The following is a 113,339-nucleotide window of genomic DNA, read 5'->3' as shown; positions in this document are numbered from 1 at the left end:
CTCATCCTTGTTCTCAGCCGCATCGACGCCCTGCGCGATATGCGCGGATTGTTCGTGCAGCAGGTTGGTGATCTCACAGGTGGCGTGGTGGAACTTGTCCTGCTCATAGCCGATGTCTTTGATGCAGGCGCGCGCAATGTCCTCAATCTTGTCCATATACTGGGCAAGCTTGGCCTGATCGCTCAGCCCGACTTCCCCCCCAATGACCACACGGTTTGTGGTGGCAAAGGTCTCTGCGGCGACGCGGGCTTCGGGCTCTTCTGACAGGAAAGCATCCAGCACAGCATCGGAGATACGGTCACAGACCTTATCTGGGTGGCCCTCCGAGACGGACTCGGAAGTGAAAACGTAATTCTGTCGGGACATAAATGCTCCAATAAAAGATGACGTGTCACGCCAGGAAGCCGTTGTGACACCAGTCCCGCAGCCTTAGCCTTAGGCCCGGTTGGGGTCAATCGAAACCCGCCTTGCGCGCACCATCGCGGCACCAAGCGCGACCAACATTAGAACCGCGAATGGCAGGTCTCCGGTGCGGCTGTAGAGCGTTGGGGGCAAGGGTGCGGGCAGGGGCGCGTCCAGAAACCCCGCTTCGTTCAGGGGGATGAAGGACACCAGACGACCGTAGGGATCAATCATCGCAGAAACGCCAGTGTTCGCCGCACGCGCCAGCGGCAGGCCCTGCTCAATCGCGCGCATCCGCGCTTGCGCCAGATGCTGAAGCGGTCCTGCCCCTTTGCCAAACCACGCGTCATTGGTGATCTGGATCAGAAAATCGGGGCGTGCCTGCCCGGCAAAGGCGTCATGGGCAAAGACCGCCTCATAGCAGATCAGAGGCAAAGCGCGCCCCAAAGCCCCAAATTCCAAAAGCTTGGGGCCCGGTCCGGCAGAATACCCGCCGGGCAAACGTTCAGCCAAACCAAAGACGCCGTAGCGGTTAAGCAGGTCTGCAAAGGGCACGTATTCGCCAAAAGGCACCAGGTGGTGTTTGTCATAGGTCTGATCGACCTGGCCTGCCTGATCCAACACCACAAGGGAGTTGTAGAACGCGCCATCCTCTGCCCGCTGCACCCCCAGCGCCACAGGCGTCTCGCCACCCGCCTGCGCGATTTCTTGCAAGGCACCGCCCGCGTAGTCCAACCGCCAAGGGATCGCCGTTTCAGACCACAGCACAAGGTCCGGCCCTGCCCCGCCCGCCAGCGGCACCTCAGCGGTCAGAGCGAGGTGCCGGTCAAAGAACATCGGTATCTTATCAGGATCCCATTTGTCGCGCTGGGTGGCGTTGGGTTGCACCAGCCTGATGGTGTGATCCGTCAGCGCTGCCTCTGGCATCATCGGCGGGAACAACACCCCCAGCAGACCAAAAAGCAGCACACCATATTGCAGCACCCTTTGAGGCGCGGTGCGGGCGACAAAGCCCAGGGCGACAGCCACCGCCATCATCCCCACGTTCAGCGCATAGGGGCCGACCAAGGCCAGACCTTGCCCCGCCAAGACATCCACAAAGGCCTGCGCCGGCATGGCCCAGGGAAAGCCCGTAAAGATATAGGCGCGGATCAGCTCAGCGGCGGGCAGGCACAGGATCAGCGGCCAGGCGCGGTGCCAGTCCAACAGGCGCGCAAGGCCAAAAGCCGCACCCCAGAAAAGCGCCAACCCAGCGGCCAGAAACACCACCGCAAAGGGGGCCATCCAGCCATGGGTGGCCACATCGACCAAAAAGGGAGAGACGATCCACTGCAGCGTATGCGCGAAATAACCCGCCCCAAAGGCCCAGCCCAAGGCGGCCGCCTGCCGGGGCGTGCGCGCAAAACGGTAGAGAAAGACGCAAACGATGAAGGCGATGACCAGAACGATCGGCTGGTCATAAGGCGCCTGCCCAAACCCTGCTAAGGCACCCAGCCCAGCCGCCAGGGCCAGCCGCCGCCAGCCCGACAGCCCCGATATCACCCGTTGGCCCCGACCGTGCGCACCCGCAGCCGTTTGATGCTGCGCGGATCTGCGTCCACCACTTCAAATTCCGGGCCATCGGGGTGCAAGACCACCTCGCCGCGGGCAGGCACCCGGCCCGACAGCATAAAGACCAGCCCCCCCAGCGTATCGATTTCCTCTTCGTCGACATCCTCATGGGCGGTCAGCGAATGGCCGATCTCAGCCTCAAAATCCTCAAGCGGGGTCTTGGCCAGTGCCAGATAGGTGCCGGGCTTTTCCACCTGCCAGAACGTGCCTTCGTCCTGGTCGTGTTCATCTTCAATCTCACCAATGACCTGTTCGATCAGGTCTTCGATGGTCACCAGCCCATCAACGCCGCCGTATTCATCAATCACCAGCGCCATGTGCAGCCGTTCCGTCTGCATCTTGGTCAGCAGCACACCAATGCTCATGCTGGGGGGCACAAAAAGCAAAGGACGCAGAATAACGCTGAGGTCAAAGTCCTTGGGTTTGCCGTTAAAGCCATGGCTCAGTGCCAGATCCTTGAGGTGGGCCATGCCCACCGGCGTGTCCAACGTGCCGTCATAGACCGGCAAACGGGTCAAACCGCTTTCCTTAAAGACACTCACCAGCTCATCCAGATCCGCCGTCAGCGGGACCGCAACGATATCCGCTTTGGGAATGGCCACATCGTCCACGCGCATCCGCCGTAGATTCATCATGCCACGCGCCGACACGCGGTCCACCGCGGGAGGTGTGAACTCTGTTCCTGAAGGGGTGTCACCAGGGCTCAACGCCCCAATCACACGTGAGAAAAAGCCGCTTCGCTTGGCATCGCCTTCCAGCGGCTTTGTTATGTGTTCATCCGTTTGCGCGCTCTGCGCCGCTTCAGATGATCCGTCCGTGTCGCCCATTTCGTCCTGTGCACGTGATGCGGCCTGGCCGCTAATGATCTCTATATGGGTCATCCAACCCCATTTTGCCAAGTATTTTGCGCTCTAATCCTTCCATCAGGGCGGCATCTTGCTCTGTTTCGTGATCATAGCCCAACAAATGTAACGTGCCGTGAACGATCAGATGGGTCACATGGTCCGCCAAAGGCTTGTCTGCGGCCTGCGCTTCGCGCGCGCAGGTGTCAAAGGCGATGGCGATATCGCCCAGTTCGATGAACCCATCCAGCCCCACCTCAGCGGGCTGTGGCGCGCCCCCGGGCGTCACAGCCGCGCGTTCATCACTTGGCCAGCTCAGGACATTGGTGGGCGTGGGCTTGGCCCGGAAATCGGCGTTTAGCGCGGCGATACGCGCATCGTCACAGGCCAACAGACTGATCTCAGATATCTGCGGATCAAGGCCGCAATCGGTGAGCGTGGCCACAATGGCGCGCAGGGCCAGATCCGCAAAGCCATGGGTGTCCCAGCGGCTGTCTTCTATCGCGATGTCGAGCATGTCCATGGCGGCGCGTTTCACCCGTTTCTACCGCGCCAAAGCAAAATCAGCCGGTTTCTCCATCCGCCTCATACGCCTCAATGATCGCGGCAACCAGAGGGTGACGGACCACATCCTTGGAGGTGAAGTAGTTAAAGCTGATCTTGGGAATGTCCCTGAGCAGACGCTCAGCCTCAGCCAGGCCGGATTGCACGCCGCGCGGCAAGTCAATCTGGGTCCGGTCGCCGGTGATCACCATGCGTGATCCTTCGCCCAGACGGGTCAGAAACATCTTCATCTGCATGGTGGTGGCATTCTGCGCCTCATCCAGCACGACAAAGGCATTAGACAGCGTGCGTCCGCGCATAAAGGCCAAGGGCGCAATTTCTATGCGCTTTTCTTCGCGTAGTTTTGTGACCTGCTTGCCCGGCAAGAAATCATTCAGCGCGTCGTAAAGCGGCTGCATATAGGGATCGACCTTTTCATCCTGCGTGCCGGGCAGAAAGCCCAGCTTTTCGCCCGCCTCAACCGCAGGGCGCGCCAGGATGATCCGGTCCACCTGACCGTTGAGGAACATCGACACGCCAACTGCCACCGCCAGATAGGTCTTGCCGGTGCCTGCCGGGCCAATGCCAAAGGCCATCTCATTTTCAAAAAGCGCTTTCACATAGGCCTTTTGTGCAGCTGTACGCGGCTCCACCCGCTTTTTGCGGGTGTGGATTTCAACCGTGTCGCCGATGGCCATCTCAATCTGATCGCCAGCCCGCACGCCTGTGTCCTGATCAGAGCCGCCCATGCGCAAAAGGCTTTCGACCTCAGCCTGTTCCACCTGGCGTCCGCTTTCCAGCCGGGCGTAAAGCGTGTTAAGCACATGCGCCGCCTGCGTCCCTGCATCCGCGTCACCCAGCACCGACAACTGATTGCCCCGGCGAATGATCTGCACCTCAAGCGCCTTTTCGATGGTCGCCAGATGCGCGTCATAGGCACCGCACAGATCAATCAACAGACGGTTGTCGGGGTATTCAAGCACAACGGGGTCCGCCACAGGAACGGTTGTCATCAGGTCGCTTGGGGGCAAGGAAGGCTCCTTTTGTTGAAGGCTGCTGGACTAAGATAGGGGTTCAAATTGGACTGCACACCCCCCGACGCAAAACGGGCCGGGATGTGAAACACCCCGGCCCGGTTATGCAAATGTCTTTGCGCAAGATCAGTTGGGATCCCGCAGGCTTGAGCCGCCTTTGAAATCGCCGACCGTCTGTGTGGGCGGGGCGACACCGGAACACACCGGCTTGCCGTATTTATCTAGACGGGCAGACAGGTAACCTTCGACGCCATCGTCGATGATCCAGTGGTCACAACCGTTGGGATCCACCCAAATGCCCGCCTGAAGCTGGCTGAGGTGTTTGGCGTCAAACCCGCCGTCGCGTGATTTATCGGCATCCAGACCACGCCCGAATTGTTCGTAATCTGCGCAGGCGGCCAGACCGAGGGATGAGACCAAGCCCAAAATGAGTGTTGCTGAGCGCATGTGACGTCTCCCTAGCGGATGCAGATGATTTCAACGCGGCGGTTCTTGGCCATGCCTGCCGCGGTGTTGTTTGCCGCCGCTGGCTGCCGTTCGCCGTAGCCGCGCACGTCTGCGATTTTTGCACCATTGGCCACGGCGACGGACGCCACTGCGTTGGCACGGTTCAGGCTCAGACGCATGTTGTAAGCGTCAGAGGCCCGGCTATCGGTGTGGCCCGTGATGATATAGGAAATGGCGCTTGTGGTCTGAAAGAACTCCGCCAGCCGCGCTTTGCCCGCCTTGCTGATGCGCGCCGAGTTGGAGGCAAAGTACTGATCGGATTTCATCACACCGCAGACATTGCCGCGCCGGCACACCGGAATGCCCTGCCGGTTCACATGCGGGGTCATAAAGCCTTCGGCCCCGTCATCCATCACCCAATGCTCACACCCATCGGGGTCCACCCAGATGGTTGGGATATAGCGGCCGCCATCGCGCCCTTCCTGAGATTTGGTCTGTGCCTCAGCCCAGTTGGGCGACACCGCCAAGGGCAAAGCCACTGCCGCCGCCAAAAACACACCCGACACGATGCGGAAAGCCTTGGAGAGACGCTCTCTCATTACAAATTTCATATCTTCCCCCACAAAAACACCTGCGCAGCAGTGATGGGTGGCAGCCCATCAACATATGGGCAGGATAGGGAATATTTTCCGGTCTGTGAAGCGCTGATATCTACATTTAGTGGATATATGCGATCTGATTGACGCAAATTTTAGCGGATTAGGCGCATCCCCGCGTCCATGGCCCTGTTCAAAGATGCCGCGCGGTCAAGGAATTGGCCTGCGAGGCAACAATCCGAACACGGGCGATATCGCCCACCTCAGCCACCGCATCGTCAATATGCACGGCGTGCAGATACTCAGACTTGCCCAGCATCTGCCCCGGCAACCGCCCCTTCCGCTCTACCAGCACCGAAAGCTCGCGGCCCACCATATCTTCTTGAATTTCACGCTGGTGGCGGGTGATCAACGCTTGCAGCCGCTGCAACCGCTCATCGGCGATGTCTGCATCAACCGTCGCGCGCTCAGCCGCGGGCGTGCCCGGGCGTGCGGAATATTTGAACGAATAGGCATAGCCGTAGCGGACCGCCTCAACCAAAGCCATCGTCGCCTCAAAATCGGCATCGCTTTCTTCGGGAAAACCCACGATGAAATCACCCGACATCACAATGTCAGGCCGTGCCGCGCGAATACGCTCAATAAGCTTAAGATAGCTTTCCGCCGTGTGGCTGCGGTTCATCCGCTTGAGAATATGATCGGAGCCTGACTGCACCGGCAAATGCAGGTACGGCATCAGCTCAGCCACTTCCCCATGGGCCGCAATCAGATCATCGTCCATATCATTGGGATGGCTCGTGGTGTAGCGGATCCGCTCCAACCCATCGACTTTCGCCAAATCTCGGATCAAGCCCCCCAGTCCTTTGTCATGCCCGTGATAGGCATTCACGTTCTGCCCCAGCAGCGTGATCTCACGCACGCCGCGCTCCACCAGATCACGCGCCTCAGCCATCACACGGTCGGCTGGCCGGCTCACCTCAGCACCGCGCGTATAGGGGACCACGCAAAAGGCACAGAATTTATCGCAGCCTTCCTGCACGGTCAAAAACGCCGCTGGCGCACGTTTGGCCTTGGGCCGCGCCTTGAGGTGATCGAATTTATCTTCTTCAGGAAAATCCGTATCCAACGCCTTTTTACCAGAGCGCGCCTTGGCCTCCAGCTCTGGCAGGCGGTGATAGCTTTGCGGCCCCACAACCAGGTCCACCATGGGCTGGCGGCGGATGATCTCTTCGCCTTCTGCCTGGGCCACACATCCCGCGACACCGATCTTCAAATCCGGCTTTGCCGCCTTCAGCCCCTTGTACCGCCCCAGCTCGGAATAGACCTTTTCCGCCGCCTTTTCACGGATGTGACAGGTGTTCAGCAGGATCATGTCCGCGTCATCAGGCGTCTGCGTCTCAACATAGCCCTGACCGCCCATTGCCTCGGCCATACGCTCACTGTCATAGACATTCATCTGACAGCCATAGGTCTTGATAAAGAGCTTCTTGGGCGCAGTCATAGCAGGTTCCAGCGGTTGAAAGGATCACCGCTGCCTCTATCAGGGCACCCTCAGGCTTGCAATGCGGATTGAATTAACCGAATCTGTGCAAAATTCTACTAAAGCTGAGCACGAATGCAGTACCCAAGCCTCACCCGCATGCTGGAAGGCGCGCGCCCACAGTTGGCCAAAGGCCCTGTTGCGGTGATCCTTTGCGAAGACGATGTGGAGATTGCCACAACCCTGCGCCATCACCAGCAGATGGGATTTTCAGCCGTCATTGCCCTGATGCCCCCGGTGTTTGAGCTGCCACCCGATCTGGCCCCCAGCATCATCCGGGTGGATTACGACACCTCTGAGGACGGCGCGATGGAACGGGCGATCAACACACTGATCGACCCGCTAGAAGGTCTGTGGATCTATTACTGCTACAACGCTGAGTATTTCTTCTTTCCGTTCAGCGAAACCCGCAACATCATCGAGATGATCAGCTTTCACAGCGAAGAACGCCGCGACGCGATGCTGGCCTATGTGATTGACCTTTACGCCGATGATCTGGCCCGCCATCCCAATGCGGTCTCTTTGGATTACGCCCATATGGACAGATCGGGCTATTACGCGCTGGCCCGGCAAGACGCTGAGAACAACAATCATCCCAAGGAACGCCAACTTGATTTCTTCGGTGGGCTACGCTGGCGCTACGAAGAACATGTGCCCGCCACACGGCGCAAGATCGACAGGATCCCGCTCTTTAAGGCCAAGCGCGGCCTGCGCCTGCGCTGGGATCACACATTCTCAGAGGAAGAGTACAACACTTACGCCTGCCCCTGGCATCACAACATCACCTCCGCCATCTGTTCGTTCCGCACGGCCAAAGCGCTCAAATCCAACGCCGGCAGCACCTTTCACATCGAAAGCTTCAAATGGCACAACTCCGCGCCCTTTGAATGGCATTCGCGCCAGTTGCTGGATCTGGGCCTGATGGAACCGGGTCAGTGGTTCTGAGGGGCTTCATCTTTCCAACTACACCTCCGGGGGGTCGGCCCACCGGGCCGACGGGGCAGCGCCCCTCATAAGAAAATCACGGCGCAACGCTCAGCCGCGTTCGGCTTCCTCAATTTTGCTGTCGAGTTCTTCAACCTCTTCCTCCAACCGCCCCTTCAGCTTCAAGACCGCGCGCATCAGTGCCTGAACCTCTTTGCCGTCCTTTGCCGCTTTGAGCTCTTTTTTCATCTTGGTGGCGGCGGTTTTGACATCTTTCTCCAGTGCAATCAGCGGCTTCATCAACGGGTCGAGCTTTTTTAAGGCCTGCTTGGCAGGCTTCAGCTCACCCTCCTCCACCGCCTGAAGGCCGGTCGCGCAATAGGCGCGCACTTTCTTCTCCGTCACCTTCAAAAGCTTCACGGTCTTCTTGCGGCCCTCCTTGGCCAAAGAGGGCGGGAATTCCTTGGGCGTGACCGATTCCACCGCCTGGCGCACAATCGCATCCGTTGCCCGCTGCACGTTGGCGCCGTACATCACCACATGGCTTTGCAACTTGCCAAAAAGCCCCGCCGCCTTTTTCAACTCAGGCAGCGCGCGCTTGGCTTCTTGCAACGTGGCGGCGGCCTTCATATCCGACATGCCTCCTGACTTTTTCAGCTCTTTTTCCACCAGCGCGATGCGTTTGGCCAATGCGGTTTCCAGGGCCTTCGCCTCTGCATGGAAATCATCGAACTCTTTGACGGCGTCCGCATGCACTTTCAGGGCCGCTTGCCACTGCTTATAGGGTTTGGCCACATCGCTGTGCTTGACGAAATCAGCCGAACGCTTGCCTGCAACACCACTGCTTGAGGCTTTGATGACCCCCTCTTTCATCACGTCTTCTGCCGCCCAGGTCTTATCCAGATTGGCAAGCAGCGCTTTGCGCTTCTTTTCGCCCTCGGCGACGGACAGCTCTTTCAACCGCTTCTGGGTGGCTTTGAAATCCTTGATGAATTTGTCGGCTTCCTTGCCCATGGCGCACCTTTCCGCTGACCTAACGTTAAGGACAGCCTAAGGGCACCTGTGGGTTTTAGGCAATTTTTTTCCCGCGCAGACAATTGCGACACGACCATGCCCCAAGTCTTGGCTGAGTAACGTCAGCCGCTCAGGGCGCGGTCCACAGCACCGGGAACCAATCCTCGCGCAGCTTTTGTCCAGGCGTCATGTCATGGCCGGGATAGGGCGGCGATGTGGGACCCGGTCTTTCGACATAGCGGGCGTCATCCCCGACAAGCCGCAGCGAAAACGCGCGGCGGCGCTGTTGAGACGTGTTGCCCCGCGCCCCGTGCAGAATGCCGTAGTGGAAGGCGACGGCGTCCCCCGGCTCCATCGCCCATTCGCGGATGTCCATGCCTTCGGCATCGGGATCAGGCACAGGCATATAGGGGGCGGGATCAAAGAAGGGTTCGTTCTTGGCCCAGCGCGTTGGCAGCACCGGTTTTTCCCAAAGGTGTGATCCCGCGACGCAGCGCAAACCGGCATCCGTGACCGGATCCAGCGGCGACCAAAAGCTGATCGTTTGGCGCCCTTGCACAAAATAATATGGCCCATCCTGATGCCAGGGCGTGGCCATAGATGTGCCCGGCTCCTTGACCAAGACGTGGTCATGGAAAAGCTGCGCGGTCTGGCTTTGCATCAGCTCTGCGGCCACCTGCGCTGCGGGCGAAGTGCTGATCACCTGCTCAAACGCTGCGATCCGGGGCCAGTTGCAGTAGTCATCGAAAAAGCGCCCGGTCTCACCGGCTTTTTCGTTGTTGGAGGCATAGGGTCCGGGAGTGTCCATGTTTTCGGCCACGCCAGCCCGCAGGGTTTTGACGTGGTTTGCAAACAGCCCTTTGATCAGCACAACTCCGTCGCGCTGATAGGTGTCGATATCGTCTTGGGTGATCAGAGGATGCGGCATGGCCCGCCTAAGCCCTGCGCGTCAGGTGCGGCGGAGGCGGATAACCACATCCACGCTGGCAATCTCAGCCCCGTCGGGTGCGTCGGGCAAAGAGGAAATCACCAGCTCATCTGACGGCGCATCGGTCAGGCGACCTTCGTCTTCCCAAAAGAAATGCGGATGATCATGGGTATTGGTGTCAAAATAGCTTTTTGACCCATCTACCGTCACTTCTTGCAGCAGACCTGCGTCACAAAAGGCGCGCAGCGTGTTATAGACCGTGGCCAGCGACACGGCGTCTCCCTGCCCCTTGGCCGCCTCAAAAAGGCTTTCCGCTGTGACATGCCGATGCTGGCCGTCCCCAACCAGCAAGCTGGCGAGGGTCACCCTTTGGCGGGTCGGTCGCACCCCGGCGGCCTCCAGCCAACGTGTGCCAGTTTCCTGATGTGTCTGCGTCATGGAACACTCCATTGCGTCAATGTTTCTAATATAGGGTGCTTTGCGACCCATTTTCAAACGGAAAACGCAACTATCATGGGGGCAAACCAGCCTGCTGTGGTGCCAGAGGCCCACCAGCACCGCCCCGCGTGATGCGCACGCCCAGCCAGGCAGGCCATAAAGGGGCGCAATTGAGGCCATTGCAACCCGCCACCGCAAGGCCCCCTTGCAGTGACAGGGTTGCTTGGTTAGACCGCTGCAACCCATTCGATCCCTCAGGAGCACATCATGGCCGACTTTCCCACCAGCTTTGACAAGGACGGATTGCTAAAGTGCGCCCGGGGTGAGCTTTTTGGCCCTGGCAACGCCCAGCTGCCCGCTCCCCCTATGCTGATGATGGACCGGATCACCGATGTTTCCGCAGATGGCGGCGCGCATGGCAAAGGGCACATCACAGCAGAATTCGATATCACGCCTGAGTTGTGGTTCTTTGACTGCCACTTCCCTGGCAACCCAATCATGCCGGGGTGCCTTGGCCTGGATGGCCTGTGGCAGCTTACGGGCTTTAACCTGGGCTGGCGTGGCTGGCAGGGACGCGGCTATGCGCTTGGTGTGGGCGAAGTGAAGCTGACCGGGATGGTCCGGCCCGACCGCAAGATGCTGACATACAAGATTGACTTCACCAAAGCGATCCAGACCCGCCGCCTGACCATGGGTGTCGCGGACGGCATTGTAGAGGCTGATGGCGAAGTGATCTATCAGGTCAAGGACATGAAGGTCGCGCTGAGCGAGAGTTAACGCCTGCCTTGGGGCCAGGTCGCTGGCCCCTTGGATCAAAACCCCATCCGGCCCTCACGTGTTTTGCAAAACCGGCCTAGCCCGCGAAATCCGTGATCACGGCTGTTCCCGGTGACGTCGGCCCCTGCATCGCGCGCAGCTCAGCTGAGGCCCCGGACAGCCCAATCTCCCGCGCGACCATGGGTGAGATGTCCACAGCCCCCCGTTCGATCATGTCCAGCAACGTAGGGTATTTCCAGGCGGGCATCCCCCGCGTGCCGAAGACTGATAGTTGCTTGGCATAAATCGCCCGCATGTTCAGCTTGGCCCAGCCATCGCCCGCGGGCATGCCCACATGCACATGCCGCCCTAAGGTCGCCAAACACTCAAGCGATGCGTTTGTCGTGGCTTCAATCCCCAAAGCCTCAACCGAGACATGCGCGCCGCCTTTGGTAATCTCTCGGATCGCCTCAGCGGCGTTGACCTGCGCGGCGTTGACCGTTGCATCCGCCCCGTGGGCTCGGGCATGGGCCAGCTTTTCCTCAACAATATCGACGACCACGACCTGCGCGCCCAGCATCTTGGCCAAGAGCAACGTGGCAAGCCCGATGCCGCCCGTGCCATGTACCGCAACCCATTCGCCAGCGCGCACCGCTGCGCGGTCGGTGATCGCATGCCAGGCGGTTGTCACGCGGCACCCCAACCCTGCTGCCAGCGCAGGCGTGATCGCGTCGGGTAAATGCACAAGGTTGTGGTCAAACGGCACGGCCACATATTCCGCATAGGCCCCCGGCGCGCCGAACCCCGGCACAACAGAGTGTTCGCAGGTATTGGACACCCCCGAATGGCAGGCAGAGCAGTCGCCGCAGGCCAGAATGAACGGCGCAATCAGCCGGTCGCCGATCTGATGTTTCGCCTTGCGGCCCGCCGCGACCACTGTGCCGCAGTATTCATGGCCCAGAATATCGCCCGGCCCCACTTTGGGGTGGTGCCCCGTCCAGCCGTGAAAATCGGACCGGCACACGCCACAGGCCTCTACCTGCAACACCACGCCGTTGTCCGGGCATGCGGGATCCGGGACGGTTTGCACGTTCAGATCCTGTTCAAAGGCATCGATCACGGCCGCGCGCATCTCTGCTCCCCCTTTGTTGTTTTCTCCCAACCGGTATCCTGAGGCGAGGCCCGGCAATTTTCAACTGCTGAGTGCCCTGCAAAAGCCCACGCACCTTGACATCCCCATGGCCGCACCCGCAAAGACAGGCAAACGCGTGCGATGGCAATCCCTTCAGCATTGTGTTGCACGCGGCAGAGGGAATGGCCTAACTACTGCCTAGGAAATCAAAGGAGTGCGCCTATGCGCCGCGTCGTGGTGACGGGACGGGGGATCGTCTCATCCATTGGGAACAATGCCGCTGAGGTCACAGCCTCGCTTAAGGCTGGGCAAAGCGGGATTGAGGCCAGTGCCGAAATGGCCGAGCACGGGTTCCGCAGCCAGATCGCGGGCACGCTCAAAATAGATGTGTCTGAACACATCGACAAACGCACGTTGCGCTTTATGGGGCCTGGGGCGGCCTATGCTTATATCGCCATGGCAGAGGCCATTGCAGATGCAGGCTTGGGCGAAGAGATGATCTCAAACCCGCGCACCGGGTTGATCGCAGGTTCTGGCGGGCCGTCCACCTCAGCGATGAAAACCGCGCATGACACGGTGGACAAGACCGGCGCGACCAAGCGCATCGGGCCATTTGCAGTGCCCAAGTGCATGTCATCCACGATATCTGCCAACCTCAGCACCGCCTATAAGATCAAGGGCATCAACTATTCCATCACCTCTGCCTGCTCCACCTCGTTGCATTGCATCGGGTCGGCGGCTGAGCAGATCATGCTGGGTAAGCAGGACGTGATGTTTGCGGGCGGCGGCGAAGAGCTGGACTGGACGCTGTCGTGTCTTTTTGACGCCATGGGCGCGATGAGCAGCAAGTACAACGACACGCCAGAGCGCGCCAGCCGCGCCTTTGACGCAGACCGCGACGGGTTTGTCATCACCGGCGGCGGCGGCATCGTGGTGCTGGAAGAGCTGGAGCATGCGCTGGCGCGTGGGGCCACGATTTATGCTGAGGTCACGGGCTTTGCCGCCACATCAGATGGGCACGACATGGTGGCCCCATCAGGCGAAGGTGGCCAACGCGCGATGGAGCTGGCCCTGGCCACCCTGCCTGAGGGGCGCAGCGTGAGCTATATCAACGCCCATGGCACCTCGACCCCTGTAGGGGATGTGGGTGAGATTGAGGCGGTGCGCCGGGTCTTTGGCCAGGGCAGCACGCCGCCAGTGAGTTCGACCAAAAGCATGACAGGCCACGGCCAAGGGGCCGCTGGGGCGATGGAGGCGATCTTTTGTTTGTTGATGCTGGAGCATGATTTCATCACGCCCTCCATCAACGTCGAAACGCTTGATCCCAACCTCGACCCCGCTGAAATCGCGACCGCATTGGTTGAGAATGCAGGCCTCGATTCCGTGATGACCAACTCCTTTGGGTTTGGCGGCACCAACGGCTCAATGATCTTGTCGAAATATCAAGGGTAGGACACGCTATGTCTGATCTGCTCAAAGGAAAGCGCGGCCTGATCATGGGCGTGGCCAACGAACGCTCCATCGCTTGGGGCATTGCCAAGGCCATGGCAGAGGCCGGTGCAGAGCTCGCCTTCACCTATCAGGGGGAGGCCTTTGGATCACGTCTGAAACCGCTCGCGGAAAGCGTTGGTTCGGATTTCATGGTCGATGTGGATGTGACCGATGACGCATCCTTGGATGCAGCCTTTGAGGCGTTGGGCGCGCGGTGGCCCAGCATTGATTTTGTGGTTCATGCGATTGCCTTTTCCGACAAGACCGAATTGACGGGGCGGTTTTTGAACACCAGCCGCGCGAACTTTAAGCATTCCATGGATATCTCCGCCTATAGCTTCATCGAAGTGGCCCGCAGGGCGCATCCTTTGATGGTGGAGAACGGCGGCACCTTGATGACGCTGACCTATCAGGGGTCAAACCGGGTTGTGCCCAATTACAATGTGATGGGCGTGGCCAAGGCGGCATTGGAGTCAGCCACCCGCTATTTGGCCAATGATCTGGGCCCTGAGGGCATTCGCGTGAACGCCATTTCCCCCGGCCCGATGAAGACCCTGGCCGGTGCGGCCATTGGCGGCGCGCGCAAGACCTATAAGCACACCGATCAAAACGCGCCGATGCGCTCTAATGCGACCTTGGAAGCGGTGGGGGGTACGGCGGTATATCTGGCCTCTGATGCCGGCGCTTGCACCACCGGCGAGATCATTCGCGTGGATGGTGGTTTTCATGTGCTGGGGATGCCGCAGCCTGATCACCTCTGACGGGGTTTGTTGTGGGCGTTGCCAGGCGCGGACCGCAGGTGTTGCGGGTGTGGTGCAGGTGGCATTTGAGTTTTAGTGGAAAGATGAAGCGCGGGGATGTGGCCGCCCGGCTCTGTTGCGCGTGGTGCAGGCGGGGTTAGAGCGGGGGCGTTTGCCACAGCCAGATTTTGAGACCGCCGTGTGCGACGGGCGGGCCTTTGGGCTGCCAGGGCAGGCCCGTGGCCTTGGCCAGCGACGGCTCTGAGGTGACAAGCCCCACGCGCCAGCCTTTGAAATGCGTTTTCATGGTGTCGCCAAAACTGCCGTAGAGCGCGTAGAGCAGTTTCTTGTTGCCCACCCGGGCGCCGTAGGGCGGGTTAACGATGACAAGGCCCGGCGCGCCCTCTGGCGGGCGCACTTCCGAGGCGCCGTGGCAGGCAAATTGCGTCCAGCCTGCAATGCCTGCGCGGTCTGCGTTGGCGGCGGCCATTTGCACAGCGCCCTGATCCCTGTCGGATCCAAAGAACCGCAGCTGGGGTGTTTGCGGCGCTGGATCCTGTGGCAATGCCGCAAAGGCGGTGGGATCAAAGCTTGCCAGATCCTCAAAGGCGAAGCGGCGGCTGCGGCCGGGGGTCAGGCCTGCTGCGATCTCAGCCGCCTCAATCGGAAAGGTGCCAGAGCCGCACATCGGGTCCACCAGCTGTTGTGTGCCGTCAAAACCCATCTGGCGCAGAAAGAGTGCTGCCAGGTTTTCGCGCATCGGCGCTTTGCCCACTGCCTCTTTATGGCCACGTTTGTGCAGCGCCTCGCCAGATGTATCGAGGCTGATGGTGACCTGATTGTCCAGGATGCGCACCTTGATCACCAGAGCTGCGTCTGCGGCCAACGTCATGCCGTGGCTGTCCACCAAAGCGGTTTCAATCCGCTGGGTCGCGGCCTTGGCGTGATAGATCTTGGAGGCTTTGCACGTCACCTGCACGCGCACCGGCACATCCCCGCACAGCACCTCAGACCAGGGAAACTTGCGGGCGCGTTTGTCCAGCTGGGCCAGGTGAAAGGCCATAAAACCACCGATACGGGCCAGAATGCGCACCGCGCCGCGCAGCTCCAGATTGGCGCGCCAGACATCAGGCCAGTGGCCCTGGATGCTGACCCCGCCGGGCAGCACCTGCGGATCTGGAAAGCCGCGCGTGACCATTTCATCGCGCAACACAGGCTCCAGCCCGGGGGCGCAAACGGCGAAGATTTCAAAGGGCGGCATGTCTGACATGCCTCCCCCTTACCTGCTTGGCGGCGCGCTGGCGAGGGGGGCTGGGGTTTTGCAAAAGCCGGGCTGCCAGATTTCAAAATTTGCCCGCAACAAAGCCACGAATTGGCCAGAGTTTGCTGCAATCCTACCGCAATGATGATCCCACAAACCTATATTGAGGGCTTCTTGCTCCGCCCGCCCTTGTGGATGCGGTCGGTGTTAAGTTGCGTCAAAGCGGCCAGTGTTCTGGCCTTGATCAGCCTGGCGGCGACCGTGCAGGGCGCGCCCGATCTGCGCTATGCGCTGGCGCAGTCCCATCAGGGCTTTAAAGCGCTGGCCGGGGTTGGCCCGGTTGTCCAGACACCTGCGGGGTTGGGCACCGCCGATGCGGCCACCTGGCTGAACCTGTTGGACGATCCACAGCCCCTGGGCCCCGTTGATCCCGCAGCGATTGCCACCGAGGTCGATCTGACAAACCGCGCGGGCTGACGCCAAAGTGTACCCCCAAAGATGGGGTACAATTTCGCCCCTTCCCCCTCTGCGATGCCCATGACAGTCTGGCACCAGCAGAGGAGATCCCAATGGCCATCACGACCTGCGTGTTCGACGCTTATGGCACCCTGTTCGATGTGGGTGCCGCCGCCCGGCAAGCCGCATCAGAGCCTGCATTTGCCGCCATCAAAGACGACTGGATGCAGCTGGCTGAGCACTGGCGGCTCAAACAATTACAATATTCCTGGCTGCGCGCTGTGGCGCATGCGCATACCGATTTCTGGGAGGTGACCCAGAACGGGCTGGATTGGGCGTTGGAAAAGACCGGGCATGACGGTGATCCGGCCCTCAGAGAGCGTTTGCTGGCGCTCTATTGGGAGCTGCAGGCCTATGCGGAGGTGCCCCAGATGTTGGCCGATCTAAAGGCCGGGGGCATGAACACGGCGATCCTTTCCAACGGCTCCCCCGATATGCTGGAGGGTGCGGTGCAATCGGCTGGGATTGGCGGCGTGCTGGATGTGTCACTGTCCGTGCAATCGGTGGGCATCTTCAAGCCAGATGCGCGGGTCTATGACCTGGTTGGTGGGCATTTTGGCTGTGCTACAGACGAGGTGCTTTTTGTTTCATCCAACGGGTGGGATGCTGCGGCGGCCACGGGCTATGGCTTTACCACGGCTTGGGTGAACCGCACGGGCGAGCCGATGGACCGCCTGCCCTGGACCCCGGCACATGTTTTGCGGGATCTGACAGGCATCCCAAAATTAGCGGGGCTTTGATGGCTGAGTTTACCACATCCGATGGGCTGAAAATTTACTATGAAGACAGCGGTGACGGTCTGCCGATCCTGTGTTTGCCCGGGCTGACGCGCACCACGTCTGATTTTGACGATGTCACCCCGCATCTGGCGGGTACACGGCTGATCAAGATGGACTATCGCGGGCGCGGGCAATCACAGTTTGACGCCAATTGGCAGAACTACACCCTGCAGGTGGAAGGCCGCGATGTGCTGGAGCTGCTGGCCCATCTGGGGCTGGCGCGGGCGGCGATCCTGGGCACGTCACGCGGCGGGCTGATTGGCATGGGGCTGGCTGCGGTGGCCAAAGACCATCTGCTGGGCGTAGCCCTGAACGATGTGGGACCTGAGCTGGACCCCAAGGGGCTTGAATTCATCATGGTCTATCTGGGCCGCAATCCTACGTCTAAAACCCATGCAGAGGCGGCGGCGGCACTGGCCCATCTTTTTGCGGCAGATTTCACGGACGTCCCGCAAGAGCGCTGGCTGCGCGAGGCGCAGAAGAATTACGTGGAAACGCCACAAGGTCTGCAGATCACCTATGACCCCAAGTTGCGCGATGCGGTGGAGCTGGCGGCAAGCCAGCCTTTCCCCGATCTGTGGCCCTTCTTTGATGCGATGGCAGGTCTGCCGCTTGCCTGTATCCGGGGGCGAACTCAGGCCTGTTTTCGCAAGAAACGCTGGAGAAAATGCAGGCCCGTCGCCCCGACATGATCACGGGCGTTGTGCCGGGGCGCGGCCATGTGCCGTTTCTGGATGAACCCGAAGCCGTGACAGCCCTGCAATCCTGGGTGGAGGTGATGAAATGAACATTGAAATGATCCGCGCGGCTGCGGCCCGGCTTGAGGGGCATGCCCGGCGCACGCCGTTGCTGAACTCTGCTTTTCTGGATGACATCGCGGGCCGACGCGTTTGGGTGAAACCGGAATGCCTGCAACACACCGGCAGCTTCAAGTTTCGCGGCGCACTGGGCCGCGCTGTCGGCGCTGGCACCGGATGTGCGCGCACGCGGTGTGATCGCCTTTTCCAGCGGCAACCATGCGCAGGGCATCGCTCTGGCGGCAAAATCGCACGGGGTGCCTGCGGTGATCGTGATGCCGTCAGACAGCCCGCAGCTCAAGCTTGACAATACTCGGGCGTATGGCGCTGAGGTGGTGACCTACGCGCGCGGCTCAGAAAGCCGCGAAGAGATTGGCGATAGGCTGAGCGCGGAGCGCGGGCTGACGATGATCAAGCCTTTTGACGAGCCTGAGGTCATCGCCGGGCAAGGCACCTGCGGGCTGGAGATTGCGCAGCAAGCCGCCGAGCTGGGCATTGAAACCGCTGACGTGATTATCTGCTGTGGCGGGGGCGGGCTGACCTCTGGCATCGCGCTGGCGCTTGAGGCTGACGCCCCCGGCCTGCGGGTGCGCCCGGCAGAGCCTGAGGGGTTTGACGATGTAACCCGGTCGCTGAGCGCAGGGCGGATTGAACGCAATGCCCAAACCTCTGGCAACATCTGCGATGCGATCATCACGCCGCAGCCGGGCGATATCACGTTTCCGATCATGCAAAGGCTGTGCGGTCCGGGGCTGGTGATCAGCGAAGAAGAGGCGCTGCGCGCCATGGCCCATGCCTTTAACCGGCTGAAACTGGTGGCAGAGCCCGGTGGGGCCGCGGCCCTCGCGGCGGCCTTGTTCCGGCGCAATGAGATCGAGGGAGAGGACGTGATTGTGACCATCTCGGGCGGCAACGTCGATGCGCCGATGTTCGCCCGCGCCTTGGAGCATTTGGGATGACCCGGTTCACCATCGCCAGTTTCAACGTCAAAAACCTGATCGGGGCGGACAAGGAATATTACAAATTCCAAAGCTACACGCCCGAGGAATACGCCTGGAAAGAGGACTGGCTGGCCGAACAGATCGTCACGATGAACGCGGACATCATCGGCTTTCAGGAGATCTTTGAAGAAGAGGCGCTGGCCGCCACGCTGGCGCGGGCCAATGATTTAGGGGCTGCCAGCAATGACGCGGTGATCCCAGGGCCTGATAAGCGCTACCGCAAGCGCGCGATCTTTCAGCATCTGGCCTATCACCCCTACGGCGACGGTACTCTGGCCTTTGCCCCCAACCTGCATGACACCGGCGAACCGGGCAAACGCCGCCCCGGCGTGGCGGTGCTGTCGCGTCTGGGTTTTGTGGGCGCGCCCGAAGTGATCCAAGATCTGGGCACTCCGCTTGATATTCCGTTCCAGACCTTTGGCGATGAGGACGGCGGGCATTTTCGCATCCGCAAACTCTCGCGCCCGATCCTGAAGGTGCGGGTGCCGGTGGGCGACCGGATCATCACGGTGTTTAACTGCCATCTGAAATCCAAACTCGGTGAATTTATCCGCCCTGAAGGCGCTGATTTTGCGCCAGAGGTGGACCTGACCCAATACGATCCCGTCGGGCGCGCCCTGGGGGCGGCACGGGCCGCGATGCGCCGGATGGCAGAAGCTTGGGTGCTGCGCGGCGCGATTGTGCAAGAGCTGCGCGCGGGCAACCCAGTGATGGTCTTGGGCGATCTGAACGACAATGAAACCGCCGTCAGTTCTGAGATCATTACCGGCGAGGTGCCGTTTAAGGATTACCGCTGGATGCTGCGCCATGATGCCAAGCACCGGGGCGATCGTTATTCTGAGGATGAAAACACCCAGATCACCGAAGACATCAACGCCATGCGGCTGCAGTCCGCCGAAAAGCTCTTTGTCCGTAAAAGCCTGCGCGATATGGTCTATACCTCCGCCTTTGGCGGGCATTATGAGAGCATCGACCAAATCCTGATGTCGCGGCATTTCACCCCCGACTGGGCCGGGGCCATTGGCCAGATGACCTATTTCAGCGTGCTCAACGACCACCTGACAGATGGCAGCCACCCTGAGGCCCCTTATAACAAACTCGCCTCTGACCATGGACAAATCATGGCCACGATAGAATTGAAGGAGCGCTGAGATGCAGATGTTCGATACCGGAGAGGTGCGGCTGCACTACCGCGTGGACGGGCCTGAGGATGGCGCGCCGGTGGTTTTCTCAAACTCACTTGGCACGGACATGCGGCTTTGGGATCAGGTGCTGCCGCTGCTGCCCCAGGGCTTGCGCTATATCCGCTATGACAAGCGCGGCCATGGCCTGAGCTCTTGCCCGCCCGCCCCTTACAAGATGGGCGCGTTGGTGGGCGATGTGGAAAAGCTGATGGATCACCTGGGCGTCAAGGACAGCGTCTTTGTCGGCCTGTCGATTGGCGGGATGACGGCGCAGGGGCTGGCGGTCAAACGTCTGGATTTGGTGCGTGCGGTGGTGCTGTCGAACACCGGGCTGAAGATCGGCACGCCGCAGATGTGGGACGACCGCATCGCAGCCGTGATGCGTGGCGGGGTTGAGGCGCTGGCCGATGCGGTGATGGAACGGTGGTTCTCCAAAGGGTTCCGCGCCACGCCCGAGTTGGAGCTGTGGCGCAACATGCTGGTGCGGGGCGAAGATGACGGATACGCGGGCTGTTCGGCGGCGATCTCTGGCACGGATTTCAAGGCCACAACCGCAACCCTGCGGCTGCCTGCCTTGGGGATTGCAGGGTCTGAGGATGGCTCAACCCCGCCCGATCTGGTGCGCGAGATGATGGATCTGATCCCCGGCTCAAAGTTCCACCTGATCCGGGGCGCGGGCCATTTGCCTTGCGTGGAAAAGCCTGCCGAATATGCCCAAGTGCTGACCGATTTTCTAAAAAGTGTCGGCCATGTCTGAGCGGTATGACAAAGGCATGCAGGTCCGCCGCACAGTGCTGGGCGACGCCCACGTGGACCGCGCCAACCGTGCGATGCGCGCCGAAGATCAGCCGTTTCAAGAGCTGATCACCGAAGGGGCCTGGGGCACGGTTTGGGCGTCAGATGCAATCAGCCTGCGGGAACGATCAATGCTGACGCTCGCGCTGTTGGCCGCGATGGGGAATTTCGAAGAGATCGAAATGCACGTCCGCGCGGCCCAGCGCACCGGTGCCAGCAAGAGCGACATTATGGAGGCGTTTCAACACGTTGCGATTTATGCTGGTGTCCCGCGCGCGAACCATGCGATCAAGATCGCCAAACGGGTCTGGGAGACCCAGGAAACCACGGACCGATAATTCACCATGGCCGCAAGCGTCTTTGACAGCCCCCTCTTTGCCAAATTGTTCGACACCGCAGAGGCCGGGCGGCTGTTCTCCGACAGCGCGGCGGTGCGCGCGATGCTCTTGGTCGAAGGGGCGCTGGCCAAGGTGCAGGGTGGGCTGGGGGTGATCCCTGAGATTTCCGCCGCCGCCATCCACCGCGCCAGCCTTGAGATTGCCGTAGACCCCGGTGCCCTGGCCCAAGCCACGGGTGAAAACGGCGTGAGCGTACCGGGCCTTGTCGCGGCCTTTCGGGCAGAGATGAACGCGCCGGAACATGCGCAATACGTGCATTGGGGGGCCACCAGCCAGGACATCATCGACACCGGCTTGATGCTGCGCCTGCGCCAGGCTTTGGCCTTGGCGGAGGCGGATCTTAAGGAAATGATCCAGGCGCTGGGACAGGGGGCCGAAGAACACGCGCATCTGCCCATGGCCGCCCGCACCTATGGCCAGCACGCCACGCCCACCTCTTTTGGTGCGGTGCTGGCAGGCTTTGGCGCGCCGCTGATTGACGCGCTGGAAGAGCTGGAGACCTTGCGCGCCACATCGCTCCTTGTCTCTCTTTCGGGGGCGGCGGGAACCAGTGCGGCACTTGGCCCACAGACTGCTGAGATGCGCGGCGGCCTCGCCCAGGCGCTTGGGCTGGGCGATCCTGGCCGCAGTTGGCACACCGACCGCAGCCCGATCTTGCGCATCGCAGATTGGCAGGGCCGCGTGATGGCGGCATTGGGACATATGGGGCAAACGCTGCTGGCGCTCAGCAACAGTGAACTGGCCGAAGTGTCATTGGGGGCGGCGGGTGCGTCATCCACCATGCCGCAGAAACAAAATCCGGTAGGGCCTTCTGCGATGGTGGCACTGGGCCACCAGTTCTCAGGTCTGCGCGCCACATTGCAGGCCGCCGCCGCGCATCAGCATCAGCGCGATGGGGCCGCGTGGTTTACCGAATGGATGGTGGTGCCGCAATTGGCGCTGTGCCTGGCCGCGGGCCTGCAACATAGCAAAGCGCTGGCCCGCGATATGCGGCCTAACCCGGTGCAGATGCACAGCACCCTGGGCGACAGTCTAGGCCTCATTCACGCCGAAGCGCTGAGCTTTGCGCTCGCCGATCTGATGCCGCGCCCGGAGGCACAGCAAAAAGCCAAGGATCTGTGTCTGGAGGCGCGCAGCAAACGCATTCCGCTGCAAAAGCTGGCGCAGGCGGATTATCCCGCACTTGCTGACGCGGTCTTTGATCCTGCCCAAAGCCTGGGCCAGGCACCGGCAGAGGCCACAGCCTTTGCCCTGCGCGCAAAGGCGCTCTGACCGGATGCGTCCTGTCGTTATTTTTATCATGATTTCGGTGATGGTGGATGCGATGGGCATCGGCCTTATCGTGCCGGTGATGCCGGATCTGTTGCAAGAGATCAACGGCAGCGGGTTAAGCCAGGCCGCCATCTGGGGCGGCGTGCTTGCCACCAGTTTTGCGGTGATGCAGTTCCTCTTTGGCCCTGTTCTGGGCAGCCTGTCTGACCGTTTTGGCAGGCGGCCCGTGATCCTTGTCTCCATCCTGGTGGCGGCGATTGATTATGTGGTGATGGCCACGACCTTTAGCATCTGGATCCTGTTGCTGGCGCGGATTGTGGGCGGCATCACAGCCGCGACCAATTCAACCGCCTCAGCTTATATGGCCGATATCTCAGCCCCCGCAGAGCGCACTAAGAACTTTGGTCTGGTAGGCGCGGCCTTTGGCATGGGCTTTGTGCTGGGCCCGCTGATTGGCGGGCTTTTGGCTGAATATGGCACCCGCGCGCCGTTTTGGGCGGCAGCCGGGCTTTCCTTGGCCAATGCGGTGTTTGGCTGGCTGGTGTTAAAAGAGACGGTGACCAAAGACACCCAGCGCGCGTTTGAATGGAAACGCGCCAATCCGCTGGGGGCGGTCAAGCAATTGGGCAAGCTGCCCGGTGTGCGCCAGCTGATTTTTATCTATTTCCTCTATCACGTATCCTTCTCGGTCTACCCATCAGTTTGGGCCTATTTCGGGCAAGAGCAGTTTGGCTGGTCCCCGAGCATGTTGGGCCTGTCGCTTGGCCTGTTCGGGATCACCATGGCGCTGGTCCAAGGCGTGTTCGTGCGGCTGTCGCTTGGCATGCTGCGCGAACGCGGCACGGTGGTTTTGGGGCATTTCTTTGCGATCAGTTCCTATCTGGCGCTTGGGTTTTTGACCTCTGGCACGGTCGCGCTGATCCTGACGCCCATTGCCGCCCTGGGCGGGCTTATTCCCATCGCGCTGCAAGGCATCATGTCACAACGGGTGGCGGATAATGCGCAGGGTGAGTTGCAGGGCGCGCTGACGTCAGCCTCATCGCTGGCCATGATCCTGTCCCCGCTGACCATGACGATGACGTTTTCCTATTTCACGACACCGGGTGCGCCGATTTATTTGCCAGGTGCGCCCTTTTTGCTGGCCTTTTGCCTGATGGTTCTGGCGCTGACGATCTTCGTTTTTCGCAAGCGCCGGGCGTCATAGGGTCAATTCCGACCTGGCCCGTCTTTTCCGTGCTTGCATGCCTGCTGGAATCATAGTCAGCATGGCCGGACCTTTGAAGGAGAGGACAGACCGTGCAGAAAATCAAAGCCGCAGTTGCACATGCCTTTGGCAGCCCCTTGGTGGTGGAAGACGTCCACCTGCGCGCGCCTGAGGGCAGCGAAGTAGAAGTCACGCTGGATGCGGTGGCAATCTGTCACTCAGACATCTCATTTGCCGATGGTGCCTGGGGGGATCATTGCCCGCGGTCTACGGCCATGAGGCCGCAGGCCGGGTGAGCGCAGTAGGCGCCAATGTCACCGGCCTGGCTGAGGGGGATTCAGTGATTGTCACCCTGATCCGCGCCTGCGGCACCTGCCCGTCCTGTGCAGGCGGCAAACCGACGGTTTGCGAAACGCCTTATGATGGTGATCATGGGCCGCTTAAGACAACCGATGGCGGCAAGCTGCATCAGGCAATGGCCTCTGGTGCTTTTGCGGAAAAGGTCGTGGTGGAGCAGGCCCAGGTGGTCAAAGTCTCCCACGACATTCCCAAAGATGCCGCCGCCCTGATTGCCTGCGGCGTGATCACGGGCGTGGGCGCTGTGGTCAATGCCGCGGGCCTGCGTGCCGGTCAGGACGTGGTGGTCATTGGCGCAGGCGGCGTGGGGCTGAATGCGATCCAAGGTGCGCGCATAGCGGGCGCGCGCCGGATCGTGGCGGTGGACATGAGCGAGGAAAAGCTGGCTGTGGCCAAGGAATTTGGGGCCACCGATGGGGTGCTGGCCTCAGGGCGCCAAACCACGGCGAGAGGCCCAAAAGGCGATGGGGCGCGGGGCGGATGCGGTGATTGTGACCGTTGGCGCGATCCCCGCCTATGATCAGGCCCCTCGGTATTTGGCGATGGGCGGCAAGGTGATCATGGTGGGCATGCCGCATTCGGGCGACATGTCGAGCTATGAGCCCGTGATGCTGGCCGCAACCGGTCAGGGCATGGTGGGCTCCAAGATGGGCGATGTGGTGATCCAACGCGACATTCCCTGGATGGTGGACCTGTATTTACAGGGACGGTTGAAACTGGATGAGTTGATCTCGGGCCGGTGGACGTTGGAAGAGATCAACGAGGCGATTGCCGATACCAAGACCGGCTCGGCCCGGCGCAACGTGATCATGTTTGACCGGTGAGCGGGCGTGCCCCCGTGGTGTTTTGTTGACGGTGAGCGGGTGCAGAAGTTGTGGTGGAAAGATGAAGCACGGGATGCGTGCGGGCACGCGCATGTTGTGCAGGAAGGGACGCGATGAAGCTTCAGGATCTTGATGTGGTGATCACCGCGCCGCCTGCACCTGGTTGGGGCGGCCGCTATTGGATTTTGGTTAAGCTGACCACGGATACCGGGGTTGTGGGCTGGGGCGAGTGTTACGCGTCTTCTGTCGCACCGCAGGCGATGGTGGGTGTAATTCGCGATGTGTTTGAGCGGCATATGCTGGGTGAAAGCCCTGAGAACATTGAGCGGATGTTTCGGCGCGCCTATTCCTCGGGCTTTACCCAGCGGCCTGATGTGACGGTGATGGGCGCGTTCTCGGGGCTAGAGATCGCCTGTTGGGACATATTGGGCAAGGATCGTGACCGGCCGGTCTATGCGCTTTTGGGGGGCGTGATGAATGATCGCGTGCGGGCCTATACCTATCTCTATCCGCTGCCGCACCACGATGTGACCGCCTTCTGGACCTCGCCCGAGATGGCGGCGGAGGCCGCGGCGGACTGTGTGGCGCGCGGCTATACGGCGGTGAAGTTTGACCCTGCAGGCCCCTACACCATGCGCGGCGGGCATATGCCGGGGATGCGCGACATTTCCATGTCTGTGGCGTTCTGCAAGGCGATCAGGGAAGCGGTGGGGGATAAGGCGGATTTGCTCTTTGGCACCCACGGCCAGTTCACCACGGCAGGCGCGATCCGGCTGGGGCAGGCCTTGGAGCCCTATAGCCCCTTGTGGTTTGAAGAGCCTATTCCACCCGACAATGTGGCCGAGATGGCCAAAGTGGCGGGCGCGGTGCGCATTCCCGTGGCCACAGGAGAACGGCTGACCACCAAGGCGGAGTTTGCGCCTGTTTTGCGCGCCGGGGCCGCCACGATTCTACAGCCCGCTTTGGGGCGTGCGGGCGGCATTTGGGAGATGAAGAAGGTGGCCGCCATGGCGGAGGTCTATAACGCGCAGATGGCACCACATCTTTATGCAGGTCCTGTGGAATGGGCCGCGAACATCCATTTTGGTGTCAGCATCCCGAACCTGTTGATGGCCGAAACCATTGAGACGCCGTTTCACGATCAGCTGATCAAGGGCAGCATCCGGGTGGAGGACGGCTTTGTCGCGGCCCCCACTGCGCCAGGGCTGGGGATTGAGGTGGATGAAGATCTGGCGCGCGCGCATCCCTACACTGGCGATGGGCTGCATCTGGAGATGCAGGATGCGCCTTGTGACTATGTGCACGGCAATGCCTTTGAAGGTGGGGCCCCCGCGCCCAAGGACTGAGGGTGCGGCGGGGTATGAGAGGGAGATAGTCAGCGATGATCTTGGACCCATCGCTGCTGGCGGCCTATCTCGTGATCGCGACAGCCCTGGCTGTGGCCCCCGGGCCGGACGTGATGTTTGTGGTGGCCAATGGGATGCGGCACCGGATCAAAGGTGCCGTGGCCGCGGCCCTTGGAATTGGAGCCGGATCGCTTTGCCATGCGACGGCAGCGGCCTTGGGGATATCTGCGTTGATTGCAGCCGCACCCGGTGCGTTTGATGTCCTGCGGTATCTCGGCGCGGCCTATCTGGTTTATCTGGCGGTACAAGCGCTGCGGTCGTTTCTTGCGCCTTCAGACGGGCTAGGTGCCATCCGCCCGGCGCAAGCGGTCTCGGGCTGGTTGGTGTTTCGGCGGGGGATGCTTACCAACATCCTGAACCCCAAGATGATCGTGTTCTACTTGGCGCTGTTGCCGCAATTCGTGAACGTGGAGTTGGGGCGCGTTGGGTTGCAAATGTTCCTGCTGGGGTGCCTTCATAACCTGATCGGTACAGGTTTTTTGATCGCTATTGGTTTGGCGGCTGGCAAGGCCGCAGGTTGGTTGGCCACCACCCGAATAGGCCGGTGGATGGACGGCGTGGCGGGCCTGTTCTTTCTGGTGCTGGCCTTGCGGCTGTTTCTGACAGGAAGGCCCGCCGGGTAGCTTCTTCTCTCAAGTCCGCGAGGCTTCGAATGCGGCCCAAGCAGCCTCAAACTCTTCGAAGCCGATGCGTTTGCCTTTGACCGCGTCAAACACCACCTTTTCGGATTTGAAAAGTTGGGCGATGGCGGCTTCCAGCCTTGGGATCACCTCATCAGGGATGGCCACAGCACCGTGCCGGTCGGCGTGGATCAGCGCGCCGGGGGCGACTGTCAGTCCCATGACGGTGACCGGCGTATCAAAGTCCACCACATGCACAAAGCCGTGGCTGGGGCCGATGGAGCCTGCGACCACCGGAAAGCCTTCGGGCAGATCACCGAGGTCGCGCATCACGCCGTCGGTCAAGGCACCGGTGAGGCCAAAGGCCTTGTGCACATTTGTGTTCACCTCGCCCCAATAGGCGCCGATGGCATGGGGCACGTCGAGGTCTTGGACGACGGCGACGCCGGGGCGGGGGCCTTCGGACATGTATTTATAATAGGCCATGCGGCGGGCTTTGATCACCTCTGGGGCCTCGGTTGGTGGGTTCACCGCCTGGATGCGGGCGGTTCGGGCATAGCCCACCATCGCCTCACCCGGGGCAGAGCATTGCATGGTGCCGCGGGTAAAATCATTAAAGCCGCGCTTGCCCTGAGCCACTTCGATTGCATTGCAGACGGTGGGGGTGTCGACCCGGCGCAGCAGGTCCAGCAGGCTTTCGGTCATCTCGCTCATACCCGTGCCGCCGCCAAAGCGGTCCCTTCTGAGAGGGCCTTGAGCTTGGCATAGGCGATGTCAGGGTCTACCGCGCCAAAGCCCGCAAAAGTGCCAAAACCGCAGTCAGAGCCCGCGATCACCCGCTCTTTGCCCACGATGCCAGCAAAGCGTTCGACCCGCTGGGCCACCACTTCGGGATGTTCGACAAAGTTGGTGGTGGTGTCCACGACGCCCGGCACCAGCACCTTGTCGTCAGGGATGTCAGCCTTGCGGTCGCGGAAGACGGTCCATTCGTGGGCGTGGCGCGGGTTGGAGGTTTCAAACAGGACATAGCGCGCCTTGGCGGCCATCAGCGTGTCAAAAACCTTGTCCATGCCGATGTCACAGACATGCGGCCCCTCGTAGTTGCCCCAGCAGATGTGGATGCGCACCTTGTCCTGCGGCACGTCTTGCAGCGCGTGGTTCAGCGCCTCAACATGTGAGGCCGCGATCTTGAGAAACTCCGCGTCAGACAGATCGTTGAATAGCATGTGACGCGACAGCGCCAGATCTGGGCAATCCAGCTGCAGATCCAGCCCTGCGGCAACGATGGTTTCATATTCCGTCTTCATCGCATCCGCCAAAGCGGCGAGATAGGCGTCGCGCGTGGGGTAGAAATCGTTCTGCAAAAACAGGGAAATCACCCCCGGTGAGGCGGCATTCATAAAGCCGCGTTTGGCCCCGTGTTGCGCCATCGCTGCCTTGAGGTTGTCGATGTCTTTTTGCAGCTCTCCCTGCCCTTTGGAGGTCACCTCGTCGGTGCACATGGGCCGGGCGTATTGCGGGGTGCCCCCGTCATCTGCCAGACGTTTGAGAAAGCTGGGGAATTCTTTCAGGTCAGCGGGCGCATTGCGCGGGCTGTCACCGGAAAAGCCGGTGTAGCGGTCTTTGACGTAGGTGGCGTAGGAGATTTTTGAGGTCTCCCCATCGCTGACAACATCCACGCCCGCGGCAACCTGTTTGGCCACCGTGTCGCTAACCGCTTGGGTCATGGCCGCGTCAAAGCCCGCCGGATCATAGGCGGTTTCGTTTTCACGGGCGAAGATGAAATCAACGACCTCTTGCGTACGCGGGAGAGAGCCGACGTGGGTGGTTTCAATGGTCATGGGGGGCTCCTTTGGTCGTCTTCAATCTTTGCGTGCCATCAAGACGGTATGTTGCTGCGTCTCAGGATCTTCGGCCAGAAAGCCAGTCAGGCGTAGGCCGTTTTGTTCCAAACACTTGGCATATTCTGCCGCAGAGAGCGAGGCATGATAGACCACAGCCCCGCCAACGGTTCCGGTTGTTTCCCCTGCTGAGGGGCCGACGGTCACCAGGATGGAACCACCAGGGGCCAGATGCGCGGCCATCTGCGACAGGCAGGTGCGTTGGGCCTCTGGCTCTAGGTGGAAAAAGCTATTCCAGGCCACGATGCCGTCAAAGGTGCGGCCCAGATCGAAATCGCGCATGTCTGCTTCAATCCAGTCGTCCTCGGGCCAACGCTGGCGCGCGATCTTGAGCATCGCAGAGGAAAAATCGACGCCGGTGACGGTAAAGCCTTCGGCTTTGAACCAGCGCGCGATCGGCTCTCCGGTGCCGCAGCCCAGATCGAGCAGGCTGCCACCTTCGGGCAGAACAGCGGCAAAACGTGCCAGCCAGCGCGCCTCAAACAGGGCGCGCGAACGTTGGGCGTCAAATTGGGCGGCCTTTTCTTCATAGACCGCCCGGACGTCTTCGGGGGCGGCGGTTACGCCCACCCCAGTTCCTGCAGGGCATGGCCGTCGTTCCAGATCTTGACCATATGGGTGACCTTGCCTGCGTCATTCATTGAGATGGCATAGACGTAATCGCTGGCCGTGGATTTGCCGGTTGCGGGCAGCGGGCCACCTTCGCCGGTGTGGGTGCCGTGGAACACCGCATAGCCCAGCGCGACTTTGCGGTCTGCGTCCCAGGCAAAGCCTTTGAGGTCATAGCGGCCGTCCGGCGTGATCCCCAAAAGGCCCTGCATCCAGTTGCAATAGCCCTCCAGCGTGTCGATGTCGGCAATCGCCCCGCTTTGCGCGGCAAAGCTGGCGTCGGCGGTGCAATAGTCTTGGCACCCTTCCCAGCCTTTGCCGGTTTCGCAAGCATCGAAGAACGCTTTTGCTGTTTCTAACATATCCGTCATGTCTTGGGTCCTTTGGTTGGGAGGTTATGGGGCCCAGGTGGCCCCGGCGGGGTCGTTCGTGGCCACGATGTGATACATCGCCGCCTCACCGGTCATCGAAGGCGTGGCGCTATGGGCGAGGTTTTCGGGCACAGACATCGTATCACCCGGTGCCAGGGTGGCAGCGCCACCATCCCATTCCACACGCCAATGCCCTTTTACCGGCATCAGGACGACGGGTTTGTCATGTGCCTGCCGCGCATCGGTGGCGCAGGCGCGGGTGATCAGATCCACCTCAAATCCCGGTTTGTCTCGGATGATGCCCTTTTCACCGATCACCTTGCAGGGTTGACCAGATTGGGTCAGCGCCAGCATATCCAGATAGCGGCGCACATAGCCGCCCACCACCTGCATCGGGCTGGGGCAGTCGACCTGGTCCAGCTCTGCTTGGGTCAAGAGCGGCATGGGGTTCACGCCGTCGGGCAGGCTTTCGCCCTTTTTGCTGTCATAAAGCTTGCCGTTCTCGCCCAGTACCAGCCCGTGGTCTTGGGCGTCTTGGATGACATGGGGGGCCCAGATCACGCCGCCGCCCGCGTCATCGCCGCCCAGGATCGCCATGATCATCCCGTAATCCGTGCCAATGTTTTCAAAGCCGCGAAAGATGTTGGTGGGGATGTTAAAGATATCGCCCTCCTCCAAGATCACCTCACCGGCATCGCCATGCTCACCCCAGAAAAACCGCCAGCGGCCTGAGAGGATAAAGAACACCTCAGCCGTGCGGTGGTTGTGCAGAGAGTTGCGGCATTTGGGCGGTTGACCCGCAGCACCGATGTTGAACCCATGCGGGATGGAGATGTGCACATGCTGGTCGGGGGATTCCGACACGCCGCCGCCGATGATGGTGAAGTTTTCCTTTTGATCAGAGCCGGGCGTATGGGCGTCGATAAAGGCGGTTTTGCAGGGGCGCAGATCTCCGTAGCGGACGATGCGGCTTTCCATGTCTTGTGGTGTCATTTTTGGTCTTCCTGAATATGTGTCGGGTGAAAGGGGTGAGGCTCGGCCCCTTCCCCCGGTGGCCGCAGGTTCAATCGCCGGGCCCGGCGGCTGGCCAGAAACCCATGCAAAGGGGCCAGCAGATGCGCCTGCTGCGTCATGGCTGCCCCTCCAAGGCGGCCAGTCTGGCCCGCAACTCCGCATTCTCTGCCTCGAGCCGCGACAGCTCTGGCCCGATGAGCGCGGTCATCTCGGACTGGTCAAAACGCGGTGTGATGAACTGAGGGCAGTTCCAATCCCAAGCGGTGATATGGATCGTCATCACCCGCTGCACCCGCCCCTGCCCTTGGGTGGCAAGCTGAGCCGCGAGCTCTGGCGCGTCCTCTGCATCTTGCAGCTGTGCCCGGCCCTGCAGCTTGAGCCGCGCCTGGCGCGCGTAATCCATGGCAAACAACGACACTCTGTCGTCAGTGTTCAGATTGCCCTTGGTGATCAGCTGGCGATTGCCCAGGTAATCGGCAAAGCCGATGGTGAAGGGATCAAGCACTTTGACAAAGCCCAACGGCCCGCCCCGGTGCTGGATGTAGGGCCAGCCCAGACTGTTGACCGAGGCCACATAAAGCGTGGTGCGCGTGCTCAGAAAGGCCTGCTCATTCTCGCCCAAGGGCTCATCTTGTTTGGCCGCATAGCGCGCATCATATTTGCCAGCACTGCCAATTTTAGCCTGCTCGGCCTGCACCTCGGGGGTGAACATGATGTCGGCGTATGAGGTCATATGCCGCCCTATCCGGTTTGCAGCAAGATCTGTTTCCAGACCATCGCCTCGTCATAGATAACGTATTCGCGGCGCAGCCCCCAGGGGCCGAACTCCGCATGGCAGATGCCCAGGACATAGACGTCTTTGCCGGTGGGCGCACCGAAGCTGCCCCAGCCGTCGTGTTTGCCATGCAAGGACCACCGCACCGCGGCGCGGGGCGGCATCATCGGGTCTTCGCGACCAATCACATGATCGATCTGGAACGTGGCATTGGGGAAAGAGGCGCGCAGTCCCATCCAAAAGCCATCAACATCCGCATGGCTGTGGCCCGTCACCCCGCCGGGGTATTCGCCCACAACCGCCCGGTCATATTCTGCCGGGATCAGCGCCATATCGGCCCCCATCAACCCGGTCAGGATGTCCGCGTATTTCTGGCCCCATGCGTTGTCATTGCCGCGCCCTTTATAGGGGCCAGGCTGATCAATCGCAGGCGTCAGCGGCTGGACCGCGTTTTCGGCCCCGCCTTCACGCGCAATCAGGTCAGCGGCGTATTCTTTGGGATCCCAGCCCATCTGGCGCACGATCGCCCCCTGATCGCGGATCAGCCATTCGTCGTTGATCTGATTGTTGATCGCATGACAATCCGCCAAAATGCGGTACTTGAGCTTTTTGCCGGTGGCCGCGCCATACATCCCATCGCGCGCATGGGTCGCGGTGGACAGGATCCGGTGCGAGGACAGCATCCCCTCTTCCGGCGTGCCCGACCAGATCACATCCTCACCCAAAAGCGCACGGTCCGGGAATTCCGCCAGCGTGGCCATGGTGGCCCCAATGACGTTCTGGTTGCCAATCACCACAGAGCCAGGGAGCGGACCACAATATCGTCTGAGTAATACTGGTGCAGAGTCGCGATCCCGCGATCCTCCCAGATTTCCTTGGTGATCCCGATGATGTAGTCGGGGAAGTCTTTGAACTTGTTGGAAAAGCCGTGCACGTCAGTGTCCTTGAGGTTTGCGGGCAGAGCCGCGGATGATAAGAGGCCCGTCGATGCAGATCCGCCGCGCGGGCGTGTCAGGATCGTCAAGGCGCGAAAGAAGAAGGTCGATGGTCTGGGCGACCATCACATTGGCGCGTTGCCGCACCGTGGTCAGATCATAGGCGGCCCAGGCGGCCAGCTGCACATCGTCATAGCCCACGACCGAGACATCGTCAGGCACCCGCATGCCCAGCTCAAACCGCAGCACATCCATGACGGCAAAGGCCATGTGATCATTGGCAACGAACACCGCATCGGGTGGATCGTCACGGTCAAACATGTCACGCGCGGCGGCCTGCGCGCCTTCGAAGTTGAAGTTGCCCGCTCCCCGCGCCACGATTTTCAGCCCGGCCTCCATCAGCCCGGCCTTGAAGCCCGCTTCGCGGTCAATCTGGGTAGAGGCCCCTTCCCACCCTGCGATATGGGCAATGCGCCGGTGCCCCCCTGCGGCCGAGGAATTCCGCCAGCTTGCGCCCCCCGCCATGTTGTCTGAGGTCACGCTTGAGAGACGGTCATCGAACTGATCGCGGTTGAACAGCACGATGGGAATGCCCGCGTCCTCACACCGCCGGGTCAGATCATTGGACAGCCCGACCGAGGCTGCGATGATCCCGTCCACCTGATAATCCAACAGCTCGTCAATCACCGTTTGCGTGGCCTCACTATCGTTAGAGGCCATGAAAACCAGCACGTGATAGCCCCGCTCTTGCAGCGATTTCGACAACCGCTCAATCGCTTCTGGATAGAACTGGTTCTCCAGATAGGCCACCACCAGCCCAATGATCCGGCTGCGCCCGGTGATAAGAGAGCGCGCCAGGACGTTGGGCCGGTACCCCAGCTCACGCGCGGCGGCACGCACCTTGGCGGCTGTTGCCGGGCTCACGCTCGCACCAGGCGTGAACACCCGGCTCACCGCTGAGCGGCTGACCCCGGCCTTTTCGGCCACCTGGAGCGAGGTCACCTTGGGCATCAGTCTGCGGTCCAGCCCCCGTCAATCATCAAAGACGTGCCCGTGATCATCGCCGAGGCGTCAGAGGCCAAAAACACCGCCGCCCCCATCATATCCTCAACCTCTGCCACGCGGGGCAGTTTGATCTTGTCCATGATCCAGGCCAAACGCTCTGGGTTGTCAAAAGTGGGCTGGGTCAATGCGGTGCGCACGAAGGTCGGGCAGATCGTATTGATGCGAATGCCCGCCTTGCCCCATTCCACGGCCATCGCTTTGACCATCCCCTCCACCGCATGTTTGGAGGCGCAATAGACCGCCCGCTCCACACCGCCGACATGACCCATCTGCGATGAGATGTGGATGATGGAGCCAGGCTTGCCCGCCGCCATCAGGGCCTTGGCCGCATGCGCCGACAGGAAATAGGCCCCCTTCACGTTCAAATCCATCACCGCGTCATAATCGGCAACCTGCGTCTGCGTCGCCGCAGAATGGCGCGCCAAACCAGCGGAGTTCAGAACGATGTCAAAAGGCGCGTCAAAAGCTGCCTCAATCGCCTCCAGATCGGATTGATCAAAGGTCAGCGCCTCGGCCTGCCATCCTTGGGCCTGCATCGCAGCCACAGCCTCTGCCAACACCTCCGCCCGGCGCGCGGCCAAAACGACATGCGCGCCCGCCTCGGCCAGGGCCGCAGCACAGCCCAGCCCAATCCCGGAGGAGGCCCCCGTCACCAGCGCGCGCTTGCCGCTCAGATCAAACCCCGGCGCGCGGGGCAAAACGCTCACAACGCTACCCCGGTCTCAGGATCAAAGCCCGCGCGCGCCTTGTTGAGCTCGCGCATCCGGGCAAAGACATCAACGCCGATCTGATCATACATGTGCAACAGATCCACCAGCACCCAGTTTTCCCGGATCAACCCGTTCTCAAGCCGCCAGAAATCCAACGACCGCATCTCAATCTTCTTGTTCACCGGCGGAATGCCCAGCCAGCCATCGTGGGTGATGGTCTGATACATGTCCGGCCAACCCGTGACGGCGGCGTAATTCCGGTCGCCAAAGAAATGATAGGTGATCTCATCCACATATTGCCCCCGGTCCGGCATCCCGTTGAGGAAGGGGATCTGGTGCCACTGACGAAAGCCGCGCTGCCCGCGCCCGGTGCCAATGCCAGACGGCCCATACCAGGTCATGCGCGGATGCCAGAACCGGTCCATCTGCATGACCTCAGGTCCCCCTTGGCTGGGGTGCAGCTTGAGATGATCCAGCATATCAATGATGTGCTGACAGGTCGCCATACCCGCCTGCGCATCATAGGGCCCCGGCACAATCCCATCGTTGCTAGCAGGCGCAGGCACATGCCACTCCCGCCCCAGGCTGGGCACCATCGGCCAGGCGCCTGCCTGCATCATCACCTCAGGAATGTCCCACAGCGCCTGCATCTCAACCACTTTGCCGTCGACAAAGCGGTAAAACTCGTGAAAGCGCATATGCACCAAATGCCCCGTGGCGGGGATGTCCATCCAAGGATGCGTGAACGTGCCGGTATAAAACCCGCCACAGCCAACCCAGTCATGCCCCTCCGGGGTGGGGCCGGCCATCACAATGTGATCACGCCGCTCCAAATCGGGCACCGCCGCCAACAAGGGCGCATAGACCTTGTCAAAATAGGCATCCACACCCCCCGTCGTCTCAAAGGGATGCGCCAGGCGAAACACCACATCCGGCGCGCAAATGTCATGCAATGCCGCGCGCACCGCCCCTGCATCAAAATCATACATGGCCGCACGCAACGGTGCGATCAGCTCTTTATGTCGCGATGGTCCATCCATCATCTTCATCTTTCTACTACAATTCCAGAGAGTATGAGAGACAGCGTCTCTCATAGGTCCTGCGGCCCCTCAATGGGGCCGCAGGACCTGTCTTATTCCGCCGCTTCGCGCGCCGGGGCCCCCTCACCATAAGGCACGTTGATCCCGCCATAGCGCCGCACCCGCACGTTGCACTGCTCAGCATGGCCCACAAAACCTTCCAACATGCACAACCGCGAGCCGTAAGCCCCCATCTCTGCCGCCGCCTCATCGGTGGTGATCTTTTGATAGGAATGGGTCTTGAGGTATTTGCCCACCCAAAGACCGCCCGTATAGCGCCCCGCCTTTTTGGTAGGCAGCGTGTGGTTGGTGCCGATGACCTTGTCGCCATTGGCCACATTGGTCCGCGCGCCCAAAAACAGCGCACCATAGCAGGTCATATGCTCCAAGAACCAATCATCCCGGTCCGTCATCACCTGCACATGTTCTGAAGCGATGTCATCGGCGACCTCAAGCATCTCTTCATAGGTGTCGCAAACGATGACCTCGCCGTAGTCTTCCCAAGACACTCGCGCCGTGCCGGCGGTGGGCAGGATGCCGAGGATGCGTTCAATCTCATCCATCGTCTCCCGCGCCAGCTTTTCGGAATTGGTCAGCAGCACACAAGGCGAATTATACCCATGCTCGGCCTGGCCTAGCAGGTCCGTCGCACAGATCTCTGCATCGACAGTGTCATCGGCAATGACCATCGTCTCAGTGGGGCCAGCAAACAGATCGATGCCGACGCGGCCAAAGAGCTGGCGTTTGGCCTCAGCCACAAAGGCATTGCCAGGGCCTACCAACAGATGCACCGGGTCAATCGTCTCGGTCCCGATGGCCATGGCACCTACCGCCTGAATGCCGCCCATCACATAGATCTCATGCGCGCCGCCCAGATGCATCGCGGCAATCACAGCGGGGTTCGGCTCTCCGTTGAAGGGCGGTGTGCAGGCGATGATGCGCGGCACCCCCGCCACGCTGGCCGTAGCCACCGACATATGCGCTGAGGCCACCATCGGGAACTTGCCGCCCGGGACATAACAGCCCACCGATTGCACGGGGATGTTCTTGTGGCCCAAGATCACGCCCGGCTGCATCTCAACCTCGATATCGGTCATGGAATCACGCTGCGCCTGGGCAAACCGGCGCACGTTTTCCTGCGCGTATTTCAGATCTGCCATCTCACGCGGAGAGACTTTGGCCATCAGCGCCTCAATCTCGGACTGGCTGAGCTTGAAGGCAGGGGGGAATAATTGTCGAACTTCTCCGACAGCTCGCGCACCGCCGCATCACCGCGCGCTTCGATGTCTTTCAGCGTGGCCTCAACCACCGCGCGGGTCTTGGCATCGTCATCGCTGCGCTCGGCATCGGATTTGCCGCGTTTGAGATATGTGATTGTCATTGCGTGATCTCCATCTTTTTCCAGATCATCTGAAAGGCCCACGGCATGCGCTGCCACCTTTTGGCAATCGCTTCATCACCGCCGGTGTAGGGCGGATCAAAAAAGTGGGTCAGACTGAGGTTGTTGTTCAAAAAGGCTTGCATATAGCTTGAGAGCGGCCGGTGATAATTCACGATCCGCACGTCTCCCCAAGCTACGGTTTGGTCGCGTTCGCGCGACATTTCATCAACCATATAGACAGCAGCCCCATTGGGCCGGGACAGCCAAGAGCTGGCCTTTGGGGTCAAATCTGCGGGCCGTGCCGTTGCATGCGGGTGCAGGTTCGCGACGATCATCTTGCCGCCTGCGGCCAAGACGCGGGCGGCCTCGGCGATGGCTGTGCGAAACCCTTTGATGTCGATGAGGCTGAGGTAGAAAACAACGGCATCAAACCGGTTGTCCGCAAAGGGCAAGACCTCAGCGCGCGCCTCAACGTAATGCCCCTCTTGATCTACGCTTTGTGCCTGGGCCAGCAACGCGGGCGTAGGATCAAGCCCCACGGTGTTCAGCCCCCGGGCCTGCATCATCCGGCAAAAGCGGCCCTCACCACAGCCGATGTCCAGCACCTCGCCTTGCTGAGGCAAAGCGTCGAGCATCGGGGCATCCATCACGTCCACACGGGTCGGGTCGCCGCCAGCCCGCATGCCCGCGATCCATCCCTGGGCCGATGCGTTCCACATCTCCTGGCTCATGTGGCCTCCGGACGCGGGGCTTCTTTTTCGCCCCTGTCAAAGGCTTCCCAGCCTTCGCCCTGAAACACATCAACGCCAAGCTGAGCGAGCACATGGGGAAAGTCGACCATCACCCAATTGTCCTCAATCTTGCCGTCGCTGACTTTCCAAAAATCCATATAGCGGATCTCAACCCGCTTGCCGGTAGGCGCGATGCCCATGAAGGTGCCGGTGTGCTTGGCCTCTTGCCGGCCAAAGGCCGCCGCCCATTCGCCCATATAAAGCCGCGCCTCATCGACACAGACCTTGTCGGAAAATGCCGCCTGGAAGGGCCGCTGCCAATTGTCCTGAAACTCTTTCAGGCCGATTTTGGTGCCGCAGCCCTGGTTGCCCAACCAGCGGAAGTTTTCGTGAAAAAACGCACCGATGCCGTCGATGGTGTGGTCGTTCAGACCGTCCACCATGCCTTCGATCACAGCGCGGGTATCTTCGGTTTTGCTCATGTCCGTGTCGCGGGACAGGACGGCTTGTTCGGGTCGGGATCCTTTCATGGGATCTTCCTTTCTTGCATAGGTTTCAGATCAGCGCGCGGCTGGCCCCCCTATGAAGTCACGCGGCATCCGGTTGAGTGCCGGATGCCGTGCCAGTGCTGAGCTGCGCGAGGATGAACTCATTGCGTCATCCTTTAACCGCCCCCGCGGTCAAGCCGCTGACGATCTGGCGCTGGAACACCATGACCAACAAGAAAAGTGGTGCCGTGATAGAGACCGCCGCTGCCACCGCCTCTACCTGATCGGTGGTGGTGGTTTCGCGGTTAAAGTAGCCCGCAATCGCCGGAACCATCGTTTGGTTCTGCGCATCCAGCAAAAGTGCCGTCACCAAGAAGTCGTTATAGCCCAAGAGGAAAGAGAACAGACCCGTGGTGATCACCCCCGGCCACATCACCGGCATGATCACCAGGCGGAACGCCTGAAAGTGAGAGCATCCATCGACACGGGCGGCCTCATCCAATTCGGCGGGAATGTTCTGGAAGAAGCTGCGCAGCATCCAGATCGTGAAGGGCTGGTTGATCGCGACCAGCACCGCGATCACCGCATAGGGCTGACCGTAGAGCGTGGGCGAAACCTCGCCAAAGATCGGGCGAAGGATTTCAGCCGAATTGATGAACCAGGGCAGATAGCCCGCTACCAAGACAGAGTGCGGCAATGCGCGGAAGATCAGCGCCAGGATCAACAGCCAGAACGCCAGATCAGAGCCAGAGCGCGCCAGCCCGTAACCCGCCAGCGTGCCCACGGTCAGCGAGATGGTCACAACGCCCGCTGTCACCAGCATGGAGTTCAGGAAGTTGCGATAGAACTCATTCTCTTGCCATACGGCGATGTAATGCTGCGTGGTCAGGCCCAGAATGGGCTCTCCTAGTGGGCCAAGCACGCTGTTCAACCCGCCCAGGGTCATCGGCAAGAGGCCAAGGAAGATCACGATAAAGAGGATCGCATAGACGACCGCCCCGATGATCCAGCCAAAGAACTTGAAGGCGGGGGGCTGTATTGCTCCACCAGCTTGGGCAGCAGCGTGAACATCCAGCGGATCGCAAAATAGAGCACCGCCAGCCCCAGCACGATGTCGATAATCGACAGGCCTTCGCCGCGGGCCAGGGTATTGGGGCCAACGATCACGTCCCAAGGGCTGTCGGCAAAGGCGTCGCGCGGTGCCTTGAAGCTCATGATCGCGATCCACACGATGGGGAAGGCGGCCACGATGCACCAGAACGTCAGGAAGGTGGCGGAGGAAAGACGCAGCGCAAAGGACTGCCGCATGGCTCTTGATGTACTACTCATGATTGCGATCCTTCTGGTATCGACACATCAGTGCGCTCCTCCCTTGTGGTCGCGCCAGGTGCGGCGCAGTGGAATGATCAGCAAGAAGACGATCCCGATCATGGTCAGCATGGCCGAGGCCGAGGCCCGTGCGATGGCCCGGTTGCCCGCGTCATCAGGTGTGAGGAAATCAAAGGTCAGCCACTGCAGCGAGATCACATGCGCCTGGCTGCGGAAGCCCACGATTTCTTCGAACACGCGGTAGACGTCCATCAGGTGGATAAGCGAGATGAAGATGATCAGCGGCATCAGATGCGGGATCACCACATGGCGCAGCCGTTCCCAGCGCGAGGCACCGTCGATCACAGCGCTTTCCAACGTGTCCATGTTCACCGTTTGCAGACCCGCATAGAAGATCACAAAGGCAAAGGGCGCGTTGTTCCAGACCCGGAAGAAATACATCAACAGCTCAATCGTCCAAGCCTGCGCGAACATGGAAATGTTGTTGCCGGTCCAACGCTCCAGCAGCGCGGTCAGTATCCCGTCCCCAACAAAAAGCCAGTAGATCGCCAGCGAGCCGATCACCGGCGTGATGATGAAGGGCAAGAGCGACACAAAAATCACCGGCCCGCGCACCGCCCGCACCGCGTTGTTGACCGCCAGCGCGATCAGCAAACCAGTGACGATGACCAGGGGCAGCGTCAGCAGCGTGAACATCAGGGTAAAGCGCAGCGCCTTCCAGAAATCGATCTGCAGGATCTCACCAAAATTGCCCGCGCCCACGGCCTCCCAGACCTTGTCCATCTGCAGCACGTTCCGATAGCTTTGAAAGCCGACCCACTCCGTGGTGGTGATGGTTTTGCCGTCCTCGTCTAGGGTTGGCACGGTCTTGAGTTCGGTCACACAGGTTTGGGTGATGAAACCGGGCGTGCAGGTTTCGACCTCAATCTGTTGCATCACCGGTTGGGTGATCTGGAACGACTGGATGAACACCGAAATCAGCGGCAAGGCGATGAATATGATCATCATAAAGACCGACGGGGCCACAAAGGCAAAGAAGGTTTTGAAGTTCATCGTATCCCCCAATGGTGTGCCGGGCGTCCGGCGGTCAAAGCGCTGGTGGGCGGTTTTGGCAGGCAGCCCTAAAGGGCGGCCAACAAAACCCGCTCAGAAAGCGGAGCGGCAGGCCGGGATCACCCGGCCTGCCTGCAAAGCTTATTCCAGAACGCCAGCTTCTTTTGCGGCGGTGGTATAGGCGTCTTCGATCGCGGCCAGCGTTGCGGCGGCGTCACGATCCCCTGTCAGGAAGGCAGGGATTTCATTGCCCAGTGCGGTGTGCAACAGACCCATCTGTGTGGTGGATGGGTAAGGCGGAGGCGCTGGGTTGGCGGTTGCCGTTGCAATGGCACCTGCAGAGAGTGGGCCGGTGTGTACCCTTCGACCAACCAGATCGCGGCGTCGTTGGCACCCATGACCATCTCTTTGTCCATGCCTTCCATCGCCAGACGGAACGCGGCATCCGCTTCCTCATCTGAGATGTTGGCCGCAACAACGATGCCGTCCCACCACAGTGTTGTGGCTGGTGCGCCGCCGTCCATCGCGGTGGGGGCTGCGGCCATCTTGACCTTGCCAACCACCTGGCTTTCGGCCTCATCGTTCATCGCACCGGCGCGCGACGCCCAGAGGTTCGCCATGGCGATTTTACCCTGCTGGAACTGCTGCTGCACGTAGGTGGAATCAGATACCAGAACTTCTGGATCGGTGAACTCAAGCGCCATCTTCATGGTCTCAAGCGCCGCCATACCCGCGTCTGAATTCACAGCCGTGGTGTTGTCATCGTTAAAGAACGTGCCACCCTTGCCAGGGTACATGTTCACGAATTCCTGCGCGAGGTTCCAACCGGATTTCATGGTCGCACCCAGAGGGTAGTCCACGACGCCCGCTTCTTTGATCTTGGCCGCAGCCGCATAGACTTCATCCCAGGAGGATGGCTCTGCGATGCCCAGATCGAACAGGATGTCTTCGCGGTACATCAGGTGCTGTGTGTTCACCATCATAGCCACAGCCATGATCTTGCCGTCCACACGGATAAGCTGGTTGGGGCTCAGGTTTTGGCCGTATTTGGCAACCAGATCATCCAGCGGACGAATAGTGCCCGCGTTCAGCAAAGGCGTGATCGTGCCGTTGGAAACACCGCCCAGGTGATAAAGCGATGGGTTGGCTTCAAACGCCGCTGGCTGCTTGGTGCGGAATTCCTGATCCAGCTCAGCCTGGAAATTCCCGCATTCGGCCATCGCATCTGTGACCGCTTTCCAGGCTTCAAAGCCTGCGGACAGCATTTTGACCTCTGTGGTGTTCTCATAGGAACACGCAGCAAAAGCGGAGGTGCCCAAAAGGCTCACCACGCCTGCCAGTGCCAGTTTCTTCAACATCATATTGCAAACTCCCTGTTGCAGTTTTTGGGGTGCATCTTGCAAGCCTGCACCCGTCGTGAACCCGCCTTGCGGCGGGCAATTCTCAGTCCGCGCTGATGCGCTCGCCTGAGGCCCTGTCAAACACGTGACAGATTTCGGGGGGCACGGTGAAAGAGACGCTGTCTCCGATCTCAGCCCGGTATTCTTTGTGCGCTTTGACCGACACCATCTGCCCGCCTGCGCGCACGGCCAACATGACCGCATCGCCCAAAAGCTCAATGGTGTAGATCGGTGCGGTGATCTCGCCCTTGCCATCCTCCGCCAGGCCCGCATCCTCGGCCCGAAAGCCCAGTGTGACCTCACCATCGGCGGCCTTGAGCCCTTCGATGCGCACGTTCGCCCCTTCAAACACACCATCCTTGATCGTGCCGTCCATCAGGTTCATTGCAGGTGAGCCGATGAAAGAGGCCACAAAGGTGTTGGCGGGGTTGTCGTAAATCTCGGTCGGAGTACCGACCTGCTGGACCTTGCCCTGCTTCATCACAACCACACGGTCCGCCAGAGTCATCGCCTCAATCTGGTCGTGTGTCACATAAACGGTGGTCACTTTCAGCTCATGGCTGAGGTTCTTGATCTGCGCGCGGGTCGAGACCCGCAGCTTGGCGTCAAGGTTGGACAGCGGCTCGTCCATCAAGAAGACATTGGGTTCGCGCACGATCGCACGGGCCAGGGCCACGCGCTGACGCTGACCACCTGACAGCTCGGCTGGTTTGCGGTGCAAGAAATCATCCAACTCCACCATGGCAGAGGCGCGGCGCACCTTTTCGTCATGTGTGGCCGGGTCCACTTTGCGCACTTTCAGCGGAAAGCGGATGTTCTCATAGACGTTCATATGCGGGTACAGGCCGTAGGACTGGAACACCATGGCCACATCGCGGTCTTTGGGATCGAGATCATTCACGACCTTGCCGTCGATCACGATTTCACCCTCGGTGATGTCCTCCAACCCGGCAATCATCCGCATCGTCGTTGTCTTGCCACAGCCCGACGGCCCAAGAAGCACCAGAAATTCCTCATCCGCGATGGTCAGGTCGAAGTTACCCACCCCGACAAAGCTGCCCCACCGCTTGTTGATATTGCGCAGTTGAATTTCGGCCATCTGAGTCCCCCTGACATCCCGCCGGAAGCGGTATTTTGTCACGGTGGGTCAGGTTGATCTCATTTTCAAGAGATTTTTGCACACGTTTGCAAAACTCTTCGGAGTGCCTGTTTTCATGGCATTTCCCGCCCGCAATTTACGCATGCGACTTGGGTCAGACGCCCGCGACGGCGGTCACATACCCGCCAAAGGTGATTCGATTTGAGGGGTCAGCCGCGCAACAGCGCCTCAGCCGCCGCCACGATCCCCTCTCGCGATGGTAGCGTGGCACCATAGGCGGGACCGGTCGCAATAAAGCTGTCCTCAGCCGTCAGCCGTGCGGCATTTGTGATGCCCCGCTCCGCCATCAACGCCATCAGCGCCTCAGCCTGACCACCTGTGCGGCGACACTCATCCACGATCAGAACGGGCCGGTCGCCCACGGCCTCAACCAAAGCGGTCTCCGGCAGCGGTGCAATCCAGCGCAGGTCAATCACCCGCGCGGCAACCCCCTGCTCGGCCAGATCATGCTGCGCCTGACGGCTCAGGTAATGGCCATTGCCATAGGTCACGATCGCCAGGTCCGCGCCATCACCATGCACGCCCACGTTGCCCAGGCCGATCCGCTGGTCCGGCGTCGGATAGGACCGCATCCAACCGCCATCGCCAGGGGCCAGCAAATCCCGCATGGGATAAAGCGCGATAGGCTCCAAAAACACCACCACCCGCTGTTCTTCGCGCGCCAAGCGGTGGCATTCGCGGAGCATGCACGCCGCCTCATCCCCGGTAGAGGGGCAAGCGATGATCACCCCCGGAATGTCGCGCAGAACGGCAATAGAGTTATCGTTGTGAAAATGCCCACCAAATCCCTTTTGATACCCCAAGGCTGAGATGCGGATGACCATCGGATTGCTCCATTGCCCCCGGCTGAAGAAAGGCAGGGTCGCCGCCTCGCCCCGCAGTTGGTCTTCGGCGTTGTGCAAATAGGCCAGGAACTGGATCTCGGGCATCGGCAGGAACCCGTTGTGCGCCAGCCCAATCGCCAGACCCAAAATGCTCTGCTCATCCAACAGCGTATCAATCACCCGTGCCGGGCCAAACCGCGCGTGCAGCTTTTGCGTCACGCCATAATTGCCGCCCTTGCGGCCCACATCCTCGCCCATCAACAGGGTCTCTGGTGCCTCCAGCATCAGATCATGCAGCGCCCAGTTAATGAGCCGCGACATCGGCTGTGGTTGATCCATCTGCGCCAGATCAGCGCCAAAGACCTGCGCCCGGTCCGCCGCACTGGGGCTGTTGCGCCGGGCAACCTGGCGCTTGGGGGGCACAAGGCTTTGCATCACATCGGCAGCGGTCTTGAGCCGCGGGACAGCGGCCATCTCTTCCGCGGCCTCCGCCACATCCGCCAAGGTCTGCGTGTAGATCGCCAGGGTTTCCTGCGCGGTTGCGGCACCCGATGTTACAAGCGCCTGCGCGGTATAAAGAAGCGGATCCTGCGCCTCATCCGCCTCAACTTCCGCTTTGGGCAAATAAGACGTCACCACATCCGGTCCCGCATGACCATAAAGCCGCACTGTGCTGAGATGCAAAAACGCAGGCTTGCGGTGTGTCCGCACCCAACGTGCGGCCTCCTCTGCTGCGGCAAGGGCTGCAAAAACATCACGCCCATCCGCTTTGAAATACTGCAGCCCAGGCCGCTGCGCCATAGACCCTTCAACCCAGCCCGTTGGCGTTTTGGTTGAGATGCCAATGCCGTTGTCCTCACAGACCATCAACAGCGGCAGCGGCACGCCCTGTACCGCCGTCCAGCCTGCGGCATTGATCGCGCCCTGTGCCGTGGAATGGTTCAGCGAGGCATCCCCGAAAGAACACATCACAATCCCATCACGCGGCAATATCGCATGCTCAGGCCGGTTGCGCCGCGCCAGGGTAATCGCATGGGCAGCCCCCACCGCCTTGGGCAAATGGCTGGCAATGGTTGAGGTCTGCGGCGGGATCATCAAAGGCCTTGATCCCAAAACCTTATGCCGCCCGCCGCTAGTGGGATCCTCTGCAGCACAGGCAAAGCTCAACAACATATCCCGCATCATGCCCGGTTGACCTGCCTTGGCCGCACGGGCAATCTGAAACGCCGCATCGCGGTAGTGCAAAAAGGCAATGTCATCCACGCGCAAGGCATGCCCCAGCGCCGCCATCCCCTCATGACCCGAAGAGCCGATGGTATAAAACCCCTGCCCACGCTTTTGCATGGCACGGCTTTCAATATCCAACGCCCGCGACAACACCTGCGCCCGGTAAAGCTCAACCGCCGCCGCCGCATGCAGCGCGCCAATTGTCCCCGCCCCTGCCGGAAAATCCCCCGCCGCTACACGGCTCAGGAAATTCTCATGCACAATCTGGACCCGGTCCATCCGATCTCTCCTCAACAGGCACAGGGGGCCGCATCGCCGCGCCCCCTGCTTCATCTTTCCAATATAACTTCAACACCCTCAGCCACAGATGCCCCGCTCGCAGGATCTTAGAAAAACGCCTGCAATCCGGTCTGCGCGCGGCCCAGTATCAGCGCATGCACGTCATGTGTACCCTCATAGGTGTTCACCGTCTCCAGGTTCATCATGTGGCGGATCACCTGGAACTCTCCCGAAATCCCGTTCCCGCCATGCATGTCGCGGGCGTGGCGCGCCACCTCGAGCGCCTTGCCGCAATTGTTGCGTTTGACGATAGAGATCATCTCGGGTGCTGCATTGGCCTGATCCATCAGGCGGCCCACCTGCAAGGAGCCCTGCAGGCCCAGCGCGATCTCTGTCATCATGTCGGCAAGCTTTTTCTGAAAGAGCTGCGTCTGCGCCAAAGGCTTTCCAAACTGCTTGCGGTCCAGCCCGTATTGACGCGCGGCATGCCAGCAGAACTCAGCCGCTCCCATCGACCCCCATGAGATGCCATAGCGCGCGCGGTTCAGACAGCCAAAGGGACCTTTCAGGCCGGACACATGCGGCAGCAAAGCCTCCTCGCCCACCTCAACACCGTCCATCACAATCTCACCTGTGATCGAGGCGCGCAGGCTCAGCTTGTTGCCAACCTTGGGCGCGCTCAGCCCCTTCATGCCCTTTTCCAGCACAAAGCCCCGGATCTTGCCGCCATGCTCTTCGGATTTGGCCCAGACCACAAAAACATCCGCAATCGGCGCGTTGGAAATCCACATCTTGGAGCCGGTCAGCTTGTAGCCCGTGGCAGTTTTTTCGGCGCGGGTCTTCATGCCCGCAGGGTCGGACCCGGCATCTGGCTCAGTGAGGCCAAAACACCCGATCCAGTCACCCGAAGCCAGCTTGGGCAGGTACTTTTTGCGCTGCGCTTCAGAGCCGTAGGCATAGATCGGATACATCACCAAACTTGATTGCACCGACATCATGGAGCGATAGCCGCTGTCCACACGCTCCACCTCGCGCGCGACGAGGCCATAGGAGACGTAGTTGCCGCCCAGGCCGCCGTATTCTTCGGGCAGTGTCACGCCCAAGAGCCCCATGTCGCCCATTTCCTTGAAAATCGACGGATCGGTTTCCTCATTGGCAAAGGCGTTGATCACACGCGGCTGCAGCTTTTCCTGCGCATAGCTTTGCGCGCTGTCGCGGATCATGCGTTCATCTTCTGTCAGCTGGCTGTCCAGACGGAAAGGATCGGCCCAATCGAAACTGCCCAGATCTGGGGCGTCTTTGGCACGCAGGATGGGGGCTTCGGCATTCATGGCATTTCCTTTCATGGCGGCAAGTATCTGGCGGTTTTATTGCAAAGAGGCGGGCAAAAGACTATCGCTGCTTTTATCTGAACCCATGAGAAAAAGTCATATGATCGCGCCGCGCCGTTTTCTGCCGTCCATCTCGGCCCTGCTTGCGTTTGAGGCGGTCGCGCGTCTGGGCAGTGCCACCGCGGCCGCGCAAGAGCTGTCGCTGACCCAAAGTGCGGTCAGCCGTCAGCTCAAGACATTGGAGGCGCAGCTAGATGTGGCCCTGTTGATGCGCCAGGGGCGGCAGTTGCGTCTGACGGAAGCGGGGCAGTCTTATGTCAAAGAGGTGCGCGAAATCCTGAACCGGCTGGCCCAGGCATCCGTTTCGGTGCGCACAAATCCGACGGGGGGCGTGTTGAACCTGGCCATCTTGCCCGCCTTCGGGATGAACTGGCTGGCCCCGCGTCTAAGCGATTTTGCCCAGGCCCATCCAGAGGTCACCGTGAACCTGAGCACAAGGCTCAGACCCTTTGGGTTCAAAGACACCGCTTTTGATGCCGCCATCCACTTTGGTCACGAAGATTGGCCCGGCGTGCGCTACCTGCCCTTACTGCCAGAAGAGGTTGTCCCGGTTTGTGCCCCCGACCTGATCGGTGCACCTTTGCAGGAGGCCGCTGAGATGTTGCAACTGCCACTGCTGCACCTAGAGACACGGCCCAAGGCCTGGGCGCGGTGGCTTGCAGCGCTGGATGTGGCGGATGCCCCGCCCCCCGGCATGGTCTTTGACCAGTTCGCAACCATGGCACAGGCCGCGATCCACGGGCTGGGTGTGGCCCTGCTGCCCACCTTCTTTGCTGAGCCATACCTGCGCGAAGGTAAGCTGACCCAGGCTTTCGCGCATTCCTCCCTCAGCATTGGCAGCTATTATCTGGTCTGGCCCGAGGGCGCGCCGGAAAACGCAGCGCTCAGTTCGTTCATCCGGTGGCTGGCAGATCAGGCCAAGTCAGAGCCTTAAGGCTCGGGGCGAAAAAACGGCTCGGGGTCAAAATTTCGCCGCATTCACCTTCTATTCACCACAACATGAAACGGGTGGGGCCGATTCAAGGAGCACGTTGATGCTTAACTCATACCGCAAGGGCGCTTTGGCCATTGCCGCTGCACTTTCGTTTTCCGCAAGCGCTGCGCAGGCTGAAGAGCATGTCGTTCTGATTGTGGACGGGAGCTATTTCCCTTCCGTGGTGTTTGCCAGCACAGGTGACACCATTCTGTTCAAAAACGAAAGCACCGCAACGCACACCGTTTCTGGTGCCGAAGCTGTCTGGACCTCAGAAGAAATCCATCCCGCTGGTGAATTCGTGCTGCAGTTGGACGAGAGCATTCCGTCCACCTTCTCTGGCACGGGCGGCGGCTTTGAGCTTGCCAATGGTGAGATCGTTTTCGAAAACCTCGCTCAGAACTGATCTGTCGCAGATCGGCAATGACCGCGCTGGCTGGTTCAGCGCGCGGTCTGGCGCGCAAGCGCTTCCCGGCGTGGGCTGATCCCCTTGGGTCAGCCGGCGCCGGTTTCGCTGTCGTCTTCAAAAGGTTCGATAAGCTCTGGCCCGGACGCGCGGTTGGAGTTCACGGCGCGGTCCACGCGGTGCCACTGCAGCAGATCATCGGCTGCGGCAGTCATCAGTGTGGCCGCCCCTTTGCCTGCCTCGCCCAGCCATAACGGCCAGTCCTCTGGCTCCAACACCACGGGCATCCGGTGGTGGATGGCTTGCATCGGCGCGTTGGCGCCTGTGGTGACCACGGCACAGGTCGTCAGATCCTCGCCCGCCGGGCTGCGCCAGGACTGCCACACTGCAGCAAACGCCAGCGGGGCGGTATCCGCGCGTGCAATATACCATGGATCGCGCCCGCCCTCGGCATCTTTGGTCCATTCATAGAACCCCGTGGCAATGATCAGCCCCCGTCGCTGGCGCGCGGCATCCCGGAACGCAGGCTTTTCAGCGATCGTTTCAGCCCGCGCGTTGATCAGCAATGGCCCATCGTTGGGCTTTTTGTACCAGCGCGGGATAAAGCCCCAGCGCATCGCCTGCAGCTTGCGCTCCGCCTGGGAGGAACTGGTGACGATGAACACATCGTTCGTGGGGCAGACATTGTAGTTGGGCACGCTTGGCAAATCGTTCGCCGGGGCTGCCGCGAAAAGCTGCGCCATTGCGTCGGGTGGCAAGGTGACGGCCATACGTCCACACATCGGCTTTATCCATTTTGCTGTTCAGGCACAGTTTAGGATGCGTCACGGGCAAAGCAAAGCGCAGCGCGAAGGCGCTGCGCTCCGCTGAGTGTTTTATTCGGTTTACTGCGAGAAGGCCCCAACCACCGCAGTGATGATCATGTCATGATCCGCCTGGCGCGATGCGCCACCGTCGAGGCAAATGACCTCATCGCCCGGTTCCTCCTCTGCAAGGATCGCCATGCCCGCAGGTTTGCAAACCCCAAGGAAATCGAAATGCGACAGGCTTTGAGGTTCCAAATAGGTCACCACATCCTGCGACAGGGCCGCCTGCAGGGCACGCGATTCAATATCAAGATCAAGGCCTGAGATGTTCTGCGGTGCACCGATTACCAACATCGGCGCGGCAATCTCGGCCAGGCTGTCAGCAGAAAAGGTCTGGGTGCCGCCCAAATCAAAGACCGCAAATGCTTTCACCCTTGGATCGGCACTGCTTTGTTCCAGCGCGCGGATGTCCTGCGGGGTTTGGCCGATCTGCCATTGATCGAAAATACCGCAGACCAGTTCACGGTCGGCGCGCGCTTCGCAGAAGGCTTCAAACCCTGCCGCATCATAGCGCCCGCCTGCCAAGGCAACCGCAGTGTAGCCGCCCAGGGAATGGCCTGCGGCATAGATCCGGTCGGCGTCAATGTGGCCCGCAAATGCGGGATCGCTGAGCATGTGATCAATCAGGCGGGACAGATCGCGGGGCCGGTCCCACATCTGGCGGGCGTGATCCGGATCGCGCAACCAGGTGGAGGTGCCGGGATGGCTGATGGCGGCCACGATATAGCCTTCGTCCACCAGCGCATCGGCCAACCAGCTTTGGTTCATCGCATTGCCGTACATCCCGTGTGACAGCACCACGAGGGGGAATGTCCCCTCTGCCATCGCAGCATCCGGTATGGCCTCAATGCCCTGCCAGACGGCATTGCTGTGCATTTCCTGCGCCCCTGATTTTTCTGATGTCGGATACCAGACAAACCCCTCCAGTGGGCGGTCGGTCCGGGCGTCATTGACCGCGATGGGGGCCAGGCCGGTGGCCCAGCTGGAACCTGCATGTACTTCAATAACAGCGCTCGCGCTCATGGCGATGCTCAGGGCGGCGATGTGCAAAATGTGCTTCATGGTGTGCGTCCTTGTGTTGGCGTGATGCCATCCAAATTGCCGGGCAGGCCAAGTAAAACAATGGGTTGAGCGGCCAAACCCTGTCCTCTATCACGATTGAGGACAGGACCTGCGCAAAAGAGGACATGATTTTGGGCCAGGACATCATTTCTGTGCCGCTGCCGTTCCTGGCCGCGGCGCTTTGCGCCGTGATCGCGCCTTTGATGCTGCGCCTTGATTTGGGTCGGCGCGCAGCAGCGTGGTGCTTTGCCGGGCTCTTTGCCTGCTTTGTGATGCAATCGGCTTTGGTGGGTCTGCGGTTCGGTTATGGCGTGGAGCGGTTTGTAACAGTGCAACGGGTGCTGCCGCTGACAGTTGGTCCCCTGCTCTATCTGGGGTTCATCGCGTTATCGCTGCCTGCTGAGATTTGGCGCAGACGGCTGGTAGTGCATTTGGGCGGTGCGGTGATCGTCGCCAGTGTCTTAGCCGCCTTTGCCAATATCTACCGGGATTTCGATCTGGTCATATCGGCAAGCTATTTGGGCTATGCCGTGGCGCTGTTTTTGCTGTGGCGCAAAGGCCAAGACCAACTGATCCACGCGCGGCTAGACGCCGCCGCCTTGATCCGGCGGTGGATCTTGATGGCGGTGGCGTTGCTTTGTGCGTTGCTGCTGATCGATACACTGATCGCGCTTAGCTTCATGCTGTCGCAAGGCACCCATGCGCCTGCGCTCATTACCTTTGGGTCGGCGGCGCTGATTGGGGTGCTGATCCTGATCCTGACCAAACTGCCGTCGCAGCATTTGAAACTGGATGCGGCCAACCCGCCAACGCCCGGAAAAACGGAGACCGCAGAATCGGATCTGGAGACGCAGGCCCGCGACGTGCTTGAGCGGACGCAGCTTTTTCTGGACCCGGACCTGACAGTGCAACGTCTGGCGCGGCGGCTGAGCGTGCCGGAGCGGGCGCTGTCATCTGCGATCAACCAGACGCAAGGCATGAATGTGTCGCATTATGTGAACGGGTTCCGGCTGCGCCATGCCGCTGGTCTGCTGCGGCAGACAGACGATCCTGTGAGCAAGGTCATGACGCAATCCGGGTTTCTGACCCGGTCAAATTTCTACCGCGAATTTCAGCGCGTCTATGGCATGTCGCCGGCCCAATACCGCAGCGCGGGCAGCAAGACGTGAAAAAGGCGCGCCTTTTTGAGGCGCGCCTTTCCAAAGTGGCATAACCCGCAGGCTTATTTGGCGCTGATGCGCCCGTCTGTGTAGGGTTTGTAGGGTGCGTTTGCCGCCAGGAACTCAGCCGTGACATCGGCAAGGTCAGGCCCAAAGTCATAGGCGTTGGCGGCATCCACAAACATCTTGTAGCCGTCGCCACCGTTGCGCACGTAGTTGTTGGACACCACGCCATAGGTCGCATCCATGTCAATTGGTGCACCACCCACCATCACATCGCTGATCCGGCTGCCAGGCTCTGCGCTGGCGTCAAAGACATAGGACATGCCCGCCACCTGGGGGAAACGGCCCGCGCCATCTTCAATCTGGCCTACGCCGTTTTCAAGGGCGGCAACCAAGGTGGCGCCAGTGACCTCAAAAGTGGACAGCGTGTTCTGGAACGGCAGCACGGTCAGCACTTCGCCCATGGTCACATCGCCCGCGTCAATAGAGGCGCGCAAGCCACCGCCGTTTTGCAGCGCGATCTGAATGCCCTGATCCTTCACCCGGTCCAGCATGGCGTCGGCCACCAGATTGCCCATCGGACATTCCATCGCGCGGCACACATCACGGGAACCTTCGATCAAATCAGCGCTTGAGGACACCACGCGGCTGCGCAGCTCTTCCAGCGGTTTGGCCAACTCAGCCATGCGCGCCACGGCGGCAGGGTCTTCGGCCACGGAGGCATCAAGCAGGATCGGTTCACCCGAGATGGCGGTGACGTCACCTGCGTCGTCAAAGGTGACGCTGATCTCGCCCAGGTATTTGCCGTAGGCATAGGCCTGAAAGATCGGCACGCCATTCTCAACCGTCGGATAAGGGCCTGCGGCCCGTTCGGCGGTGTTAGACAAAAGCGTGTGGCTGTGCCCACCGATGATCATATCCACACCGGTTAGCTCTTGCGCCAGGCGCTTGTCCTCGGGCAGGCCCACATGGGTGAGCAGCACGATTTTGTTCACCCCTGCCGCCGTGAGCGCGTCAATCTCAGCCTGGGCTGCATCAACGGTGGAGGAAAACACAACGCTGTCGCCCGGCGAAGATGTCTCGGGCGTGTCTTCGGCAAGGACCGAGACCACGCCCACCTGCGTGCCCGCCACCTCAAGAACGGTGGATTTCTGCACCTTATCGGCCAGCATGTTGTTCTGGCTCACGTCGATGTTGGCAGAGATCACGGGCAGGCTCACCTTATCCAGGAATGCTGCCAGGCCTTCGGGGCCATCGTCAAATTCATGGTTGCCCACGGCCATGGCGTCATAGTCCAGCAGTGTCATGAACTCTGCCGCAAGGTCCCCGCCATATTGGGTATAATAGAGTGACCCCTGGAACTGGTCGCCCGCGTCCAGCAGCAGCACGTTTTCGCCCGCCCGTGCACGGGCGTCGGTCACAGCTGTGATCATCCGCGCGATGCCGCCAAAGCATTTCCCTTCGGCATTGTCTTCTGCACCGCAGGTGGAATCGTATTTGCTGATCGGTTCAAACCGGTCATGGAAGTCATTGGTGTGCAAAATGGTGAGGCTTGTGTCCGCCGCCGCAGTGCCCGCCATCAGGCCCAGAGCCGCAACGCCTGTCATCAGTCGTTTCATTGGTCTCCCCTTATGTTTTGGATTCTATGCCACCACCGTGCCGGGTGCGCCGGGGGGTGTCAAAGCGTTTTCGGGCCCTAATGGCAAACCAAGGGGCTTGGCCGCGGCTCTTGACCCTCAGAAGGCAGACAGGCATCACCGGCGCATGTTGATCTACAAAATTTTCCGCGCCGATGAATGGCAAACGCTCCGCTCTGAGAAGGTCACCGCAGGTGCGCCGATTGATTTGGCGGACGGCTATATCCACTTCTCCACGGCCGCGCAGGCGCAAGAAACAGCGGCAAAGCACTTTGCCGGGGTTGAAAACCTATTCTTGTTGGCCGTGGATGCCGACAGGCTGGGGGCGGACCTGAAATGGGAGGTGTCGCGCAATGATGATCTCTTCCCGCATCTCTACCGCAACCTGACCTTAGAAGATGTCGCCTGGGCGCAGCCCTTGCCGCTTGAGGGTGGTGTGCATCAGTTTCCCCCCGGTTTTGAAGGTGCCGATACATGAGCCGCTATATTGACCCCGACCGCGCGCAGTTTGACGCGTTCAAAGACCTCGACCGCGATGCGCCTTTGAACATGCTGAATTTGGTGGCGTTCAACGATCTGGCCAATTACCCCGGCGATCACACGCTGGCCCGCGACGGGCTGACCGGGGCTGAGGCCTATGCGCTATATGGCAAGCATACCGCGCCGATCTTGGCATCGGTCGGCGGCAGCATTCTTTGGCGCGGCACTTTTGATCTGACGCTGATTGGCCCGCAGAATGAAACCTGGGATACGGCATTTATCGCGGCCTACCCTTCGGCGCATGCCTTTTTGGCCATGGTATCTAACCCGGAATACCAAAAAGCTGTGGTGCATCGGCAGGCGGCGGTAAAAACCTCGCGTCTGATCCGCACCCAGAACGCTGGCACAACGGATCGTTTTTCGTGAAGGCGGTGTTGGAACAGATGGGCCTGGCCGCCCTTCAGATGACCGATCCTGAGCGCGCCCATGGGCTTGCGATCACGGCGCTGCAAACCGGACTTGCCCCTGCGCCGGGCGTCATCACCTCGGACCGGCTGAAGACACAGATCGCGGGGATCGACCTGCCCAACCCCGTTGGCCTGGCCGCAGGTTTTGACAAGAACGCAACAGCGCTTGGCGGGCTGCAACGGGCGGGCTTTGGCTTTGTTGAGGTGGGGGCGGCCACCCCGCTGGCGCAGCCAGGCAACCCAAAGCCACGGCTGTTCCGGCTGACCGAAGACCGCGCGGCGATCAACCGCTTTGGCTTTAACAATGACGGAGCCGAGGCGATTTGCACCCGGCTGGCCGCACGCCGCAAACGGGTGCCGGTGGGCCTGAACCTTGGGGCCAACAAGACCAGCACGGACCGGGCTGCGGATTTTGCCAAGGTGATGGAACAGGCCCGCGCGCATGTGGATTTTGCAACCGTCAACGTCTCTTCGCCCAACACGGAAAAGCTGCGCGACCTGCAGGGCAAAGCCGCCCTCGCCGCTTTGCTGGAGGGTGTTATGGCGGTGCGTGGCGACACCCCTGTGTTCCTGAAAATTGCGCCTGATCTGAACGATGCAGAAGTGGCTGACGTGGCCGAGGTTGCCCAAAACGCAGGCGTCGCGGCGATCATTGCCACCAACACCACATTGGACAGGACCGGTTTGCGCAGCCGCCACTCAGATGAAGCGGGCGGGCTTTCTGGTGCGCCGCTTTTTGACAAATCCACGCGTGTGCTGGCGCGGCTGTCGACGCTCACGGATGTGCCGCTAATCGGCGTGGGCGGCATCAGCTCAGCCGAGGAGGCTTACGCCAAGATCCAGGCGGGCGCGGAGGCGGTGCAGCTTTATACGGCGATGGTTTACGGCGGGCTTTCATTGGTGGAGCGGATCGTGCGCGGTTTGGACAAACTGCTGGCGCGGGATGGTTTTGCATCCGTGAAGGATGCTGTTGGCAGTGATCGGGAACGCTGGCTCTGACAGATATGGGGGGCCAGCGCCCTAGGCCAAAGCGCGCTCTAATGCCGGGTAGCGCAAGCCAAGGGTCACGCCCCGCGCCACAAAGGCGATCAGCATCGCAGACCAAAGCCCATGGTTTCCAAAGGGCGGCAGCAAAAGGGCCAATGCGATCAGGTAGATCCCAAAGGACACCGCCATCATATTACGCATATCGCGCGATCGTGTGGCCCCAATAAAAATGCCGTCCAGCATGAATGCCGCACAGCCTGCAAGCGGCACCAGTGCGACATAGATCAGATAGCTGCGCGCAACCTCTCTGACCTCAGGCGCGGTGGTCATCAGATCAATGATGGCAGGCCCCGCAACCAGAAAAACCAGCACCAACACAACTGAGACGGCCCCCGCCCAGAACGAGGCATAAAGCGCGCCGCGTCGCAGACGGCTCAGGCTCTTGCTGCCCACGGCCTTGCCCACCAAAGCCTCAGCCGCAAAGGCAAAGCCATCCAGACCGTAGGCGGTGATCATCAAAAATTGCAGCAGCACCTGATTGGCCGCCAGTGTCACATCCCCCATGTCTGCGGCAAAGAAAATGAACGAAATGAACATCGCCTCCAACAGGAGCGACCGGATCAGGATGTCGGCATTCAGCTTGATCATCCGCACCCAGCGCGCCCGGTGCAGCACCTGGGCCCAGTTCCGCCAGGCCGGGCCCAGAAACACCGACCGGCAAAACCACAGACCAAGTGCGGCCCCAGTCCATTCCGCCAGGAAAGTGGCAAAGGCCACGCCCGTCACGCCCCAGCCCAATCCCAGGACAAACCAGAGGTCCAACACAATGTTCAGGCCATTCATCCAAAGCTGGATCACCAGAACCGCGCGCGTCCGCTCTTGGGCGATTAACCAGCCGGTGATGGCATAAAGTGAGATGGCCGCAGGCGCAGACCAGATCCGGATTTGCATATAGTCCCGCGCGAGGTTTTCCACCTCAGCCGAGGCCGGAGAGACCTGGAAAGCTGCCCACATCAACGGCAGTTGCAGGGCGATCACAAGCGCACCTGCACCTGCTCCGATCATCAGGCCCCGGGTCAGCAAAGCGGCCACCTCTGCGCGGTCCCCCTCCCTGACGCTTGCGCGGTCAGACCCACCGTGCCCATCCGCAGGAACCCGAAAAACCAATAGAAGGCTGACAGAATAATGGCCCCGATGCCCACGGCACCGATGGGGGCTGCCAGGCCCATTTGACCCACAACGCCAGTATCCACCGCGCCCAAGATCGGCACGGTGGCATTGGAGATGACAATGGGCACCGCAATGTGCAGCACACGCCGGTGTGTGATCGGCTTTTGCGCGGGTGGGGGCACCTCAGGGGCGGCTGTGGCCATCCTATTTGGCCGTGCGCGGCATCACGAAATGCCCCACGGCCTGCGCAAAGGGACGCGCGCGGTTGTCTTGCCAGCCCTCTACCCGCACGCTGGCATAGCGCCGTCCGGCGCGGGTGATATGCGCGCGGGCATAGGCATCACGCGGCAGACCGGAGCGCAGATAATCGACCGTGAAATCCACCGTTTTGGGCAGGCGCGGCAGTGTCTCGGGGCTAAGGTTTTCGACGTCCAGCGCGCCGCTTTCCATGTCTTCCCACATCACCGCCCAATTCAGGCCGATGATGGCCGTCACCTCTAAGAAAGCGGCCGTGGCACCGCCATGCAGCGCAGGCAAAAGCGGGTTGCCGATCAGCTCTTCTTTGAAGGGCATAAGTGCTGTCAGTTCATCACCGCGACGTTCAAACACGATGCCCATAAACTGGATATAGGGCACACCTTCGACCAGCGTGCGCAGTACGGAATCACGGCGCTGTTTGACAACCTGCACAGGCTCGGGGCGCTTTTTCATGCTCAATCCCCCACCGTGAATGTGCCTGTGGCCGTGGCCACCGGGTTCTGCGCATCGTCATCCAATGCAGTTGCGCGCACAAAGGCCACGGAGCGTGTGATGTGGTAACAGGTGGCCGTCGTTGTGATGCCTTGCCCTGGGGTTGCGGCCCGCAAATACTCTATCCGCAAATCAATCGTCGCCGTCAGGCTGGGCGCGTCTGGATGGCTCATCACGGCCGCACCACAACAGGTGTCCATCAGCGCCGAGACAGCGCCGCCATGCAAAACGCCTGTCTTTGGATCCCCGATCAGCTTTTCGGCATAGGGCATTGAGATTACGGCCGTGCCGGCATCAAGCTTGTCCAGCGTCATCCCCAGCGCTTGGGCATGGGGCAGCAGCTTAATGAACTGAACGGCAGCTTTATGGTCCATAGGGGATGCGCGGTCTTGCTTTTGGTTTCGCACCCTTATCCGCGCAGACCTGCCAAAGGGCAAGGCCGCCTGTTGCGCTTGTGCTGCCATCGTCATAACCTGAACGCCCGAGGGAGAGCTAAAATGGCAGACGACCGCCTTACGTTCAAAGAGATGTGCGCAACCTTCGACGTCACACCGCGGACGTTGCGGTATTATGAATACATTGAGCTTTTGCAGCCGGACAGGGAAGGCCGGTCGCGGTTCTATGGCCCGCGCGAATGTGCCCGGATGAAGTTGATCCTGCGTGGGCGCAAATGGGGTTTTCCTTTGGAAGGCATCCGTCAGTGGCTGTTGATGTATGAAAACGAAGGCACCGAAGCGCAGATGCGCGCATGGGTCGAATACGCGGACAAACAGTTGCTAGAACTGGAAGAGCAGCGTGCGCAATTGGACGAAGCGATTGAAGAGCTTCAACGCTCCCGCGATGATAACGCCGCTTATCTCGAAGAGATCCAAAAGAAAAAGGCCTGACCTTTTTTCGGCCCCCACTTCTGAATACGATGTCGTGCAAAAGCGCCTTGCCTGGCAGTACAATTGTTTGTTTTTGCCTGGGCTTTGCGTTCGGTTTGCCGCCCTGCAAGGGTCGATTTCAAGGTTTACCCGAGTTACACCTACGTAAACTTGCAAAGTGACGTGACGTCCTACTTACGTAAACGTAGTCCGCTATTGTAAGACAGCTCAACCACCCGCACATGCCAACCGCAACACCGTTTTCACTGACGAAAGATGCTACGATGCAAAGCGATACAATGACCATTCGCGAGATGTGTGACGCCTTTGAAGTCACGCCCCGGACATTGCGGTTTTACGAAGCGAAAGAACTGCTGTTCCCTGTGCGCCAAGGCCAAAAGCGCCTGTTCACCAAACGTGACCGCGCCCGGCTCAAGCTGATCCTGCGCGGCAAGCGGTTTGGGTTTTCGCTGGAAGAAATTCGCCAGCTTTTGGATTTGTACCACGTAGGCGACCAACAGCAGACGCAGTTTGCGCGCGCCTATGATGTGGCCCGCGAGCGGCTGGCAGATATGCAAGCCCAGCGCGATGAGCTGGACCATGCCATCCAAGATTTGAAAGAACAGCTGAAATGGGGGGAAAAGATGATCGCCTCCATGAAGCAAACCCGGAGCGCGGCAGAATAAGCCACGCAACCGGTCAGAATACCCCAACAAAAGCGAACAAGTTTTAGGGAGAGCCTCATGCCTACATATACCCCCCACCAAAGACATGCAGTTCGTGCTGCACGACGTGCTGAAAGTCAGCCAAGCCAAGATCCCTGGCTATGAGGATCTGGAGCCCGATTTCACCTCTGCCATTCTGGAAGAGGCGGGCAAGCTGACAGCCGAAGTTGTGGCCCCCCTCAACGTTGTGGGCGATACCGTGGGCTGCAAGTTGGAGAACGGGATTGTCTATACTCCTCCCGGTTTCAAAGAAGCCTTCGACCAGGTGAAAGAAGGCGGCTGGACCGGTCTGGACATGCCCGAAGAATACGGCGGGCAGAACATGCCTTACGTGATCGGCACCGCGGTGGGTGAATATTTCTCCTCTGCCAACCAGGCGTTCACCATGTACCAGGGTCTGACCCATGGCGCGGCTTCTGCCATTTTGGCCCACGGGTCTGAGCAGCAAAAAGACACCTATCTGCCCAATATGGTCTCTTGCGAGTGGACCGGCACGATGAACCTGACAGAGCCGCATTGCGGCACCGATCTGGGCATGATGCGCACCAAAGCGGCACCGCAAGCCGATGGCAGCTATAAGATCACCGGCCAAAAGATCTTTATCTCCTCTGGCGAACACGACATGGCCGACAACATCATCCACCTGGTGCTGGCCAAGATCGAAGGTGGCCCAGAGGGCATCAAAGGCGTGTCGCTTTTCATCGTACCAAAGTTCATGGTCAATGAGGACGGATCCTTGGGCGAACGCAATGGCGTGGCCGTCGGCTCCATTGAGGAAAAGATGGGCATCCACGGCAACTCCACCTGCGTGATGAACTATGACGGCGCGACCGGGTTCCTTTTGGGCGAAGAGCACAAGGGCATGCGCGCGATGTTCACCATGATGAATGAGGCCCGTTTGGGCGTGGGCATGCAGGGTCTGGCGCAGGCCGAAGTCGCCTATCAGAACGCGCTGACCTATGCCAAGGACCGCATCCAGGGCCGCGCCGTAACCGGGGTAGAAGCACCTGAAAAGGCCGCTGATCCGATCATCGTGCACCCCGATGTGCGCCGCTCTTTGATGGATCAGAAAAGCTTTGCGGAAGGCGCGCGCGCCTTCATCCTGTGGGGCGCCACCATGATCGACGCCGCCCACAGGTCCGAGGACGCGGACGCCGATGGTCTGGTGTCTTTGCTGACGCCGGTGATCAAAGGCTTCTTGACCGATGTCGGCTATGACATGACCGTCAAGGCCCAGCAGGTTTACGGCGGTCACGGCTATGTTGAGGAATGGGGCATGTCCCAGTTCACCCGCGATGCCCGGATTGCGATGATCTATGAAGGGGCCAACGGTGTACAGGCGCTTGACCTGGTGGGCCGCAAGCTGGCGCAAGACGGCGGCAAACATGTGATGGCCTTCTTTGATCTGGTGAAATCCTTCATCAAGGAAAACGCGGGCCAAGATGACGCCTTTGACAAGGAGTTCATGGAGCCGCTGAAAGCGGCCTCCAAGGATCTGCAGGCGGCGGGCATGTTCTTTATGCAGAACGGCATGAAGAACCCCAACCACGCGCTGGCGGGCTCCAATGACTTTATGCACATGTTCGGCCATGTTTGCCTGGGTCTGATGTGGGCCAAGATGGGCCTGGCGGCGAAAGACGCGCTGGCAAATGGCGCATCTGACGTGGCGTTCTATGAGACAAAGCTGGCAACAGGCCGTTACTACATGGCGCGTCAGCTGCCTGCGACGGCGCTGCACCTGACCCGTATCCAATCTGGTGCGGACACGGTGATGGCACTGGACGCTGCAAACTTTTAATGGTCCGGCGGGGGCTGCCCCGCCCGGCCCACCCCAAACCGGAGAGACAATGCCAAAACGCTTTCGCCTCACCCGTCGCTTCCCGGTCGCCATGACCGAGGATGGCTATCGCCGCCTGAAGAAATTCAGCACGGATGCGGGCTTGGACGAGGGCGAGGCATTGTCCTTTCTGTTTGAGAATTTCAATTCAGTCATGAACGAAGAGAACCTGACAGCCCGGCTGCGGCTCTTCACTGCTGACCTCGACGACCGCAAACGCTAATCAAGAGGCCCCCCATGAAAGATTTTGCCACCACCCAATCCAGCTGGATGACAGACGAGCATCAGATGATCGCGGATATGACCGCGAATTTCATTAATACCGAATGGGCCCCAAAGTTTGAAAAGTGGCGCAAGCAGTCTGAAATGGACCGCTCCACCTGGAATGAGGCGGGCGAGCTGGGTCTGCTTTGCCCTTCCATCCCCGAGGAATTTGACGGAGCGGGCGGTGATTTTGGCCACGAAGCGGCGATCCTGCTGGAAGTGGCCCGCGCCAACCTCGCCTCTTGGGGGCACGGCATCCATTCCGGTATCGTGGCGCATTACATCATGGCCTACGGCACGGAAGAGCAGAAGAAACGCTGGCTGCCCAAGATGGTCACCGGCGAGATGGTCGGCGCGCTGGCGATGACCGAGCCCTCTGCTGGCTCTGACGTCCAATCCATCAAAACCAAGGCCATCAAAGACGGCAACGCCTACCGCCTGTCCGGCCAGAAGACTTTTATCACCAACGGTCAACACGCAGAGCTGATCATCGTGGCGGCCAAGACCGACCCCACGCAAGGCTCCAAAGGGGTCAGCCTGGTGGTGGTCGAAACCGAAGGAGCCGACGGTTTCCAACGCGGTCGCAACCTGGAAAAGATCGGCAAACATGCCTCTGACACCTCAGAACTTTTCTTCGACAACGTTGAGATCCCGCCAGAGAACATCCTGGGCGGCGAAGAAGGCAAAGGCTTTTACCAGATGATGCAGCAGCTGCCCCAAGAGCGCCTGATCATCGCCTGCGAAGCCGTGGGTGCCATGGAAGGCGCGGTTGAGCGGACCATCCAATACTGCAAAGAACGCGAAGCCTTTGGCGGCAACCTCCTGCAGTTCCAGAACACCCGGTTCAAACTGGCAGAATGCAAAACCAAGACCATTGTTGCGCGCGCTTTCCTGGATCAATGCATCGCCGAACACCTGCGCGGTGAGCTGACCGTGGACCGCGCTGCGATGGCGAAATACTGGCTGACGGATACGCAAGGCGATGTTCTTGACGAATGCCTGCAGTTGCATGGCGGCTACGGCTTTATGCAGGAATATGCGATTGCAGAGATGTGGACCGACGCCCGTGTGCAACGCATCTATGGCGGCACCAATGAGATCATGAAGGAACTGATTTCGCGCAATCTTTGAGCGCGGGACGGGATGAGGTGTTGGAATTGAGTTTTATTGGAAAGATGAAGCCGGGCCGGAGCGTTCACCCCGCCACGCCGCGCATCAAAGATGCAGGCGGCGTGGCGGAGCTTCACCTTTCACCCGGGTTATCTCTCCAGCATGCCGGGCACCTGCAGAGTTTCAAATCAGGGTTAACGAAACCTAAAGAGCGCTTCATCTTTCCACTACACCTCCACAGGGGTCCGGGGGTGTGAAACCCCCGGTCTACCCTCACAACAAAGGACCCAGGTCATGACGATTAAACTGCATTGCTTTGGCGAAAGCGGCCATTCTTACAAAGCGGCACTGGCGCTGGAACTCTCTGGTTTGGCATGGGAGCCGGTGAAAGTTGACTTTTTCGCAGGCCAGGGCCGTTCAGATGCGTACCGGTCTGAGCTGAATGTGATGGGCGAGGCACCGGTCATGATTGATGGCGATGTCAAGCTGACCCAGTCGGGCGTGATCCAGGATTATGTGTCCGAAAAGTCCGGCAAACATGGCGGCAAGGATGCTGCAGAACGCCGTGAAGTCCTGCGCTGGATTCTGTGGGACAATCACAAGCTGAGCTCTGTGGCCGGTATGACCCGGTTCTTGATGAACTTCCTGCCAGAGGACAAGCGCCCCCAAGAGGTGATCGGCTTTAACCTCGGACGGCTCAAAGGGGCCTATGATGTTCTGAACACGCATCTTGCAGGGCGTGATTGGATTGTGGGCGATGGTTTGACCAACGCAGATATGACCTGCTGTGGGTATCTTTATTACCCTGAGCCCTTCGGCTTTGACCGCAAGGATTACCCCAACATCGACGCATGGCTTTCGCGCCTGTCTGACACACCGGGGTGGAAAGCCCCTTATGACCTGATGCCCGGCAGCCCTGCTGACCGCGCCTGAACACAACAGATCGGAGACCCTCTCAATGACCGACGCCTATATCTATGACGCCCTGCGCACCCCGCGCGGCAAGGGGCGCAAAGACGGATCGTTACACGAAGTGACTGCGCTGCGCCTGTCGGCTCAGACCATGAACGCCATGAAAGAACGCAACAACCTGGAAGGTCACGCTGTTGAAGACGTGATCTGGGGCAATGTCACCCAGGTGATGGAGCAGGGCGGCTGTTTGGCACGCTCAGCCGTTTTGGCCTCTGATCTGGATGAGAGCATTCCGGGTTTGGCCATCAACCGCTTCTGCGCTTCAGGCATGGAGGCTGTGAACCTGGCGGCAAATCAGGTCAAAGGCGGCGCAGGCGATGCCTATATCGCAGGCGGTGTTGAGATGATGGGCCGCGTCGCCATGGGCAGCGACGGGGCGGCCATTGCTGTCGATCCGACGTTGGCGATGGAGCAGTATTTCGTCCCGCAAGGCATTTCAGCGGACATCATTGCCACTGAATACGGCTATTCCCGCGATGATGCAGATATGCTTGCCATGGTCAGCCAGCAGCGCGCCAAGGCCGCGTGGGATGACAACCGTTTTGCGAAATCTGTCATCCAGATCAAGGATCAGAACGGTCTGACCATTCTGGATCATGATGAATACATGCGCCCTGAGACCGACATGCAAAGCCTTGGATCGTTGAACCCTGCGTTCCAGCAGATGGGTGAAGTGATGCCCGGCTTTGATAAGGTTGCCCTGCTGAAATACCCGCATCTTGAGAAAATCCACCACATTCACCACGCTGGCAACTCATCTGGCATCGTGGATGGGGCGGCGGCTGTTTTGATCGGCAACAAAGAGTTTGGCGAGAAATACGGCCTGAAGCCACGCGCCCGCATCAAAGCCACTGCAAAGATCGGCACCGATCCGACCATCATGCTGACCGGTCCAGTGCCTGTGACTGAAAAAGTGCTTGCTGAAAATGGCATGAGCATCAAGGACATCGACCTTTTTGAAGTGAATGAGGCCTTCGCATCTGTTGTCATGCGCTTCATGGACGCCTTTAATGTCGAGCACGAGAAGGTGAATGTGAACGGCGGCTCCATTGCGATGGGCCATCCGCTGGGGGCCACCGGTGCCATGATCATCGGGACCCTGCTGGATGAGCTGGAACGTGCAGACAAAGAGGTTGGCCTGGCCACCCTTTGTATCGCGTCCGGCATGGGGGCCGCGACTGTGATTGAAAGGGTCTGACATTGAAAGACAAACTGCCAAGCAATGATGTGGCGATGGAAATCTATCAGGATTTCCTCCATCAGATCACACGCGCTTATATGGCTCGAGATTTCGAAGCCTATGCGCAGTTGATCCGGGTGCCCCATGATCTTGGCAGTTTTGGTCCCCGCTTAGAAGTGCGCAACCGCAAAGAACTCAAGGTGCTTTTTGACAGCATCTGCGATCACCTGACAAGTGAGAGTAATGGGGAGTATGTCCGCACCTGTCTGACGGCTGAGTTTGTGAACCCTAACAAGATTGTTGGCGTTCATGAGACACGGTTGGTGTCAGGCGGTGTGATCAAGGACGGCCCCTATCCTGTAAAGGGCATTATGCGGCGCATTGAGGGAAAATGGTGGGTCTGCGGATCCGATAATGCCATTGAACCCGCTGACGGTATGGGACGTGTCATCGACGAAAGCAGACGCCTGAATGAAGAGCTTTCAGGCCAAACCATACACTAAGTCCGGGCGCGCCCGGCGATCTTCACCAAGGAGCATTCTCCAATGACCGACTTTACCATGCAAACGGACGCCGATGGCGTTGCCGTTATCACCTGGGATGTTGCTGACAAATCCATGAACGTGATGTCCATTGATGGGCTGAGCGAGCTGGACGCGCTGATTGATCAGGCGCTGGCTGATGAGGCTGTCAAAGGCATCGTAATCACCTCTGGCAAAGAAGGGTCTTTTGCCGGCGGCATGGACCTGAACCTTTTGGCCAAGATGAAGGCTGAGGCGGGCGATGATCCGGCCAAAGGGCTTTTTGAGGGCACCATGCGGATGCACGGCCTGCTGCGCAAGATTGAGCGCGCGGGCATGGACCCCAAGACCAACAAAGGCGGCAAGCCGATTGCCGCGGCCCTGCCCGGCACGGCGGCGGGCATCGGGCTGGAGTTGCCCTTGGCCACGCACCGCATCTTCTGTGTGGATAACCCCAAGGCGCGCATTGGCCTGCCTGAGATCATGGTGGGCATCTTCCCCGGCGGCGGGGGCACGACGCGCCTGTCATTCAAGCTGGGCGCGATGAACGCCTCGCCCTTCTTGCTGGAAGGCAAGATGGTGGCCCCTGCGGCGGCTGTCAAAGCAGGGCTGATTGATGAGGCGGTTGCAGATCCGCTGGCGGCGGCCAAGGAATGGGTGTTGAACGCCAAGGATGCCGACATCGTCAAACCCTGGGACGCCAAGGGTTATAAGATGCCCGGCGGCGCACCTTTCCATCCGGCGGGCTTCATGACCTTTGTGGGCGCAAACGCCATGGTCAACGGCAAGACCAAAGGGGCCTTCCCGGCGGCAAAGGCGCTGCTCTCTGCGGTATATGAAGGCGCGCTGGTGCCGTTTGACACCGCGCTCAAGATTGAGGCGCGTTGGTTCACGTCTATTCTGATGAACCCAAGCTCTTCGGCGATGATCCGGTCGCTGTTCCTGAACAAAGAAGCCTTGGAGAAAGGCGCTGTGCGTCCGCAAGGCATCGCAGATCAGCGCGTCAAAAAGCTGGGCGTTCTGGGCGCGGGCATGATGGGCGCGGGCATTGCGCTGGTCTCAGCTCAGGCGGGCATCGAGGTGGTGCTGATCGACCGCGATCAGGAAGCGGCCGACAAGGGCAAAGCCTATTCTGAGGCCTATCTGGACAAGGGCATCGCGCGCCGCAAGGTGACGCCCGAGAAGAAAGAGGCGATGCTGGGCCTGATCAATGCCACGCCGGATCTGGACGCGCTGAAAGGGTGCGACCTGATCATCGAAGCGGTGTTTGAGGACCCCAAAGTCAAAGCCGAGATGACCCAAAAGGTCGAAGCGATCATCCCAGAGGATTGCATCTTTGCCTCCAACACCTCCACCTTGCCGATCACCGGCCTGGCCGAGGCATCGTCGCGCAAAGAGCAATTCATCGGCATTCACTTCTTCTCTCCTGTTGAGAAGATGCTGCTGGTGGAGATCATCAAAGGCAAAGAGACCGGCGACCGTGCGGTGGCCAAGGCGTTGGATTATGTGCGCCAGATCAAGAAGACGCCGATTGTGGTCAACGATGCGCGCTTCTTCTATGCCAACCGCTGCATCATCCCTTACGGCGGTGAAGCGACGCGCATGGTGACCGAAGGTGTGGCACCGGCGCTGATCGACAATGCCGCGCAAATGCTGGGCTTCCCCGTGGGGCCGATCCAGTTGGGCGATGAAACCTCTATCGACCTGGCCACCAAGATCATGCGCGCCACCAAGGCTGCGATGGGCAATGCCTATCCGGCTTCTGAGGCAGATGACCTGATTGTCTGGATGGAAGAAGAAGGTCGTTTGGGCCGCAAGGCCAAAGCGGGCTATTTCAACTATGACGAAAAGGGCAAGCGCACGGGCTATTGGAAGGGCATCCACGACAAGTACCCCTTGGCCGAGGTGCAGCCAGACGTTCAAGAAGTGCAGGACCGCTTGATGTTCGTGCAGGCCCTGGAAGCTGTGCGCGCGCTGGAAGAAGGCGTGTTGATGGACATCCGCGAAGGCGACGTAGGCGCGATCCTGGGCTGGGGCTTTGCGCCCTGGACCGGTGGGCCGCTGAGCTGGCTGGACATCATCGGCACGCCCTACGCGGTGGAACGGTGCCGTGAGTTGGCTGCGAAGTTCGGCGACCGGTTTGATCCCCCTGCCCTGCTGGTGGAGATGGGTGAGAAGAACCAAAGCTTCTATGGCCGCTTTGGCACCGAGGCCGCTGCCGCGGCGTGATGCGTCACATATGAACGTGAAAAGGGGCGCGCGTGCGCCCCTTTTTTGTGGCACGCGGGGGCCGCTTTTCTGCCGCACCGCCCATTGCAAGTCAGGCCTGCCTCACCCAAGGTGCGCGCAAACACTGCGATGGCTTTCCCCTATGATATCCCGCCCCACGTCCACGACGACCGGCTTTGCCGCTGCCTGGCTGATCGTGCTGATCTGGTCCTTCTGGCTGATCGCCAGCCGGGTTGCGGCGGATGCAGGGCTGACGATCTATGATCTGGCCGCAATGCGCTATGGCCTGGCCAGCCTCGTGGCGCTGCCGCTGTGTCTTTACTACAAACCCTGGCGGGGCCTGTCGCTGATCCAAATCGCGGTGACTTCATTCATCCTGGGGCCAGTCTATATCCTGTGTGTTTTTGCCGCGTTCCTGTTTGCCCCTGCTGCCCATGGCGGGATCTTTATGAACGGCACATTGCCCTTGGTGGCGATTGTGATCGGTGTGATGCTTTTTGGCGTGCGGCCCGGCAACCGTCAGATGGCGGGGGCGCTGTTGATCCTGGCCTCCACCGTGGTGCTGGCCTGGGAGGGCACGGCGCGCGCAGGCAGCAGCGCCTGGATCGGCGATCTGCTGTTCATCCTGGGCGCGGTGTTTTTCTCTTTCTACGTTGTCTTGTCAGAACGTTGGTCGCTTGGCCCGATGCAGATCATCTTTTGCGGCACGATTGTGAATGCGGTGCTTTACCTGCCGATCTGGGCGCTGTTCTTGCCCTCTGGTCTGGCCGACGCCCCTGCGGGGCCATTGCTGCTGCAAGCGATCTATCAGGGCTTTGTGCCGAACCTCATCGGGTTGTTGATGGTCGCCTATGCCTCGCGCAGCATTGGCAATGTGGCGACGTCTTCGATCCTGGCGGCGGTGCCGGGGACAGGGGCCGTTCTGGGGGCGCTGATTTTGGGCGAAGGCATGGGGCCGATTGGGATTGTCGCCTTGGTAATCCTCACGCTTGGGCTTCTCATCAGCGTGCGCAAACCGCGCGGGACGGTGGCCCCGTCTTAGCCTGCTTCTTCGAACCGGTAGCCAAAGCGCGCGATATCCGCCGCACAACACTCAGCCACGATGGCGCGGCTTTGCGCGTCATAATAGCTCTGGTAGCCCCGCCACCGGTCTGAGGCGTTCTCATGCGGCAAGGTGACATCAAAACCCAGATGTTCAAAGAGCGGCTGCGCATCCTGGGAAAAATGCTCCAACCGGATAAAAAGCCCACCGCGGTCAGCACCGGTGATGTCCGTTAGGTAACGCGCAGCAGGCCAATCGCGCTGCGCCTGTTGGGTACGAGCATCGGCCAGAAAACCCGCGAAATCCTGCCCCTTGGCGAGATGGACTGACGCGTGATCAAAACGCTGCGCGCGGAGCCAGTGGTAATAGCTGACCATCCGGTCCCAGGGGTTGCGGACCAGGGTAAAGCACAACATCTGCGCCATTTCATCGGGGCTGACGATGCCGTCGATATCGGCCAGTGTTGAGTGTTTCCAAAGCCGGCCCGCGCTTGGCGCATCAGCCAGGCGGCGGCGGCGTTTGAGGGCTTTGGGCGTGTCTCCTAGCATCAGGTCGTCCTTCATTGCCCGCGCCTCAAGCGCCAGCGCCAGCGACGTGCCGCCGGTTTTGGGAATATGCACAAAGATGTAAGCGCGCCCCTGGCTGATGATCATACCTGTGCCTCCGCGCTTGAGCGCAGCGCGATGATGCTGCCAGCGCCCGCGATCAGGACCATGCCCAACAAACCCAAGAGCGGAACGGTTTGGTTCCACATCACCCAGGCCCAGAAGCTGGCAAAGACCAGCAGGGAGTATTCAAAGACCGCCACATGGCTCGCCTCGCCCAGCTGGTAGCCGCGAAAGATCAGCGCGATCCCGATCAGTGACCCCACCGCCTGAACCGCAAACCAAAACAGCATCGCCGCATCCAGCGGCCCCCAAGAGCGCAGGACAAAGCCCGCGTGCCCCGCAGGTGCCTCTGCATTGACCAAAAAGATACCGATCAGCCCGAAAACCCCCAGCACCCCAAAGAACCCCGCCGTCAGGCACATCGTGCTTTCGCCTTCGCACCAGGCACGGGTGGCCACCGCCCCCACCGCGTAAAGCAGTCCGGCAAAGATCGGCAGAAAGGCCACTGGGTCCAGCGCCGCAGGATCAGGCCGGATCACCATCAAGGCGCCTGCAAACCCCATGACCACCGCCGCCCAACGAAAGGGGCCCACGCGTTTGCCCTGAAAGAAAATGGAAATCAGCACCACAAAAAGCGGTGCCGTGAAGAGCCCCGCGACCACCACCCCAATGGGCAGAACCGACAGGCAACCAAAATAGATCAACATAGCACCTGCCTGAAACAGACTGCGGCCCATCACGGCAACGGGGCGGTTTGCTCGCATCGTGCCATAGCCCAGAAGTACAATCAGCATCAGAACGCCAACCGCCATCAGCGAGCGGACGAAGTGAAATTGCCACAGCGATCCACGCTCTGAGATATAGGGCACAAAGTTATCGGTCAGGCCCAGCGTGGCCATGCCCGCAAGGATCGCGGCCGCTGCCGCCCCTGGCTTTACAACTGTTGTGCTCAAACACCTGCCCTCTTTGCAAAATTGACCTTTTCAAAGTCGCACAGCTGCCGCAATACTCTGCGGCCAGAGCGACATCAATTCGGGGAGGATGCGACATGGGATGGATGGCTGACGAAACAGGCTTGGACAAATGCGCCGCCAACTATGTGCCGCTGACGCCTTTGTCTCATTTGCGCCGCGCAGCAGAGGTTTTTGCAGAGCGTACCGCAGTGGTCTATGGCGATCACCGGGTGAGCTATGCCGAATACCTGGACCGCTGCACGCGCTTGGCCTCAGCGCTTAGTAAGATGGGCGTCGCCCCCGGCGATGTGGTCGCTACGCTGATCCCCAACCTGCCCGCCCAAGCCGAGGCGCATTTTGGCGTGCCAGCTTGTGGTGCGGTCCTAAACACCATCAACACGCGTCTCGATGTGGGCACTGTGGCCTATATCTTTGATCATGGCGGGGCCAAGGTTGTGTTGGTGGATACCGAATTCATGGCGCTGGCCGAAGCCGCCTGCGCGGAGATGACGGGAGAGGGGCCCACCCTTATCGAAGTCACCGATGTCTTGCCTGCGACCGGTAAGCACCAGACTTATGACGCTCTGCTGGCCACCGGGGACCCGGATTTCGCCTGGCACATGCCGCAGGACGAATGGGAAAGCCTCGCGCTCAATTACACCTCTGGCACCACCGGGCGGCCAAAAGGCGTGGTTTATCACCACCGGGGTGCCTATCTGATGACGATGGGCACCGTCATTTCCTGGCGGATGGTCCTGCACCCGGTGTTCATGCAGATCGTACCGCTGTTTCATTGCAACGGCTGGAACCACACCTGGATGATGCCGCTGATCGGCGGCACGCTGGTGTGCAGCCGTGATATCACCGCCAAGGCGATCTATGACGCCATCGCCGATGAAGGCGTGACCCATTTCGGCGGCGCGCCCATCGTGCTAAACATGCTGGTGAATGCCCCTGACGCAGAACGACGCGCCTTTGACCATACGGTTGAGGTCTTTACCGCCGGGGCACCCCTGCCCCAGCCACCTTGGGCAAGATTGAGCAGTTGGGCTTTAACATCACCCAAGTGTACGGGCTGACAGAAACCTATGGCCACGTCACAGAATGCATCTGGAAGGCCGAAGACTGGGACAGCCTGGAGGCTGGGGAAAAAGCAGCGATCAAGGCCCGCCAGGGCGTGGCCTTTCCGATGATGGAACGTATCACCGTCGCAGATGCCGATGTGAGCGAGACGCCAAATGACGGCACCACGCAAGGTGAGATCATGATCCGTGGGAACGCGGTTATGAAGGGGTACTTAAAAAATCCGGACGCCACCGCAGAAGCCTTTAAGGGCGGTTACTTCCATTCCGGCGACATCGCGGTCCAGCATCCCGACGGCTATATCCAGATCGCCGACCGCGCCAAAGACATCATCATCTCAGGCGGTGAAAACATCTCAAGCGTGGAGGTGGAAGGTGTGCTGATGGGCCACCCGGACGTGAACCTGGCCGCTGTGGTGGCCAAACCGGATGAGAAATGGGGCGAGGTGCCTTGCGCATTTGTAGAGCTCAAACCCGGTGCCACAGCGGATGAGGCCGCACTGATCGCGTTCACCCGCGAAACGCTTGCGGGCTTCAAAGCCCCCAAACGCGTGGTGTTCCAGGAGCTGCCCAAAACATCGACGGGCAAGATCCAGAAGTTTGAACTGCGTAAAACAGCCGCGGATTTGGCGTAGAGGAGGCGCGGCCAGCGCTCAGCAGCCATACCAGCGCGGGCGTGAGCGCGTGGGCCGGAACCTTGTTTTCAGCCCAGGCCACGCCCCCTCTTTGCCACCCAATCGAAGCCTGCTAATCTGCCCCAAAAGAACATGAGCAGAGCAGATGACCGCGCTTACCAAATATGCACGGCTTGAAGCGACCGCCCTTTGGCGGCCCACCCCGGACGATCAGCGCCGCGAGGTGGTGGTCTCTATTGGTGATGCAACGCTGGTGATCACGGACATGAAGGATCAGGCGCTGACCCATTGGTCTTTGGCGGCTGTGGAACGGGCCAACCCCGGCAAAACCCCTGCGATTTTTCACCCAAACGGCGATCCTGGCGAAACCGTTGAGCTGCCCGAGAGCGAAGCGGAGATGATCGAGGCCATCGAGACCCTGCGCCGCGCGATTGAGAAATCGCGCCCCAAACCTGGGCGTTTGCGCTGGATGGGGATGTCGCTTTCGGCGCTTGCGGTGATCTGGCTGGCGCTGGTTTGGCTGCCCGGTGCCGCGCAGGATCATGCAGTTTCTGTCGTGCCAGATGTGAAACGCGATGCCTTGGGGGCGGCCCTCTTGACCCGCATTGAACGGGTGTCTGGGCCCAGTTGTGGCGATCCGGCTGGGCTGGCTGCTTTGGCGCTGTTCTCTGGCCGGCTTGAGGCAGGCCCCATCGCCGTCCTGCCCGCTATGACCCGCGACAGCTTGCATTTGCCCGGCAACCTGATCGTGTTGAACCACAGTGTTTTGGAAGATCACGAAGACCCTGATGTCGCTGCGGGCTTTATCGTCACGGAGCTGACTTTGCGCGATGCCTCAGATCCATTGCGCGACCTGTTGCGGGTTGTGGGCCTGCGCGAAACCTTCCGGTTGCTGACGACGGGCCGCATCTCAGATCCTGCGCTTGATGCCTATGCAGAGCATCTGATGACCACGCCGCCCCCGGCCCCCGACACCGCGGCGCAACTGGCCCGCTTTGCCCATGCCAACCTGCGCAGCACCCCCTATGCCTATGCCATCGACATCACGGGCGAGACGACGCTGAACCTGATCGAAGGCGATCCGATGAACGGCAAGCTGACAGAGCCGCTGATTTCGGATGCCAATTGGCTGCGGCTCCAGGCCATCTGCGGAGGCTGAGGCTTAGGATGTGGGACACCGTTGTCCGATTGGGGCTGTCGCCGCTGTTGATCACCCAAGCGCTGCAGGTGCGGCGCATTGCCCAAAGCCTGCCAGAGGCAGAAGGTCCGCGCAGCGGCGTGCGGGGACAGGGTCCACGTCTGAACCTGGCCATCATCGGCGATAGCTCTGCCGCCGGGGTCGGTGTGGCGCAGCAGACGGAAGCGCTGGCGGGTCAAACCGTTGCTGCCCTGGCCCAGGATTTCACCGTCCATTGGCACCTTGATGCGCTGACCGGTGCGACGACAAAATCAACGCTCGCACGATTGCAAACCGCCGCATTGCCGCCCGCAGATATGGCAATTGTCGCTTTGGGGGTGAATGATGTGACCCGTCTTGTCCCTGCCAAAACATGGGTCCGCCAGCAGGATGCGCTTTTGAGGTATCTGTCGGCGCGCTGTGGCGTAAAGCGCTTCTTTATTTCAGCCATGCCGCCGCTGCATGCCTTTCCCCTGTTGCCAGAACCCTTGCGGTGGACCTTGGGCCGTCACGCCCGCAAGCTGGAAGCGCATCGTCTGGCGTATCTGGTAGGACGGGCGGATTGCCGCCATGTAGACTTTGATCTGCCAGAAGACCCTAGCCTGATGGCCGAAGACGGTTTTCACCCCTCTGCCAATCTTTATGCCCTTTGGGGCGCGCGCATGGCGGCTGAGATCACATCAAGCTGGCCCGTTTCTGAGCCGCCCTAGGCCATCCTGACTTCCGCTCTGGGCGCCGCCAATAGGTTAACGGACGTAGGCGTCACCATAGCCCGCACCGCGCAGCCGCTTCATCGCGCTTTGCGCTTTGCCGTCGGTGAAAGGACCTGCTTGCACAGACATATAGGTCTTGCCACCGCTGCGACGCTTGCCAATGCGTGCAGGCAAACCCATCCGCGCGATCTGCTGTGCGACCCGCTGTGCGTTGTCAGGGTTTAGGAAGATGCCAACCTGCACATAGCGATTACCCGCAGGGGCCACCTTTTGCGGCCGGGGTGCCGTTGCTGCCTTTGGCGCAGAGCGTGTGGAGATCACGGGCGCGCGCTGGACGGGCTTTGCACCCGGCTTGCGCAGGATGCGCTTCATCAGCTTGCCATCTTTTTTGACAAGGCTCACTTCACCCAATTCCGCGCGCTGTTGCTGAATGCTGGTGTAGGGATAGATCAGCGGGACGGATGCGGTCACATCCCGGCCCGAGCGGCGGTCAATCAAACGGCGCGGCACGGTCTGCGTCCAGATCAGCAGCATGTCACCGCGACCGGCCAGGTTTTGCTCAGCCCGGTGGGGGTTCAGACGGTCGTCATCCCACACAGGTCGGTATCCTTTGGGGATAGACACGTTGCGGGTGTTGATCCGATTCTCGGCCACATGCTTGGGCACAATGCGTGTTGTTGCAGTGACTGTTGGTGCCTGAGCAACCTGCACGGGCTGCACCGTGCCTGCGGCTGCTGCCGTTGGGGCTGGCGTTACGGCAAACTGCGTTTGGCCAGTCACCTCGCCATCTCGTCCGGCTGTGCGGTAGGGTAGGATCGGCGCATCTTGGGGGCCGCAGCGCACGCCCGCGCCTTTCAAATACTGCTGAGAGATGCTGGAGGCGTTCACACAAGGGCTCGCCCCCTCCGCAAGGACAATCCGCTGCGGTTGTCCAGGGGCCGCGGGTTTGGGTTGCACGACGACCTTGGGCTTAGGCTTTGGCTTGGGGGCCGTTTGCCGCATCACCTTGGGCTTTTTCGGCTTAAGTGCCGGAGCGGCGGCTTGCGCCACGCGGCGCGGCTTGGGCTTTGCGCTGGTTTCTGTCGCCGTTGAAGCAGTTTCAGCTGCGGGTGCCTCTTGGGTAGTAACCTCTTGAGTGTTGGCCGGCGCAGGCGCTTCTGCTACTTCCTGGGCCAAAGAGGGGCGGAAGCCACAGATCACCTTGCGGTCGCGTGTCACACGCGGCACCCAGGATACGTCGCCATCAATCCCGGCCCGAATGAACACGCAGCCATTGCTGTCTACGTATTGCTTGCCTTTGTAGGTCGCAGGCGGAAACTCTGCTGGCACCTGATCACTGGCCTGTGCCTGCCCAGATCCGCTTTGCAATACCAGTGCCAAGCTGCCCGCCATCACCCCGATGGCCAAAAACCGCGTTACTTTCATCTCGTGCCCCCACACAATATGTAGTAGAAGTTGCCGCAGCCTACCCCATGGTCAAGCCATTGTCAGCAAGTAACCGTTTCATCTGGCAGATTATTTGGTGCCAAACATTCTGTCACCAGCATCCCCCAGACCGGGCACGATATAGCCGATCTCGTTTAGCTTTTCATCAATGGCCGCGGTGACAATCGGCACATCTGGGTGCGCTTCTTTCATCCGGGCGATGCCCTCAGGTGCGGCAAGCAGGCACAGAAAGCGGATGTTCTTGGCGCCTGCCTGTTTTAACATATCAATTGCCGCAACAGATGAATTGCCGGTGGCCAACATCGGATCCACTGCAATGACCAGCCGGTCTTGCAGCTCGTCAGGGACCTTGAAGTAGTACTGCACCGGCTTGAGCGTTTCTTCGTCACGGTAGAGGCCGACAAAACCCACACGGGCCGAAGGGATCAGCTCAAGCACCCCATCAAGCAGGCCATTGCCCGCCCTGAGGATTGAGATCAGGGCCAGTTTCTTGCCATCCAAGGTGGGCGCATCCATCGGGCCCATGGGGGTTTCAATGCCCTTGGTCGTCATCGGCAGGCCGCGTGTCACCTCATAGGCCAAAAGCTGGCTAATCTCGCGCAAGAGCTGCCGAAACACTGCCGTTGGCGTGTCCTTGTCGCGCATGATGGTCAGCTTGTGCTGCACCAGCGGGTGATCAACGTGGGTGACATGGTCATCTGACTGCGACATCGAGCGGCTCCTTTTGTGTGCATCTGTTCTGGCCCGAAATGGGCAAGGCCGCAAGCGCTGTGCCTTGGGGTTTCGGATCAATATAGATCGTCAGAAGACTGCGTTGAGGGGCTGTGCCCAGCTTAGCCCGGTTCAATCCCCAGGTGTTGCGCCACAAGGTGGGCCACATCGGCAAAGGCCATCAGTCCCAATGGACCTTCCGTGCCGCCTTTTGCCAAAACAGGCACCCTTTCGCGGGTGTGATCGGTGCCAACCCAGGTGGGATCGTTCCCGTGATCCGCAGTGATCAGCAAAAGGTCATCTGGCCGCAGCCGTGGCAGGAGTGCGCCGATCTGTGCATCAAACCATTCCAGCGCCCGGGCATAGCCCGACACGTCCCGCCGATGGCCATAAAGGCTGTCAAACTCAACGAAGTTGGCAAAAACCAGCGCGCCCTCTTCTGCCTCAGCAACCAAATCCGACAGGTGCTGCATCAGCGCGACATCCTCCCCTTTGCGGACCTCATCTATGCCGGACATCGAAAAAATGTCGCCAATCTTGCCCACCGCATAGACGCGCCTGCCCGCGTCCTGCACCCAGTTGGTCAGAACTGGGCCCGGCGGCAGGATGGCATAATCGCGCCGGTTGGCCGTGCGTTGAAACCCGCTTTGTTGCTCTCCGACAAAGGGGCGCGCGATCACGCGGCCTACTTTTTGGGCATGCAACAGGGGGGCCACGGCCTCACACAGGCGCAACAGGCGGTCGAGGCCAAAATGCGCCTCGTGGGCTGCAATCTGGAACACGCTGTCGGCGGAGGTGTAGCAAATCGGCCAACCGCTTTCGATGTGCTCTTGCCCCAACCGCGCGATGATCTCGGTGCCAGAGGCATGGCAATTGCCCAAAATATCCGCCGTACCTGCCGCCTGCGCAACCGCCTGACGCAATTCATCAGGAAAGGCTGGTGTTGCGACGGGAAAGTAATGCCAGGCCCAGGGCACCGGCAGGCCGGCCAGTTCCCAATGGCCCGATGGGGTGTCTTTGCCCTGCGATACTTCGGTCGCTGCCCCAAAGCACGCCTGACTTTCGGCGGCCAATCCGGGCACGGTCAGACCGCTGGCCAGCTTTAGCGCAGCGCCCAGGCCCAGGCTGTCCAACACCGGCAGGTGCAGCGGACCGCTGCGACCCTCTTCTGCGGCACCGGCCGCACAGGCCTGCGCGATGTGGCCCAGCGTGTTGGCCCCTGTATCTGGCACATCCCCATTGAAAAACTGTGCGGCATCCGGCGCGCCGCCAATGCCCACACTGTCGATGACCACCAAGAACGCGCGCGGCATCAGCCGATCCTTTCTAGGATCAACTCCGGCACTTTGGGTCGTGAACCACTCAGCTTCATGGCAGCCAGAACCTGTTGCGCCGCGCGGTCGGCCTGATCTGAGCGCACGGCATGTACCACGGCCAGGCTCTGGCCTTTGCTAACCTTGCTGCCCAACCGGGCCACGTTGGACAGGCCAACAGCCGGATTGATCACATCGCCTTCCACCACCCGGCCCCCACCAAGCCCGACAACCGCCAACCCCAAGGCTTCGCCGTCAATCGCTGCGACATATCCGTCTGTGGGAGCGGCGACCTCACGGATGACTGTGGCCTCTGGCAGGAACCGCCGCCAGTTTTCAACAAAACTAACCGGGCCACCCAGGGCCGAGATCATGCGCGCGAAGCGTTCAGCGGCATAGCCATTGCGGATTGCGTGCACCACGGCATCGGCCCCTTCCTGCACATCCTGCGCCAGACCCGCATTGGCCAACAGCACGCCGCCCAGGGCGGCAGAGACATCCACGATCGGCCCGCGCCCATGACCGGTCAGAACCTGCATCACCTCTGCCACCTCCAGCGCATTGCCCAAGCTGGGCACAAGCGGCTGGCTCATGTCACTGATGATTGCGGTGGTCCGGCATTTGGCGGCATTGGCCGTTTTGGTCAATGCCTCAGCCAGCGCTTGGCCTTCGGCCAAGGTCTTCATAAAGGCACCGCTGCCGATCTTGACGTCCAGAACCAACCCCTGCAGGCCCGCGGCCAGCTTTTTGGAGAGGATCGAGGCGGTGATCAGATCAAGCGAATCCACCGTTGAGGACACATCGCGCACCGCATAAAGTCGGCGGTCGGCGGGCGCGATATCAGCCGTTGCCCCAACGATGGCACAGCCCACCTGCCCCACAACATCCTTGAACTGCGCCTCGGACAATTGGGTGGCAACACCGGGATCGCTTCGAGCTTGTCCAGCGTGCCACCAGTATGGCCCAGGCCGCGCCCCGAAATCATCGGCACATACGCGCCGCAGGCGGCCAAGGCAGGGGCCAGAACCAGGCTCACACAATCGCCCACGCCGCCGGTGGAGTGCTTGTCCAACACAGGGCCATCCAGCTTCCAATCCAACACGCGACCTGAGTCGCGCATCGCCAGCGTCAACGCCACGCGGCCCACATCGCTCAGCCCATTGAGGCAAACGCCCATTGCAAAGGCCCCCGCCTGCGCATCGCTGACGCGACCATCGGCCAAAGCCTGCGCCATCCAGGCCAGGTCTTCGCGCGATGGCGTTTTACGGTGGCGCAGTTTGGCCAGAATGGTGCGGGCGTTCACGTGTCAGTCTTTCATCGCCGCAGCACCAAAGGCACCGGGCAAAAGATCGGCAACGGTCGTGTGCTCTTCGGCACCCTCCAGCGTGGCCATGATCACCGGCGTGCTGCCCACCCCAAACTCAGACAGCTTTTGGCGGCAGCCACCGCAGGGGGCCACCGGCGTCGGGCTGCCCGCCACGACATAGGCTTCGGCAATCTCAGTCTCGCCATTGGCGACCATCGCGGCAATCGCACCTGCCTCAGCGCAGGTGCCTTCGGGGTACGCCGCGTTTTCCACGTTGCACCCCACGTACACCGCGCCCGACGGCGTGCGCAGCGCAGCGCCAACTTTGAAGTTGGAATAAGGAGCATGTGCGTTTTCGCGCACTCTCAAGGCCAACTGTCGTAAATCGTCGCTCATACCACCCCCGGTCATTCAGCAAACTATACGAATGCAGCGCAGAAGTTTCGAGTGGCAAAAAACACCTCCGCTTCCCCTTTTTCAGTTTTCAGCATAGCCTCACCCAAGGGCAGCTTGGGAGGCACGCGGATCCCCTCCCATTCTCGCCCTTGGCGCGACTGCAAAAGTAGTTTAACGCTAAACTAAATTTGAGAGGGGGACACTCAAGACATGTCAGACACGCCAAACCTACGCCAGGCCGCCTTGGATTATCATGCCTACCCAAAGCCCGGCAAACTGGAGATCCGCGCCACAAAACCATTGGCCAATGGCCGTGACCTGGCGCGGGCCTATTCGCCGGGCGTGGCGGAGGCCTGCCTTGAAATCAAGGCAGACCCGGCCACCGCTGCCACCTATACCGCGCGCGGCAATCTTGTGGCGGTGGTCACGAATGGCTCTGCTGTGTTGGGCTTGGGCAACATCGGGGCGCTGGCCTCCAAACCGGTGATGGAAGGCAAAGCCGTCCTGTTCAAGAAGTTCGCCAACATTGATTGTTTTGACATCGAGGTTGATGAATCAGATCCGGAAAAGCTGGCTGATATCGTTTGCGCGCTGGGGCCAACCTTTGGGGCCATCAACCTGGAAGACATCAAGGCCCCTGATTGTTTTACCGTTGAACGATTGTGCCGCGAGCGGATGAACATCCCCGTCTTTCATGATGATCAGCATGGAACAGCCATTGTTGTTGGCGCTGCTGCCAAAAACGCGCTGCATGTCACGGGCAAGCGGTTTGAAGACATCAAGATCGTCTCAACCGGGGGTGGCGCGGCCGGCATTGCCTGTCTCAACATGCTGCTGAAGCTGGGGGTAAAGCGCGAAAACGTCTGGCTCTGTGATATCAACGGGCTTGTCTACGAAGGGCGTGAGGTGGACATGAACCCGATCAAATCGGAATACGCCCAGAAAACCGACCTGCGTACGCTGGCAGATGTGATCCCGGATGCAGACCTGTTTCTGGGCCTGTCCGGCCCCGGTGTGCTGAGCCCTGAGATGGTCGGCAAAATGGCGGATAAGCCGATTGTCTTTGCCCTGGCCAATCCCACGCCTGAAATTCTGCCAGATGAGGTGCGCGCTGTTGCCCCTGATGCCATCATCGCCACGGGCCGGTCGGATTTTCCCAATCAGGTCAACAACGTATTGTGTTTCCCCTTTATCTTCCGCGGCGCGCTGGACGTCGGTGCAAGCACCATCAACGACGCCATGCAGGTGGCCTGCGTCGAAGGGATTGCAGCTTTGGCCCGCGCGACGACTTCGGCTGAAGCAGCGGCAGCCTATAAGGGCGAGGAGATGACATTTGGGCCAGACTATCTGATCCCCAAACCCTTTGATCCGCGCCTGATTGGGGTTGTATCCTCGGCTGTGGCGAAGGCGGCCATGGAAACCGGCGTCGCGTCGCGCCCGATTGCTGATCTGGATGCTTATAAGCAAAATCTGGATGGGTCGGTCTTTAAATCAGCGTTGCTGATGCGGCCTGTGTTCGAATCCGCCCGCGTGTCCCCCCGCCGCCTGGTCTTTGCCGAAGGCGAAGACGAACGGGTGCTGCGGGCCGCACAGGCAATCATTGAAGAAACGGTTGAGACGCCGATCCTAATTGGCCGCCCTGACGTGATCCAAAAACGAGTTGAGCAGGCGGGGCTGACGCTCAAGATCGGGGAGAACGTTGATTTGGTGAACCCCGAGAACGACCCGCGCTATCGCGACTATTGGGGCACCTATCACAATCTGCTGTGCCGCAAGGGGGTGTCACCAGATATTGCCCGGGCCATCATGCGCACCAATACCACCGCGATTGGGGCGGTTATGGTGCACCGCGGCGAGGCGGACAGCCTGATTTGCGGCACTTTTGGTGAATTCCGCTGGCATTTGAACTACGTCACCCAAGTGCTGGGACGGGATGGGCTGAGCCCACAAGGCGCGCTTTCTATGATGATCCTGGAGGACGGCCCGCTGTTTATCGCCGACACCCAGGTTCACCTGCACCCCGATCCGACCCAAATCGCTGAGATCGCCCGCGGGGCTGCACGCCACGTGCGCCGCTTTGGGATTGAACCCAAGATTGCCTTTTGTTCGCAAAGCCAGTTCGGCAACCAGGGCGAAGGCACCGGCGGGCGCTTGCGCGCCGCGATCCAAATGCTGGACGCTGAGGGCGTTGATTTCTCCTATGAAGGAGAGATGAACATCGATACCGCCCTTGATCCTGAGCTCAGGGCGCGGCAATTCCCTGCCAACCGTTTGCAGGGTGCTGCGAATGTTTTGATCTTTGCCCATGCAGATGCGGCATCTGGTGTGCGCAACATCCTCAAAATGAAGGGCGGCGGGCTGGAAGTGGGACCCATTCTGATGGGCATGGGCAACAAGGCCCATATCGTCTCCCCTTCCATCACCGCGCGCGGCTTGCTGAATGTCGGTGCTATCGCAGGCACGCCGGTGGCGCATTACGGCTGACGCTCATCGGTGTGACCTCTTCGCTCGGGGGGCTACCCGATGCCGTACCGCATTTCGGGAAACTTGCGCATTTCGCTGCTGGCTCACCAAAACCAACACTTGGTTTCGGCCCCACCCTTGCCTTTGCCCTGTCTGGCAGAGCCCCATCGACCCCTCAAGATAAATAGCGGTTTCCCAGCAAGCTGGGAGCCTCCGCGATTTATCCTGAAGCGCCGCTGTGTCTATGCCCGCCTGTGCCCAGGCAACGGCGGCTCCGAAACCAAGGCAGCGTTAGAAGTTGAGAGAGAAGGACCGGCTGAGACCGATGGACAGGCGCCATTGATCTTCTGATCCGGCCTGGGTGATTGGGCTGTCGGCGGCAGAATTTTGCAGCTTTTCGTAGCTCAACGTGCCTTCAAGGGACCAATCGTTTTTCAAGGCATAGCTGCCCTGGACCTGCAGCCCGGCGCCCAGGATGCCGCCATCTGCGGCATAGGCCCCAAAGCCTGATGCAGCGGCCTCGGCCCCGGTCACGCCAAAATAGGTGCCGGCATAATCGTCATCGCCAAAGTTGATCCGAGGGCCAGCAGTAACCGTGAGACGATCCGAGGGTTGAAAGATCAGGTCGGCACCCAGCGTGCCCACCAGCCCTTCGTGCCCGCCAATGCCTTGGCGCAGTTCCCCGAATGCGAGCCAATTTTGCTGGCGGTACGTCAGGCCCAGGCCCACTTCGACCGTTGTATCGACGTCTTGCAGGCCCGCAAGTTCTGGATAATCAGCCGCATCGCGGCCCGGCACAACATTGAAGGCACCTCCCAGAGACAGACCGTTGCTTGGCAATGCCCCCACGCCGCGCCCGATGCTGAGCCGGCCCCAGGTCAGCCCGCCAAAGCGAAAGCCAAGATCGGGGCGTATTTCATAGGTGTCCGAGCCGGGGTATGCCGGGGCTGCTTCGGCTCCACCGCGCAGCGCGAAATTGAACACACGGTCCTGGGCCATGGCAGGAACGGCCAAAGCGGATAAGACAACACTCACAACAAGGGGGCGAAAACCGGCGCGCATGACACCTCCAACAACACTCTGATTTGAAATATAGGGCGGAAGCCTGTGGATAACAGGCCCCAGCGATCACGATCCGTCAATTCCTGTAAAGCCGCCCACGCGGGCGTGAAAACTTTGTTGCCAAACAAGGCGGCAAGAACGGCTGCAGACTTGCCCCCGCGCGCGCCTCTGCCTAACAAAGGTGCACTCAGGTGAGGAGGAAGACCATGGGATACCGCGAAACCTATCAGCGCTGGCAACAAGATCCAGAAGCCTATTGGATGGAACAGGCGCAGGCGATTGACTGGGTGGTGCCCCCGACCAAGGCGCTGAGCGCGCAGGGTGATAACCTGTTTGAATGGTTCGAAGATGGGATGGTCAACAGCTGCTACAATGCGGTTGACCGGCATGTGGAACGCGGACGCGGCAACCAGATTGCCATCATCCACGACAGCCCGATCACCGGCAAAAAGCAAAAGATCACCTTTGCAGAGCTGCAGACACGGGTGGCCCATCTTGCGGGTGCCATGGCGGCGCGCGGCATTGATAAAGGCGACCGTGTCATCATCTATATGCCGATGATCCCCGAGGCGCTGGAGGCGATGTTGGCCTGTGCGCGGCTGGGCGCGATCCATTCGGTTGTCTTTGGTGGGTTTGCCGCCAATGAACTCGCGGTGCGCGTCGATGATTGCAAACCCAAGGCGATCCTTGCGGCCTCTTGCGGGTTGGAGCCGGGCCGCGTGGTGGAATACAAGCCGCTTATTGACGGGGCTTTGCAGATGTCCAAACACCTGCCGGATTTCTGCATGATCCTGCAGCGCGAAGAACACCCCTGTGAAATGATACAGGGCCGCGATATCGACTGGCATCAGGCCCAGGTGGGCGGGCTGCCTGCGGCCTGCATCCCGGTGGAAGGCAATTTTCCCGCCTATATCCTGTACACCTCTGGCACCACCGGTGCGCCCAAAGGCGTTGTGCGCCCCACAGGCGGGCATCTGGTTGCGCTGAACTGGACCATGAAAAACATCTACCAATGTGACCCTGGCGATGTGTTTTGGGCCGCGTCAGATGTGGGTTGGGTCGTTGGGCATTCCTACATTTGCTATGCGCCACTGATCCACGGCAACACCACCGTTGTATTTGAGGGCAAGCCCGTGGGCACGCCCGATGCCGGCACTTTCTGGCGGGTGATCGAAGAGCATAATGTGCGCAGCTTCTTTACCGCGCCCACAGCGATCCGTGCGGTCAAACGCGAAGACCCCAAAGGCGAATACGCCAAGAAATACGACCTCTCCGGGCTGCGCGCGCTTTATCTGGCGGGCGAACGGGCCGATCCTGACACCATTGAGTGGGCGCAGGATATCCTGGGCAAGCCGGTCTATGACCATTGGTGGCAGACCGAAACAGGTTACACCATTGCTGGCAATCCCGCAGGCCTTGAGGCGCTGCCGGTTAAACTTGGCTCTCCTACCGTGCCAATGCCAGGCTATGATGTGCAAATCCTCGACGATGGCGGCCATCCCCTGCCTGCGGGTGAATTGGGGGCAATCGCCATCAAGCTGCCCCTGCCCCCCGGCACCCTGCCCACGCTGTGGAACGCGACAGACCGCTTTATCAAATCCTATCTGACAACCTTCCCCGGCTATTATGAAACCGGTGACGCGGGCATGATGGATGAGGACGGATACCTCTATATCATGGCGCGCACCGATGATGTGATCAACGTCGCGGGCCACCGTCTGTCCACCGGTGCCATGGAAGAAGCCTTGGCCGGGCACCCCGATGTCGCCGAATGCGCCGTGATCGGCGTCAGCGATACGCTCAAAGGCCAGTCGCCTGTCGGTTTTTTGTGCCTCACCAACGGCGTGAACCGGCCGCATGAAGACATCACCACCGAATGCGTTCAACGCATCCGCGATCAGATTGGCCCGGTGGCGGCCTTCAAAAAAGCGGTTGTGGTGGACCGGCTGCCCAAAACGCGGTCTGGCAAGATCTTGCGCGCGACCATGGTCAAAATCGCCGACAACCAAGAGTTCAAATTGCCTGCCACCATTGATGATCCTGCCATCCTGGATGAAATCAAAGCAGCGCTTCAAACGATCGGCTATGCTCAGGGGGAATAACTGATTCCCCCTCACACAGAAGGCGATGATGGCCGCACCCGTTCTTGAGAACTTTGAGCTTGCCGCAGCCCTGTCGGATCTGACCAATTGGTTGATCCAGCAAGGCCTTGAAAATGTCCCGGTGGAAACCTGGCTTGAGGAATGCTGCAACCGGTTGGTTGTGGCCGGCATCCCGCTGCAGCGGGTCAACATCACCACGCGCGCGCATCATCCTGAGATCGGGACATTGTCGTTTCGCTGGCACCGGGGCGGGCAGAACGAAAGGCTTGAGTATCAGCGCCAAGAAACCGTGGGGGATGAATATCTCAAAAGCCCGATTTTCTATCTCATTTCCAATGACCTGCCTGAGATCCGCCACCGCTTGGATGATCCGGATCTAGAGCAAAACTTCCCCATTTATGATGAGCTGCGCGAACGTGGCACGACAGAGTATTTCGCCACCAAGAAGACCTTTGTTAAACGCGACACCACCAAGGATTTTGATCCCCTGCGCCCCGAAGAGGGCATGATCATCTCAATGACAACAGATCAAAAAGGCGGATTTACCGATGCGCAGCTCAACGGCCTGCGCGATCTGCTTTCGCCGATTTCGCTGACGATCAAATCCAGCGCCAACCGCACCATGGCCGAGGACATCACCGCCGCCTACATGGGGGCCGATGCCAGCCGCAGAGTGCTCTCAGGCGACATCCGGCGCGGCTCATCCGAGACGATTTCGGCGGTGATCTGGTACTTTGATCTGCAAGGTTTCACCAAAATGACCGAAGAGATCGGCGGCGAGGCCGTGATCGAAATGCTGAATGACTACTTTGGTGAGGTCTGCGAACTGGTTGAGGCCGGCGGCGGCAATGTGCTCAAATTCATGGGCGACGGGATGTTGGCGATCTTTGATCTGAACCTGGTCAAAGACGCGCGCGCAGTGGCTGTTGATGCCGCGGCCCGCCTGCCGGGGCTTTTCAAAGATATCAACGCCCGCCGCGCGGCCGATGGGCGTCCAACCACAGGTTTTACGCTGGGGCTTCACGCGGGCGATGTGCTTTATGGCAACATCGGGGGCAAAACGCGTCTCGACTTTACGGTCATTGGCCCTGCGGTGAACACCACCTCCCGCATCCTCGGGATGAGCGATGCGCTGGACCAAACCGTCGTGATTTCATCGGCCGTCGCAAAACCGCTGATCAACAGCCGCAAAGATCTGGTCTCACTCGGCCAGTACCGCCTGCGCGGCGTGCGCGAACGCCAGGAGCTCTTCACGCTCGACTGAAACGCGCGCCCCGTCACGCCCGCCTCAGCCGCAACTGTCCCGGGGGCCACACCCCCGGCTTCATCTTTCCAATACAACTTCTGCACATCCCCCACCGCAAGCGATCCCTCTGAGAGGCGTACCTCCACCGCCCCCCCCACCAGCCCGAAAAATGTGATTTGCACCAGAGCCTTCTGTCAGCCTAGGCTGACAATGAATCACGCAAGGGAGGATCTATGCGTCTGTTTCAAGCTGCGCTTTTTGGCCTGTTGGCGGCACCCGCCTTGGCCGCTGATGGTGAACGCATCACCGTAACTGGTGAGATCATCGATACATGGTGCTATTACTCCGGTGTGATGGGCGGACCGGATTCCGTTGTCGGCTCGGCGCATCATACCTGTGCGCTCTGGTGTTCTGCAGGCGGCATCCCGATTGGCCTGCTGACTGAGGATGGGACCGTCTACAACATCCTCAAATTGGGCCCGCAGGACAACGCCACCGGCGGCGATACGGCGCTGCGCCTGGCCTCCCATACGATCACCGCAGACGGCATGTTCTATGAACGCGATGGACTGAATTACATCGTGGTCGAAAAGGTGGTCGAAGATCTGGGCATCGTGAACCTGACCCATGAGGATTACGATGTTGTTCCCCCCTTCGCCATCCCGGAGCCCAAAGAATGAAGCGCCTTCTTGCAACCGCCTTCACCCTTCTGGCCGCGCCCCTGGCGGCCGAAGATTTCTCCGCCCAGTCTGAGGCCAAAACCTGGAACCTCTATGCTGAAGTGCCTGCGTATTTTGAGGCCACCGTCGTGGACATCATGTGCGACATCACCGGCGATTGCCCCACCAACTGCGGCGATGGCGACCGTCAGCTGGGCCTCAAACGCGCCGCAGATGGGGTGACGGTTCTGGTGATGAAGAACACCCAACCCGCCTTTACCGGGGCGGTCACGGATCTGTTGCCCTACTGCGGGCAAGAGGTCACCGTGGACGGGCTGATGATTGAGGATGAGGATTTCCCGGTCAGCAACATCTATCTGGTGCAACGGATCAAGGCCGCGGATGCGGACTGGGCCCGCGCCAATCAATTCACCAAGGTTTGGGCCGCCGAAAACCCCGGCGCCAAGGGCAAAGGCCCCTGGTTCCGCCGCGATCCACGTGTGCTGGCTGAAATTGCGCGCGAGGGTCATCTGGGCCTGGGGGCTGAGACGGACAAAGCCTTTATCGAGTATTACTTCGAATGATCTGGCGTGCAGCGGCACTTGTGCTGGCCCTTGGGGCTGGTGCGGCTCAGGCGCAATCGGGCCTGCCCTTTGACGTGGGCGGCCCCTTTGAGCTGACAGATCACACCGGCTCCACCCGAACCGAAGCCGACCCCGATGGCTTGCCGCAGCTGCTGTTTTTTGGCTACGCCAATTGCCCCGGCATCTGCACCGCTGCCCTACCCCTGATGGCCGATGTGACGGATTACTTGGCCCGTGACGGCATTGCTGTGCGGCCTGTGATGATCACCGTGGACCCCGCCCGCGACACGGCTGAGGATATGGGTCCGGCCTTGGCTTATGTGCATCCTAACTTTGTCGGGCTAACGGGGGAGAAAGCGGCGTTGCAGGTGGCCTATGATGCCTTCTCGGTTGATCACGCCTTGGCCTATGAAGACCCAGACTATGGCCCGGTCTATACCCACGGCTCGTTCATCTATCTGCTGGACAAAGAGGGGGCGGTGCTCACCCTTATTCCCCCGGTGGTCGATGCGCAAAAAGCGACCGAGATTGCGCGCAAGTATCTCGCCGCGTCTTAAGGCACTTACCCGCGGCGCGGCTTAAGTAAACTGCTCTGAAATCAGCCGTTCTTCCAACCCGTGACCTGGGTCAAACAGGATCGCATGGGACACGCTTGGTTCTGAGCGAATTTGCACCTGAACCACATCGCGGTGCGACTTGCCGTCGGCATCGGCCATCACTGGCCGCTTTTCAGGCTCCAGCACGTCAAACTGCACCACCGCCGTCTTGGGCAGCAAGGCACCCCGCCAGCGACGGGGACGAAAGGCCGACATCGCAGTCAGCGCCAGCACATCCGCCCCAATCGGCAAGATCGGCCCGTGCGCGGAATAGTTATAGGCCGTCGACCCCGCAGGCGTAGCCACCAGCGCGCCATCACAAACCAGCTGTTCCATCCGCAACCGGTCATCCACACGGATCTGCAGCTTTGCCGCTTGCGGGCCTTCGCGCAGCAAGGCAACTTCATTGATCGCCAAGGCCTCTGAGGTGCTGCCGTCCATATGGGTGGCCTTCATCGCCAGCGGATTGATCTCTGCCCGCTCCGCAGCGCCCAGCCGTTCTTGCAGATCGCTTTCGCGATATTCGTTCATCAAAAAGCCGATGGTGCCCCGGTTCATGCCATAGACCGGGGCGGGCAGATGCTGTGTCTCATGCAGAGTGTGCAACATGAAACCGTCCCCGCCCAATGCCACGATCACATCCGCCTCTTCCATCGGCGCGTTCCCATACCGCACGATCAAGGCGGCGCGGGCGGTCTGGGCCACGGTGGCGCGGCTGGCGGAAAAGGCGATTTTCAGTGTCATGTCATATGTTTCCGATGGGCCGCAATTTCCCCGGACTCAAACACATTCCACGAAAGCCTGCCAGTGGTGCCGCAGATAATGTTGCATGCGGCGCTTTCACGCCTTTCCGCCTGACGAAGTTTCCGATACGAAACCGCCAAATTGGACCTCGGCATAGGAAAGACCCATGAAAGACTTCTTCACCGCCTCTTTGGCTGACACCGATCCTGATCTTCTGGCCTCCATTGAGGGTGAGCTGGGCCGCCAGCGCAATGAGATCGAGCTGATCGCCTCAGAAAACATCGTCAGCCGCGCTGTGCTTGAGGCGCAGGGCTCTGTGATGACAAACAAATACGCCGAAGGCTATTCCGGGCGGCGCTATTATGGCGGCTGTGAATATGTGGACGTGGCCGAAGATCTGGCCATCGCGCGGGCCTGTAAGCTGTTTGGCGTGGATTTCGCCAATGTGCAGCCGAACTCAGGCTCTCAGGCCAACCAGGGTGTGTTCCAGGCGCTGTTGCAGCCCGGTGATACGATCCTGGGCATGTCGCTGGATGCCGGCGGCCACCTGACCCATGGTGCGGCCCCGAACCAGTCGGGCAAGTGGTTCAACGCGGTGCAATACGGCGTGCGCAAGCAGGACAACATGCTGGACTATGAGCAGGTGCAAGAGCTGGCAAATGAACATAAGCCCAAGCTGATCATCGCTGGTGGCTCTGCCATCCCGCGTCAGATCGACTTTGCCAAGATGCGCGAGATTGCCGACAGCGTGGGTGCCTACCTGCACGTAGACATGGCGCATTTCGCAGGTCTTGTGGCGGCGGGCGAACACCCTTCCCCATTCCCGCATGCGCATGTGGCGACAACGACCACGCATAAAACGCTGCGCGGCCCACGCGGCGGCATGATCCTGACCAATGACGAAGCATTGGCGAAAAAGTTCAACTCCGCCATCTTCCCCGGCATCCAAGGCGGCCCGCTCATGCATGTGATCGCGGCCAAGGCCGTGGCCTTTGGCGAGGCGCTGCAGCCAGAGTTCAAAACATACATCCAGAACGTGGTGAAAAACGCCCAGGCGCTCTCTGATCAGCTGATCAAAGGCGGGTTGGACACGGTGACCCACGGCACCGACACCCATGTGGTGCTGGTGGACCTGCGCCCCAAAGGCGTGAAAGGCAACGCAACTGAGAAGGCTCTGGGCCGCGCGCATATCACCTGCAACAAAAACGGCGTGCCGTTTGATCCGGAAAAGCCCATGGTCACCTCCGGCATCCGCACTGGGATCCCCTGCGGGGACAACCCGTGGCTTTGGTGAAGCTGAGTTCCGCCAGATTGCCGATTGGATCATCGAGGTGGTCGATGGCTTGGCCGCCAACGGCGAAGATGGCAACAGCGCGGTAGAGGCAAAGGTGAAGGCCGAAGTCGAAGCGCTTTGTGCACGTTTCCCGATGTATCCAGACCTCTAAAACGGTCGGTCTCAGACCTGTCATTAAACCCCGTGCCATTGGCGCGGGGTTTTGCGTTTTGCGCGACGCTTGGCGCAGAACGCATTCTGGCCTTACGATACCTTCAGGGAATCGGGGGAGAAGGTGCTGTGACCTCCAACATTGAGGCAATCCGCGCGGCAGAAGCGCAAATCCCAGTTTTGCAGGATCAGCTGGGCAGCTTGCGCGCAGAAGCGCTGGCAGATGACGGTTTCATCGACCCCGAAGAACAAGGTGAGATTGACCGCGTTGAAGGCAAGATCGCTCAGCTTGAGCAGATCATCACGGACCGCCGCGCCGCTTGGGAGCAAAATAAAGCAGCCTATGAGGCCCTGCGCAAGCGGCTTACGCCGGCCATCACTGAAGTCTCCAATTTCGACAATCCAGACCTGAGCCGCGATCAACAAACAATCGAGGATCTGATCGCAGGCGTGGACCGCGCCGCCGCAGCCCAGGATTTTGCCGCAGCGCTGGAACAGCTCCAAACGGTCCAGCCCCGCGTCGACAACTTTCTCAGCCTTACCTCCCAGTTGGCCGAAAACGCGCGACTTGAATCAATGACGCCAGAGGAATTGGCCGACACCTCTCTGATCCAGGGCCACGCCGAGGACATCTTTACCGAAGAATACATGCAGGAGCTGATCAACACCCCATTTCCCACCGACGATGACCCGGAAAAACAGCGCGCCCTGTCTGAGCTGATGAACGAATTGGAGCGTCCGTTGACCGGCCCCAAACGGGAAGAGGCCATCATTGAATTGGCTGAAATCGTGGGCAGACCGCCGACTGAAGCGGACCTTGATGGGGATTACAGCCGCTTTCTGATCCTGCGCGAACAACAAAAAACCATCGGTGCCGAAAACGGCCATGACCCTGCCGAGGACCTTGATGAAACGCGGCACCCCGATTTCCAAGCGTCGCGGGGGCAGTTGCTGTTTGGCAAGGCTCTGGGCGACGCCTTTGGCATTCATGAGGTCTTTGCCTCTTTGCTCAGTCCCACTGGTGGGTTGGTCGGGCCGGGCAATGACTTTGCGCCCGGGCTGGGGATGGAGGATGCATTTCATTGGGCACCTGACAATCCTGTGGCCCTGCACGGCACTGTGCATGATGCGGCAGGCTATCTTAAATCTTATCACAACGAAGGCCCCGGCTATAACTACCGCGACAATATGATTGAGAACATTGCCATCGCGGTGATTGAGATCTTTCCCGAGGATTGGACCGAAGGGTATGAACCCTACACCGGCCAGCTCAGCGGCATCGCCCATTGGACCCTGGAGGTGGGAGAAGAGTTCGCAGAGCGCAAGATGGATGAGGCGCTGCTGTATTTGGAAGGGGAGCTGGACAACGCCCGCGATGAATGCGCGCAACAGATTTCCCAGATGATCTCAGACTTTGAGCAGGCCAAACAAGAGATGACCGATGCCGCCTCAGAGTTTGCCGATGAGATGGCCGACACCATCGAAGAGACCGAAGAAGAGCTGTTGCAGTTGGCCACTGACGTCGGAGAGAGCATTGCGGAAACCGTCGAGGACATGGGCGAGGCCGCAACAGATGTGGCCCAGGATGTGGCCGAGGAGCTTTATGAAGGCGTCGAAGCAGCCGGGGCCGAGATCGCCGATATGGCAGAATTTGCGCAGGCTGAGGCGATGAATACGTTGACGGCCCTGGAAGATGCCGCCGAAAGCGCGGCAAGCTGCGCGGTTGAGACGTTGGGAGATATGGCTGATGGCGCTGCCTCTGTGGGCGACGCTGCGGCTGAAACGCTTGGCGCTGTAGCCAGCTCTATCTGGGGATAAGCCATGAGTGCGATTACATTCCATCCATCTGAACTGGCCTATGCCTTTACCTTTTCGCGCACTCAAGAGGTGATCGGCTGGGGGCCTGCACCCTTTCAAGCGCCCCAAGGCACCCCGCTTGCCGATTGGTACGGCGAAGGGGCCAAACGGCTTGTTGCGGCTGGCCATATGGTGCCCAACGAAGCTAAGGGCGCAGATCTCACCGTGCCGGTCACATCTGCCATTCTTGCGCTGGCAAACCCATCCTTGGTGTTATTGGCGGAACGCAAAGAAGGCGAAAATGGCCTGCGCCGTCTGACCGTGCATGTCGGCGATGACGGCACCTGGGGCATGACCCGCACCCCCGAGGGCGACTTTGAGATGGTGCTTTATGCCGATCTGACCGCCGCCGCTGTCGCAGCCGCAGGTTTTCTGGGGGCCGCACTGTCCCCAGCCGAGGCCGGGGCGCGGTTTGAGGCCCCACAAGAGACATTCCAAGACATCCACCGTCACGCCAAAGCCGGCGACAGCGCCGCCGCGACCAGCCAGCTTGCCGCATTGGGGGCCGGCGCAGAAGAAGCAGCAGCCGTAATCGACGCGATGACCAGCCCCCAGGCCTCAGGCATCCTGAGCGCGCTTTATTGTGCGGATAACGTGGCGCGCACGGCAGAAGCCTATAGCGTGATGACCAACAGCGCAGGGCAAACTTGGGTGCTATTCCCCCCGCCAGCCTGCGCAGCCCCATGGTGCTGGAGCACAGCTCAGTGCCTGCGCTGGCCGGGCGGATCAACATCAACGTCGTCGCACGCATCCAGTCCGCCGCTTGATCCGCCACGCCAGTCTGACCCAAGCCCTTACCCTGTAAGTTCCGGCCCCCCTTTTGGTTTGAGAAACCTCGTGTAGGCTCACCCCCACCGCAATTCCCATTGATAGGACAGGCCCATGATCATTCACCGCCCCGGCAGCCGCCCCTCAACCACGCCGAACCCCGCATATTTCACTGGCACTGTCCGCATGGACCCGCTGGTCAGCCCCACAGACCCTTCGCGCCTGCATGGGCTGTGGGTAACCTTTGAACCGGGCGCGCGCACCAACTGGCACACACATCCTTTGGGCCAAACTCTTGTGGTGACCGCAGGGCTGGGCCTTGTGCAAAAAGAGGGTGAGCCGATCCAGGAAATCCGCCCCGGTGACGTCATCACCTTTGCACCGGGTGAAAAACACTGGCACGGCGCAGGCCCTGACACCGCCATGACCCACATCGCGCTGCAAGAAGAGATGGATGGCAGCGCCGCAGATTGGCTGGAGCCCGTGACAGACGCGCAATTTAACGACAGATGAGATTTTTTTGACCGCTCAGCGACGGAAAATCTGCGCAGGCCCGTTAGACACTTACGAACAAATCGAAAGTGATCTCTCATGCGCCTCTCTCTTGTCCCGCCAACCGTCCTGATCGCCGCCACGGCGGGCCTTATCACCTTGGGTGCCTTGGCCAGCGCGGCGGTCTCAATCACCGGCAAAAGCGATCAGATCTGCATCAAAGCTGACGGTCTTCCTGATCATGAAACGGGCAGTTTCCCCAACGCAGGCAACCCGCACCGCATTGCGCGGCAAAACGTGAATGTCTGCGTCCCTGCCAACCCGGTGAAAGGCACCACAGCGCAACATGTCCGGGTCACGGGCATTGCCAAAAACGGCATCCAGATCCGTCCTGGCACCGCGGATTATTACGACGCCAGCAGCCCTCGCGGCCATTCGCGCGATCGCAGCTCAGGATGGAACCTTGATGGCATGGGCGCGCGCAGCGCGCTGGGGTTGGATCATCAGAACGGCCATGTTGGGCCGCGCGGCGAATATCACTACCACGGGATGCCCCCGGCCCTTGCCAACACCGATAGCAGCACCCTTGTCGGCTGGGCTGCTGACGGCTTTGAAATCCACTATGTCGGGGATGGGGCGCGTTCGAGCTATATGCTGCTGCCCGGCACCCGCGCCAGCGCCCCCGGCGGCGCGCATGATGGCACCTATAATGAGGATTGGACCTTTGTGCAGGGCTACGGCAACCTTGACGCGTGCAATGGTGGCATGTCCGGCGGGCGCTACGTGTATTTTGCCACGGACAGCTATCCGTTTTTCCCGCGCTGCCTTTACGGCACCAAAATCACTCGCATCCGCTAAACCCTAGCCAAAGGGTGAAAGGGCGGCGGTATCAAAGATACCCCGCCCACCACAGCCAGGCCACAAAGGCCACCGCCACCAACAAGATCTTAAAAACCAGATCGCCTGCCAGGTTCAGCAGCATGCCTTTGCGCCGTTCTGACACATCAATGGCTTCCAGATGCGCCACCAACTCACTTTGGGCTTTGACCACGGCGGCATGGTCGATCTGGCGCGATAACTTGGGATGTTCGGCCAGTTTCTGCGCCTTTAACAGCAGCTCAGCGCGCCCATGCATCGCCTTGGGCAAGCGCCGCCCGGTGCGGGCCAGCATCTTGCGCAGCCCGCGCTTTTTGACGCGGAACTTGTCAACCAGCAGGTCCTCAACAACCCCGATGCGCGTGGCGATATCCTGTTGCATTTGCATGGCGCACTTTAATCCCACTGGTCCCCAGAGCTCAATCGCTTTAGGCCTGAGATATGCTGCATTACATTGATCATCCTTCCGACAGCCCCAACCGCCCACTTGTGATCGTACATGGGCTTTATGGCTCTGGCCGCAACTGGGGGGTGATTGCCAAACGGCTGTCGGACAGCCGCCGGGTGATCACCCCTGACATGCGCAACCATGGGCAAAGCCCGCGCCAGGCCACTCACAGCTACGAAGACCTCGCCAGCGATCTGGCCCAACTCATCACCCATATCGGCGGTCCCGTCGATCTTTGCGGCCATTCCATGGGGGGCAAGGCCGCCATGGCGCTTGCCCTCACACGGCCTGACCTGATCAACAAACTGGTCATCGCTGACATTGCCCCCACGGCCTATGGCCATACGCAGCAGGGCATGATTGACGCCATGCGCCGCGTAGATCTGTCGACCGTCGCCCGCAGATCCGATGCAGAGGAACAATTGGCCGCCGCTGGCATTGATCGCGCACTGCAAAGCTTTTTCACCCAATCCCTGGATGTGCCCAACAAGGCCTGGCGGCTCAACCTTGACGCGCTTGAGGCGGAGATGGACAAGATCATCGGCTGGCCAGACCACCTTACCGGTCCGTTCGACGGGCCCACGCTGTTTCTGTCGGGCGGGGCTTCAGATTATGTACAGACCAAAGACCGCGCGCGGATCAAATCACTTTTCCCCGCCGCCCGGTTTGCCAAGATCCCGCAGGCGGGCCATTGGCTGCATGCCGAAAAGCCACGGGAATTCGAAGCCGCTTTGCGCGTCTTTCTTGATGCGCCTGAAACGGCCAATCCCCGCCCCTGATCCGTGCCGTACACCGCAATGCGCGATGGGCGCGGCGGTGTTTGGCATCTGATTTTGCCTTCAGCAAATTCCAGAAATGATCTGCGGGCTGGGTCCACTCTGAAATACCCCCTCGAAACATCGCAAAACCCATGCGCAAAGATGCCCGCCCCCTTGCGCTGACCCACGTCATCCCTATAACGCAGGACAATTTGCACGCACCGGGGGCCGACTATGCCAAAACGCACTGATATCCGCTCGATCATGATCATTGGTGCCGGCCCCATTATCATCGGACAGGCCTGCGAATTCGACTATTCCGGCGCACAGGCCTGTAAGGCGCTCAAAGAGGAAGGATACCGGGTCATTCTGGTGAACTCCAACCCGGCCACCATCATGACGGACCCTGGCATGGCCGATGCCACCTATATCGAACCCATCACGCCTGAGATTGTCGCCAAGATCATCGAAAAAGAACGCCCCGACGCGCTGTTGCCCACGATGGGCGGGCAGACCGGGCTGAACACCTCGCTGGCGCTTGAAGAGATGGGCGTGCTGGACAAATTCGGGGTTGAGATGATCGGGGCCAAGCGCGAAGCCATTGAAATGGCAGAAGACCGCAAGCTTTTCCGCGACGCGATGGACCGTTTGGGCATCGAAAACCCCAAGGCCACGATCTGCACCGCGCCGATGGTGGACGGCAAAAAAGACCTCGCCGCAGGCGTGGCGCTGGCGCTTGATGCGCTCGAAGACGTGGGCCTGCCTGCCATCATCCGCCCCGCCTTTACCATGGGCGGCACCGGCGGCGGCGTGGCCTATAACCGGGATGATTATGAGGCCATCTGCCGGAGCGGCATGGACGCCTCTCCTATGGGGCAGATCCTGATCGACGAATCCCTGTTGGGCTGGAAAGAGTTTGAGATGGAGGTGGTGCGCGACACCGCCGATAACGCCATTATCGTCTGCTCCATCGAAAACGTAGACCCGATGGGCGTGCACACCGGCGATTCCATCACTGTGGCCCCGGCGCTGACGCTGACGGACAAAGAATACCAGATCATGCGCAACCACTCGATCGCCGTGCTGCGCGAGATTGGCGTGGAAACCGGCGGATCCAACGTGCAATGGGCGGTGAACCCCGAAGACGGCCGCATGGTTGTGATTGAGATGAACCCGCGCGTCTCGCGTTCCTCGGCGCTGGCGTCCAAGGCCACGGGTTTTCCGATTGCCAAAATCGCGGCCAAGCTGGCGGTGGGCTTTACGCTTGATGAGCTTGATAACGACATCACCGGCGTTACACCTGCGTCCTTTGAGCCGACCATCGATTATGTCGTCACCAAAATCCCGAAATTCGCGTTTGAGAAATTCCCCGGCTCTGAGCCCAATCTGACCACGGCCATGAAATCCGTGGGCGAAGCAATGTCCATTGGCCGCACCATCCATGAGAGCATGCAAAAGGCGCTGGCCTCCATGGAATCTGGTCTGACAGGTTTTGATGAGATTGAGATCCAAGGCTTCAATGCCGATGTCCCCTCTGACGCGCCTGACAACAAAGCGGCCCTCGTCTCAGCGCTTTCCAAACAAACGCCGGACCGTTTGCGCGTGATCGCCCAAGCAATGCGGCACGGCCTGTCCAATGATGACATCCAGGGCGTTACCAAATTCGACCCCTGGTTCCTGGACCGCATCCGCGAGATTATTGATGCCGAAGCCAGCGTGAAGGCCAACGGCCTGCCGCTGGATGAAGCGGGCCTGCGCCACCTCAAGATGCTGGGCTTTACCGATGCCCGCCTGGCCCACCTGACGGGCCGGGATGAGGACAACATCCGCCGCGCGCGGATCAACCTTGGCGTCACGGCTGTCTTTAAGCGCATCGACACCTGCGCGGCTGAGTTTGAGGCGCAGACGCCCTACATGTATTCCACCTACGAGGCCCCGATGATGGGCGAGGTGGAATGCGAGGCGCGGCCCTCGGACCGCAAAAAAGTGGTCATCTTGGGCGGTGGCCCCAACCGCATCGGCCAGGGGATTGAGTTTGACTATTGCTGCTGTCACGCCTGCTATGCGCTGACAGACGCAGGGTTTGAGACCATCATGGTCAACTGCAACCCTGAAACCGTATCGACCGATTATGACACCTCAGACCGGCTTTATTTTGAGCCGCTGACGTTTGAACATGTCATGGAAATCCTCCGGGTGGAGCAGGAAAACGGGACGCTGCATGGCGTCATCGTCCAGTTCGGCGGGCAGACACCGCTGAAGCTTGCTAATGCGCTCAGCGACGCAGGTATCCCGATCCTGGGCACCACGCCTGATGCGATTGACCTGGCAGAAGACCGTGAGCGGTTCCAGCAGCTGGTGCTGAACCTTGGCCTCAAGCAGCCCAAGAACGGCATCGCCCATTCTGACGCGGAAGCGATGCAAATCGCCGAAGACATCGGCTTTCCGCTGGTGATCCGCCCTTCTTATGTCTTGGGGGGCGCGCGATGGAGATTGTGCGCGATATGGCCAGCCTGGAGCGGTACATCCGCGACGCGGTTGTCGTTTCAGGCGACAGCCCCGTCTTGCTGGACAGCTATCTGTCCGGCGCGGTGGAGCTGGACGTTGATGCCCTGTCAGATGGAGAGCAGGTGCACGTCGCGGGCATCATGCAGCACATCGAAGAGGCGGGCGTACACTCAGGCGACAGCGCCTGTTCTTTGCCGCCTTATTCGCTGGACAAAGACATCATCAAAGAGGTCACTCGCCAGACCCACGCCCTGGCCAAGGCGCTGAATGTTGTGGGGCTGATGAACATCCAATTCGCCATCAAGAACGGCGATGTCTACCTGATTGAGGTCAACCCACGCGCCTCGCGCACCGTGCCTTTTGTGGCCAAGGCCACCGACAGCGCCATCGCGTCAATCGCGGCGCGCATTATGGCGGGCGAAAAGCTATCATCCTTCCCGATGCGCGCGCCCTACCCGGAACAGGCGTCCTACGCCGATGTGCTGCCGCTTGGCGATCCGATGACCCTGGCCAATCCAGACATGCCTTGGTTCTCTGTCAAAGAGGCGGTGATGCCCTTTGCGCGTTTCCCCGGCGTCGACACCTTGCTGGGGCCTGAGATGCGCTCCACCGGGGAGGTCATGGGCTGGGACCGCGACTTCCCTCGCGCGTTTTTGAAAGCGCAAATGGGGGCGGGCACTCTGCTGCCGTCATCCGGCTGTGCGTTCTTCTCCATCAAGGACATGGACAAAACCGACGACATGTTGGCCTGCGCGCGCATCCTGATTGAGCAGGGCTTTAGCATTGTGGCCACGCGCGGCAGTGCGGCTTGGCTCAATGAGGCCGGCATCGCGGCTGAGACGGTGAACAAGGTCTACGAAGGCCGCCCCGATGTGACCGACCTGATGAAGGACGGTGGCGTGCAATTGGTGATGAACACCACCGAAGGCGCGCAGGCGGTCGAGGACAGCAAATCCATCCGCTCCATCGCACTTTATGACAAGATCCCCTACTACACGACCGCCGCGGCCAGCTATGCCGCAGCGCTTGCGATCAAGGCGCAGGCTGAGGATGAGATTGGGGTGAAAAGCCTGCAAGGGTGAGGGGCTGCAGGCGCTGCCTGCTCTATCTCCCTTAAAAAGGTGGGGCCGTTTGGGTATTTCGCCCGGTCTGTGCTTTCGTGTCTGGGCTTTTGCGCCCCTAAGCCTCAGACAGTTGCGCCAAACGTGGCATCAGATCCAACAGCTGGGCGGTATAGGGATGCTGCGGCGCGTTAAAGAGCGCTTCGGTCTCTTGCACCTCAACCAGCTGGCCTTGCTTCATCACGCCAACGCGGTCGCACATTTGCCGGACAACGGGCAGGTCGTGGCTGATGAACAACATTGTCAGGCCCAGGTGTTCCTGAAGATCTTTCAGAATGTTCAGGATTTGCGCCTGAATGGAGACATCAAGCGCGCTCGTCGGCTCATCGCAGATCAGGAACCTGGGCTGCGTGGCCAAGGCCCGCGCGATGGAAATCCGCTGGCGCTGCCCGCCTGAAAATTCATGGGGGTATTTGACACCGGCCTCTGCCCCCAGACCAACACGGTCCAACAGCTCCAGCACGCGGCTTTCGATCTGGTCCTTGGGCAAAAGCTTGAGATGGCTCAGCGGTTCCGCCACGATCTGAGCCACTTTCATCCGGGGGTTCAGGCTGGAATAGGGATCTTGGAAGATCATCTGGATGTCGCTGCGGTAGGCGGCAAGTGCAGCTTTGTCCATCTGCGTGATGTCATCCCCATCAAACAGGATATTGCCGCCATCGGTGTCATAGAGCGTGGCAATCATCCGCGCCACGGTGGATTTACCCGATCCGCTTTCGCCGACAAGGCCAAAGACCTCACCGTCCTTGATGTCGAAGGATACCTTGTCCACGGCCGTGAAATATGTCCGCATGGAGGGCAGGATCGCCGATTTTTCGGTGAACTTTTTGGTGATCCCCTGAACCTCTAGCAAGGTGCCCGATGTGGAGGATTTGGATTTATCCCAATTGCGCGCCAGATCTTCGATCTTGAACGCCGTCTCGCGGCCCCCGTAGCTGACCTGCGGGAAGCGGTGCACCTTGACCTGCGGGCGCGGCACAGCCGAGATCAGCGATTTGGTATATTCATGCGACGGGTTGCCAAGGATCTGATCGGTCGGCCCGCTTTCGACGACTTCGCCCGCGTACATCACGGTCACTTCTTCGGTGGTGTCTGCGATCACTCCCATGTCATGGGTCACCAGGATAACGCCCACTTTGCGTTCTGCGGCCAGCTCTTTGATCAGATCCAGCACCTGCGCCTGGATGGAGACATCCAGCGCAGTTGTCGGCTCATCGGCCACGATCACTGAAGGCTCAGAGCACAGCGCAAGGGCGATCACCACACGCTGGCGCATCCCGCCTGAGAACTGGTGCGGGTATTGATTAAACCGCTCGGTCGGGTTCGGGATAGAGACGCGGTCAAGCAGCGCAATGGCGCGCGCCTTTGCCTCAGATGCTGAAACCTGCAGATGCAGCTGGATCGTCTCAACCAGTTGCTCCCCGATGGTAAAGAGCGGGTTCAAAGAGGTCAGCGGGTCTTGGAAGATCATCCCGATTTCTTTGCCCCGGATGGCCCGTTTTTCGGCGGTGCTGAGCGTATCAATGCGCCGACCGTTCAACCAAATCTCTCCCTCGGCAATTTTGGCCGGATCATCCAGCAGGCCGATAATTGCATTGCCGGTCATGGATTTTCCGGCACCACTTTCCCCCACCACTCCGCGGATTTCGCCAGGGCGGATGTCATAGCTGACGCGGCGCACGGGCTTGAAAAGCCCGTGACGCGTCGGGATCTCGACCGTAAGATTGCGGATGGAAAGCACGGGTTCGGTCATTTTAACCTCGGGTTCAGCGCATCACGCAGCCAGTCGCCCAGCATGTTCACCGAAAGCGCCAGCGCCAGCAGCGTGCAGGCTGGGAAGAAAAGGATCCACCACTCCCCTGAAAACAGGAAGCCTTGGCCGATGCGGATCAGGGTGCCCAGGGACGGTTGGGTCGGCGGTGCCCCTACGCCCAAAAAGCTGAGCGTTGCCTCAGCAATAATGGCCAGCGCAAGTGAGATGGTGGCAATCACCAACACAGGCGACAGGATGTTAGGCAGGATGTGCCGCAGCATGATCGCGATGGGGCTGCGCCCAATCAGGCGTGCGGCGGCGACGTAGTCTTTGGATTTTTCCACCAGCGTGGCCCCGCGCACCACGCGCGCAAATTGCACCCAATCGGACAGGCCAATGGCCAGGATCAGCACCCAGATGGCCATCTGATCGCGGTATTCGATAGGCGTGATGCCTTTGGCAATGCCAAAGATCAGCATCGCCACAAGGATCGACGGGAAGGTCAGCTGCACGTCAGCGGCGCGCATGATGATGCTGTCGGTCCAACCGCCAAAGTAGCCCGCAAGCAAGCCCAGTATGATGCCCAGAACCACCGCAAAGGTCACCGCAGCAAAGCCTACAAAAAGCGAAATGCGCATCCCGTAGAGGATGGTGGAATAGACATCGCGGCCCTGGTCATCGGTGCCCATCAAAAAGGTTTCACCGGTAAAGGCGTTGGGCTGCATCGGCGCAGAGAAGCCGTTCATCAGGTTCAGCGATGCCGGATCAAACGGGTTTGACGTGGCGACCCAGGGGGCGAAAACCGCAGAAAGGATCAGCAGCAGCGCGACAAAGGCCGACACCATCGCAACGGGTGAGCGTTTGAACGCGTAAAACAGATCACTGTCCAGCGCGCGGCGCAGGCGGGAGGGGGCGGCGAGGGCGGTTTGATCGCTCATTAGGCGGATACCCTCAGTCTTGGGTCAATGAAGGCATAAAGGATGTCCACCAGAAGGTTGATCATCACAAACATCACAGAGATTAGCATCAGGTAAGCGGCCATCACGGGAATGTCGACGAACTGGATCGCGTTGATGAACAACAGGCCCAGACCCGGCCATTGGAACACGGTTTCAGTGATGATGGCAAAAGCGATGATGGCCCCCAATTGCAGACCAATGATGGTGATCACAGGCACCATGGTGTTCTTGAGCGCATGGCGGAAATTGATGGTGCGTTCGGCCAAACCGCGCGCACGGGCAAAACGGATGTAGTCTTGGCGCAAGACCTCCAACATCTCGGATCGGACGAGCCGCATGATCAGGGTCATTTGGTACAGTCCCAGAGTGATCGACGGCAACACAAGCGCCTTGAGCCCGCTTTCGGTTAGAAACCCTGTGCTCCAGCCGCCCACATCAACAACCTCGCCCCGGCCAAAGCTGGGCAGCCAACCAAGCTCAACCGAGAAGAGATAGATCAGCAAAATGCCAATCAGGAAGGTCGGCAGTGAGACCCCGATCAAAGAGGCGGACATGATGAAATTCGCGGTAAAGCCATTGCGGCGGATGGCGGTAAAAACACCCAGGGCGATGCCAGCCACAACAGCAAAAAGGGCCGAGACCGCCGCCAGTTCCAGCGTGGCAGGCGCGCGTTCCAGCAAGATCTCAGAGACTTCGCGCCCTTGCCGGTAACTGACCCCGAAATTGCCTTGGACGGCTTCTTGCAGAAACCTGAAGTATTGAACGAAGACCGATTGATCCAAACCAAGCTGCTGGCGCAAGCGTTCCACGTCTTCAAGCGTGCGTTCCTGACCCAGCATGTTGTCGATGGGATCGCCAACAAAGCGGAACATTGAGAACGCGATGGCACCCGTGATGATCAGCACCAAGATAGACTGGCCAATGCGTTTTAGAATGAATGAAAACAAAGGCTGCCCCCGGTTCGGCTGCGGGGCCTCAGGCGGCCCCGCATGTTGGCTTAGTTAACGGTGACCCAGCGCAGGATAAAGAAGTTATCCGGGCGCTGTGTCAGGTCGATGTTGCTGCGCACGCCCCAGACAAGCGGCTGCACATACATCGGCACATAGGCGACTTCGTCCTGCATCAGCGTCGCAACTTCATCCAGCATCGCCTGACGTTTGCTGTCATCAAGTTCCGATTGGATCATCGGCAACAACTCATCCACGCGGGCGTTGGAATAGCCGCCAAAGTTCCAAGAGCCGAGCTTTTTGTCAGGGTTTGGGGTGGAGCCCAAAAAGCGGATGGGATGCTCTGCGTCCAAGGTGCCTGGGGACCAGCCCAGCAGGTACATATCAAAGTTGTCAGCCCGCAGTTCTGGCCAGTAATTCTGCACCGGCATCGCGTCGAGCACGGGTTCAAAACCCACTTGGGACAGCATGCCCACGATAGCCTGGCATACCGCTTCGTCGTTCAGATAGCGGTCGTTAGGGCATTTGAAGTCGAACTTGGCCCCAACGGCACCTGCCTCTTCCAGCAAGGCACGCGCGCCGTCTGGATCGTAGGCATAGGGCGCATCAGCGGCTTGCGAATAGCCGCGCATCGCGGGGCTGACCAACTGGCTGGCGACTTCGGCATTGCCGCGCATGATGGTCTGCAGGATGGCAGGCACATTCACCGCCTTTGCAGCCGCTTCGCGCACCCGGGGGTCCAGGAACAGATCAGACGCCCCCTGCCCGCTTTCGGCGGCACCGGCCTGCTGGTCAAAGCCCAGCATGATCACGCGCGCCTCAATGCCTTGCACAACATCCACGTCCGGGTTTTGCTGCAAGCGTGCGACGTCCTGGATGGGCACGGGGTTGATGAAATCCACATCCCCTGACAGCAGTGCTGCCAGCGCCGTGGCTGGGTTCTGGATCGGGGTCAGCTCAGCACGGGTGATGTTATGCTCCACCTCGCCCCACCAGCCGGCATGCGGCTCAAGCACGGTGCGCAAGCCCGGCTCGCGCGTGGTGACTTGGAATGCGCCGGTGCCGTTGGCGTTAAGCGTGGCGTAGTTGCCCGCCTCTTTGTCCGGCAGAGTGGCATTGTTCGCCTCAGCCCAGCCGCTGTCCATGATCATCCAGTTGGCGATACTATCGGGGAACAGCGGATTTGGCGCGCTGGTCATGAAATCAACGGTGAAGTCATCCACTTTCTTGACCTCACTCACCGGTGCAAACCAGCTGCGGGTGTCTGACGCTTCATCCGAGGCGCGTTGGTAAGAGAATACAACGTCATCTGCGTTAAAGGCGGCGCCGTCCTGGAACGTCACCCCCTGACGCAGCACAAAGCGCCATCCGGCGCCGTCCGGCAGCGGCTCCCATGAGGTGGCCAAAGACGGCTCAACCGACATGTCCTTGCCGCGGCGCACAAGGCCTTCGTAAACGTTGTTGAGAAACCCCAGCACAGGGGCGGAGTTGACCGCATGGGGGTCCATGGTCTGAGGATCGGTGGTGGTTGCGAATTTGAACTCTTCTGCCTGCGCGGCAGTGGCCAATCCCGTTAATAGGGCAGCGGTTGCTAGTCTTTTCATAGTGTCGATCCTTAGAGCCTTTGTTTGGATGGGCCGCACCAAAGTCGATGCGGCCCATAGCGTCATTTAGTTCATTGTGAAGAATTTCACGCGCGGCTGGTCTTCTGCGTCGACCTCGACGCCGACGTTATCAGCCATGCCCCAGTTCAGTACCTGGTGGTGGATCGGGATGTAGAGTTGATCATCCTGCACCGCACGCCAGATGGCGGCGATGTCTGCGTTCCGTTTGTCCAGATCCGTGTTGGAGGCCAGCGATTTGATCAGCGCGTCGATCTCATCGTTGTCATAGCCCGTGCCGTTCCACGTACCGATATCCGATTCCCGGCCATGGACCAGGAAGTTGAAGATATATTCGGAATCGTAGGTCGGCACACCCCAACCCAGCATGTAGAAATCGGTTGTGCCATCGGTGATCTTCGGGAAGTGCTGTGCCTTTGGAATGGCTTCCAGGTTCACTGTGACGCCAATCTGACCCAACATGCCGACAGCTGCCTGACAGATCGCCTCATCGTTGATGTAGCGGTCATTCGGGCAATCGAGACGGATAGAGAACCCATCGCCATAGCCCGCTTCCTCCATCAGGGCTTTGGCCCCTGCAACGTCGGTTGAGCTTTCGCCGTCCATGGCAGCAGTCCAGCCGTTCACGAAGGGCGGCGCAATCATGCCCGCAGGCTCGGACTGGCCCCGCATCACAACCTGGCGGATCGCATCGCGGTCAATGGCCATGGACATCGCCTGGCGGACGCGCAGGTCTGCCAGCGGGTTTGCGCCTTCAACATTGTCCGCTTCCAGATCCGCAGCGCCCTGGTTCATCCCGAAAAAGATCACCCGGTTCTGCGGCGCTTGCTTGACCACCAGACCATCGGCGCTGTCTACGCGCGCCAAATCCTGGACTGGCATATCCTGAAGAAAGTTCACCTCACCCGACAACAGCGCCGCAACACGTGTGGCGGGGTTCTGAATGGGGGTGTAGATGATTTCGCTGACTTCCATGGGGTATTCATCACGACCCCAATAGCTTTCATTCCGCGCCATGACGGTTTTGACGTCAGGTTCGCGGCTGACCAGCGTGTAGGCGCCTGTGCCGTTCACGTTGGTGGTGGCAAAGGTGATCTCACCGCCCTCAAAGTCCTGTACGTTCACGGTGTTGTTGGCTTCGGTCCAGCCCTTGTCCATCATGAAGAGGTTCGTCAGGTTGGACGGCAGGATCGGGTTTGGCCCATCGGTGACGAATTCCACCTGGTGATCGCCGGTCGCGCGCACCTCTACGATGGAATTCAACAGCTCTTTCATGTCCGAGTTTGGCTGTTTTGCACGATTGATGCTGAACACAACGTCTTCGGACGTGAAATCAGCCCCATCGTGAAACTTGACGCCCTGACGCAGGTTGAACACCCAGACATTCGGATCATCCGCACTTGGGGCCCAGTCTGTGGCCAGTGTCGGGACAAAGTTGCCAGCGGTATCGCGGATGATCAGCGGCTCATACATCTGGTGGCGCATCGTGTGGGATGGGCCTTCGTTTTGGGAATGCGGATCCAGCGTCAGCGCATCCCCGCGCGCGCCCAGCGGAGCGTTTCGGCATTGACCATCGCACTTGTCGACAGCAATGCCGCAACCGCCAAAATTCCTGAGTACTTGTTCATAGTGTCCTCTCTGTTTTTTATCGATTAGATCGGGGCTGCCAAACTCCCACGGCTTACTGACACACGTCAAAAAAAGCGATGTCGCGCAGCGTCAAAAGTGCCGCGCAGTTCCGCTCAATTGAGGTCCACCTCTTTATCCCCGGTTGAGTGGTCCGAGGTGAAGGGTAGTGCATGCGGGAACATTGGTCCATCAACATGATGGTGCCAAATGATCAAAGGATTTTGAGCCTGACCTGGCGTATCGCCATAGGCGTGCAAGACGCAGAGCACGGGTCACCCCTTGTGCGACAATAGAGGTGGCGTTAAAGCGCCGTGCTTTCGGTCAGGTCTTGCAGCGACAACGCCGACTTGCGTGCACTGAGTTTCACCGCCCCCCGTTCCATCACGGTAAAGGCATCGCCCAAATCATAGGCGAACGACAGGTATTGTTCGACAAGCACGATGGCGATGTTGCCGCGTTCTTTCAGAATGCGAATGGTATCGCCGATCTGTTGGATGACGTTTGGCTGAATGCCCTCCGTGGGTTCATCCAAAAGCAGCACCTGCGGGTTCGACACCAGCGCACGCGCAATCGCCAGTTGCTGTTGCTGGCCGCCTGAAAGGTCACCACCCCGGCGATGCAGGAACTTTTTCAGGATCGGGAACAGCTCAAAAATCTCATCATTCACCCGGCGTTCAGCGCTTGGCAAACAGGCAAACCCCGTCTCAAGATTTTCCTGCACGCTCAGAAAGGGGAAAATCTCGCGGCCTTGAGGGACATAAGCAACACCTTTTCGGGCCAGATCAAAAGCCTTCAGGCTGCCGATGCTTTGCCCGTTGAGATCATACTTGCCGCCAGATCGGGGGTGGGTGCCCGCCAAGGCCTTTAAGAGCGATGTCTTGCCCACGCCATTGGTGCCCATCACGCAGGTCACCTCACCTTTGGCGGCGTCGAAATCCACACCGTTCAGGATTTGGCTGCCGCCATAATGCAGCGTCAAATCCCGTGTGCTGAGAAAACTATCGGCCAAGGTACACCTCGATCACTTCCTTGTTTTTCGTCACATGGTCGATGGAGCCTTCGGCCAAAACCGATCCTTCATGCAGAACCGTCACCCGGCAATTCAGCCGGCGGACGAAATCCATGTCATGCTCAACCACCACAACGGCACGTGTCTTGGCCGCCTCACTGAGGATTTCGGTGGTTTTCTGACGCTCCGCTGTCGTCATGCCTGCCGCAGGTTCGTCCACTAGCAGCAGCTTGGGCTCTTGCGCCAAAAGCATGCCAATCTCGAGCCATTGCTTTTGCCCATGCGACAGCTCACCAGATTTCCGAGACAGCTCTGTGCCCAATCCAATGACATTGGCCAGCTCTTCAACCCGGGCGAAATCCGGCCTCTCAGGTTTGAAGAACAAAACAGCAAAGGGGGAGCGCGGCTTTTTCAAGGCCATCATCAGGTTGTCCTGAACCGTCTGATCCTCAAATACCGTGGGACGCTGGAACTTGCGGCCCACGCCAGCCACAGCAATGGCGCTTTCGGATTTGCCCAGCAGCGAAACGGGCGGCTCGCCCCACAACACGCGGCCTTCATCCGGTTTTGTCTTGCCGGTCACGACGTCCATGAAGGTTGTCTTGCCCGCACCGTTGGGCCCAATGACCGCCCGCAATTCAGCGCGATCAATGCTGAACGACAGGTTGTTTAACGCTTTGAACCCGTCAAAGCTGACCGAAATGCCGGATACTTCCAGAAGCGCGCTCATGTGTCTGCCTCCTTTTCTCGCAATGACCCCTGGTCAGGCCCCAGATCCTGCCCGTGCCGGTTGGGATGGCGGCGCGCTGCAAGTGCGTCGAAGACACCACCAATGCCCTTTGGCGCAAAAAGGGTGACGGCCACAAACGACAGACCCAACAAGACCGTCCACCAATCAACCCACTGAATGCGCAGCCCCGCGATATTGAGATCCGGTGCTTGTCCGCCCGTGAACCAGGTGGACAAAAGCGACACGAAAGCCGCGCCGATAACCGCACCATAAAGCCGCCCGCGCCCGCCAATCGCCACCCAGACCGCCAGATAGATGGAGGCAATGGGGGCCAGTTCTGCGGGGTTGATGATACCGGCTTGGGGATAATAGATGGCCCCGGCAATGCCCGCGAGAATGGCAGAAACCGTGAAGACAAAGAGCTTGAACGCCTCAACCGGGTAGCCCAGAAACCGCACCCTTGCTTCGTCATCGCGAATGCCGCGCAGGACTGAGCCGAACTTGCCCGACACCATCCATGTCGCCAAGACGTATCCCAACCCCAACGCCAGCGCGGAAAGCCACAGGAACCAGACAGAGACCACAGCCTGACTTGTGCTTTCCAGCCCCGGCAGGTTTTGCAGGCCCGACAGACCATTGTTGCCCCGCAATCCGCTGTCGTTCTGAAACAGATAAAGCGACAAGGCCAGTGTCATCGCTTGGGTCAGGATCGACAGGTACACCCCTGTCACGCGGCTGCGGAAGGCCAGCCACCCAAAGACGAAGGCCAACAAACCTGGTGCCAGGACCACGGCCAACAGTTGCAACGGCAGGGAATGGGCCAAGGCCCAGATCGGCGGAAACTCAGACGCGCCCACAACCCCGAAGATTTGCGCGGCGATGCCGCTGGACACTTCCTCAGGCGTAGGGGGCAGACCACCCTGTGCGAGGCTTTCGACGACGATCAGCCGCGTGCGTTCATACATCAGCCACATGCCAATCGCGTAGCCGCCCATGCCAAAGAAGGCCATGTGCCCCAACGACAGAATCCCGCAATAGCCCCAGACCAAATCCATGGCGAGTGCGACAAGACATAAGCAAAGCGTCTTGCCCAGGGTTTTGACAAAGCTCGTTGAAATGACCCCGATGCCAAATCCTTCGGACAAGACCGTGACGCCTAGGGTAAAAAGCCCAAGGCAGGCCGAGGAAAATCAACACTGATGGGTATTTCACCACAAGGGGCACGCGCCGGGACGGCTCTGCTGTGAGGTCTGCCATCGTTACGCCTCCGCCGCCCGACCTTTGAGCGCGATGATCCCGCGCGGCCGAAATTGAATGAACAGGATGATGAAGAGGATCATGTAGGTTTGCGCGGCCAGGGTGTTGGAGGGGTTCAACCACTCAATCCCCTTTTGCAATGAGCCCACCATGGTGGCCCCCAAAAGCGTGCCCCAGATGTTGCCCACACCGCCGACAACCACGGTCATAAAGCTTTGCACGATGTAATCGGCACCCATTTCGCTGGTGACTTTTGCATAGAGCCCAATCGCCACACCTGCGATCCCGGCGATGCCAGAGCCAAAGCCAAACGTCAGCATGTTAATCTTGTCAGGATTGATCCCCATAGAGGCCGCCATGCGCGGGTTCTGCGTGACCGCGCGGACCTCAAGACCCAGCCGCGTCCGGTTCATCACGAACAAGAACAGCGCAAGGAACAGCAATGCCAAAACGAAAATCGCAATGCGGATATAGCTGATCGACACGATATCGTTGAACACCAATGACCCATCCAGCCAGCCGGGCGATGTCAGCGGGCGTGCTTGGGTGCCGAAAATGTTCTTGGCGATCTGCTGCAACGCGATGGAAATCCCGAAAGTCGCCAAGAGCGTCTCAAGGGGGCGATGATAGAGGTGGCGGATCACCAAACGCTCCATCGCCACGCCCGCACCAAAGGTGACCACAAAGGCCAGCGGCAGTGCGACGATGATAGATACCGTGTAATCCGGGATGATCTGCTGCACGACAAAGCCCGTGTAGGCGCCCATCATGATAAACTCGCCGTGGGCCATGTTGATCACGCGCATCACGCCAAAGGTGATGGCCAGCCCAATTGCAGCCAGAAAATAAATTGAGGCAAGCGACAGCGCGTCGAGCCCCAGATCAAAGACCTGATTGACCGCAACTTTGTTTTCGATACCTGCCAGCACCGTTGCAGCCGCTGCAGCTACGACAGGCGATCCGGTGTAGCGTTCATAAAAGGTGAAGGCGCCCAAAACCTCATCAACCTCGGCTTCTGTGGCAACGGGTGCCACAACACCTTTCTCTGCCAATGCGGCATAAGCTAGATCGCGCGCGTCTTCGGTATCCAGCGTGGCCACCTGGACCCCCGCAACGGCACCATCAGCGATATTGGCCAGCAAGGCGCCACGCTTGTCTTCTCGGCTGATGCGCGGTTTTGCCAGATCGGCGGACACCAGCAGGTCATAGGCCGCATCGCGCGACAGATCTTCGCTCCCAACGGTCAGAATGCGCGCGATGTCATCGCCTTCGGGCGGGGCCGCAGAGGCCTGGACGGTCACCGCCAGCAAGGGGTTCAGCGCAGCGCGTACATCGACCCCCAAATCCCCATCAAATTGTTCTATCGCCGCAATCCGCTCTGCATCGGTTTCACCAAAGCGGATCGTCAGCAACCCTTGCAGACGTTCCATCCGGCTGCGGACTGCTGGGTCTTCTTCCTGAGGCGCGACCTTGTTTAACGCGGCCAGATGCGATTGCTCTGGATCACGTTCAATTGCGCTAAGCGCCTGCATCTTATCATCAAAGCTGCCGGTCAGCTGAAACTGTACCAGTGCCGCACCAATCATGCCGCGAATGCCGCTGTTGGGTTTAAGCTGTTTGAAATCCCGCGCCACAAAGGTGCCCAGTGCGCCGTCGCCTGCGAAATCGAAGGCCGTCAGCTCTTTGCCGGACTTGTCCCCATAGACGAACAGCCCCGTCGTCTTGTTGCGCCACATCTCCTTGTTTTGCCACCGCTCCAGCACCACCTGCGCTTCGGCCAACCCGCTTGCGGCCAGCGCATCAATGGCGGGGCCAATGGTCTTGCGCGACGACTTGGCGATGATCTCACCATGGGTCTGGAGCAACTGCTGTATGGGCGCTTCGGCGTTTTGCGCCGCCAACGGCACGGCGATTGCAGACAGCAGCACCGTTACAAGAACGGTGCACCACCGACGGAGTACAGACATTGGATTTCCCCACTTCCCCAGATCTTCAGGGGCGGCATTCACCGCCCCTGTGCTTACTTGATCAGGATCTGATCAGTAGTTTGATTTGATCTGAACGCAGCTGTCCGTCTCGGTGTTGAACATACCGCAGCCCTTTTCAGCCCAGTCAGAAACCAAAACCGCTGATTCAGGCAGGTAATCGGTCCAGGCGTCGCCTGGCACTTCTTCTGTTTGGCTGATGATGTCGAACTGGCCTTCTTCGGTGATCTCACCGATCAGCACAGGCTTGGCCAGGTGGTGGTTTGGCAACATCACAGCCGTGCCGCCCGTCAGGTTCGGGAACTCTTGACCGTACATCGAGGTGCGCACCGCATCCACGTCCGTTGTGCCAGCCGCCGTTGCCGCGTTCACCCACATGTTAAAGCCGATGTAATGCGCCTCCATCGGGTCATTGGTCACGCGCTCTTCGCCCATGCGGGCCTTCCACGCTTCAACCCATTCGGCATTCGCGTCTGTGTCTGCGGATTGGAAATAGTTCCACGCGGCCAGGTGCCCCACAAGGTTAGTGGTATCCAGACCGGACAGTTCTTCTTCGCCCACTGAGAAGGCCACGACAGGAATGTCATCCGCGCTGATCCCAGCGGCTGCGAGTTCCTTGTAGAAGCCCACGTTGGCGTCGCCGTTGATCGTTGAGATCACGCCAACTTTCTTACCATCCGCACCAAGCGCCACTACGTCGGAGACGATCTTGGACCAGTCAGAATGCCCAAACGGCGTGTAGTTCACAAAGATATCGTCAGCCGCGATGCCCTTTTGCTGCAGATAGCTTTCAAGGATGTTGTTCGTTGTGCGCGGATAGACATAGTCGGTCCCGAGCAGTGCGAACTTTTCAACACCCAGCTCTTCCAGGAAATAATCTGTCGCGGGGATGGCCTGCTGGTTCGGGGCCGCACCGGTGTAGAAAACGTTCTTGGATGATTCCTCGCCTTCGTACTGAACAGGATAGAACAGCAAGCCGTTCAGCTCTTCGATCACGGGCAGGACCGATTTGCGGGACACGGATGTCCAGTTGCCAAAGATCACGTCAACCTCGTGTACGGAGATCAATTCACGCGCTTTTTCTGCAAACAGGGGCCAGTCAGAGGCCGGGTCAACCACAACGGCCTCCAGCTCACAGCCCAGGACGCCGCCCTTGGCGTTCTGCTGCTCAATCAGCATCTCCATGGTGTCTTTGAGCGTTGTTTCCGAAATCGCCATCGTGCCGGAGAGCGAGTGCAGCACACCCACCTTGATGGGGCAGTCTTGTGCCAAGGCTGGCATGACCGACGCGGCCAGAATGGCAGCAGAGCTGAGAAGTGTCTTTTTCATTGCAGTTTTCCTTTGAGCCCTGCGCAGGAGACGTTGCATTTGAGGATGTCCCCCCCATATGCCTCCCACGCAATGAAATTGCGGATTGCGGTGGTGGTTGGAATTGCAAGGCCATCACCACCGCATGTTCAAAAGGATGCAGAGATCCCGCCCGAAGTGGTTTCACAATTGGTGCGGCGACTTCGAGCCAGATGTCGGGTGAAGGCCTGTTTCACGCGGCGCGTCGTCTAAAAATTGTGCGGATTTGCCGGGTCGGCCATTTTTTTAGGCGGAATGCGGGACGCCCCAGAGGTGGATTTTCACTCCTGATCGAAAACGGTCTGTGGCCATCCCTCATTTTTACCAAGACACTGGCACCTCAGGCGCAGTATGCAAACGACTTGGATTGCGCTTGAAACGCAGCGCAGCACCCCGGGGCCTGTCGCACTTTTCAGTGCTCAATCAGGAGGTGTCTGCAAGCCAACTCCAGGCCGATCTGCCTAGCGCCGCGTGCCCACCATGCGGGCCAAACCACCCGGTGCAAAGCGCAGGATCAGGATCATCCCGACGGCGACAACGATGAAACGTGCCTCTTCCATGCCGCGGATCCCGGCCATGGCCTCGGTCGCGAAGGTCAGGACAAGGGCTGCGATGATTGGGCCGATGATGGTGGCTGTGCCTCCGATCAGAACCATGGACAACGCGAGGCTGAGCGTACCAAAGCTTAGCACCTCAGGGGCCGCGACGCGCAAATAAATGGCAAAGAACCCGCCCGCGATACCGGGAAAGACCGCACTGGCCACCAAAGCCAACACCCGCTGGCGCGCGATGGAGATGCCGCGCGCCTGGGCGTAGTCTTCGTTGTCCCGCACCGCGAGTAGGGATTTGCCGAAGGCCGAATTGGTGATCGCCAACAGATAGAGCGTTGAGATGACCAGCAGACCAAGTGCGACATAATAATAACCAAACTTGAAATCGCGGATAAAGCGGTAATCCCCGATCTCAAGCCCCGGAATGCGCACCATGCCCCCTGCCCCGCCTGTGATCTGGCTTTGGCTAAGGATCAACTGCAACACCAACTGACTGAACCCGAAGGTGACCAAGACCACGTAAATGCCTTTCAGCCGCGCCACGGGAAGCGATACGATCAAGGCCGTGATGGCCGCGGTCACGCCCCCCATCGGGATGGCAAACCAAGGATCAACGCCCCAGGTTTTGGCCGCCACAGCAGAGGTATAGACGCCCACCGCAAAGAAGGTCAGATGGCCGAAGTTGAACAGGCCCGCATATCCCAGCGACAAATCCCAGTTTGACGCGATGATCGCGTAGACAAAGGCCAGAATGAACAGATGCCGCGTGTAGCTGTCTGTGACGAACATTGGCAGGATGGCAAAGACGGCCAATGCCAGCAGTAAAACAAGCGGATGCCGCATCTCAGGCCCTCCCAAAAAGGCCGTTGGGCCGGAAGATGAGAACGATGATCAGGCCCAGGAACAGCACGAAGGGCGTCCAATAAAGGCCAAGCACCAGCACCAGAAACGCCTCCGTCAGTCCGATGACAAAGGCCGCCCCCACCGTTGCACCAAGCGAGCCGAGGCCCCCGAAAATCACAACGATCATCGCCTTGACCAAAGGCTCTGCTCCCAAGCTGGGCGTGATAAAGCGGATGCCTCCCAAAAGAATTCCCGTAAGCCCGGCCAGCGCCGCCCCAAGCCCAAAGGCAAAGGCGAAGGTGAGCGGCACGTTGATGCCCAAAAGCGCTGCGGCATCCTGGTTCTGCCCCACCGCGCGCAACGAACGGCCCAGCGTTGTCTTGGTCGCAAAAGCCCAAAGCGCCACCAGGATGACAGGTGCGATCAGCACGATCAGCGCTTCATGCGCTGAGATAACCGCGCCAAAGATGGAAACGTCTCCTTCCACAAGCCGCGGCAGCTGTTTTAGGCGCGCGCCCCAGATGATCTGGGCGGATTTCTCCAAAATGATCATCGCTGCCAGCGTGGTCATGACGGTGATCAGCAGCATGTTGGGTTTGCCATAAAACGGCCGGACCAGCAGATATTCGATCACGATCCCAAGAAGGGCTGCGGCAGATACACCTGCGATCAATCCGGGCCAAAGGCCAAGGCCCATGCCTTCGGACACGGTCCAGGCCACAAAAGCGCCGATCATCATCAACGCGCCATGGGCAAAATTAAAGACACCAAGCGTCGTCCAGATCAGGCTAAGCCCACTGGCCATCAGCGCATAGAGTGATCCCAGAACGACGCCAGAGACGAGGGTTGTCATGAACGCATCCATGCTCAGGCGTCCTCCCCGAAATACATGCTCATAATCTCGCTGTGATCCGGGGCGTTGTCCTTGGCAATCTCGCGCACAACTTCGCCATGTTCGATCAGATACAGCCTGTCGGCCAGGGACAGCAGCAATTCCACATCCTGTTCAACAACGATGACCGGCACCTGCGCTGAGATGTCTTTGAGCGCGATCGCAAGCTCCTCTTTCAGCTTTGGCGACAGCCCCAAGGTGGGTTCATCCAATAACAACAGACGTGGCGCGCACATCAGCGCGGCCCCTATCGACAGCATCTGGCGTTCCCCCCTGAAAGCGTTTTGGCTTTTTGACCGCTGCGCTCAGCCAGACGGGGAAACAGGTCATAGACTTTTTGCATCGATGATTTGGCAGCGGCTTTGGCCGGTTTGGTAAAGGCCGCCATCTCAAGCGTTTCGCGCACGCCCATGTCACCAAACAAGGTGTTGCCTTGCTGAGAGTGTACCAGCCCCCGCGATACGATG

At 59.9% G+C, this 113,339-nt stretch carries 100 protein-coding genes, 14 pseudogenes and 1 riboswitch (2 of these 115 running past the window's edge); of the genes and pseudogenes, 50 read left to right on the top strand and 64 right to left on the bottom strand.

Annotation, left to right across the window (positions count from 1 at the left end; genetic code table 11):
- The 8 genes from metK to miaB all read right to left on the bottom strand — a co-directional run.
- Positions 1-366, bottom strand: the 5' portion of a protein-coding gene (gene metK, locus ACZ1HM_RS05320; protein ID WP_472741803.1) for a methionine adenosyltransferase. Its footprint begins 816 nt before the window's first position; 366 of the gene's 1,182 nt are visible here — the first part of the coding sequence; its start codon is at positions 364-366; the stop codon falls past the left edge of the window.
- 3 nt (positions 367-369) lie between these two features.
- Positions 370-419: riboswitch (SAM-SAH riboswitch) on the bottom strand.
- 16 nt (positions 420-435) lie between these two features.
- Positions 436-1,944, bottom strand: coding sequence for an apolipoprotein N-acyltransferase (lnt, locus tag ACZ1HM_RS05315; RefSeq protein WP_472741801.1), 1,509 nt, complete (start codon positions 1,942-1,944; stop codon positions 436-438).
- Complete coding sequence (locus tag ACZ1HM_RS05310; protein WP_472744570.1) at positions 1,941-2,840, bottom strand: hemolysin family protein; 900 nt, start codon at positions 2,838-2,840, stop codon at positions 1,941-1,943. Before ACZ1HM_RS05310 ends, lnt begins: the two co-directional genes overlap by 4 nt.
- A gap of 31 nt (positions 2,841-2,871) precedes the next feature.
- Complete coding sequence (gene ybeY / locus ACZ1HM_RS05305) at positions 2,872-3,378, bottom strand: rRNA maturation RNase YbeY (RefSeq protein WP_472744569.1); 507 nt, start codon at positions 3,376-3,378, stop codon at positions 2,872-2,874.
- Between the two features lie 40 nt (positions 3,379-3,418).
- Positions 3,419-4,411: a PhoH family protein gene (locus tag ACZ1HM_RS05300; RefSeq protein WP_472744568.1), complete on the bottom strand. Its 993-nt coding sequence runs from the start codon at positions 4,409-4,411 to the stop codon at positions 3,419-3,421.
- Positions 4,412-4,558: 147 nt separating this feature from the next.
- Positions 4,559-4,879 (bottom strand): hypothetical protein, encoded by a 321-nt coding sequence (locus ACZ1HM_RS05295; protein ID WP_472741799.1) that lies wholly within the window; start codon positions 4,877-4,879, stop codon positions 4,559-4,561.
- An 11-nt stretch (positions 4,880-4,890) separates the two neighbouring features.
- A complete protein-coding gene (locus ACZ1HM_RS05290) occupies positions 4,891-5,490 on the bottom strand; it encodes an OmpA family protein (RefSeq protein ID WP_472741797.1) in 600 nt (199 codons plus the stop codon).
- Between the two features lie 178 nt (positions 5,491-5,668).
- Positions 5,669-6,976: a tRNA (N6-isopentenyl adenosine(37)-C2)-methylthiotransferase MiaB gene (gene miaB / locus ACZ1HM_RS05285; protein ID WP_472741795.1), complete on the bottom strand. Its 1,308-nt coding sequence runs from the start codon at positions 6,974-6,976 to the stop codon at positions 5,669-5,671.
- Positions 6,977-7,090: 114 nt separating this feature from the next.
- Between miaB and ACZ1HM_RS05280 the strand changes: the two genes are divergently transcribed.
- Entirely contained in the window at positions 7,091-7,960 is an 870-nt protein-coding gene (locus tag ACZ1HM_RS05280) for a hypothetical protein (protein ID WP_472741793.1), read from the top strand.
- 90 nt (positions 7,961-8,050) lie between these two features.
- Here the strand turns inward: ACZ1HM_RS05280 and ACZ1HM_RS05275 are convergent, their stop codons facing one another.
- The 3 genes from ACZ1HM_RS05275 to irrA form a co-directional block, all read right to left on the bottom strand.
- Positions 8,051-8,953 (bottom strand): hypothetical protein, encoded by a 903-nt coding sequence (locus ACZ1HM_RS05275; RefSeq protein WP_472741791.1) that lies wholly within the window; start codon positions 8,951-8,953, stop codon positions 8,051-8,053.
- A gap of 130 nt (positions 8,954-9,083) precedes the next feature.
- Positions 9,084-9,881, bottom strand: a complete 798-nt coding sequence (locus tag ACZ1HM_RS05270) for a phytanoyl-CoA dioxygenase family protein (protein ID WP_472741789.1) — start codon at positions 9,879-9,881, stop codon at positions 9,084-9,086.
- Between the two features lie 21 nt (positions 9,882-9,902).
- Positions 9,903-10,319 carry an iron response transcriptional regulator IrrA gene (irrA, locus tag ACZ1HM_RS05265; protein WP_472741788.1) on the bottom strand — a complete coding sequence of 139 codons (417 nt, stop codon included), beginning with the start codon at positions 10,317-10,319 and terminating at the stop codon, positions 9,903-9,905.
- Between the two features lie 267 nt (positions 10,320-10,586).
- On the opposite strand from irrA, the gene fabA reads away from it, so the two are divergent.
- Positions 10,587-11,096: a bifunctional 3-hydroxydecanoyl-ACP dehydratase/trans-2-decenoyl-ACP isomerase gene (gene fabA, locus ACZ1HM_RS05260; protein WP_472741786.1), complete on the top strand. Its 510-nt coding sequence runs from the start codon at positions 10,587-10,589 to the stop codon at positions 11,094-11,096.
- 76 nt (positions 11,097-11,172) lie between these two features.
- Here fabA and ACZ1HM_RS05255 read toward each other — a convergent pair whose 3' ends face one another.
- Positions 11,173-12,207 carry a zinc-dependent alcohol dehydrogenase family protein gene (locus ACZ1HM_RS05255; RefSeq protein WP_472741784.1) on the bottom strand — a complete coding sequence of 345 codons (1,035 nt, stop codon included), beginning with the start codon at positions 12,205-12,207 and terminating at the stop codon, positions 11,173-11,175.
- A gap of 222 nt (positions 12,208-12,429) precedes the next feature.
- Between ACZ1HM_RS05255 and fabB the strand changes: the two genes are divergently transcribed.
- Together fabB and ACZ1HM_RS05245 are read left to right on the top strand one after the other, a co-directional pair.
- The gene (fabB, locus tag ACZ1HM_RS05250) at positions 12,430-13,659 is read left to right on the top strand and encodes a beta-ketoacyl-ACP synthase I (RefSeq protein WP_472741782.1); all 1,230 of its coding nucleotides are present in this window, start codon (positions 12,430-12,432) and stop codon (positions 13,657-13,659) included.
- Between the two features lie 8 nt (positions 13,660-13,667).
- Positions 13,668-14,459: an enoyl-ACP reductase FabI gene (locus ACZ1HM_RS05245; protein WP_472741780.1), complete on the top strand. Its 792-nt coding sequence runs from the start codon at positions 13,668-13,670 to the stop codon at positions 14,457-14,459.
- 136 nt (positions 14,460-14,595) lie between these two features.
- Here the strand turns inward: ACZ1HM_RS05245 and ACZ1HM_RS05240 are convergent, their stop codons facing one another.
- On the bottom strand, positions 14,596-15,708 hold the full coding sequence (locus tag ACZ1HM_RS05240; protein ID WP_472741778.1) for a THUMP domain-containing class I SAM-dependent RNA methyltransferase: 1,113 nt from the start codon (positions 15,706-15,708) through the stop codon (positions 14,596-14,598).
- Positions 15,709-15,873: 165 nt separating this feature from the next.
- Between ACZ1HM_RS05240 and ACZ1HM_RS05235 the strand changes: the two genes are divergently transcribed.
- The 12 genes and pseudogenes from ACZ1HM_RS05235 (at position 15,874) to ACZ1HM_RS05180 (ending at position 26,855) form a co-directional block, all read left to right on the top strand.
- Positions 15,874-16,176: a hypothetical protein gene (locus ACZ1HM_RS05235; RefSeq protein WP_472741776.1), complete on the top strand. Its 303-nt coding sequence runs from the start codon at positions 15,874-15,876 to the stop codon at positions 16,174-16,176.
- A gap of 92 nt (positions 16,177-16,268) precedes the next feature.
- On the top strand, positions 16,269-16,955 hold the full coding sequence (locus ACZ1HM_RS05230; protein ID WP_472741774.1) for a haloacid dehalogenase type II: 687 nt from the start codon (positions 16,269-16,271) through the stop codon (positions 16,953-16,955).
- A pseudogene (locus tag ACZ1HM_RS05225) lies at positions 16,955-17,781 on the top strand (alpha/beta fold hydrolase). The gene ACZ1HM_RS05230 and the pseudogene ACZ1HM_RS05225 overlap by 1 nt, the downstream one beginning before the upstream one ends.
- Positions 17,778-18,750 (top strand): annotated as a pseudogene (locus ACZ1HM_RS05220) (threonine ammonia-lyase). Before ACZ1HM_RS05225 ends, ACZ1HM_RS05220 begins: the two co-directional pseudogenes overlap by 4 nt.
- Positions 18,747-19,943, top strand: a complete 1,197-nt coding sequence (locus ACZ1HM_RS05215) for an endonuclease/exonuclease/phosphatase family protein (RefSeq protein WP_472741772.1) — start codon at positions 18,747-18,749, stop codon at positions 19,941-19,943. Before ACZ1HM_RS05220 ends, ACZ1HM_RS05215 begins: the two are co-directional and overlap by 4 nt.
- Before the next feature lies 1 nt (position 19,944).
- Positions 19,945-20,733, top strand: coding sequence for a 3-oxoadipate enol-lactonase (gene pcaD / locus ACZ1HM_RS05210; RefSeq protein ID WP_472741770.1), 789 nt, complete (start codon positions 19,945-19,947; stop codon positions 20,731-20,733).
- Positions 20,726-21,109 carry a 4-carboxymuconolactone decarboxylase gene (gene pcaC / locus ACZ1HM_RS05205; protein ID WP_472741768.1) on the top strand — a complete coding sequence of 128 codons (384 nt, stop codon included), beginning with the start codon at positions 20,726-20,728 and terminating at the stop codon, positions 21,107-21,109. Before pcaD ends, pcaC begins: the two co-directional genes overlap by 8 nt.
- Positions 21,110-21,115: 6 nt before the next feature.
- Positions 21,116-22,441, top strand: a complete 1,326-nt coding sequence (locus ACZ1HM_RS05200) for a lyase family protein (protein WP_472741766.1) — start codon at positions 21,116-21,118, stop codon at positions 22,439-22,441.
- 4 nt (positions 22,442-22,445) lie between these two features.
- The gene (locus ACZ1HM_RS05195; protein WP_472741764.1) at positions 22,446-23,645 is read left to right on the top strand and encodes a TCR/Tet family MFS transporter; all 1,200 of its coding nucleotides are present in this window, start codon (positions 22,446-22,448) and stop codon (positions 23,643-23,645) included.
- Between the two features lie 92 nt (positions 23,646-23,737).
- Positions 23,738-24,826, top strand: a pseudogene (locus tag ACZ1HM_RS05190) (zinc-binding dehydrogenase).
- Positions 24,827-24,939: 113 nt separating this feature from the next.
- On the top strand, positions 24,940-26,172 hold the full coding sequence (locus ACZ1HM_RS05185; RefSeq protein ID WP_472741762.1) for a mandelate racemase/muconate lactonizing enzyme family protein: 1,233 nt from the start codon (positions 24,940-24,942) through the stop codon (positions 26,170-26,172).
- A gap of 35 nt (positions 26,173-26,207) precedes the next feature.
- A complete protein-coding gene (locus ACZ1HM_RS05180; protein ID WP_472741760.1) occupies positions 26,208-26,855 on the top strand; it encodes a LysE family translocator in 648 nt (215 codons plus the stop codon).
- A gap of 9 nt (positions 26,856-26,864) precedes the next feature.
- Here ACZ1HM_RS05180 and ACZ1HM_RS05175 read toward each other — a convergent pair whose 3' ends face one another.
- The 21 genes and pseudogenes from ACZ1HM_RS05175 to ACZ1HM_RS05075 form a co-directional block, all read right to left on the bottom strand.
- Positions 26,865-27,557, bottom strand: coding sequence for an RraA family protein (locus ACZ1HM_RS05175; RefSeq protein ID WP_472744567.1), 693 nt, complete (start codon positions 27,555-27,557; stop codon positions 26,865-26,867).
- Between the two features lie 5 nt (positions 27,558-27,562).
- On the bottom strand, positions 27,563-28,693 hold the full coding sequence (locus tag ACZ1HM_RS05170; protein ID WP_472741758.1) for a cobalamin-independent methionine synthase II family protein: 1,131 nt from the start codon (positions 28,691-28,693) through the stop codon (positions 27,563-27,565).
- A 21-nt stretch (positions 28,694-28,714) separates the two neighbouring features.
- Positions 28,715-29,323 carry a class I SAM-dependent DNA methyltransferase gene (locus ACZ1HM_RS05165; RefSeq protein ID WP_472741756.1) on the bottom strand — a complete coding sequence of 203 codons (609 nt, stop codon included), beginning with the start codon at positions 29,321-29,323 and terminating at the stop codon, positions 28,715-28,717.
- Positions 29,314-29,733: a nuclear transport factor 2 family protein gene (locus ACZ1HM_RS05160; RefSeq protein ID WP_472741754.1), complete on the bottom strand. Its 420-nt coding sequence runs from the start codon at positions 29,731-29,733 to the stop codon at positions 29,314-29,316. Before ACZ1HM_RS05160 ends, ACZ1HM_RS05165 begins: the two co-directional genes overlap by 10 nt.
- Positions 29,734-29,757: 24 nt before the next feature.
- Positions 29,758-30,726, bottom strand: coding sequence for a cupin domain-containing protein (locus ACZ1HM_RS05155; protein WP_472741753.1), 969 nt, complete (start codon positions 30,724-30,726; stop codon positions 29,758-29,760).
- Positions 30,723-30,866 (bottom strand): hypothetical protein, encoded by a 144-nt coding sequence (locus tag ACZ1HM_RS05150; RefSeq protein ID WP_472741751.1) that lies wholly within the window; start codon positions 30,864-30,866, stop codon positions 30,723-30,725. Before ACZ1HM_RS05150 ends, ACZ1HM_RS05155 begins: the two co-directional genes overlap by 4 nt.
- A complete protein-coding gene (locus ACZ1HM_RS05145; protein ID WP_472741749.1) occupies positions 30,863-31,480 on the bottom strand; it encodes a pyridoxamine 5'-phosphate oxidase family protein in 618 nt (205 codons plus the stop codon). The genes ACZ1HM_RS05150 and ACZ1HM_RS05145 overlap by 4 nt, the downstream gene beginning before the upstream one ends.
- 8 nt (positions 31,481-31,488) lie before the next feature.
- Positions 31,489-32,456, bottom strand: a pseudogene (locus tag ACZ1HM_RS05140) (nuclear transport factor 2 family protein).
- A gap of 1 nt (position 32,457) precedes the next feature.
- Entirely contained in the window at positions 32,458-33,468 is a 1,011-nt protein-coding gene (locus ACZ1HM_RS05135; RefSeq protein WP_472741747.1) for a LacI family DNA-binding transcriptional regulator, read from the bottom strand.
- Positions 33,468-34,229, bottom strand: coding sequence for an SDR family oxidoreductase (locus tag ACZ1HM_RS05130; RefSeq protein WP_472741745.1), 762 nt, complete (start codon positions 34,227-34,229; stop codon positions 33,468-33,470). Before ACZ1HM_RS05130 ends, ACZ1HM_RS05135 begins: the two co-directional genes overlap by 1 nt.
- Entirely contained in the window at positions 34,226-35,275 is a 1,050-nt protein-coding gene (locus ACZ1HM_RS05125; RefSeq protein WP_472741743.1) for an ester cyclase, read from the bottom strand. Before ACZ1HM_RS05125 ends, ACZ1HM_RS05130 begins: the two co-directional genes overlap by 4 nt.
- Positions 35,276-35,364: 89 nt before the next feature.
- A pseudogene (hisD, locus tag ACZ1HM_RS05120) lies at positions 35,365-36,692 on the bottom strand (histidinol dehydrogenase).
- On the bottom strand, positions 36,689-37,423 hold the full coding sequence (locus tag ACZ1HM_RS05115) for a class I SAM-dependent methyltransferase (RefSeq protein ID WP_472741741.1): 735 nt from the start codon (positions 37,421-37,423) through the stop codon (positions 36,689-36,691). The pseudogene hisD and the gene ACZ1HM_RS05115 overlap by 4 nt, the downstream one beginning before the upstream one ends.
- Positions 37,420-37,953: an ester cyclase gene (locus ACZ1HM_RS05110; protein WP_472741739.1), complete on the bottom strand. Its 534-nt coding sequence runs from the start codon at positions 37,951-37,953 to the stop codon at positions 37,420-37,422. The genes ACZ1HM_RS05115 and ACZ1HM_RS05110 overlap by 4 nt, the downstream gene beginning before the upstream one ends.
- A 127-nt stretch (positions 37,954-38,080) precedes the next feature.
- Positions 38,081-39,240: pseudogene (locus ACZ1HM_RS05105) on the bottom strand (carbohydrate ABC transporter permease).
- Positions 39,241-39,267: 27 nt separating this feature from the next.
- Positions 39,268-40,293: a carbohydrate ABC transporter permease gene (locus ACZ1HM_RS05100; protein WP_472741737.1), complete on the bottom strand. Its 1,026-nt coding sequence runs from the start codon at positions 40,291-40,293 to the stop codon at positions 39,268-39,270.
- A gap of 141 nt (positions 40,294-40,434) precedes the next feature.
- Positions 40,435-40,560: a hypothetical protein gene (locus tag ACZ1HM_RS05095; RefSeq protein ID WP_472741735.1), complete on the bottom strand. Its 126-nt coding sequence runs from the start codon at positions 40,558-40,560 to the stop codon at positions 40,435-40,437.
- Positions 40,521-41,654: an ABC transporter substrate-binding protein gene (locus ACZ1HM_RS05090; protein ID WP_472741733.1), complete on the bottom strand. Its 1,134-nt coding sequence runs from the start codon at positions 41,652-41,654 to the stop codon at positions 40,521-40,523. The genes ACZ1HM_RS05095 and ACZ1HM_RS05090 overlap by 40 nt, the downstream gene beginning before the upstream one ends.
- Positions 41,655-41,736: 82 nt before the next feature.
- On the bottom strand, positions 41,737-42,792 hold the full coding sequence (locus tag ACZ1HM_RS05085; RefSeq protein ID WP_472741731.1) for an ABC transporter ATP-binding protein: 1,056 nt from the start codon (positions 42,790-42,792) through the stop codon (positions 41,737-41,739).
- Positions 42,793-43,001: 209 nt separating this feature from the next.
- Complete coding sequence (locus tag ACZ1HM_RS05080) at positions 43,002-45,182, bottom strand: thiamine pyrophosphate-dependent enzyme (protein WP_472741729.1); 2,181 nt, start codon at positions 45,180-45,182, stop codon at positions 43,002-43,004.
- 107 nt (positions 45,183-45,289) lie between these two features.
- Entirely contained in the window at positions 45,290-46,513 is a 1,224-nt protein-coding gene (locus ACZ1HM_RS05075; RefSeq protein ID WP_472741727.1) for an acyl-CoA dehydrogenase, read from the bottom strand.
- A 100-nt stretch (positions 46,514-46,613) separates the two neighbouring features.
- Here ACZ1HM_RS05075 and ACZ1HM_RS05070 point away from each other — a divergent pair, with 100 nt between their 5' ends.
- Positions 46,614-47,507, top strand: a complete 894-nt coding sequence (locus tag ACZ1HM_RS05070; RefSeq protein ID WP_472741725.1) for a LysR substrate-binding domain-containing protein — start codon at positions 46,614-46,616, stop codon at positions 47,505-47,507.
- Between the two features lie 100 nt (positions 47,508-47,607).
- Positions 47,608-47,952 (top strand): cupredoxin domain-containing protein, encoded by a 345-nt coding sequence (locus tag ACZ1HM_RS05065; protein ID WP_472741723.1) that lies wholly within the window; start codon positions 47,608-47,610, stop codon positions 47,950-47,952.
- A gap of 89 nt (positions 47,953-48,041) precedes the next feature.
- Here ACZ1HM_RS05065 and ACZ1HM_RS05060 read toward each other — a convergent pair whose 3' ends face one another.
- Together ACZ1HM_RS05060 and ACZ1HM_RS05055 are read right to left on the bottom strand one after the other, a co-directional pair.
- Entirely contained in the window at positions 48,042-48,734 is a 693-nt protein-coding gene (locus tag ACZ1HM_RS05060; RefSeq protein ID WP_472741721.1) for an SOS response-associated peptidase, read from the bottom strand.
- A 102-nt stretch (positions 48,735-48,836) separates the two neighbouring features.
- Positions 48,837-49,880, bottom strand: coding sequence for an alpha/beta hydrolase family protein (locus ACZ1HM_RS05055; protein WP_472741719.1), 1,044 nt, complete (start codon positions 49,878-49,880; stop codon positions 48,837-48,839).
- 65 nt (positions 49,881-49,945) lie between these two features.
- Here ACZ1HM_RS05055 and ACZ1HM_RS05050 point away from each other — a divergent pair, with 65 nt between their 5' ends.
- Positions 49,946-51,049, top strand: a complete 1,104-nt coding sequence (locus tag ACZ1HM_RS05050) for a helix-turn-helix transcriptional regulator (protein WP_472741717.1) — start codon at positions 49,946-49,948, stop codon at positions 51,047-51,049.
- 53 nt (positions 51,050-51,102) lie between these two features.
- Here ACZ1HM_RS05050 and ACZ1HM_RS05045 read toward each other — a convergent pair whose 3' ends face one another.
- Positions 51,103-52,662, bottom strand: coding sequence for a bifunctional metallophosphatase/5'-nucleotidase (locus tag ACZ1HM_RS05045; RefSeq protein WP_472741715.1), 1,560 nt, complete (start codon positions 52,660-52,662; stop codon positions 51,103-51,105).
- A gap of 145 nt (positions 52,663-52,807) precedes the next feature.
- Here ACZ1HM_RS05045 and ACZ1HM_RS05040 point away from each other — a divergent pair, with 145 nt between their 5' ends.
- The 3 genes from ACZ1HM_RS05040 to ACZ1HM_RS05030 are packed head-to-tail and all read left to right on the top strand — an operon-like array spanning position 52,808 to position 54,626.
- Positions 52,808-53,158, top strand: a complete 351-nt coding sequence (locus ACZ1HM_RS05040; protein ID WP_472741713.1) for a DUF952 domain-containing protein — start codon at positions 52,808-52,810, stop codon at positions 53,156-53,158.
- Positions 53,155-53,586: a DUF1330 domain-containing protein gene (locus ACZ1HM_RS05035; RefSeq protein ID WP_472741711.1), complete on the top strand. Its 432-nt coding sequence runs from the start codon at positions 53,155-53,157 to the stop codon at positions 53,584-53,586. Before ACZ1HM_RS05040 ends, ACZ1HM_RS05035 begins: the two co-directional genes overlap by 4 nt.
- Positions 53,587-53,603: 17 nt before the next feature.
- Positions 53,604-54,626 (top strand): quinone-dependent dihydroorotate dehydrogenase, encoded by a 1,023-nt coding sequence (locus ACZ1HM_RS05030; protein WP_472744566.1) that lies wholly within the window; start codon positions 53,604-53,606, stop codon positions 54,624-54,626.
- 21 nt (positions 54,627-54,647) lie between these two features.
- On the opposite strand, the pseudogene ACZ1HM_RS05025 reads toward ACZ1HM_RS05030, so the two are convergent.
- The 3 genes and pseudogenes from ACZ1HM_RS05025 to ACZ1HM_RS05015 all read right to left on the bottom strand — a co-directional run bounded on the left by ACZ1HM_RS05025 (position 54,648) and on the right by ACZ1HM_RS05015 (position 56,908).
- Positions 54,648-55,987 (bottom strand): annotated as a pseudogene (locus ACZ1HM_RS05025) (MATE family efflux transporter).
- Position 55,988: 1 nt separating this feature from the next.
- Positions 55,989-56,495 (bottom strand): PaaI family thioesterase, encoded by a 507-nt coding sequence (locus tag ACZ1HM_RS05020; protein ID WP_472741709.1) that lies wholly within the window; start codon positions 56,493-56,495, stop codon positions 55,989-55,991.
- Positions 56,496-56,497: 2 nt separating this feature from the next.
- Complete coding sequence (locus ACZ1HM_RS05015; protein WP_472741707.1) at positions 56,498-56,908, bottom strand: PaaI family thioesterase; 411 nt, start codon at positions 56,906-56,908, stop codon at positions 56,498-56,500.
- A gap of 123 nt (positions 56,909-57,031) precedes the next feature.
- Here ACZ1HM_RS05015 and ACZ1HM_RS05010 point away from each other — a divergent pair, with 123 nt between their 5' ends.
- From ACZ1HM_RS05010 to ACZ1HM_RS04965, 10 genes and pseudogenes are all read left to right on the top strand, one after another.
- The gene (locus tag ACZ1HM_RS05010; protein ID WP_472741705.1) at positions 57,032-57,421 is read left to right on the top strand and encodes a MerR family transcriptional regulator; all 390 of its coding nucleotides are present in this window, start codon (positions 57,032-57,034) and stop codon (positions 57,419-57,421) included.
- Between the two features lie 263 nt (positions 57,422-57,684).
- Positions 57,685-58,086, top strand: coding sequence for a MerR family transcriptional regulator (locus ACZ1HM_RS05005; protein ID WP_472741703.1), 402 nt, complete (start codon positions 57,685-57,687; stop codon positions 58,084-58,086).
- Between the two features lie 57 nt (positions 58,087-58,143).
- Positions 58,144-59,923, top strand: a pseudogene (locus tag ACZ1HM_RS05000) (acyl-CoA dehydrogenase C-terminal domain-containing protein).
- Between the two features lie 49 nt (positions 59,924-59,972).
- A complete protein-coding gene (locus ACZ1HM_RS04995; protein WP_472741701.1) occupies positions 59,973-60,185 on the top strand; it encodes a hypothetical protein in 213 nt (70 codons plus the stop codon).
- A gap of 14 nt (positions 60,186-60,199) precedes the next feature.
- Positions 60,200-61,357 (top strand): acyl-CoA dehydrogenase family protein, encoded by a 1,158-nt coding sequence (locus tag ACZ1HM_RS04990; protein ID WP_472741699.1) that lies wholly within the window; start codon positions 60,200-60,202, stop codon positions 61,355-61,357.
- A gap of 273 nt (positions 61,358-61,630) precedes the next feature.
- Complete coding sequence (locus ACZ1HM_RS04985) at positions 61,631-62,269, top strand: glutathione S-transferase family protein (RefSeq protein ID WP_472741697.1); 639 nt, start codon at positions 61,631-61,633, stop codon at positions 62,267-62,269.
- Between the two features lie 25 nt (positions 62,270-62,294).
- Positions 62,295-63,506, top strand: coding sequence for an acetyl-CoA C-acetyltransferase (locus ACZ1HM_RS04980; RefSeq protein WP_472741695.1), 1,212 nt, complete (start codon positions 62,295-62,297; stop codon positions 63,504-63,506).
- A gap of 2 nt (positions 63,507-63,508) precedes the next feature.
- Positions 63,509-63,991 carry a hypothetical protein gene (locus tag ACZ1HM_RS04975; RefSeq protein WP_472741693.1) on the top strand — a complete coding sequence of 161 codons (483 nt, stop codon included), beginning with the start codon at positions 63,509-63,511 and terminating at the stop codon, positions 63,989-63,991.
- A 42-nt stretch (positions 63,992-64,033) separates the two neighbouring features.
- The gene (locus ACZ1HM_RS04970; protein WP_472741691.1) at positions 64,034-66,238 is read left to right on the top strand and encodes a 3-hydroxyacyl-CoA dehydrogenase NAD-binding domain-containing protein; all 2,205 of its coding nucleotides are present in this window, start codon (positions 64,034-64,036) and stop codon (positions 66,236-66,238) included.
- Positions 66,239-66,380: 142 nt separating this feature from the next.
- Positions 66,381-67,280 (top strand): DMT family transporter, encoded by a 900-nt coding sequence (locus ACZ1HM_RS04965; RefSeq protein ID WP_472741689.1) that lies wholly within the window; start codon positions 66,381-66,383, stop codon positions 67,278-67,280.
- On the opposite strand, the gene ACZ1HM_RS04960 is transcribed toward ACZ1HM_RS04965, so the two are convergent.
- Together ACZ1HM_RS04960 and ACZ1HM_RS04955 are read right to left on the bottom strand one after the other, a co-directional pair.
- On the bottom strand, positions 67,277-67,933 hold the full coding sequence (locus ACZ1HM_RS04960; RefSeq protein ID WP_472741687.1) for a sulfotransferase family 2 domain-containing protein: 657 nt from the start codon (positions 67,931-67,933) through the stop codon (positions 67,277-67,279). The genes ACZ1HM_RS04965 and ACZ1HM_RS04960 overlap by 4 nt on opposite strands.
- The gene (locus tag ACZ1HM_RS04955) at positions 67,930-68,841 is read right to left on the bottom strand and encodes a DMT family transporter (protein ID WP_472741685.1); all 912 of its coding nucleotides are present in this window, start codon (positions 68,839-68,841) and stop codon (positions 67,930-67,932) included. The genes ACZ1HM_RS04960 and ACZ1HM_RS04955 overlap by 4 nt, the downstream gene beginning before the upstream one ends.
- 95 nt (positions 68,842-68,936) lie before the next feature.
- Between ACZ1HM_RS04955 and ACZ1HM_RS04950 the strand changes: the two are divergent.
- From ACZ1HM_RS04950 to ACZ1HM_RS04935, 4 genes and pseudogenes are all read left to right on the top strand, one after another.
- Positions 68,937-70,081, top strand: a pseudogene (locus ACZ1HM_RS04950) (AMP-binding protein); the annotation flags it as partial.
- Positions 70,082-70,105: 24 nt separating this feature from the next.
- Positions 70,106-70,558 (top strand): AMP-binding enzyme, encoded by a 453-nt coding sequence (locus tag ACZ1HM_RS04945; protein ID WP_472744565.1) that lies wholly within the window; start codon positions 70,106-70,108, stop codon positions 70,556-70,558.
- 145 nt (positions 70,559-70,703) lie between these two features.
- Positions 70,704-71,717, top strand: a complete 1,014-nt coding sequence (locus ACZ1HM_RS04940; protein ID WP_472741683.1) for a hypothetical protein — start codon at positions 70,704-70,706, stop codon at positions 71,715-71,717.
- 8 nt (positions 71,718-71,725) lie between these two features.
- Positions 71,726-72,445 (top strand): SGNH/GDSL hydrolase family protein, encoded by a 720-nt coding sequence (locus ACZ1HM_RS04935; RefSeq protein ID WP_472741681.1) that lies wholly within the window; start codon positions 71,726-71,728, stop codon positions 72,443-72,445.
- A gap of 36 nt (positions 72,446-72,481) precedes the next feature.
- Here ACZ1HM_RS04935 and ACZ1HM_RS04930 read toward each other — a convergent pair whose 3' ends face one another.
- The 5 genes and pseudogenes from ACZ1HM_RS04930 to ACZ1HM_RS04910 all read right to left on the bottom strand — a co-directional run bounded on the left by ACZ1HM_RS04930 (position 72,482) and on the right by ACZ1HM_RS04910 (position 77,620).
- Positions 72,482-73,873, bottom strand: coding sequence for an SPOR domain-containing protein (locus ACZ1HM_RS04930; RefSeq protein ID WP_472741679.1), 1,392 nt, complete (start codon positions 73,871-73,873; stop codon positions 72,482-72,484).
- Positions 73,874-73,963: 90 nt separating this feature from the next.
- Positions 73,964-74,605: a uracil phosphoribosyltransferase gene (upp, locus tag ACZ1HM_RS04925; protein ID WP_472741677.1), complete on the bottom strand. Its 642-nt coding sequence runs from the start codon at positions 74,603-74,605 to the stop codon at positions 73,964-73,966.
- 122 nt (positions 74,606-74,727) lie between these two features.
- On the bottom strand, positions 74,728-75,918 hold the full coding sequence (locus ACZ1HM_RS04920; RefSeq protein ID WP_472741675.1) for a phosphopentomutase: 1,191 nt from the start codon (positions 75,916-75,918) through the stop codon (positions 74,728-74,730).
- A pseudogene (locus tag ACZ1HM_RS04915) lies at positions 75,918-77,221 on the bottom strand (thymidine phosphorylase). The gene ACZ1HM_RS04920 and the pseudogene ACZ1HM_RS04915 overlap by 1 nt, the downstream one beginning before the upstream one ends.
- A gap of 3 nt (positions 77,222-77,224) precedes the next feature.
- Positions 77,225-77,620, bottom strand: coding sequence for a cytidine deaminase (locus ACZ1HM_RS04910; RefSeq protein ID WP_472741673.1), 396 nt, complete (start codon positions 77,618-77,620; stop codon positions 77,225-77,227).
- Positions 77,621-77,830: 210 nt separating this feature from the next.
- Between ACZ1HM_RS04910 and ACZ1HM_RS04905 the strand changes: the two genes are divergently transcribed.
- Positions 77,831-80,104 (top strand): NADP-dependent malic enzyme, encoded by a 2,274-nt coding sequence (locus tag ACZ1HM_RS04905; protein ID WP_472741671.1) that lies wholly within the window; start codon positions 77,831-77,833, stop codon positions 80,102-80,104.
- A gap of 270 nt (positions 80,105-80,374) precedes the next feature.
- Here ACZ1HM_RS04905 and ACZ1HM_RS04900 read toward each other — a convergent pair whose 3' ends face one another.
- Entirely contained in the window at positions 80,375-81,145 is a 771-nt protein-coding gene (locus ACZ1HM_RS04900) for a MipA/OmpV family protein (protein ID WP_472741669.1), read from the bottom strand.
- Positions 81,146-81,351: 206 nt separating this feature from the next.
- On the opposite strand from ACZ1HM_RS04900, the gene ACZ1HM_RS04895 reads away from it, so the two are divergent.
- The 5 genes from ACZ1HM_RS04895 to ACZ1HM_RS04875 all read left to right on the top strand — a co-directional run bounded on the left by ACZ1HM_RS04895 (position 81,352) and on the right by ACZ1HM_RS04875 (position 86,293).
- Positions 81,352-83,247 carry a propionyl-CoA synthetase gene (locus ACZ1HM_RS04895; RefSeq protein WP_472741667.1) on the top strand — a complete coding sequence of 632 codons (1,896 nt, stop codon included), beginning with the start codon at positions 81,352-81,354 and terminating at the stop codon, positions 83,245-83,247.
- Positions 83,248-83,275: 28 nt separating this feature from the next.
- Entirely contained in the window at positions 83,276-84,511 is a 1,236-nt protein-coding gene (locus ACZ1HM_RS04890; RefSeq protein WP_472741665.1) for an adenylate/guanylate cyclase domain-containing protein, read from the top strand.
- 215 nt (positions 84,512-84,726) lie between these two features.
- Positions 84,727-85,173, top strand: a complete 447-nt coding sequence (locus ACZ1HM_RS04885; protein WP_472741663.1) for a hypothetical protein — start codon at positions 84,727-84,729, stop codon at positions 85,171-85,173.
- Positions 85,170-85,736 carry a hypothetical protein gene (locus ACZ1HM_RS04880; protein ID WP_472741661.1) on the top strand — a complete coding sequence of 189 codons (567 nt, stop codon included), beginning with the start codon at positions 85,170-85,172 and terminating at the stop codon, positions 85,734-85,736. The genes ACZ1HM_RS04885 and ACZ1HM_RS04880 overlap by 4 nt, the downstream gene beginning before the upstream one ends.
- Positions 85,733-86,293 carry an SCO family protein gene (locus ACZ1HM_RS04875; protein ID WP_472741659.1) on the top strand — a complete coding sequence of 187 codons (561 nt, stop codon included), beginning with the start codon at positions 85,733-85,735 and terminating at the stop codon, positions 86,291-86,293. The genes ACZ1HM_RS04880 and ACZ1HM_RS04875 overlap by 4 nt, the downstream gene beginning before the upstream one ends.
- 21 nt (positions 86,294-86,314) lie before the next feature.
- Here the strand turns inward: ACZ1HM_RS04875 and ACZ1HM_RS04870 are convergent, their stop codons facing one another.
- Positions 86,315-87,076: an NAD kinase gene (locus ACZ1HM_RS04870; protein WP_472741657.1), complete on the bottom strand. Its 762-nt coding sequence runs from the start codon at positions 87,074-87,076 to the stop codon at positions 86,315-86,317.
- 166 nt (positions 87,077-87,242) lie between these two features.
- Here ACZ1HM_RS04870 and glyA point away from each other — a divergent pair.
- The 5 genes and pseudogenes from glyA to ACZ1HM_RS04845 all read left to right on the top strand — a co-directional run bounded on the left by glyA (position 87,243) and on the right by ACZ1HM_RS04845 (position 92,495).
- A pseudogene (glyA, locus tag ACZ1HM_RS04865) lies at positions 87,243-88,521 on the top strand (serine hydroxymethyltransferase).
- 128 nt (positions 88,522-88,649) lie between these two features.
- Complete coding sequence (locus tag ACZ1HM_RS04860) at positions 88,650-90,338, top strand: hypothetical protein (RefSeq protein ID WP_472741655.1); 1,689 nt, start codon at positions 88,650-88,652, stop codon at positions 90,336-90,338.
- A 3-nt stretch (positions 90,339-90,341) separates the two neighbouring features.
- Complete coding sequence (locus ACZ1HM_RS04855) at positions 90,342-91,220, top strand: hypothetical protein (RefSeq protein WP_472741653.1); 879 nt, start codon at positions 90,342-90,344, stop codon at positions 91,218-91,220.
- A gap of 39 nt (positions 91,221-91,259) precedes the next feature.
- Positions 91,260-91,658 carry a (R)-mandelonitrile lyase gene (locus ACZ1HM_RS04850; RefSeq protein WP_472741651.1) on the top strand — a complete coding sequence of 133 codons (399 nt, stop codon included), beginning with the start codon at positions 91,260-91,262 and terminating at the stop codon, positions 91,656-91,658.
- 78 nt (positions 91,659-91,736) lie between these two features.
- On the top strand, positions 91,737-92,495 hold the full coding sequence (locus ACZ1HM_RS04845) for a YHYH protein (RefSeq protein WP_472741649.1): 759 nt from the start codon (positions 91,737-91,739) through the stop codon (positions 92,493-92,495).
- Between the two features lie 31 nt (positions 92,496-92,526).
- On the opposite strand, the gene ACZ1HM_RS04840 is transcribed toward ACZ1HM_RS04845, so the two are convergent.
- The gene (locus ACZ1HM_RS04840; protein ID WP_472741647.1) at positions 92,527-92,901 is read right to left on the bottom strand and encodes a hypothetical protein; all 375 of its coding nucleotides are present in this window, start codon (positions 92,899-92,901) and stop codon (positions 92,527-92,529) included.
- 53 nt (positions 92,902-92,954) lie between these two features.
- Here ACZ1HM_RS04840 and ACZ1HM_RS04835 point away from each other — a divergent pair, with 53 nt between their 5' ends.
- The 3 genes and pseudogenes from ACZ1HM_RS04835 (at position 92,955) to ACZ1HM_RS04825 (ending at position 97,309) form a co-directional block, all read left to right on the top strand.
- Positions 92,955-93,740 carry an alpha/beta fold hydrolase gene (locus ACZ1HM_RS04835; RefSeq protein ID WP_472741645.1) on the top strand — a complete coding sequence of 262 codons (786 nt, stop codon included), beginning with the start codon at positions 92,955-92,957 and terminating at the stop codon, positions 93,738-93,740.
- A gap of 213 nt (positions 93,741-93,953) precedes the next feature.
- Positions 93,954-96,598: pseudogene (gene carB / locus ACZ1HM_RS04830) on the top strand (carbamoyl-phosphate synthase large subunit); the annotation flags it as partial.
- 39 nt (positions 96,599-96,637) lie between these two features.
- Positions 96,638-97,309, top strand: coding sequence for a hypothetical protein (locus ACZ1HM_RS04825; protein ID WP_472744564.1), 672 nt, complete (start codon positions 96,638-96,640; stop codon positions 97,307-97,309).
- Positions 97,310-97,406: 97 nt separating this feature from the next.
- On the opposite strand, the gene ACZ1HM_RS04820 is transcribed toward ACZ1HM_RS04825, so the two are convergent.
- The 14 genes and pseudogenes from ACZ1HM_RS04820 to ACZ1HM_RS04755 form a co-directional block, all read right to left on the bottom strand.
- On the bottom strand, positions 97,407-99,101 hold the full coding sequence (locus ACZ1HM_RS04820) for an ABC transporter ATP-binding protein (RefSeq protein WP_472741643.1): 1,695 nt from the start codon (positions 99,099-99,101) through the stop codon (positions 97,407-97,409).
- Complete coding sequence (locus ACZ1HM_RS04815) at positions 99,098-100,039, bottom strand: ABC transporter permease (RefSeq protein ID WP_472741641.1); 942 nt, start codon at positions 100,037-100,039, stop codon at positions 99,098-99,100. Before ACZ1HM_RS04815 ends, ACZ1HM_RS04820 begins: the two co-directional genes overlap by 4 nt.
- The gene (locus ACZ1HM_RS04810) at positions 100,039-101,007 is read right to left on the bottom strand and encodes an ABC transporter permease (RefSeq protein WP_472741639.1); all 969 of its coding nucleotides are present in this window, start codon (positions 101,005-101,007) and stop codon (positions 100,039-100,041) included. The genes ACZ1HM_RS04815 and ACZ1HM_RS04810 overlap by 1 nt, the downstream gene beginning before the upstream one ends.
- Positions 101,008-101,057: 50 nt before the next feature.
- Entirely contained in the window at positions 101,058-102,611 is a 1,554-nt protein-coding gene (locus ACZ1HM_RS04805; protein WP_472741637.1) for an ABC transporter substrate-binding protein, read from the bottom strand.
- Between the two features lie 66 nt (positions 102,612-102,677).
- Positions 102,678-104,257, bottom strand: a pseudogene (locus ACZ1HM_RS04800) (ABC transporter substrate-binding protein).
- Positions 104,258-104,559: 302 nt separating this feature from the next.
- Positions 104,560-105,267 (bottom strand): urea ABC transporter ATP-binding subunit UrtE, encoded by a 708-nt coding sequence (gene urtE / locus ACZ1HM_RS04795; RefSeq protein ID WP_472741635.1) that lies wholly within the window; start codon positions 105,265-105,267, stop codon positions 104,560-104,562.
- A complete protein-coding gene (urtD, locus tag ACZ1HM_RS04790; RefSeq protein ID WP_472741633.1) occupies positions 105,257-105,997 on the bottom strand; it encodes an urea ABC transporter ATP-binding protein UrtD in 741 nt (246 codons plus the stop codon). Before urtD ends, urtE begins: the two co-directional genes overlap by 11 nt.
- Positions 105,994-107,254 (bottom strand): annotated as a pseudogene (urtC, locus tag ACZ1HM_RS04785) (urea ABC transporter permease subunit UrtC). Before urtC ends, urtD begins: the two are co-directional and overlap by 4 nt.
- A gap of 2 nt (positions 107,255-107,256) precedes the next feature.
- Positions 107,257-109,221, bottom strand: coding sequence for an urea ABC transporter permease subunit UrtB (urtB, locus tag ACZ1HM_RS04780; RefSeq protein WP_472741631.1), 1,965 nt, complete (start codon positions 109,219-109,221; stop codon positions 107,257-107,259).
- Between the two features lie 72 nt (positions 109,222-109,293).
- Positions 109,294-110,568 (bottom strand): urea ABC transporter substrate-binding protein, encoded by a 1,275-nt coding sequence (urtA, locus tag ACZ1HM_RS04775; RefSeq protein WP_472741629.1) that lies wholly within the window; start codon positions 110,566-110,568, stop codon positions 109,294-109,296.
- A 479-nt stretch (positions 110,569-111,047) separates the two neighbouring features.
- Positions 111,048-111,980: a branched-chain amino acid ABC transporter permease gene (locus ACZ1HM_RS04770; protein WP_472741627.1), complete on the bottom strand. Its 933-nt coding sequence runs from the start codon at positions 111,978-111,980 to the stop codon at positions 111,048-111,050.
- A gap of 1 nt (position 111,981) precedes the next feature.
- The gene (locus ACZ1HM_RS04765; RefSeq protein ID WP_472741625.1) at positions 111,982-112,833 is read right to left on the bottom strand and encodes a branched-chain amino acid ABC transporter permease; all 852 of its coding nucleotides are present in this window, start codon (positions 112,831-112,833) and stop codon (positions 111,982-111,984) included.
- Between the two features lie 14 nt (positions 112,834-112,847).
- Complete coding sequence (locus tag ACZ1HM_RS04760; protein WP_472741623.1) at positions 112,848-113,132, bottom strand: ATP-binding cassette domain-containing protein; 285 nt, start codon at positions 113,130-113,132, stop codon at positions 112,848-112,850.
- Positions 113,120-113,339, bottom strand: partial view of an ATP-binding cassette domain-containing protein gene (locus tag ACZ1HM_RS04755; protein ID WP_472741621.1) — the 3' portion only. It continues 224 nt past the right edge of the window; only the last 220 of its 444 coding nucleotides appear in the window; its start codon lies off the right edge, out of view; it ends in the stop codon at positions 113,120-113,122. Before ACZ1HM_RS04755 ends, ACZ1HM_RS04760 begins: the two co-directional genes overlap by 13 nt.

Source organism: Sulfitobacter sp. GN1-4, from assembly GCF_055693825.1.
The sequence above is the reverse complement of the archived record's forward strand: the minus strand, read 5'-3'. Positions and strand labels throughout refer to the sequence as shown.

What these genes read in the sequence shown, in the direction of transcription:
- ACZ1HM_RS05310 (WP_472744570.1), bottom strand. Translation starts at nt 2,840, where the DNA reads ATGGGCGACACGGACGGATCATCTGAAGCGGCGCAGAGCGCGCAAACG.
- ybeY (WP_472744569.1), bottom strand. Translation starts at nt 3,378, where the DNA reads ATGGACATGCTCGACATCGCGATAGAAGACAGCCGCTGGGACACCCAT.
- ACZ1HM_RS05300 (WP_472744568.1), bottom strand. Translation starts at nt 4,411, where the DNA reads ATGACAACCGTTCCTGTGGCGGACCCCGTTGTGCTTGAATACCCCGAC.
- ACZ1HM_RS05295 (WP_472741799.1), bottom strand. Translation starts at nt 4,879, where the DNA reads ATGCGCTCAGCAACACTCATTTTGGGCTTGGTCTCATCCCTCGGTCTG.
- ACZ1HM_RS05290 (WP_472741797.1), bottom strand. Translation starts at nt 5,490, where the DNA reads ATGAAATTTGTAATGAGAGAGCGTCTCTCCAAGGCTTTCCGCATCGTG.
- miaB (WP_472741795.1), bottom strand. Translation starts at nt 6,976, where the DNA reads ATGACTGCGCCCAAGAAGCTCTTTATCAAGACCTATGGCTGTCAGATG.
- ACZ1HM_RS05280 (WP_472741793.1), top strand. Translation starts at nt 7,091, where the DNA reads ATGCAGTACCCAAGCCTCACCCGCATGCTGGAAGGCGCGCGCCCACAG.
- ACZ1HM_RS05275 (WP_472741791.1), bottom strand. Translation starts at nt 8,953, where the DNA reads ATGGGCAAGGAAGCCGACAAATTCATCAAGGATTTCAAAGCCACCCAG.
- ACZ1HM_RS05270 (WP_472741789.1), bottom strand. Translation starts at nt 9,881, where the DNA reads ATGCCGCATCCTCTGATCACCCAAGACGATATCGACACCTATCAGCGC.
- irrA (WP_472741788.1), bottom strand. Translation starts at nt 10,319, where the DNA reads ATGACGCAGACACATCAGGAAACTGGCACACGTTGGCTGGAGGCCGCC.
- fabA (WP_472741786.1), top strand. Translation starts at nt 10,587, where the DNA reads ATGGCCGACTTTCCCACCAGCTTTGACAAGGACGGATTGCTAAAGTGC.
- ACZ1HM_RS05255 (WP_472741784.1), bottom strand. Translation starts at nt 12,207, where the DNA reads ATGCGCGCGGCCGTGATCGATGCCTTTGAACAGGATCTGAACGTGCAA.
- fabB (WP_472741782.1), top strand. Translation starts at nt 12,430, where the DNA reads ATGCGCCGCGTCGTGGTGACGGGACGGGGGATCGTCTCATCCATTGGG.
- ACZ1HM_RS05245 (WP_472741780.1), top strand. Translation starts at nt 13,668, where the DNA reads ATGTCTGATCTGCTCAAAGGAAAGCGCGGCCTGATCATGGGCGTGGCC.
- ACZ1HM_RS05240 (WP_472741778.1), bottom strand. Translation starts at nt 15,708, where the DNA reads ATGTCAGACATGCCGCCCTTTGAAATCTTCGCCGTTTGCGCCCCCGGG.
- ACZ1HM_RS05230 (WP_472741774.1), top strand. Translation starts at nt 16,269, where the DNA reads ATGGCCATCACGACCTGCGTGTTCGACGCTTATGGCACCCTGTTCGAT.
- ACZ1HM_RS05215 (WP_472741772.1), top strand. Translation starts at nt 18,747, where the DNA reads ATGACCCGGTTCACCATCGCCAGTTTCAACGTCAAAAACCTGATCGGG.
- pcaD (WP_472741770.1), top strand. Translation starts at nt 19,945, where the DNA reads ATGCAGATGTTCGATACCGGAGAGGTGCGGCTGCACTACCGCGTGGAC.
- pcaC (WP_472741768.1), top strand. Translation starts at nt 20,726, where the DNA reads ATGTCTGAGCGGTATGACAAAGGCATGCAGGTCCGCCGCACAGTGCTG.
- ACZ1HM_RS05200 (WP_472741766.1), top strand. Translation starts at nt 21,116, where the DNA reads ATGGCCGCAAGCGTCTTTGACAGCCCCCTCTTTGCCAAATTGTTCGAC.
- ACZ1HM_RS05195 (WP_472741764.1), top strand. Translation starts at nt 22,446, where the DNA reads ATGCGTCCTGTCGTTATTTTTATCATGATTTCGGTGATGGTGGATGCG.
- ACZ1HM_RS05185 (WP_472741762.1), top strand. Translation starts at nt 24,940, where the DNA reads ATGAAGCTTCAGGATCTTGATGTGGTGATCACCGCGCCGCCTGCACCT.
- ACZ1HM_RS05180 (WP_472741760.1), top strand. Translation starts at nt 26,208, where the DNA reads ATGATCTTGGACCCATCGCTGCTGGCGGCCTATCTCGTGATCGCGACA.
- ACZ1HM_RS05175 (WP_472744567.1), bottom strand. Translation starts at nt 27,557, where the DNA reads ATGACCGAAAGCCTGCTGGACCTGCTGCGCCGGGTCGACACCCCCACC.
- ACZ1HM_RS05170 (WP_472741758.1), bottom strand. Translation starts at nt 28,693, where the DNA reads ATGACCATTGAAACCACCCACGTCGGCTCTCTCCCGCGTACGCAAGAG.
- ACZ1HM_RS05160 (WP_472741754.1), bottom strand. Translation starts at nt 29,733, where the DNA reads ATGACGGATATGTTAGAAACAGCAAAAGCGTTCTTCGATGCTTGCGAA.
- ACZ1HM_RS05155 (WP_472741753.1), bottom strand. Translation starts at nt 30,726, where the DNA reads ATGACACCACAAGACATGGAAAGCCGCATCGTCCGCTACGGAGATCTG.
- ACZ1HM_RS05150 (WP_472741751.1), bottom strand. Translation starts at nt 30,866, where the DNA reads ATGACGCAGCAGGCGCATCTGCTGGCCCCTTTGCATGGGTTTCTGGCC.
- ACZ1HM_RS05145 (WP_472741749.1), bottom strand. Translation starts at nt 31,480, where the DNA reads ATGACCTCATACGCCGACATCATGTTCACCCCCGAGGTGCAGGCCGAG.
- ACZ1HM_RS05135 (WP_472741747.1), bottom strand. Translation starts at nt 33,468, where the DNA reads ATGCCCAAGGTGACCTCGCTCCAGGTGGCCGAAAAGGCCGGGGTCAGC.
- ACZ1HM_RS05125 (WP_472741743.1), bottom strand. Translation starts at nt 35,275, where the DNA reads ATGATGGATGGACCATCGCGACATAAAGAGCTGATCGCACCGTTGCGT.
- ACZ1HM_RS05115 (WP_472741741.1), bottom strand. Translation starts at nt 37,423, where the DNA reads ATGAGCCAGGAGATGTGGAACGCATCGGCCCAGGGATGGATCGCGGGC.
- ACZ1HM_RS05110 (WP_472741739.1), bottom strand. Translation starts at nt 37,953, where the DNA reads ATGAAAGGATCCCGACCCGAACAAGCCGTCCTGTCCCGCGACACGGAC.
- ACZ1HM_RS05100 (WP_472741737.1), bottom strand. Translation starts at nt 40,293, where the DNA reads ATGAACTTCAAAACCTTCTTTGCCTTTGTGGCCCCGTCGGTCTTTATG.
- ACZ1HM_RS05090 (WP_472741733.1), bottom strand. Translation starts at nt 41,654, where the DNA reads ATGATGTTGAAGAAACTGGCACTGGCAGGCGTGGTGAGCCTTTTGGGC.
- ACZ1HM_RS05085 (WP_472741731.1), bottom strand. Translation starts at nt 42,792, where the DNA reads ATGGCCGAAATTCAACTGCGCAATATCAACAAGCGGTGGGGCAGCTTT.
- ACZ1HM_RS05080 (WP_472741729.1), bottom strand. Translation starts at nt 45,182, where the DNA reads ATGGACCGGGTCCAGATTGTGCATGAGAATTTCCTGAGCCGTGTAGCG.
- ACZ1HM_RS05075 (WP_472741727.1), bottom strand. Translation starts at nt 46,513, where the DNA reads ATGAATGCCGAAGCCCCCATCCTGCGTGCCAAAGACGCCCCAGATCTG.
- ACZ1HM_RS05070 (WP_472741725.1), top strand. Translation starts at nt 46,614, where the DNA reads ATGATCGCGCCGCGCCGTTTTCTGCCGTCCATCTCGGCCCTGCTTGCG.
- ACZ1HM_RS05065 (WP_472741723.1), top strand. Translation starts at nt 47,608, where the DNA reads ATGCTTAACTCATACCGCAAGGGCGCTTTGGCCATTGCCGCTGCACTT.
- ACZ1HM_RS05060 (WP_472741721.1), bottom strand. Translation starts at nt 48,734, where the DNA reads ATGTGTGGACGTATGGCCGTCACCTTGCCACCCGACGCAATGGCGCAG.
- ACZ1HM_RS05055 (WP_472741719.1), bottom strand. Translation starts at nt 49,880, where the DNA reads ATGAAGCACATTTTGCACATCGCCGCCCTGAGCATCGCCATGAGCGCG.
- ACZ1HM_RS05045 (WP_472741715.1), bottom strand. Translation starts at nt 52,662, where the DNA reads ATGAAACGACTGATGACAGGCGTTGCGGCTCTGGGCCTGATGGCGGGC.
- ACZ1HM_RS05040 (WP_472741713.1), top strand. Translation starts at nt 52,808, where the DNA reads ATGTTGATCTACAAAATTTTCCGCGCCGATGAATGGCAAACGCTCCGC.
- ACZ1HM_RS05035 (WP_472741711.1), top strand. Translation starts at nt 53,155, where the DNA reads ATGAGCCGCTATATTGACCCCGACCGCGCGCAGTTTGACGCGTTCAAA.
- ACZ1HM_RS05030 (WP_472744566.1), top strand. Translation starts at nt 53,604, where the DNA reads ATGGGCCTGGCCGCCCTTCAGATGACCGATCCTGAGCGCGCCCATGGG.
- ACZ1HM_RS05020 (WP_472741709.1), bottom strand. Translation starts at nt 56,495, where the DNA reads ATGAAAAAGCGCCCCGAGCCTGTGCAGGTTGTCAAACAGCGCCGTGAT.
- ACZ1HM_RS05015 (WP_472741707.1), bottom strand. Translation starts at nt 56,908, where the DNA reads ATGGACCATAAAGCTGCCGTTCAGTTCATTAAGCTGCTGCCCCATGCC.
- ACZ1HM_RS05010 (WP_472741705.1), top strand. Translation starts at nt 57,032, where the DNA reads ATGGCAGACGACCGCCTTACGTTCAAAGAGATGTGCGCAACCTTCGAC.
- ACZ1HM_RS05005 (WP_472741703.1), top strand. Translation starts at nt 57,685, where the DNA reads ATGCAAAGCGATACAATGACCATTCGCGAGATGTGTGACGCCTTTGAA.
- ACZ1HM_RS04995 (WP_472741701.1), top strand. Translation starts at nt 59,973, where the DNA reads ATGCCAAAACGCTTTCGCCTCACCCGTCGCTTCCCGGTCGCCATGACC.
- ACZ1HM_RS04990 (WP_472741699.1), top strand. Translation starts at nt 60,200, where the DNA reads ATGAAAGATTTTGCCACCACCCAATCCAGCTGGATGACAGACGAGCAT.
- ACZ1HM_RS04985 (WP_472741697.1), top strand. Translation starts at nt 61,631, where the DNA reads ATGACGATTAAACTGCATTGCTTTGGCGAAAGCGGCCATTCTTACAAA.
- ACZ1HM_RS04980 (WP_472741695.1), top strand. Translation starts at nt 62,295, where the DNA reads ATGACCGACGCCTATATCTATGACGCCCTGCGCACCCCGCGCGGCAAG.
- ACZ1HM_RS04970 (WP_472741691.1), top strand. Translation starts at nt 64,034, where the DNA reads ATGACCGACTTTACCATGCAAACGGACGCCGATGGCGTTGCCGTTATC.
- ACZ1HM_RS04965 (WP_472741689.1), top strand. Translation starts at nt 66,381, where the DNA reads ATGATATCCCGCCCCACGTCCACGACGACCGGCTTTGCCGCTGCCTGG.
- ACZ1HM_RS04960 (WP_472741687.1), bottom strand. Translation starts at nt 67,933, where the DNA reads ATGATCATCAGCCAGGGGCGCGCTTACATCTTTGTGCATATTCCCAAA.
- ACZ1HM_RS04945 (WP_472744565.1), top strand. Translation starts at nt 70,106, where the DNA reads ATGATCCGTGGGAACGCGGTTATGAAGGGGTACTTAAAAAATCCGGAC.
- ACZ1HM_RS04940 (WP_472741683.1), top strand. Translation starts at nt 70,704, where the DNA reads ATGACCGCGCTTACCAAATATGCACGGCTTGAAGCGACCGCCCTTTGG.
- ACZ1HM_RS04935 (WP_472741681.1), top strand. Translation starts at nt 71,726, where the DNA reads ATGTGGGACACCGTTGTCCGATTGGGGCTGTCGCCGCTGTTGATCACC.
- ACZ1HM_RS04930 (WP_472741679.1), bottom strand. Translation starts at nt 73,873, where the DNA reads ATGAAAGTAACGCGGTTTTTGGCCATCGGGGTGATGGCGGGCAGCTTG.
- upp (WP_472741677.1), bottom strand. Translation starts at nt 74,605, where the DNA reads ATGTCGCAGTCAGATGACCATGTCACCCACGTTGATCACCCGCTGGTG.
- ACZ1HM_RS04920 (WP_472741675.1), bottom strand. Translation starts at nt 75,918, where the DNA reads ATGCCGCGCGCGTTCTTGGTGGTCATCGACAGTGTGGGCATTGGCGGC.
- ACZ1HM_RS04910 (WP_472741673.1), bottom strand. Translation starts at nt 77,620, where the DNA reads ATGAGCGACGATTTACGACAGTTGGCCTTGAGAGTGCGCGAAAACGCA.
- ACZ1HM_RS04905 (WP_472741671.1), top strand. Translation starts at nt 77,831, where the DNA reads ATGTCAGACACGCCAAACCTACGCCAGGCCGCCTTGGATTATCATGCC.
- ACZ1HM_RS04900 (WP_472741669.1), bottom strand. Translation starts at nt 81,145, where the DNA reads ATGCGCGCCGGTTTTCGCCCCCTTGTTGTGAGTGTTGTCTTATCCGCT.
- ACZ1HM_RS04895 (WP_472741667.1), top strand. Translation starts at nt 81,352, where the DNA reads ATGGGATACCGCGAAACCTATCAGCGCTGGCAACAAGATCCAGAAGCC.
- ACZ1HM_RS04890 (WP_472741665.1), top strand. Translation starts at nt 83,276, where the DNA reads ATGGCCGCACCCGTTCTTGAGAACTTTGAGCTTGCCGCAGCCCTGTCG.
- ACZ1HM_RS04885 (WP_472741663.1), top strand. Translation starts at nt 84,727, where the DNA reads ATGCGTCTGTTTCAAGCTGCGCTTTTTGGCCTGTTGGCGGCACCCGCC.
- ACZ1HM_RS04880 (WP_472741661.1), top strand. Translation starts at nt 85,170, where the DNA reads ATGAAGCGCCTTCTTGCAACCGCCTTCACCCTTCTGGCCGCGCCCCTG.
- ACZ1HM_RS04875 (WP_472741659.1), top strand. Translation starts at nt 85,733, where the DNA reads ATGATCTGGCGTGCAGCGGCACTTGTGCTGGCCCTTGGGGCTGGTGCG.
- ACZ1HM_RS04870 (WP_472741657.1), bottom strand. Translation starts at nt 87,076, where the DNA reads ATGACACTGAAAATCGCCTTTTCCGCCAGCCGCGCCACCGTGGCCCAG.
- ACZ1HM_RS04855 (WP_472741653.1), top strand. Translation starts at nt 90,342, where the DNA reads ATGAGTGCGATTACATTCCATCCATCTGAACTGGCCTATGCCTTTACC.
- ACZ1HM_RS04850 (WP_472741651.1), top strand. Translation starts at nt 91,260, where the DNA reads ATGATCATTCACCGCCCCGGCAGCCGCCCCTCAACCACGCCGAACCCC.
- ACZ1HM_RS04845 (WP_472741649.1), top strand. Translation starts at nt 91,737, where the DNA reads ATGCGCCTCTCTCTTGTCCCGCCAACCGTCCTGATCGCCGCCACGGCG.
- ACZ1HM_RS04840 (WP_472741647.1), bottom strand. Translation starts at nt 92,901, where the DNA reads ATGCAAATGCAACAGGATATCGCCACGCGCATCGGGGTTGTTGAGGAC.
- ACZ1HM_RS04835 (WP_472741645.1), top strand. Translation starts at nt 92,955, where the DNA reads ATGCTGCATTACATTGATCATCCTTCCGACAGCCCCAACCGCCCACTT.
- ACZ1HM_RS04825 (WP_472744564.1), top strand. Translation starts at nt 96,638, where the DNA reads ATGGCGGGCGAAAAGCTATCATCCTTCCCGATGCGCGCGCCCTACCCG.
- ACZ1HM_RS04820 (WP_472741643.1), bottom strand. Translation starts at nt 99,101, where the DNA reads ATGACCGAACCCGTGCTTTCCATCCGCAATCTTACGGTCGAGATCCCG.
- ACZ1HM_RS04815 (WP_472741641.1), bottom strand. Translation starts at nt 100,039, where the DNA reads ATGAGCGATCAAACCGCCCTCGCCGCCCCCTCCCGCCTGCGCCGCGCG.
- ACZ1HM_RS04805 (WP_472741637.1), bottom strand. Translation starts at nt 102,611, where the DNA reads ATGAAAAGACTAGCAACCGCTGCCCTATTAACGGGATTGGCCACTGCC.
- urtD (WP_472741633.1), bottom strand. Translation starts at nt 105,997, where the DNA reads ATGAGCGCGCTTCTGGAAGTATCCGGCATTTCGGTCAGCTTTGACGGG.
- urtB (WP_472741631.1), bottom strand. Translation starts at nt 109,221, where the DNA reads ATGTCTGTACTCCGTCGGTGGTGCACCGTTCTTGTAACGGTGCTGCTG.
- urtA (WP_472741629.1), bottom strand. Translation starts at nt 110,568, where the DNA reads ATGAAAAAGACACTTCTCAGCTCTGCTGCCATTCTGGCCGCGTCGGTC.
- ACZ1HM_RS04770 (WP_472741627.1), bottom strand. Translation starts at nt 111,980, where the DNA reads ATGCGGCATCCGCTTGTTTTACTGCTGGCATTGGCCGTCTTTGCCATC.
- ACZ1HM_RS04765 (WP_472741625.1), bottom strand. Translation starts at nt 112,833, where the DNA reads ATGACAACCCTCGTCTCTGGCGTCGTTCTGGGATCACTCTATGCGCTG.
- ACZ1HM_RS04760 (WP_472741623.1), bottom strand. Translation starts at nt 113,132, where the DNA reads ATGCTGTCGATAGGGGCCGCGCTGATGTGCGCGCCACGTCTGTTGTTA.